Below are 115,343 nucleotides of genomic sequence, written 5' to 3'. Positions count from 1 at the left end.
ACCTGATTATTTTTCATACCTGTAAAATATACCATGTTATCCAATACGATTTCTGCCATGTTATAGGCAACACTGTTTTCTCTGAATACATAAATCTCTGAACCATTGATTGCAGGATTGGGATTGCTGTTCACATGAATACTGATAAAATAATCCGCTGGCCATCCATTTGCCATATCCACCCGCTGTTGTAAAGACGTTCTTTGATTTGTTCCCAAAACAGTATCCGGATATCTTCGCGATACCCTTACCTCAAAATTAGGATCCGCAAACAATAACCCCGCCAGCATGATCCCCACGTTATACGTAATTTCACTTTCAACCAAGCCATTGCCACTTGCTCCAGCATTGATATCGCCTGGATTGTGTCCCTGATCAATAAATATTTTAATTGCCAAAATCATTCATCCCTTTCTCTGTATCCTATCAAAATATGAAAAAAAGGTTTGTGTGTTTGTACCATTTTGATTGTTTCTTGTGGGCAGATAGCGTACAATAAAATCATAAGAAAAAAGGAGAAAAAAAATGAAGCAAATAATAATCAAAGAAAAAAAAGCCAGTGCACTTGTACAAGGCTGTATGCGCATCAGTGTGCTACATGATGATGAATTAGAACAGTTGATTAAAACCGATTTGGCTTGTGGCATCAACTTCTTCGACCACGCAGATATCTATGGCGGTGGAGAATGTGAAAAAGCTTTCGGACGTATATTAAAGAAGGAGCCACATCTACGTGATCAGATGATTCTTCAAAGCAAATGTGGTATTCATCGTGGTGAACAAATTACCTACTATGATTTCAGTAAGGATTATATCCTGTCTTGTGTAGATCAAAGTTTAGATAACCTGCATACAGATCACTTAGATTATCTGTTGTTACATCGCCCGGATGCCTTAATGGATCCAGATGAAGTGAATGATGCATTTGATATATTGTATCAATCAGGAAAGGTATTGCATTTTGGTGTGAGTAATCAATCCCCTGCCCAGATGGAATTAATGAAAAAAGGTGTACGTTATCCATTAGAAATCAATCAGATGCAGCTTAGTGTCATGCATACGCCAATGTTAGATGCAGGATTTAATGTAAATACCATGTTTGATGGTGCAATCGATCGTGATCAAAGTGTAATAGAGTATTGTCGTATACACGATGTTACCTTACAATGCTGGAGTCCCTTTCAATATGGCATGTTTGAAGGTGTATTCTTAAATAACGAAAAATTTCCTGAAGTAAACCGTGTGATTGATGAATTAGCTGCCCATTATGGTGTCAGCAACAGTTCTATTGCCGTTGCCTGGTTATTAAGGCATCCAGCCAATATGCAGGTAATATTAGGTTCTACTAATGTGCATCGTATGTCTGAATTAGTAAACAGCTGTGACATTGAGTTAACAAGAGAAGAATGGTATCGTATTTACACTGCAGCAGGAAATATGTTGCCATAAACCAAAACCTTACAAAAGATTATAAAAAGGGGCTGTAACGAGTAGTCATCAATGATAGACTATGAGAGTTACAGCTCTCTTTTTCTTTGAAATTCAAGAACAATGCGTGAAATATCATCATGTGCTATGTCATTTTAGAAAGAAAGATTAAAATTTAATGGCAAAATAGTTTGATATGTTGTATAATCTTTCTTAGGTAATATATTTAACATAAGCAATTAAATTTTACCAAAGAAAAAGCACTTTTTCCAGTTTTGGGATAAGTGCTTTTTTGATTTTCAAAGTGCTTATTCGTTACAGCCCCATTTTTTTAAGAATGATAAGTTTCCTCGTCTAATAATCCTTCTGATTTTGCGACAAAGACACTAGCAGAGCTGTCACCAATTACATTTAATGATGTTACCAGCATTTCAATTGGACGATTAATTGCTAGAATCAATGAGTACGCAAGCATTGCCGCATCATTGGTATATCCTAAACCAGTTAAGATTGTAAATAGGATTACTGCACCAGCACCAGGTGCTGCTGGTGTTCCAATAGAGGCAACCAACGCGAGGGTTGCGATAATCGCTATATTACCGATTGTAACATCATAACCTGCTGTTGCTGCAATAAAGATTGCCGCAATGACCTGCATAATCGCTGTGCCATCCATATTAATGGTCATACCTAAAGGTAATACAAAGGATGCAATCTCCTCACTGACACCCAATTCTTCTACGGTTGTTTTTTCATTTAAAGGAAGTGTTGCCGCAGATGATGATGTAGAAAATCCAAATAAAGAAACCTTAGCCATTTTACGAAGGAAAGGTAGTGGATTTAATTTGGTTGTCACAAATAAAATCAACGCATATCCAAAAATCAGGAACAATAATAATGTTAATATGGTTGTTATTACATATGCCGCAGCTGGTTTTAAATGATCAATTCCATAAATTGCGAAGGTTCTTGTTAACAAGAAGAAAATCGCCATTGGTCCAAATTTTGTAATGACAAAACTTAAGAATACCACAACAATATCATTTACTTCCTGTAACAGTTTCTTTAACACTTCAATTTTTTCACCTAATGTATTGATACAGATACCTACACAAACAGCTAAGAATACAATACCCAATACACCGCCATTATTGGTAAATGCACTGGCAATATTGTTTGGTACTGCCTGTAAGATTACCATTAAAGGATTGCTTGCAGTAGAACCTGTTCCACCAGCTAATGTAGAGTTAATTTCAACTTCAAATAAACCTGCGTGATAAACGCCAAAACCAACAATTCCTGCCACAATCAAAGCAATAAATGAAGTTAAGAAGAAATATCCAATCGTTTTATAAGAAATTCTTCCAAGCTTCTTTGTATCTGATATATGGCACATTGCAAGTGCTATACTTGTAAACACCATAGGAATGATGATCAGCTGCAACGCATTGATAAATAACTGTCCTAAAATATAGAAGATACCTACTGCATTTGCATTTTCTTCTTTTGAGATATCCGCAAACAACAGATTGTTGATCGTGTTCCATGTTTCGTTATATCCATTCCCCAACATGTATTCACGAAGGACGATACAGCCAAAACCAGCTGCCAAACCTAGAATCATAGCAATTGCCATACGTTTTGCGAGCTGCTTGCCATTTATTTTTTTCATATTCAAAACTTCCTTTCAAATAAAAAAACCTTATTCACCCGGTATGATGGAATAAGGTTATATAGACTTCATATAAAAACACGCTGCTGTGTTTGTTTCCTTTTCTACCTCTCGGGTAAAATTAAAGGTATTCTTTTTTCCATGTGCAAGTATAAAGGAAATCTTAGTGATTGTCAACAAGGTATTTTATCAAAGGATAGGATAAAAATACTATTTCATTAATCATTATCATATTTTTATCGATATTTTTATGCATATTTGCATATTTTTATTGATATTTTTATGTATCATTGCATATTTTTATCGATTGATGTATACTAAGCATAAGAAATGAGGTGTTGATTCATGAAAAGGCAAATAGAGAATGATTTAATCAAATGGAAAAAAAATCCACATAAAAAACCGCTCATTATTAAAGGAAGCCGTCAAGTAGGTAAGACATTTTGCATTCGTGAATTTGCAAAAGCACAATATCACGATTTTATTGAAATTAATTTTGAAAGAAATTTAAAAATGGTAGATTTATTTAATAAAACCCGAGAACCCAATGAATTATTAGAGTATTTGAAAATCACCTATATGGATAGCGTATTTGATGAAAACACGCTTTTATTTTTAGACGAAGTCCAGGCATGTCCAAGTGCTTTAACAACCTTAAAATTTATGAGTGAATCATTCCCTTGTGACATTATCTGTTCTGGAAGTCTTTTAGGAATAGCCATTGCTTCCACTTCATCTTTCCCAGTAGGGTATGTAGAAACATGGACACTTTATCCGATGAGTTTTCTTGAATTTTTAGATGCTTATGGATTACCTGATGATATAATGAAAAAGATCAATCAATCACTTGATAATTTAAAAAAAATACCAGAAATCATACATGAGAAAATGAATGAATTATTCACCACTTATATGATGACTGGTGGCATGCCCGAAGTTGTGTCCACTTATATTGAAACAAAATCTTATCGTGAATGTTTAACAATTCAAAGAAGAATTGTGAATGATTATATCAGTGATATGGCCAAATACGCTCATGCAAGTGATAAAATCAAAGCTAAAGAATGTTTTCTATCTATCCCTATACAATTGGCCAAAGAAAACAAAAAGTTCCAATATGGTGTAGTAAAAAAGGGTTATAATGCAAGATATTATGATTCCAGCCTGCAATGGCTTCAAGATAATGGCATGATCATCAAAGTTAATCGTTTATCCCATATATCAACGCCTTTAGCAAGTGCTGTAGAACTTCCTATCTTTAAAGTCTATATGGCAGATGTTGGGCTATTCATCTCTCAATTAGAAGATGGAGAAATACAAAAAATCATAAGTGGCGATTTAGGTATATTCAAAGGAGCTTTATATGAGAATATGGCTGCGCAGATATTTCAAAGAAAACATAAGAAATGCTATTACTTTGAACCAAGCCAGACAACAGAAATTGATTTCATTATAGAATATGAAGGTGAAATCACACCAATTGACATAAAAGCCGGTTTAAATACAGCTTCTAAATCCTTTAAGAATTTTGTAGAGAAATATAAACCAATCCATGCATTCCGTTTTTCACAAAAAAATATAGGGATAGCTAAGGAAGGTAATATTGTATATCTTCCATTATATTTACTGGAAATCTTGTTGGAACATGAGGTTCCTATTTCTTTTGATTTACCTATAAATAACGAGAAATCATAACATGGTAAAAAAAGATGATTGGAAAACATTAGAAATTCCTACACAATTTGAAACCTTCTTCTTAGAGAGAACATTAACAAAAAAAGATCTTGCATATATCAAAGAAGGACACCGCTCTGAAGAAATGGAAGATAAATGGTTCATGTATTGTGAGGATCATAAATTATTTATCCATCGAAGCTGGACAGGTTATTGTATTTATATTGTGGAATTATCTGACAATGGTAAACTGAAAACCATTGTCAATCGTGATCCACAACAATATAAGGAAACAGATATTGAACAAGACAAATTGCAATTAAATATCCTTATAAACCGTTTAGTAAAACAAAATGGGGAAAATGCACGTTTGATGAAGTTATTTTTTGAAAGAAGAAAATCATAATACAATCATAAAATAGTTGAATTATCTATCAGAAAAACGCTTAACTACATCCTTAAAAAACGTATATCCATCATTTTACGAAATCTTAACAAATCTTTTGTATTTTATTTTGGAGTTTCTAGCTTTTTCCTGTATAATTATACTTGCGCAAAGGAGGAAGTTTATGGTTTTGAATTTTATTAGAGGCTTTTGTATGGCCTTAGCGGATAGCGTACCTGGAGTGTCTGGGGGTACGATTGCTTTCCTGCTCGGCTTTTATGATAAATTTATCGGCTCTTTAGATGCTTTGATCGCTGGTAATAAACAGGAAAAAATTGACGCAATCATCTTTTTATTGAAATTAGGCGTTGGATGGGTTATTGGTTTTTTAAGTGCTGTCAGTGTACTTGCCAATATCTTCGATACTTATATTTATCAAATTAGTTCTTTATTTATCGGATTTATCTTGTTCGCAATTCCCATCGTTATAAAAGAAGAAAAAGAAAGCCTGATATTCAACTGGAAAACGATTCTGTCATTTATCGGTGGTGTAGCACTTGTTGCATTCATTACGTATTTCAATCCGGTAAGTGGAAGTGAATCTGGTGTAAATCTGGCACAGTTAGATATTAGTTTAATATTATATGTATTTGTCGCTGCCATGTGTGCCATTTCTGCTATGGTACTACCTGGAATCAGTGGTTCTACATTATTATTGATTTTTGGATTATATGTTCCTATCATTTCCGCAATCAAAGCGGTAATGGGATTTGATTTATCTTATATCCCGATCCTGTTTGTATTTGGATTAGGTATTATCACTGGTGTTGTTACTGTGGTTCGTTTAATCAAATGGGCACTTGATAAACATCGTCCTATTATGATTTTCTTAATCATTGGTATGATGATTGGTTCCTTCTATGCAATCGTTATGGGACCACAGACTTTAGCTACACCAAAGCCACCATTAAGTATTGATACATTCAGCATCATCTGGTTTGTTGTTGGTGGTGCTATCATCTTTGGTTTACAGAAGATGAAAACTATGACGACAAAAGAAGAAGCATAAACATCACTCTAAATATGGAGTGATTTTTTTATGCGTTATGGTAAAATAAACATAATGAAAATGGAGGATAAGAAAATGATGACAATTAAAGATTTTATAAAAGACACATCACATTTAAATGAAGCTGCTTTAGTAGATATTTCTGATCAATTATGGCAAATAGGCAGTCTTTCAGAAATCAAACAACAAGTAAGTCATGAACTTTTCATTTTACATATCAGTATGAATATGATTGGCAATTGGAAAGGTGAAGGATGGTGGGGTGTCATTAGTGAACAAGCTGAACTTGTACCTTATATTCCAGAAGCTTTACAGGCTTTACAACTAAATCATTTGAAAACAGCTTTTGAAGATGTCATTTCCATATTCCCTGCGTATACGATCTTTTCAAACGATAATGAATGTTATTATGATATGATCAATTTCTTACAAAACGTTCGTTTCAAAGTAACAGATGAACGATTATTAATGATTCCTTCTGAAAAGAGAAAAGAAATGGTCACATCTATCAAACAAAAGTTAGATATATTGGAAGATCTTACAGAGCCATTATGGGGATATGGCGCAGAATCGGATGGCTGGATACAAGTCATAGACTATATTAAAACACAATTATAAAACCAATATAAAAACAAGCAGGATCATATCAAAATTATAATTCCTGCTCATTTTTATATTATTTTTGATGAAATGCATCTAATTCTCCCTGCATTTGTTCTTGTAGCTGTTTGATCATACCATCCACTTTTAATGGCTTATATGCTTCAAATGGGATGGCTTTTCCTATATGCATGTGAAAGGTTCCATGTTGTTTTAAAAGTCGCTTATAATCAAAAGAATCGCATAATACCACGGGCACGATATAACATTTTGCCATGAATGCGGGTTGGATACTGCCTGCCTGCATCTGTTTCATCACTGTGCCTTTTGATCGAGTGCCTTCTGGAAAGATCAGAATATTTTGACCAGCTTTTAAGCGTCTGGTTGTTTCCCTTAGCATATGCACGGCACTGCCTTGATCTTCACGATCAAAATAGATCAATTCAAGATTCTTACTTAAACTAGATAAGTATGGAATCTTTTTATTTTCGGCTTTTGACACAAATGTAAATGGCACATGGATGCCGATTTCCAACATAAACAAATCAAAAAAGCTTTGATGATTGCTGACAAACAGAATACTGCCATCGCTTGGCAATGCATCTTCCATTTCCACATCTAATTTGATATGCAACAGATGAAAACATCGTTTACACCATTTCGCAATGTGTAAAAACCGTTCTTCAAATGATTTTTTACGTACCATGAAGCATCCAATCCATGATATCGGAATCAGCCACAGCAAGTGCAGACAATATACATAAAACATAATTTAAGACCCCTTTGTCAAAACCATTGCATAAGCAATGGCATATTCTTTTTCATGTGCAATGGATATCATAACATCATAATCAAAACATGTACACACAGGTGCTCCTGTATCATCCTGAAGTACTTCAATGTCTGATATCGTACAATCCACAACCTTGTGAATTGCTTTATAAATCGCTTCTTTTGCCGCAAAACGTCCGGCAATCCATTCGGCTTTGCGTTTATCCGGATATTGATTAGCGATTTCCTGTTCTTTTTCACTCAGAATTCTTTGTATCACCGGTTTATTTAATGCATTAGCAATTCTTGATATCTCTACGATATCGCATCCAATCCCTATGATCATAACTACTCCTTCTCATAAATCGCCTCTAATGTGATTTCTTCACTTTTCAAAAGGCGTATGGTATCTTGATGATGTACACGAAGATATCCATGCTCTTCAATGCCATCTACCTTCCATATTATACCATCCAGCAGGATGGATCTGCCAGATAAATAAGAGTATTGTGAAATGGAGGATAATAGAAAAGATGATTTTGCCATCATTAACTGATCATATTGTATTAATATCTTCTGTAAAAGTTCCTCTTTTGGCAAACTGACATAATCTGCTTTTGTAAGTAAATTATCTTTTTTACTTAAATTGATACCAATTCCAATCACTGTAGCGACCTTTTCATTTCCTTCATAAATACTTTCAATCAAAATGCCACATAGTTTTTTGCCATGAATCAAGATATCATTTGGCCACTTGACAGAAGTCTGTATACCATATTGTTTTAACGCAAATACAACAGATAATGGCGCAATCAGTTCATTTGGATAATTATTTTTTAGAAGAATGGAAAATGTCAGATCTTCTTGACTTTCCCATACACGGTCAAAGCGCCCTCTGCCCTTTGTTTGTTTGTGGGCCAGAATGACGCTGTGATCTTGATATATATGATATTGTTGTTTTAAGACATCATTGGTACTGGAAACTTCATCAAAAGCATAAATTGTAAACATATTATTTATCGCTTACGGCAAACATCATTTCAGCTGTAACAGCGACTTCTCCATCTACGCTAGCAACAGCCTTTACCCATGCGATTCCCATACGTTCACGAATGACTTCTGCTTCTAATCGAAGCACATCTCCAGGAATGACCTGACGTTTAAAGCGAGCTTTATCGATACCGGCAAATAAACCGATTTTTCCTTTGTTTTCTTCTTTACTCAACAGCATTACTGCCACTGTTTGTGCCAATGCTTCTAATTGAAGTACACCTGGCATGATGTGTTTTTCAGGGAAATGTCCTAGAAACTGCATTTCATTTGCGCTGATGCATTTTGTACCTACAACTTTATTTCCTTCAATGGATTCAATACGGTCCACCAATAGAAATGGGTAGCGATGAGGAATGATTTCCTGAATTTCATTACTGTTATATAACATGACTTATTCCTCCCATCTTTTGATAATGATACTTGCATTATGTCCACCAAAGCCTAAAGAGTTAGACATGGCAACACGAATATCTGCAGTTTTACCTTCGTTTACCACAAGATTTAAATCACATGCAGGATCACTTTTTTCATAATTGATCGTCGCTGGCACAAAGCCTTCTTTTACTGCAAGAGTAGAAATAATCGCTTCTAAAGCACCACTGGCACCTAACAGGTGTCCACTCATAGATTTTGTGGATGAGATATATGGTTTATAGGCATCATCTTGAAATGCTACTTTGACTGCTAAGGTTTCACTGGAATCATTTAATGGTGTAGATGTTCCATGGGCATTGATATAATCAATATCCTTTGTGGTTAAGCCTGCATCTTTAATTGCCATACCCATTGCACGAGCTGCGCTTGTTCCATCCGCAAGTGGTGCGGTAATATGATTGGCATCACATGTTGAACCATATCCTACGACTTCTCCATAGATTTTCGCATGACGTTTTAAGGCATGTTCCAATTCTTCAAGGATTAGCACACCGCCGCCTTCTCCCATGACAAAGCCTTTACGTTCTGCATCAAATGGAATACTTGCACGGTTTTTATCTTCCCCTTCATGTAAGGCACGCATGCTCGCAAATCCTGCGATTGCCACAGGTGTAATCGCTGCTTCACTGCCGCCGACTGCGACAATATCTTCATACCCGTCACGAATTCTGTGAAATCCTTCCCCAATTGCATTGGTACTTGCTGCACATGCTGTTACCACACTGGATACATTGCCATGAGCACCCATATCGATTGCTACACTGCCTGCCGCAAGATTGATTAATGACATGGGAATAAAATATGGGGATATTCTGCTTGGTCCACGATTTTCAATTGTTTGGGAAGCTCCTTCAATTGTGGAAATTCCACCAATGCCACTACCTAAAATCACCCCAAAACGATCGTGATCAAAATCAACATCCTGTAATCCACTATCTTCATATGCCTGTTTTGCGGCTATTCTGGCAAACTGGGTAAAACGATCATTAAATTTTAAATCACGTTTGGTAAAGTATTGCTCCATATCCAGATTTTTTACTTCACCTGCAAGCTTTGCACGATATTCACTTGGATCAAAGTGTGTAATGCGATCAATCCCACATACGTTTTGATTTACATTTGTCCATACTTCTTCTACATTATTTCCAATCGGTGATACAACACCCATTCCTGTAATTACGACTCTTTTCATTTACATCACCATCCCGCCATCTACATTAATTACCTGGCCTGTTATATATGCACTTTCTTCACTACACAAAAACTTCACTACATTAGCAACATCTTGTACATCGCCAAATCGTTTTAATGGAATACCGGATAACATTTGTTTCTTTACGGTATCATCTAATTTCTGTGTCATTGCGGTATCAATAAAACCAGGTGCAACAGCGTTCACACGGATACCACGGCCTGCAAGTTCTCTTGCGACACTTTTGGTAAGTGCAATCACACCGCCTTTACTTGCTGCATAATTTGCCTGACCTGCATTTCCCATGATACCTACCACACTGGCCATATTCACAATACAGCCACTTCTTTGTTTCATCATCTGACGTGTCGCATAACGAATGCAGTTGTAGCATCCTTTCAGATTGACATCAATGACAGAATCAAAATCTTCTTCACTCATGCGAAGCAACAAGTTATCTCTTGTAATACCGGCATTATTGACGATCACATCAATATGTCCATAAGTATCAATGATTTCTTTCATCATCGCTTCTACTTCTTCGCCTTTGGCAACATTACATTTGATTGCTTTATGATGACCGCTTGGATCAAGTTGTGCCAATACGTTATTTGCACTTTCTTCACTGTTGGAATAATTGATGATCACATCATATTCTTTTGACAGTGTTTTTGCGATACATTCTCCGATTCCTCTGGATGCACCGGATATAAAAGCTGTTTTTCTTTCCATACATTTATCCTTTCAATGCTTCTACACATTCTTTTAATGTGGTCATATCTTCTACATGTAAGATTTTTACATCATGTCCTTTACAGCACTTTTTCACAAAACCACTGATTGTTTTTCCAGGTCCTACTTCAATAAAAGTATCTACCCCATCACCCAGCATATTGGCAATCGTCTGTTCAAAATAGACAGAGTGTGCAATCTGTTTGCTTAAGATATCAATCAAAGGCTGATCCTCGATGTTTCCACTGATATTGTGATATACTGGAATACTTGGTTTCTTTAGATCATAGTTTGATAAAACATCATGTAGTTTAATGGCTGCATCATTTAATAAGGAGGAATGAAATGCTCCAGATACCGCAAGTGGGACTGCACGGCGTGCACCTTTTTCTATGCATAGATCTTTAGCTTTATCCACTGCTGCTTTTTCACCTGTGATTACAATTTGTCCCGGACAGTTGTAATTGGCAATCTCACAAACACCAATAGATTTCACTTCTTCACATGCTTCTAATATAGAAACTTCATCTAACATTAAAATCGCATACATAGAGCTGGTTCCTGCTGGTAAAGCATTGGCCATGATTTTTCCACGCTCTCTTACGATTTTTGCGCCATCAGAAATAGAAAATGCCTTAGCATAACATAATGCCGCATATTCTCCAAGACTTAATCCAGCCACAACATCTGCCTGTATGCCATATTCATGTAATACCTTGGCAAGTGCCATGCTTGTCACAAAAATAGCCGGCTGTGCATATTGGGTATCATCCAGTTTTTCTTTAGGACCCTGAAAGCATAGATCTTTGATATCCACATCTAATTCCACACTGTCAAATACTGCTTTCGCAAGTGGATCTGCTTCATATATATCTTTTCCCATTCCGGGTGTTTGTGCACCCTGTCCGGCAAATAAAAATGCTGTTTTCATACGTATAAATCCTTTCTATTCACCAAATAATTCGTGAATCAATTCATGTACCGTTACGATTTTATCAATACGATATGCATTTGCTCCTGCAAACACTAGACCTTCTTCCACTTCACCTTTTACAGCATGTATCAATGCTTCACTAATACAATATGGTGTGGAATCAATTTTACAAGGCAGCATACAGCCAATACAATGGGTTGGTATTGCACGCTTGTTTTCATGCTCCTTCATAAAAGGTGTCATAATGGCACGTCCAGGCAGTCCAGCAGGACTTTTCACAATGGCGATATCTTCTTTTTTCGCATTCACAAACATCTGTTTATAACGCTCATCTGCATCACATTCTGTCGTGGCGATAAAACGGGTTCCCATCTGTACCCCATAAGCGCCCATGCTTTGATAATGTTTGATATCTTCTTTTGTATAGATACCCCCAGCAACAAATACAGGAATCTTTCTTGCGGCCTCTTCTTCATATGGTGGAAGCAGTGCTAATACATCTTTTAAGATATCATCTAAAGAAGCATATGATTCATTCAATACTTCTTCTTTTTTAAAGCCTAAGTGCCCTCCCGCAAGTGCTCCTTCAATTACGATAAAATCAGGAATACGGTTACTGTGGCGTTTCCAGCTTCTTAAAATCAGGGAAGCTGCTTTTCCACTACTGACGATTGGGGCTAACAAAATATCTGCATCTTTAACGATTTCAGGCAGATGTAATGGTAATCCTGCTCCGGATATAATAGCATCCGCACCTGCCTCTACACATGCTTTGACATAAGTTTCATAATCACGAGATGCGACCATGACATTTACAGCGCAAAGGCCTTTTCCTTTTGACAATACTTTGGCTTTTTTTACTTCTTCTATGATGGCCTCCACATTGCATGCTTTACTGTTTTGCCAGAAATCCGGCTTGCGATATCCTGGATGAGCAGCTGAGATAACTCCCATGCCACCTTCTCTCATGACTGCGCCAGCAAGTTTGGATAAGGAAATTCCTACGCCCATGCCACCTTGTATGAGTGGTATTTCTAATGTATCTAAACTTTTATTTCTCATAGACAAGGCCTTTCACTTTTTCCTCTAGTGTTTTTATTTCTTCTTGACTTTCTTTAACAAGTTTTTCTAATATTTCCTGTATGCTTAAGATTTCATGTACCATACCAGCAACCTGTCCCATCATTACAGAACCATGCTTCATATCACCTTCAAATACAGCACGGCGAAGTCCGCCAAGGGTTAATTTTTCCATTTCTTCTTTTGGGGCATTTGCTGCTTCCAGCTTCAGATACTGTAATGCCATCTGATTCTTTAAGATACGAACAGGTGTTCCCGCACTTCTACCAGTTACCACACTATCCATATCTTTTGCCTTTAATACGGCTTTTTTATAATTTTCATGAATTGGACATTCATGAGATGCCAACAGGATCGTACCAATCTGTACCCCGACAGCACCTAAGGATAAAGCAGCATTCATCTGTTTTCCACTGGCAATTCCACCAGCTGCGATAACTGGGATATTAACTGCCTCTACAACTTGTGGTACCAAAGACATGGTTGTTGTTTCTCCAACATGCCCACCACTTTCGCCACCTTCAGCGATGATTCCATCGACGCCGGCTTTTTCCAAACGTCTTGCGAGTGCCACACTTGCCACTACAGGAAAGATTTTTGTACCACTGGCCTTTAATGCTTCAATATAAGGACCGGGATTTCCTGCTCCTGTCGTCACAACTGCCACTTTTTCTTCACAGATCACTTTCATAATATTTTCTGTATCCGGATTCATCAACATCACATTGACACCGAAAGGTTTATTAGTTAATGCTTTACAGGTACGAATGGCTTCTCTAGTTGTAGTGGCATCCATTGCACCGGTTGCGATAATACCAAGTCCACCACTATTGGATACACATGCCGCAAATTGTGGAGTTGCGATATTTGCCATCGCTCCCTGGAAGATTGGGTATTTGATATTTAAGAGTTCATTGATCATCATAATGCTTTTCTCCTTACAGTTCTATATAGGCTCCAGCCCAGCAAAATCCTGCGCCAAATCCTGTTAGAACGATTTTCATGCCTTCCTTTAACAGGCCTTTTTCCTGCATTTCGCCTAATGCCAAAGGAATACTTGCGGCACTGGTATTCCCAGTTTCCGCGATATTGATATATACTTTCTCCATATTGATATGCATACGTCTGCACACATTGTTGATTATTCTAAGATTTGCCTGATGTGGCACGATCCAATCGATTTCATCCAATGATACATTTGCTTGTGATAATACATCTTCGATTGCTTCTTTCATAGCGTTAACAGCAAAGCGGAAAGTTTCACTGCCATTCATACGTACCAGTGTCGGTGTATACACCTGTTTAGAAAATAATGCTCTTGGTAATGGGGCATCTGCATGAATAATGCCTTCATGATCCCCTTTGCTAGAAGCAAAATGAAGCATACGATTATCACATGGCTCTTGTTTTACAACAGCAGCTCCTGCCCCATCCGCGAAGATGATACAGGTTCCACGATCTTCCCAGTCTAATTGTTTTGATATGACTTCCGCACCAATCACAAGTGCAGAATGTGCCATATCACATGCTAACAGGCTGTGGGCAACTTCTAAGGCATAAAGAAAACCACTGCATGCCACATTGATATCAAATGCCATGACTTTTTGTTCATTCATGCCTAATTTTTGCTGAACCATACAAGCCGTGGAAGGTGTTGTATAATCGGGTGTAAACGTAGCAACAATAATCAAATCAATATCCTTATACGCTACAGCGCTATGATCTATTGCCATACGTGCTGCACGAACTGCTAAATCACTGGTATTTTCTTCTTCACTGATATATCGGCTTTTGATACCAGTACGGGAAGATATCCATTCATCATTGGTATCCACAACCTGTGCAATATCATCATTGGTAACTTTGCGTTTTGCCTTGGCATATCCAAAGCCTTTGATTCTACATGTTTTCATACGCAAGTCCCATCTTTCTGAATTTCGCATAGCGTTTTTCTACCAGGGTATCCCCACTTAACATGTTTAGCTGCAACAATTCCCGATATAATTCTTTATCTAAATGATCACATACCAGATCAAAGTTTTGATGTGCTCCACCAAGTGGTTCTTTGATGATGGTATCAATAATTCCTTTTCGTTTTAAATCAGCCGCAGTAAGCTCCATGACTTCCGCTGCTTCTTCTGCACGTTTTTCATCCTTCCATAAAATTGAGGCAAAGCCTTCTGGTGATAATACGGAATATATCGCATTTTCTAACATCAGGATTTTATCCGCAACGCTGAATGCCAGCGCACCACCACTGCCACCTTCACTTAATACAATGGCAATCACAGGTGTACGCAAGCCTGAAAAAACTTCCAAACACTGAGCAATGGCTTCTGCCTGTCCACGTTCTTCTGCACCTTTTCCAGGATATGCACCAGAAGTATCTACCATCGTAATGATGGGACGGTGAAATTTTTCAGCCTGTTTTACCAGGCGAAGTGCTTTACGATATCCTTCTGGATGAAGCATACCGAAGTTCTTTTTCATATTTTCTTCTAAGGTCTTACCTTTACTTTGTGTAATCAATGTCACAGGTATGCCATGAAAATTCGCAAGTCCTGCCACACAGGCACCATCATCTCCAAAAGCACGATCTCCATGTAGTTCAATAAAATCATCAAACAGTTTTTCTACATAATCACTTGCTTTCGGGCGTTTTGGATGACGTGCTAAATATACGATATCCCAGGCACTTAAGGATGCATATGCCTGTTCTCTGATTTGTGTGATTTCTTTTTGTATCGCTTCTTTTTCAAACAGATCCTGTTCACCCAAAGAAGCAAACCGCGCTTCTAATGCAGCGATTCTAGCTTCACTTTCTCTTACCTGCATAAGCACTCCTTTCATGCATCTTCAATATCTGATACAATACTTTTTTCGCATCTTTACGCTCTACGATTTTATCGATAAAACCTTTCTCCAATACAAACTCTGCCTTTTGAAAATCATCTGGCAATTCTTCTTTTACAGTGGATGCAATTACACGTTTACCCGCAAAACCAATTAGACATTTAGGTTCTGACAAAATGATATCTCCTAACATCGCAAAGGATGCGGATACACCACCGGTCGTTGGATGCGTTAAATAGGATATATATAATAAGCCAGCATCACTGTGTTTCTTTAAAGCGGCACTGGTTTTTGCCATTTGCACAAGGGATGATATTCCCTCTTGCATTCTAGCACCACCACTGGTGGTAAATAAGATCAAAGGTAAACGATTACTCGTCGCATATTCAATCGCACATGTTACCTTTTCTCCAACGATGCTTCCCATACTGCCCATAAAGAAATTAGAATCCATGATACCAAGAACACAACGCTGACCATAGATTTTTCCAACACCTGTGACTACCGCTTCTTTTAAACCGGTTGTTTTCTGCAGGCGTTCTAATTTATCTTCATATCCGGGAAAATCAGGTACCTGTTTTAAATGCATCCCTTTATTAAATTCCTCAAAGCTTCCATCATCTACAATCTGACGAATACGCTCATGTGCTGTAATCTTGATTGGAAAACCACAGTGAGGACATACATAGTCATTATGCATCAAATCCTCAAACAAAGAAGTTTCCTTACAGTTGGGACAGCTGTGGAACAGATTGTCTGGTATATCAATCGGATCTTTATGCAGGGATTGTTTTCTGCTTTTGAATAAATTCAACCGATCTTTTCTTGTTTTAAATAATTGTTCCATCCTCGCTCAACTCCTTAATAAAGGTTTCCATAAACCCGGTATCATATTTACCTGATACAAATGTTGGATGATGCAGCAGTAAGTATTGAAATTCAATGTTGGTTTCTACACCCTCAATGATCAGTTCTTCCAACGCTACACGCATTTTTTTGATACATTCCAAACGATTATCCCCAAAAGTAATCAGTTTTAAAATCATAGAATCATAATATGGTGAAATCTCATAGCCACAATATACAGCTGTGTCAATACGCACATTTCTTCCACCAGGGAAATTAATAAAACTGATTTTACCAGGACTTGGCGCAAAATTCATTTTGATATTTTCCGCATTGATACGACATTCCATCGCATGTCCCAAACATTTGATATCTTCCTGACGATATGATAATTTCATACCTTCTGCTATCTTGATCTGTTGTTTGATCAAGTCGATACCAGTAATCATTTCACTGATGGTATGTTCTACCTGAATACGCGTATTCATTTCCATAAAATAATAATTGTTTTGCGCATCCAATAAAAATTCTATCGTTCCAACACTGTCATATCCGACAACTTTACAAGCACGCACGGCATCTGCCAGCATTTTTTCTCTTGTTTCCTGTTTCAGTGTATGACATGGTGCTTCTTCTAACAATTTCTGATTGCGTCGCTGACAGGAGCAGTCACGTTCAAATAAGTGACACACATTGCCAAACTTATCTGCCATCAGCTGAACTTCCACATGTTTAGGTTCCAGAATGTATTTTTCCATATACACGCCATCATCACCAAAACAAACACGTGCTTCACTTCTTGCGGTTTCATAGGCATCCTTTACTTCTGATTCTTTATATGCTACTCGCATGCCTCGTCCACCACCGCCATTTGCGGCTTTGATCAATACTGGATAACCGATCTTATTCGCCGTTTCCAGTGCCTCCTGTGCTGTTTCAATTAAATCTTTACTTCCCATGATCACAGGAATACCTGCATCCATCATTTTTTGACGAGCATGATTTTTATCACCCATCGCTTCTATTACATCAGGATTAGGACCAATAAAAGTCATCCCACACTGCATAACCAGACGGGCAAACTTGGCATTTTCACTTAAAAACCCAAAACCTGGGTGAATGCCATCACATCCAGTCATACAGGCAGCACTTAAAATATTTTTCATATTCAGATAACTGTCTGTGCTTTTGGCACCACCAATACAGACTGCATAATCCGCAAGCTGAACATGTAATGCCTCTTTATCCGCAGAGGAATACACTGCGACCGTTTCAATACCCATTTCTTTACAGGTACGAATAATACGAACAGCGATTTCTCCACGATTGGCAATCAATATTCGCTTCATTTTACACCTTCCACAATGCGCATCAGCTCCTGATCAAATTCCACCATGGAATCATCTGTTACCAGAATCTCCGCAATCACACCATCCATTGGCGCATGGATTTCATTCATGACCTTCATCGCTTCAATAATGCAAAGTACATCACCTTTTTTCACCTGCTGGCCGATTTCCACAAACGGTGTACTGCCTTTGGCACGTGATTGATAAAAGGTTCCTACGATTGGTGCCTTTACCCAATATCCTTCTTTTTTGGTTTCTGTTTTTTCTTCATTAACTTCTATTGTTTTCGGCTGTGATACAGGTGTTGAAACAATCTGCACATCACCAACCGGTTTTTCCATTTTTAATTTAATATCACTTGCTTCTATTTCCATACGGGATAAATTTGAATTTTCAAATACCGCAATTAATTCCTGAATCTCTTTCGTATTCATATGTGTACCTCCACAATTTTAAAAAAGCCAAGATATCTTGGCTCTTATTGTTTGCTTTCTAATAATTTCACGATATCTGCGACTGTAACTAATTTAGCTAATTCATCATCTTCGATGCGTACATCAAATTCTGTTTCCAGTTCTAATGACAATTCAACAGCAGCCAAAGAATCGATACCTAAATCATCCTTTAAATTTGCTTCCATTGTAATTACATCTTCATCTACATTAATAGCTTCCACTAATACTTCTTTTACTTTTTCAAACATATTTGTTCCTCCTGTACTTTGCTAGTAACGAATACTAGATTAACACTTCTTGTTTCCAATGTCAATACTTTTAGTTTCAATTACTAGATTACTTTGTAAAAAAAACTTTATAGCTTTTTTATATGTTGTTTTTTAACTGTCGTTGTCCGAATTCCCAGTTTTTACTTTGAAATTCAAATCGATTATAATACTTTGATATTCAAAAGTAAATACTTTGATAAACAAAATTTATAAAAAACGTTCACTTTTTTCAAATTTATGAACTTGAGATGTAAATGAAATCGATTTCTATAACTATCTATGATATAATAATTGAAAAAATATGGAGGGAACATTTTATGCAATCACAAATCCAATATGTCAGAAATCATATTGAAATCGCAAAAAACGAAAAATTTATCGCTTTGATGTTTTTATTAAGCTTACTTTTCACAAGTGTATCACTTTTCTTTGTCGTTACCAGCTTTTCCTGGTTTATTGATACGATAAAATATAATATCATGTATCAGGAAACATTTTATATCACAACCTTATTCCTGTATATCTTATGCTTTATCTCAACGATTATTTCTATCATAATTATGCTTCGTCATTACCTGTCTTATTGGCATAAGCGTTTATATCTGATAGAACGTTGTCACCATGTCGGCTTACTTCTTCTTACCATGATTCCAGGATTTCTTGCTTTGACATATACAGCAGCAGCTTCTCGAAATTTTGACTTTGATATCATGGATATTGCATGTTTTTCGATTATGATATGTATTCCAAGCTTTCTACTTTATAGATTGCACATATCCCATCGCATTGAAAAAAGTATTTGGCAAATCAAAAGTTTCAACCTTAATGCCTTTAAATTATTATTTTGTTTCTTTTTTATGCTTTTGATTTGTACGGAAATGATGCTTTCAAGGGAATATATAATACTCACGTTTTCTATATCCTGCACTGTTCCCTGTATTTTTTTCACTTGCCTTGCTTGTCGCTTTTTGTTTGCGCATCATCTTTACCTTAACGCAAAAGATGACATGGTAGAATTTGAGTGTTATGAATATAATGCCGATGCATTTGAAGATCACAGTGCGATAAAAGAACGTTTGATTATTCTTAATTCTGGTAATCTATTGTTAGCAGAGGATGTAATGGAAGAATTTGATTTTGATAAAGCAAAAGTAAGAACAGCTATATTAAAAAACGAGTATATCCATGTCTTTTCAGATGAAATGTATTTCAATATCGATTACCTGCATTTATTACTTCAAAGACTGGCGTATGAAGATATCGCATTTCGTGTAGAACGCTTAAAAAATGGTACATGGCAGCCATATACACAAGCAGACTATGATGCAATTCAACCAGAAAATATCCAATGTAAGCCAAAATCTGAAGACATCCAAGCACCTGTAAAGAAAAAGCCACGTAATGTTGAAAAGCTGTCTTTATCACAGAAAATAATATATACACCATTTCTGATCATTTACTTTACCTTTATATTTTTATTTCCAGTTAATTATTATCGTCCCGTCAACTGGATGTCTAAAAAAGCTTTAAAAAAGACATATCATGTTTTTACATATCGTAATATCCGTACACTTGGACATATCTTTATCGTATTCATTATCATTATTTTGCTTTTGTGCAATCCATCTTTATTTGAAAGCCTGGCAAATAATATTGGCAGTGCAACTGCCCCCCTTTATGGTATGTGCATCTTGTTTTTTATTGGAGAGCTTATTCACTTTCCAATTTATATGACACAAATAGAAAAAGCACTAACAAAAACACAGCATCAAACACATAACTATTTTGTTTATGCATTCATTCTTTATTTAATTTCTATTACCTTTAAAATGTTCACACGTGGTATACAAAAAGGACTTTCTCAAATCTTTATTTTAATTTTATCTGTTGAAGCCGCAAGAAGTATCATCTTGATTTATCGATTCATTAAGTATAAACGTTGATTCCTGTTCTATCTTTTCAAGTAAATACAGCGTATAATGAATATAATGAAAGGAGTTCATATGAAAAAAGAAACATTAAAGCTTTGTAACGTATTTTTGCTGGGGATAATTACAGGATTTCTATTAACCCCCATTCGTCGTGGTATAAATGTGCATGTTGAAAATAATGGATTGCCTTATACAAAATGTAAAAAGAACCAACAACAAAATTCCCATCAATAAAAAAATGCCAATACTTCCAGTAAACACTAGATTTATTGACATTTTTCTTTTGCTTTATAATGCTTCACTTTGAAATTTCACTGTGATTGCATAAAGATTCAACATATCTTTTGTAATGTATTTTTCAGGTTCTTTATATGCATCTAAAGATAATCCCATCGTACTTGTTCCATCTGTAACCTTTTTGGTTTGTATAATCAATACGGGTATTTCTTCATCTATCTGAAAGCTTGTCTTTTCACTTAAACTAACCATTCCTCTGCTATAACTTTCTTGATCATCTTTAATTTTAACTGGTTCATCAGGATATGTGGATGATGTAGATGTTCCATATTCATCTTGTAAGACTGCTTTCATAGACACAGGATCAATCTTTAAGTCCACAAGGATATTTCCTTCACCTTTTTTCACCTGTCCATAGTGTGCATAAACTGATTCATATCGATGATCTTTCCATTCCCACAATTCAACCTTCGCACCTTTACAATCCTCTTTAAGGTCATAAGATAGAAAAATAGGATAGGAGTTATTATCATTAAGTAATTGAGAAATTAATTCTCCCTGTTCATTTAATTCTATGGGGCCTAGATTATTTTCTTGCGTTTTTTGACTGCAACCACTTATGATGAATAATACCACTGTCATGATGCCTATTGTTAGCTTTTTCATAACAATCCCTCCTTGTTATGTTTCTACCTCTATATTAACATAAATATTCTATTATTCGATAAGATCAGGAAAAATAAGTAAAATTATTGTTTGACATTCAAAGTAATAAGCGGTATACTGGAAACCGTTATTACGGAGGTAAAGAAAATGAAAACAAAAGAATTGACACTTTGTGCGTTTTTCACGATATTATTTGTGATTGGAAGTAAAATCGTTATTCCTGCTGGTATTATTCCACTTACATTACAAACGATGGTTGTGATTATCGCAGGTATGTTGTTAAAGCCAAAATATATATGGGTATCTTATGGATTATTCTTCTTAATGGGATTATTAGGATTTCCTGTGTTTGCAAATGGTGGAGGTATCGCTTATGTATTACAGCCATCTTTCGGATTCCTGTTAAGCTTTCCAATTGCCGCAAGTTTTATTTCCATTATGCGCAATAAACTTCATACAACATCATTCCTTGCGAATTTTATTATTTGTATGATTGGTTTATTCATCATATACACCATTGGATGTATCTACATGTACGGCATTTTAAATTTCTACATGGGAGCAGCAAAAAACATGTTCTCAGTTATTGCAATGGGAGCCATTCCATTTATGATATCTGATACATGCAGTATCGCGGTAGGATGTTTCTGTGCACTTCGTTTAGCACATATCCCTGCCATCAAACAAACATTGTGTCCAACAAAGTAAAAATATTATCGTAAAACGCAAAAGGTAGAAGTCTTTCATAATAGGACTTCTACCTTTTTTTTCATCAACTGATATTTGCGTCTAATGCATAATCACAAACAATTTCTGTATCAATTTTTTCTTCCTGACCTTCTAAATTTGTGGCGTTTCCCGTATACTTCAAAATTGCTTTATGATCTTTCAACTCTACATGTAATTTAATATCCCCAGCTTTATAATTATTCAAAAAATATTCATTCATATGATCATATTGTATCCAAAGCTTACGTTCATTTAATTCCACAAAAGATGGCATCATACGTGTTCTTGGAGCGACCACCACCGAAATCGTCTGGACTTTCAAATCTTTACCTCTTCCTCCATCCACAACCTGAATATCTACAATAGGATGATAGCTGCACCAAATATAATATCCACCGATTCCACAAAGCAACATAAGTAGAATGATACTGATACATAGATACTTTTTCTTGATTTTAAATTCAATATACTGATTTTTCATATCTCCCTCACCTCTTGTAACTTAATAATAACAAATCTGTCATATATATCAAGTGCTTCTTTATACAAAAAGAAAACAGTACATCTGTACTGTCATTTATTCTATCCCTCTTGAATATCGTCTTCTCTTTCATATGGAAGAAAATCCACAAGAAATCCATTATTTTTTAAAGATTCTTCGATTTCATCTAAAATCTCCACGGTATCAGCTGCCACATGATGAAAGTGATATCCGGATGTCAAATTTAATAAGGCAGTGGATTTCCCTGTTTTTAAATTATTTAAAAGGGTCTGGATATCCCTTCTGCTTTTGATTTGTAAAGGAGCGCTCATTTTCCCATAGGCACGATGATTTACCATGACATCCTGTACACTGCCGCCTAAATCAATGATGATATTCAATTCATCTTCAATCTGTTCATTGCTGTGGTGTACTTTGAATAAACGAATCGCTTTATAGCTTTCATTGATGATATACCCACGAGCAGTTGCGACAATTGGATAGCCCTGTGTACGAAGTAATGCGATATCCTGTACAACCACCTGACGACTGACACCGGTTTCTTTTCCCAGTGCACCACCAGATAATGGTTCTTTGGCATCACGCATCAGTTCTAGAATCTTTTTACGTCTTTGTGATCCTGTCATGACTGTTTTCATACCTGTGACTTACTCCTTTCCTGTTTGTGAAACAACACGATTAATCCATCACTTTCAGGTGTTTTAAACTGATATCCAAAATTGGCGCAGAGTGTGTTAAAGCACCACTGGATACATACGTCACACCCAGTTCTTTGATCAATGCGATATTTTCTTTCGTGATATTGCCAGAACATTCTGTTTCTGCACGACCATCAATATATGCAATCGCTTCACGCATCTGATCTGGTGTCATATTATCCAGCATGATAATATCAGCACCTGCTTCTACTGCCTCTTTTACCATATCCAGATTTTCTGTTTCTACTTCTATTTTACGTACAAAAGGTGCATAAGCTTTTGCGGCAAGTACTGCTTCTTTAACACCACCAGCAGCATCAATATGATTATCCTTCAACAATACACCATCAGATAAGTTATAACGGTGATTTCCACCTCCACCAACTTTTACGGCATATTTTTCAAAGATACGCATACAAGGTGTTGTTTTTCTGGTATCCACAAGACGTGTATGACTACCTTCTAATAAGGCTGCTACACTTCTTGTGTATGTTGCGATACCGCTCATTCTTTGAAGATAGTTTAATGCAGTACGCTCTCCACTTAACAATACGCGAATATCCCCTTTGACAACTGCCAATAAATCCTGATTTTTTACCTGATCTCCATCCTTTACAAAGAATGTAATTTCAGTGGCAGGATCCAATAATGTAAATACACGTGCAAAAATATCAAGACCGGCAATCACACCATCTTCTTTACAAATCAAATTAACTTCTCCAAGCTTATATTCTGGCATAACTGCATTCGTTGTGACATCTTCACTATGAATATCTTCTTGTAGAGCCATACGGATATATTGATCAGCAACAAGCTGCATTGTTATTGTATTCATTTTCTTATCTCTCTTTCTCGGCACGCATCATATTTTCAGCCGCTTCTTTCGCAAATACTAAGCTTTCCAGCAAACTGTTGCTGGCAAGCCGATTTTTCCCATGTACCCCATTACAGCTGGTTTCTCCAATTGCATATAAACAAGGCATGGTCGTTTCTGAATGATGATCCACATGTACGCCTCCCATGAAATAATGCTGGGCAGGAACAACCGGAATCGGTTGTTTTGTGATATCATAACCTTCTTCTAAACAGGTTTTATATATATTAGGAAAATGTGATAAAATAGTAGCTTTTGGTACCGCCGCAAAATCCAGCCATACATGTTCACTGCCTTCTTTTTCCATTTCTTTTAAAATCGCCTGTGTTACTTTATCTCTTGGTAATAATTCATCCACAAAGCGCTCATGTTTCCCATTTAATAATACTGCCCCATCACCTCTTGCGGATTCACTGATCAAAAAGCTTCTGCCTTTTTTTCGTGTAAATAAAGAGGTTGGATGAATTTGTACATAATCTAAATGATCCAGCTGAATCCCATGTTTTCTACAAATATCCAGCGCATCCCCAGTCAGGGAAGGATAATTGGTAGAATGTTCATACAAGCCACCAATACCACCGGTTGCCATTACGGTATATAATGCATGAATGTGTAAGGTTTCTCCATCTTTGTTCTTAGCAATCATCCCGACACATTTTCCATCTTCTTCTATAATATCGCACATACAGGTATGCTCCATGATGGTTACATTTGGCATTGCTTTTACCTTATGCTGTAACACTGTGGTAATTTCTTTTCCAGTGACATCTTCATGAAAACAGATTCTTGGTTTTCCATGTCCGCCTTCTCTAGTATAGCGAAGTTCCCCGTTTTCATCTTTTTCAAATTCTACACCCAAACGCATCAGATGATTGATGATATCTCGACTGTTTCGAATCATCAAATCAACGCTTTCCTTATTGTTTTCATAATGTCCAGCACGCATTGTATCTTCAAAATATTCATCATAATCATCTTCATCTCGTTGTACACAAATACCACCCTGTGCCAGCATGGAATCACAACTTTCTAAATCCTCTTTACATATCATTAAAATCTTTTTATCATGTCCTAAATTTAATGCCGTATACATACCGGCAACACCACAGCCTGCGATGACAACATCGTAGTATAAATCCCCTTGCATCATTGATTCTCCTTTCAGGCATATGTTTATTTTGCCAGTTCCAGCATTCTTGTTAGAGTTGCTTTCGCTGGTTCTACATGTGCTTTTACGACATCCGCCGCATTTTCTCCTGTTTTTAATACTTCTATAATTTTATCTAATGTAATCTTTTTCATATCTGTACATACAGGTAATGTTTCTGGAAAATAGAACTGTTTATCAGGGTTTTGTACCTGCAGTTCATAACGTACACCTACTTCTGTAGCAATGATAAACGCATTTGCGTCACTTTCTTTTGCTTTACTTAAAATACCAGAGGTAGATCCAATATAATCAGCCATCTCTAATACCTGTGCATTACATTCCGGATGTGCCAATACAAGTGCTTTTGGATATTTCTGTTTTAATGCTTTGATTTCTTCTGGTTTGATAAATTCATGAATTGGACAATATCCTTTAACAAGCATTACATTTTTTTCAGGCACCTGTTGTTTAACATAACGGCCTAAGTTTTTATCCGGTATGAATAAAATATTTTTATTTGGCAGATTTCTTACGATTTTCACTGCATTAGCCGATGTTACACATACATCTGCCCATGTTTTAACTTCTGCTGTTGAGTTGATATAACATACAACAGCTAAATCATCATATTTACTTCTTGCCTCATCTATTTCTGCTTTACTGACCATATGTGCCATAGGACAATCTGCACTGGCATCTGGCATCAATACCGTTTTTTCCGGACTCAGCAGTTTTCCGCTTTCTCCCATAAAGGATACACCGCAAAATACCAGTGTACGATTGTTTAAGCTTGAAGCAATCTTACTTAAATAGAAAGAATCTCCTACATAATCTGCGATTTTCTGTACTTCTTCATCCACATAATAATGTGCCAGAAGCACCGCGTCTTTTTCCTGTTTTAATTGTCTAATTTCTTCCTGTTTATTCATATACCTTTGATCTAAGTATCTTTTTACAGACACCTTTCTACTCCTTTTCCCATACTTTTTTGTAAAAGTATCTGCATCAGTATATCACATATCCTAACAGGTGACAAGACACATATCTATACAAACAGTATTTTCTTACAAAATTATTTTACAATCCTTTATTCATTGCTATTTCTTACATCTTCTTTTCTTTTTCCATATTAATAAAATACATTAGGGAACTTTATGGTCTTATTATGATTTCTTATATGGTTAGAAATCAGTTTATTTTCAATTTGTGAGGGTTTACAATAAGATTGGTTGTAAATAGCATAAATTGCACAATTGAACAATACACTTCATTGAGTAACGTTATGTTTTAGAAGGAGGACAAAGGAATGTCATATGAAGTATCTTACCAGGAACTGAATCAGATTTTTGATTCACTCCGACTGCACTACAAGATTTATGCGCCTAAGCGTCTACATAATGTAGGCAGATATTGCAATACGGATATGATTCGTTATGAAGAAATCCGCAGCGCAGAAGAAATTGAATTAAAAGAACGTAGTGTTTATTCCCCTAAGGAAGTATTTTATCCAGTCAACCAGACGCTGTTTCACTATACAGAGTATGGATATCTGGAAAGTCAGATTTTTGATAAAGATTTATTGATCTTCGCCAGAAGCTGCGATATTCACGGTATCAAACGTCTGGACAAAGTCTTTTTAGAAAATGGAACTACGCAGGATCCTTATTATAAGAGAATGCGTGATAAAGTTCATTTTGTATTATTAGAATGCGGTGAAGGATGGGAATCCTGTGCATGCTGCTCTATGCATACAAATAAAACAGATGACTATGATCTGGCTATGCGTTTTCTGCCAGAAGAAAATAAAGTATTGGTAGAATGTAAGACTGACTTATTCAAGGAAAGCTTCTTACAAAAACCAGCAGTTGATTTCAAACCAGAATTCGTAGAAAAGAATAAAAGTGAAATCCGTGTACCTGAGATCACAGAAGATATGCTGCCACAAATCTATCAGCTGGATATGTGGAAAGAATATAACAGCCGCTGTATCGGATGTGGTGCATGTAACTCCGTATGTATTACATGCTCATGCTTCAATACCGTTGATACACCATATACAGAAAATGGCAAGAGTGGAGAACGCAGACGTACTTGGACTGGCTGTATGAATGATGATTTCACAACCGTCAATGGTGGTCATGCTTTCCGTGATGCTTATGCAGATCGTATGCGTTTTAAAACCTTGCATAAAGTATATGATTTCAAAAAACGTTTCAACACAGAAGATCATATGTGTGTAGGTTGTGGTCGTTGTGATGATGTATGTCCAAACAATATTTCTTTCTCACATATCGTCAACCGCTTATATGATGAAGTTGAAAAGATCAAGGAGGAAAAGAAATGATGAACCCATGGCTGCCAGAGAAGCATAAAATTTTAGATATCATAAAAGAAACGGATATGGAATCCACATTCGTTGTAGAATATGATCATCCATCAATCCAGCATGGGCAGTTCTTCCAGCTGTCTTTGCCAAAAATCGGAGAAGCTCCAATTTCTGTATCAAGTTTTGATGATCACTGTGTCTGCTTTACCATCCGTCGTGTTGGAAAACTGACCAATGTGATTTTTGATTTACAGCCAGGTGATGATTTATTTATCCGTGGCCCATATGGAAAAGGTTTCCCATTAGATGAATTCAAAGGAAAACACATTATTGTCATCGCAGGTGGTACGGGTGTATCTCCTGTTAGAAGTACCCTGCACCATTACTTAAGCCATCCTGAAGAATGCAAAGATGTTTATGCGATTGCAGGATTTAGAGATGCTGAACATGTATTATTCACAAAAGATTTAGAAGCATTTGAAAGTGCTGATCATTTCCATACCACATGGACACTTGATCGTGGCGAAAAAGAAGGCTTCAAACAGGGCTTTGCGATGAATTTCGTAAAAGATATTCCAATCAAAGAATGGAATGATAATGACTATGCAGTGATTATCGTTGGACCTCCAATCATGATGAGTACAACTGCTAAAGAATGTATGAATCAGGGTGTGAAAGAAGAAAATATCTATGTATCATTTGAACGTAAAATGTCTTGCGCTTTAGGTAAATGTGGTCATTGTAAAATCAATGAAACCTATGTATGTCTGGAAGGTCCTGTCTTCCCTTACACCAAAGCAAAGACATTGATGGATTAGGAGGGTAACAATATGTCACAAGATATGAATGTTGGTAAATTACGTACCAACTGTTTCCGTCAATCTAAAGTAAAAGGCGAATTCATGCTGCAGATGCGTGTACCAGGTGGTCTGATTGAAGCAAAATATTTAAGCTTTGTGCAACATCTGGCACAGGACTATGGCGATGGCACATTCCATTTCGGTTCTCGTCAGTGCTTTGAAATTCCTGGTATCAAATATGAAAATATTGATAAAGTAAATGCTGAATTAAAAGATTATTTAGATGAAGTAGAAGTAGAAATGTGTAATGTTGATATGGATACATCTGCTGGATATCCTACCATTGGTGCTCGTAATATTATGGCATGTATTGGTGGTATTCACTGTATCAAAGCCAATATCAATACTCAGGAAATGGCAAAAAAGATTGAAAAAGAAGTATTCCCTAGCCACTACCACATTAAAGTAGCTGTTGCTGGATGCCCAAATGACTGTGCAAAAGGTCACTTTAATGACTTTGGTATCGTTGGTTTAACAAAACCAGTTTATCATCCTGATCTGTGTATCGGTTGTGGAAGCTGTGTCAAAGCATGTGAATCACACGCAACACGTGTATTAAGCCTTGTCAATGGTCGTATTGATAAAGATGCCTGCTGTTGTGTAGGCTGTGGTGAATGTACATTAGTATGTCCAACAGGTGCTATGCAGCGTAGTGCTAAACCTTTCTATCGTATCCTGATTGGTGGTAGAACTGGTAAACAATACCCTCGTATGGGTAAAACATTTGCGGACTTCCTAACAGAAGAAGTCGTAATCGCAATCATTCACAACTGGCAGGATTTCTCTAAAGAAGTCTTAAAAGGTGAACCACGTTATCTGCATGGTGGTCATTTAATTGATATGGCTGGTTATGAAAAATTTAAAGAATTAATGCTGAAGGATGTTAAATTAAATCCAGAAGCAAGAATTGCAGAGAACCTATACTTTGCAGAAACTGAATATCGTGGAAGAATCCATGTAAAACCAGTAGAATAAAAAAATCTCTTACTTAAACTTTCCTAAAATATAAATAAAAGTCGCAGCTAAGATACATTATGAAGCTGCGACTTTTATATTTCACAAAAAGCTAAATATCAAAAGGAAGTTTTTCCTTTTGGATTTTTTCAATAATACTAGCAATATTAGAAGGCATTAGCCTAATTCTCCTATGTTGAAATCTGTAAAAACCGGTATTGCACCATAACGACCTTCGAGATAAGCCTTGTTGATTTTCTTATCATAGCGTTCATTAAAACGATCTAAAGGATAAAGATTAGAATTATTATCCTTATCTCTTGCGACAAACCATATTTGATCCCTTCTAAACAACTCCTGTGACATAATAGTTGCTTCGTGTGTTGTAAAAATTAATTGGATATCATTCTTTTTATGAAACTCATTTAATAAAACGATAAATCTTTTTGTAAGTGCCGGATGAAGACTTCTTTCCATTTCATCAATAACATAAACACTATTCTTATTTTTTGTTAATAAAACATCCAGTAAATCAAATATTCTTCTCGTACCATCCGATTCTTCATCAAAATCAAAATTACATGTAGAACTTCCGTGTTTGAAAGATAAAGTCGTGATTTCTGGTTCTTCTTCATTATCGTGAATGAAAAAATTAAAAAACTCATCTTTTGAACGCATAGACAATTTAAAATCTTTATGATTTTCTTTAATCATTCGGTATTGAATTGTTTCCATAATATTTTCATAGACATTCTTATTCAATTTACTTTTTAATTCATCAAGTGTTATTTTTTTGATTATAATATCACTAATTCCTGTATCAAAGGTTCTAATAATTTTTTTAACAATGTCAAGTGATTCTACATCATAATAATATTCAAAATTAGTAACAGGCGTTTCTGGCAAAAATATATTCAAATCATTTAAAAACCACCCATAGATATCTTTGAAAAAAGATAACTTGGAATCAGATGTGATTCTTTTATTTCTATTCATTTCAGATAAAAATAATACAGATGTATTTTCCGCAAGATCATCAGCGTAAACATTGAATTTCGCCATATCCATATCATCAAGTTGTAATGATTTATCTAGTTCAAAATGCTTTTTTTCCCTTTTGAATAAAATTTTAGGTTCTATCGCATCAGTGAATTCCATAATCCACTCATTTTCTATCATCTGATCCTTCAGTAATACATCAAAGCCGTAAGCATAACATCTATCATTTACACTTAATCTTACTTCTACTGTAGTAATCTTGTTTTCATTATCTTTTCTATTTTTACAATATAAATATCTTGATTTCACAGGTATTCCATCAGTTGAAAGAACACATTCCCTGATAAAGCGAAATGCTTCAACAAGATTAGATTTTCCAGATGCATTTGCACCATAAATAACAGCTGATTTTAAAATGGAAATACCATTTTTGTATCCTATCCGTTCTTTATTATTCCTTAATTTATTGGATGCTATCATATTAAAAGTCGTGAGTTTATGAAAAGATTTAAAATTTTCTAAAGATATCGATATCAGCATGAAATTACCTCCTTGTTTCTTCGTTATAGCTTCATTATATGCTTTTTTTCTTAAAACATCCATAGAAATTTATAATAAATAGAGAATTTTTCTCTTTAATACCTAATTTTAAGTTTATATTTTTCAAAAGTTTGAGATAATTTGATAATGATAGAGATTATATCGTTTTAAATAGAAAATAATATTTATTTTATCATATCTGTGATATCATAAATGAGTATGCACATCCTAAGTAGTAAAGGAGAATTTTATGGAAAATGTTGTGATTGTATTTGCAGATAAAGAATTAATGGAAGAAGAACAGCAGGAGTTTGTAGAACTGATCAAAGCTTGTGATATGGATATCCAACAGGAGTTTATACAAACATTAAGAGAAATCAACTTTCGTACATATATTGGAAAAGGCAAATGTGAAGAAATACGTGATTATTTAATCGATAAAGAGATCGCACATGTTGTATTTGATCATGATTTAACACCTCTGCAGATAAGAAATTTAGAGGAATATTTTCAAGTACCTGTGATGGATCGTACAGAACTTATCTTAGCGATATTTGAAAAACGTGCAGAATCCAGAGTAGCCCGCTTACAGGTGGAACAAGCCAGTTTATCGAAGTTGTTACCTCGCTTGATTGGTGCCAATACACAGTTAGGCAGACAAAGCGGTAGTGGTAAAAATAAAGGTGCTGGTGAAAAGCAGCTGGAATTAGATCGAAGAAGAATCAAATCCAGAATATCAGAAGTCAATCGTGAATTAAAAAAAGTAGAATTAGAACGTATGACCCAGCGAAAAGCACGCCAAAAATCGGATTTACCACTTGTTTCTCTGGTAGGGTACACCAATGCCGGAAAGTCAACAATCCTCAATCGTATGCTTGATCAATGCGCTGGTAAAGAAGAAAAGAAAGTATTAGAAAAAGATATGTTGTTTGCGACATTGGATACATCTATTCGTCAGATAAAAACCAAAGATGGTGATGAATTCTTATTAAGCGATACCGTTGGATTTGTTAGTGAACTGCCACATAGTCTGATCAAAGCCTTTCACTCTACTCTTGAAGAAGTAAAATATGCTTCCCTGTTACTACAGATTGTGGATGCCAGTTCTTCTCAACACATGAAACAGATGGAAATCACGCAAGAAACACTGCAAGAAATCGGTGCATCCCATATACCTATGATTACTGTTTATAACAAATGTGATCAATGTGATTTTCGTTATCCCCAGGTTTCAGGCAATGATATCTATATGAGTGCTAAAGAAGGTATTGGCTTTGATGAATTATATCAAAAGATCCACCAAATGCTTTATCCTAATGAGATGAAGGTACATATGCTGTTGCCATATGATCAATCAAAATGTATGGCTGAATTAATACGCAAGGGACACATTTTATCGAGGGAAGATGACATGCATGGCATTTCCCTGGAAATTTTGTTAAATGAGGATTTATTAAAGAAATATGATATGTATATCAAAAAATAAGACGCACGGTTATATTCGTACGTCTTTTTCTATTCTATTTATCTTCAGCAAGTGTTTTTTCGATATCTTCCAGATCTGCTTCTAATTCTTTGATGAATTCTTCTTTTTCAGCGATTTCTTCTTCTGTTTCTTTGATTGCACGTTCTCCAATCAAACCAACGATATCATTCTGTAAACGTTTGATCTGACGTCTTTGATTCTGAATCATATCTTGTTTACGATTACGTGCATCAATCATCTTTTGTTTCCACTGCTGGTGTTTTTGTTCATTCCATTCTTTTAATCCTTCAAAGTATGCATCCATGATTGAACGGAATTCTTTCCAGATTTCATCTTCTTTGTCTTTTCCACAGTTTCCGATTGTTTTCCAGTCAGCACCCAGCTTTTTCATTGCGGCAGTGTTTTCTCTTGTATATTCTTTTTTGTCCGCAATCTCTTTTGCCTGATCACTCAATGTTTTTTTGGCATTGTAGTTTTCATCCTGTTTACCATGCAGTTCTTCATAGTAAGCATTTCTTCTATCATAGAATTTCTGTCTTACTTCGTTGAACTCATCCCATAGTTTGTTTTCATGCTGTTTACCAGCACTTCCAACTGCTTTCCACTTATCCATCAATTCTCTGAATTTAGCACTGGTTTTCGCAAAATCTTCAGAATCAACAAGCGTTTTCGCTTCTTCTATCAATTCTTTTTTCACCTGTTTTGCATTGTCAAACTTACTCTGTAAATTTTCCCAATAGTCATGTTTCTTATCGAAGAATTTCTGGCGTGCAGCATTGAATGCTTCCCACAATGCATCATCTGTTTCTTTACCAGCAGAACCACTGGCTTTCCATTGTGCCATTAACTCATTCATTTCTTCTGTAGCCTGATTTAAGTTATCAGATTTCAAAATTTCATTTGCTCTGTCAATCAATTCCTGTTTGATTGCCTTATTGCTTTCATAGCCTTCTCTACGTTTCTGATAGAACACATCAATATAGCTGTCAAATTCTTCTGCCAGCTGATCTTCATAATCAGATTCCCAATATTGAATCCGTTTCCATTTTTTCTTTAGGTCAGATATTTGACGAAACACATCATTCCATTTCGCATCAGTAGGAATACTTTTTGCTTCCTCAATCAGTTCCTGTCTGCGTTTGATATCTTCATCAAAATCTTCTACTTCATACATTTCATCATTTTCGTTATACATATTATTCCTCCAGTTATCGTGATATCCCTAAATATGATCACTGTTACCAATATAAATTTTATCTCATTATACGCAAAAAGTCATGCTTTTTCGCATAATTTAGTTAAAAGATTTTTGATTTTACATTTCAATTTCATTTCTATACGATTTCATCAAAATATTTTATATATTTTGCTTTATTTTTTCAATTTTTCTAATGTTGATTGATCTTCTTGACCATCATAAAATTTATCTAAAACTTTTTGAAACACAGGCTCCTTACTAACGATTGAAAACAAAGTCATGGAAGATTGCAATTTCAAGTTATCCGGATACCCCATTACACGCACAGGATCATTACAATCTAGTGATAATAATGCTTGTGAGATTTCTAAAAGGCGTTCACGCAATACTGGATGATTCATATAATCTATAGCTTCTTCTTCATCTTTGATTCCATAAAATTGTGACATTGAGCTGAATCCTAAACCTTGCAGTTGTGGAAAAATATACCAGATCCAATGACTTTGTTTATGACCATTTTCAATTTCGTTTAATGCCGTTTCGTAATCATTTTCCTGCGCCTTTATAAAACGATCCAAGTTGCTCATAATTTTTCTCCTCTTTGACATGATTTAGAAAAAACTGCTCAGGCAATCCTAAGCAGTTTCATTATTGATTTATTCTTGTTCAAGTGCAAGTGTTTTTGTAGTGATATCACAAACTTCAGCTGGTCCATAGTACTGGATAGCTCCTGGATATACATAACAAGTTTCAACAGCCCATTCTTCTCTGTTTGCTTCAAAGAATTTGAATGGTTTGCCATCAAGTTCAACAAGTGCTTTCTTGATAACTGGTTTGTCTTCTCCATGTCTTCTTTCGATGTTCATCATCTTTGTGATTGGCATACCACCTGCAACCCATTCGTTTGCTGGTTTAGAAAGGTTAGAAACTTTTGATAAGTAACCAGTATATCCGTATTGGATCAACATAAATGCGTTGTATCCTAAAGAATAGCAATAGTCTGAATCAAAGTTAGATGGGAATGCACATCTTCCTTCATAACCTAAGAAGTGGTGTAATGCATTGAATTTACCGTTATATGTACCAGCTTTTCTTCTTTCTTCTAATTTGTCTTTTACTAAAGCAGAGAATAATTTTTCTGATTCAATCAAAGATACCTGAACGTTACCGTGTGGATCTCTTTCTAAGAATAACTGCTGCTGGATTCCTTCTGGAAGAATAGCAAATACGCTCATAGATTCTTTTGATAATCCTTTTTCAATGAATTCATATTTTTCTTTCCAAGTTGGAAGAGCATTGAAGTCTGCTGCTTTGCTACCTGCTAACAATTCATTGATTTCAGAAATCAATGTAGAGAATTCAGGAACGAATTCAACAACACCTTCAGGAATAATTGCAACACCAAAGTTCATGCCTTTAGCAGCTCTTTTTTCTACTGAATCAGCGATGTAATCAGCAATCTGAGATAAAGACATCTTTTTCTCAGCAACTTCTTCAGATACCAAGCAAATGTTTGGCTGAGTTTCAAGAGCACATTCTAATGCAACGTGTGATGCAGAACGTCCCATAACTTTGATGAAGTGCCAGTATTTTTTAGCAGAGTTAGCATCTCTTTCAATGTTACCGATCATTTCACTATAAGTTTTTGTTGCAGTATCGAATCCAAATGAACATTCGATATCTTCGTTTTTCAAGTCACCATCGATTGTTTTTGGACATCCGATTACCTGAACACCAGTATTGTTAGCTGCAAAATATTCAGCTAATACAGCGGCATTTGTATTTGAATCATCTCCACCGATAATCACGATTGCAGTGATTCCGTGTTTTTTACAAACTTCTGCAGCAATTGCAAACTGTTCGTTAGTTTCTAATTTTGTTCTACCTGAACCAATGATGTCAAATCCACCAGTGTTTCTATATTGGTTAATATAGTCATCATCAAATGTCAAGAAATCATCTTCGATTAATCCGCTTGGACCATTTTTGAAACCTAAAAGTTCATTTTCTGCATTTGTTGCTTTCAAAGCATCATATAGACCACAAATAACATTGTGTCCACCAGGTGCCTGTCCACCAGAAAGGATTACGCCGACAACTTGTTTTTTAGCTTCTGAAGTGTTTTGTCCTTTTGCAAAAGTAATTTCCTTTTTACCATAAGTGTTAGGGAAAAGAGCTTTAATCTTTTCTTGATCAGCTACACTCTGAGTTTCTTCACCTTCATTTACACAAATTTCTGAAATACCGTTTCTCAGCATTCCTGGAAGTTTTGGTGTATACTCATATCTAGCTTTTTGTAATGATGAAATTGTCATAATTTTATCTCCTTTTCGTATATAAACATACCTTCTAAATTATAAGACATTCACTGATTTTTTTCAATATATCCTTTCCAATTCATGTAATAAAAAAGATGTAAGTTTAAAAAAATTCATAAAAATGCGTTTTTTCATTACCAGTGAACAAATTTATTTTTCTATATAAAATATTTACACTTTTGATATTTATAAAAAAAGACTAATTTCATAAGATATCGAAAATATGAAATTAGTCATCATTTAATCCATTTGTAAATTCATTTGTTTTAAATGCATTTGATTTTTCTTATAATATATTCCCATTAATATACTTGAGAAAAATGCAATAATAGCCAATAATATATATCCAGCAGCCATTCCATGTGATGAAACAACACTTCCCGTAAATATTGGAAAGGTTGTCATTCCAATTGCATAAACAGCTTGAAAAAATCCCATTGCAGTAGATTTCTTCTCTGGTGGTATATCTTTCATAGCTTCTGAAGTAGCATAAGTCAATAACAATCCGGTTGACATTCCAGGCAATATCTGCAGAAATAGTAAACATGGAATATAGTGCGTGAAAGCGACTGATACACAATATACAGCGATGATGGATAATACTAATGGTATCCAAACTTTTGGTCCTTTTTGTTCAATCCATTTTGTGGATGCTAATCCAGCAAAGCCTACTGCTGAAATCATGTAGATGATAGAGGATAAACCAACAATGGTGTTGCTTGCGCCACAATCTCTCATAATCTGATTGGTAAAAGACATCGTGGTAGTTAATTGAATCCCTTGTTGAATTAATGCAACAAAGGAAAATATAATTAATCGTTTATTCATACAAACACAGCATAGTGACTTTATAGATAAATGCTCTTTTGTCTTTTTTGGTTCTTTTAAAAACAAGGCTAATATACAAGCAAAAATACCTGCTAATACACTTGATAAACACAGATACTTCATCCCCATGATGGAATAACATAATGTACTAGTGATAAATCCTAATAACATTCCCAGATTATTAAACATAATCACTTTACTGGTTGCCATTTGTTGTTGGTTATTAGAATATTGTCCTGTATAATAAACCATAAAGGATATCCATGTTGCACTTGCTACTCCGGATAAAAGATTAGCGATCAGAAAACCTGTTCCATCACAACAATACACACGTACAATAGAAGCAAGTCCTGATAATAACGCTCCAACGATAATCAATACTTTATGTTTTCCAATGCAATCTGCATAAATTCCAACAGGTAGACGCAGTAACATCTGTGTTATCCCATATGCGCCAATAATAATGCCTACCATGCTGCTGATAGTACCGATAGATATCAAATAAGTCGACTGAAATGGAATATAAACATATTGTGCAAACCAGAATAAAGTAACAATGATATAAAAAAGTATATGCTGATTCATCCTTATGCGCATGCAACAGCTCCCATTTTACGATCAATATTATCAATCAGACGATGGATATGTAAAACCAGATACATTTCTTCCTGATTGGTGATATCTGTATGGAATTTTTTCTTAATATAAATGTTTATTTTTTTCACACATTCACTTTCTGCCTGACAAGTCATCATGATATGGCGATACAAAAACTCATTTTTCTCATCCGGCAGCATTTCTTTCTTTATCAAACGCTGCACAAATAGTTGCAGATGTGTGACTGCACGTATATAATCAATACTTTCCTTATCATAAATGATACTAAAATGATATTGTATAATATTTAGTATGTTATTAACTACTTTACTGATTAACTCCCGTTGCTCCTTATAAGGATCATTGGGCTGGGCGTTCACAAAATGCAATGCAATTGTTGCTGCTTCATCATCAGATAATTGTATATGAAATTTTTCATTCACTAGTTTTAATGCGAATTTTCCTATTTCAAATTCATTTGGATTAAATTTTTTGATTTCATTTGGGCAATAACTATCTAGCTGAATTCCCTCTTTTGCCCGTTGTACTGCATAAGAAATATGATCTGTTAAGGCAAGGTAGATATAATCGGAAAGCTGCATATGATACATTTCAATCGCATGGTCTATAATTTGTTTTGTGATATCAAAATAAACCTCATCTGTACTTGCCGCAAGCTGTATGATATTTTTTGCGATATTTTCTTCTTTCAATATAAATACTTTTTCTATATCTTGTTTTTCAATAACACTTCCAGTTGATAAATGATAACCAATCCCTTTTCCCATCAGAATTACTTCTTTACCCTGATCATCTAAAGCGAAAATCAGAGAGTTATTCAATACTTTTTTTACGATCATATCAACCTAATCCTTTCTTTATGTGTTTATTTTATCTGAATAAACACTTTGTTATGCTTTATAAATTATATATTTTCCCCATTTGTTTTTATTACATCTTGATACCAGTAATAACTGTCTTTTTTAATACGTTTTAAATCTTTCATGTCCATATCTTCACGATTGACATATACAAATCCATAACGTTTTCTAAATCCCTGATGAGAACTTAATAAATCCATAAATGACCATGGAGAATATCCCATCAACTCTACACCATCTTCCATTGCCAAATGGCATGCTTTTAAGTGCTGAGCAATGTAATCAATTCGATAATCATCATGCACTTTACCATCTTCGCTTACAACATCTGGTGTACCTAATCCGTTTTCCGTAATAATCAATGGTACATGATATCTTGCATAGTAATCATTTAATACAATACGTAATCCCATAGGATCTATATTGGCTCCATATTCACTAGCTGTCAGATGCTCATTTTTTTCATCTCTGCAATATCCATATTGATCAAAATCCACTTCATTTCCTCTGAACACACGACTTCCAATAGGGTGTGCTTCATCTGCTGGTAGATAACTTGCACACAAGGTACGGTAATAATTCAAAGCGATATAATCTGGCTTTCCATATTTTAATATTTCTTCATCACCATCTAACATTACTGGTACAATATCTCGTTCTTTTAGATAACGCATATAGTATCCTGGATATTTCCCATAGAAATGCATATCTAGACAATATACTGTTTTCATGGCATCATTCATTTTCGCTGCCCATACATCTTCAGGTTTATTTGTTAATGGATATGTACAAGTAGATGAAACAGCTGGCCCAATCTTTCCATCTTTAATTATTTCATGGCATGCCTTTGTTGCAAGGGCATGAGCCAAAAACATATGGTAATCCATTTGTGCACGTATTTTATCAGCTTTCCAAGGATCTGGTTCATTGATATTCATACGTTCATCTACACGAATCATTAGATTTTGTTCGTTAATAACCTGCCAGTATTTTACTTTATCCCCATATTCTTTAAAACATACTTTTGCATATCTTTCAAAAGCATTGACGCATTCTCTATTTTCCCATCCATTGTATTTTTCAACCAGCGCATAAGGCAAATCAAAGTGATATAATGTCACAAATGGCTGAATTCCATTTTCTAAAAGGCAATCAATGACATTGTGATAGAAATCTATTCCTGCTTGATTGACTTTTCCATCACCATCAGGGATGATTCTGGCCCATGATAAAGAGAAACGATAAATTTTCATACCAAGTTCCTTCATCAAGGCGATATCTTCTTTGTAGTGATGATAAAAATCACTTGCTACTTTGCTATCAGCCTGTTTATCAGAACGTTTGAATGAATTGTAATCAGCAACACTCATTCCTTTTCCATCTTCATCCCATCCTCCTTCAATCTGGAAAGCGGATGAAGATGCGCCCCATAAAAAATTTTCAGGAAATTTTGTTTTCATATATATCATCCTTTCTATATTAAATTGAAATACCGATAACTGATGTATCTGCATTTGCATTTGATATTTTCAAACCTTCTACAGACGCATATTCTGGTGTATTGCTTACAATAACCATGACGGTTGGATCATATCCTTCTGCTTTGATTTTATCAATATCAAAGGATACAATGCAAGTACCTTTTTCCACATGTGTTCCTGCTTCTACATTCTGTGTAAAATAGTTACCATTTAATTCTACTGTATTGATACCGATATGAATTAATAATTCTACACCATTATCAAATGTCAGCCCAATCGCATGTTTTGTTGGATAAACAAAAGTAACTGTACAATCTTCTGGTGCAATAACTTCACCCTTTTCAGGATAAATAGCGATTCCTTTTCCTAATGCTTCTGAAGCAAAAGCTTCATCATTTACTTCACTCATTTGAACAACCTCACCTAATACAGGTGCTTTTACTTCATAACTGTTTGTCACTGCTTTTACAGTTGATTTTTTTTCTTCTACATCTTCAAATCCCATCACATATGTTAAAGCAGCGGCTCCAAAGAAGGCAACCAGACATCCAATAATGTAGAATGCAAATTTTGTCATTCCACCTGCTGCATATGTGAAGATAGTTAACACACCATTATTAGCAAAGGCGTCACCATAAACACCGCCTAATCCCATAATGCCACCACCGATAGCACCACAGATGATTGCGGCAATCATAGGTTTTTTCAAACGAAGGTTACATCCATAAATCGCAGGTTCTGTAATACCTACAACTGCGGCAGATATTGTTGCAGCTGCTGCTACACCCTTCATATCCTGGCTCTTTGTCTTTAACATAACACCCAAAGCAGCACCACCTTGTGAGAAGTTAGCTGCTCCTGCAAACGCTAATAGATTTTGTTTTCCGCTCACTGCGATATCATTTAAACCAATTGGTAATAATGCTCGATGTGCCCCGAATATAACGAATACACCCCATAAGCCACCAATAACTGCTCCACCAAGAATTGCGTTAAAGTCCATCAATACTGTATACATTGTCTGAATCACATTACCAACCCATACACCTACAGGACCTAATAAGCTCAAAGTCAGAGGAACCATAACAATCAAAGAAACACCAGGTACCAAGATGATCTGAAGTATCTGAGGAACAAATTTCTTTAATACACGTTCTAAATAAACAAGAACAAATACTGCTAATAAAATAGGTATAACTGAACCTGTATAACTGAATGCTTTTGTAGCTTCTCCAATTGTCCATGCACCTTTAATTACAGGAAGTCCAAAGATACTAGTCGCTGTGGAAGCATCCTGAATGATGGCATCAATTTGTGGATAACATAAGAAACCACCAATTGTCATCGCAATAAACTCGTTGCATTTTAATGCTTTCGCTGCTGTATATCCTAAGAATATAGGCATAAAGTAGAAAATAATCTGACTTGCTGCATAAAGTAATATGTAGGTATCATTTGTAGAAATATCTGTACCATTTTGTGCTGCCAGTAATTTTACTGCCGTCAAAGCTCCAGAAATCAAACCAGAAGCCGCAATTGCAGGAATCAATGGTGTAAACATTTTTGAAACGACCTGTAATATACGATTAAACAGATTTCCTTTTTCTTCTGATTCACCTCTTGCATTTTCATCCAAATCAACCATTGGCAATAATGCATCATAAACTTTTGTTACTTTAGAGCCTAATACTACCTGAAATTGTCCTCCAGATACTACAACTTGAATAACGCCCTCTAAATGATTGATGATATCTTTTTCCGCTTTTGATTCATCTTTTAAAATAAAACGTAATCTTGTAAAACAATGTGTAACGTCTTTAATGTTATTTTTACCACCGACATTTTCTAAAATCTCTTTTGCTAATTTGTTCGTATCCATAAGTTTCTCCTTTTTTGTTATCATTTTTTACGCACATTTACCGGCCAGTAAATATTGTTGACATTAAAACACATCACATACCGACAGAACACAAAAAAAGACCAAAGTTCAACAGTATATAGAAATCCCATTTGCTTCTATTCTGTCAACCTTCGATCTTGCCTGCCTTACCAGTAACACGTCGAGTGTTTCCTTATCAACTTGACTATAGTTTAACATATATCATTTGATTGTCAACACGATTTTTTAATCGTTCATAAAATTTAAAAAATGAACAAATAATACGATTAAAATGATATGTAATCCCTTTCTCGATATATTTTTGTGATATTGTTCATTCTTTATGATTTCTTTTCCAACGCCCTTGTATAACCAAAACACTCCCGAAACAATTTTCTGCCTATATAATCATGAAACAGATAACAGGTAGAACGATAATATTCATTCCAATAACTTGTCATCCTTTGATAGCTATAAACAAAAGTTTTTTGATTCAACAAACAGAATGATTTCCATTTTGTACAATCTTTTGTGTGTAAATTTTGATAGACAAGCTCTAATATTTCCATTACATATTCATTACATACTTTTAAAATATACGGATAAACCCATTCTGGTGGTTCATTTTCAATTAATGCCTTTACATGTCTTTCTCTAATATATCCATTATCATTTCTTGTATAAATACAATGATATATTATAACTTGTATATCATTTAGTGATGCTGGGAAAAGGATATCTGTTTCATACAAGCGATAAGGTATTTTTATAACTTCTCCATTGCTTAATTTCCATTCACTGTATTCTTGAAAAACATCATGTTTTGTATGTGCATGCATTTGTATCCATTCACATACATATTCTACATCAGCCGCTAACTCCTTAGGAAAGCCATTTATAAAACAAGACAAACGATTCATTCTATCGTAAAATCCTCAGAATGAAAATTACTATAATATCTTCCCTTGATGGCAGTAAATTTTAAAACACAATAGTCTGGATCATCAACGCCTAATGGATAATACATAGTATCTCCTTCCAGCCAAATCTGTCTTTTTGATTCCTGATCTTCTAATACTTCTACTGTTCCAATTAGGCTGACACCACGAAAGAAACGTTTATCCACAAAATAGATACTTGCTTTAGGATTTTCACGGAAGAATTTCACTTTGTTTGAAGAGGTATTGGTGGTGAACCAAAATTCTTTGATATCTTTTCGATCTCTTGGCTTCAACATTGCTTTTGTGATTGGATAACCTTCTCCATCGATATATGCGATAAAAGCCTGGGTAGATTTTTCAATCAGATTTCCAATCGTCTGTTGTGGATTTCTCATCATATTTTTTTCTCCTTTTCCTATGTTAAGGACGCAAACCAAAGATTCGCAAAGGCCTGCTGTTTTTCTGTATCTGGAAAATCATGGATATCTGCTTCATCAAACAGATTGACAATATCTTTTTGTAAAGCCTGTTTACCAGGAGTCACAAGATATACTTTATCCATAAAAGACATCATCGCAGATTGTATGGCATTGATATAGGAACCATTGCATTTTAAGCCATAACCATCTTCTAATAGTTGATCACGAAGGTTTTGATAAGCGCTAAAATAACTGCTGCCTGTGGCTTTATATGTCTGATTAAGATAATGCAAATACATAATGATATCATCATTTTCATCATCCACATAAAGTGTTAGATATTCTACTGCTTGATGATCCAATTGCATGATTGGTACCTGATATTCTTCCATGATTGTTCTCCTTTTACATATATCTTTATTTTATCATAGAAGATGTTGATTTTATTGAAAAAAAAGCGACAACATTATGTCAACGCTGAATGTAAGATGTCATCTACTAAAATTTCTAAATTTGATAAAAACAAATCAGGTTGTAAAGATGAATATATATAATGATCTAATGGAATAATATATTCATTTTTTCTCACAAATTTTTCTAAATCTTTTTTTCTGTATGCAAGCATAGGAAGAAGTACAATAAGATCGCAGGGTATCACATCTTGTGGACTACACATTTTGATGATGCACCTTTCCTTATCCTTCATCAAAGATTGTAATTTTTCTTTAAATATTGTTGCGTGTACGCCTCCCATACAAACAAAACGAATCTCTATTGTTTTCACTGATATCTTGTATCTATATTGGCTCTATAGATTTCCTTTATTCTTTCATTTGTAATCTTCTTGTTTTTAAATCTTTCTGTATGGAAGGTAATTCTTTATCCAAGGTATAAAAATGCATCGTAATCATGGAACATATCAATAAGATAATTGGGATATATAAATACATTGCATTAATGGATATAATGGTTTGCGTACTTTGGATGGCTGCGCCATTGACATATCCACCAATTGCAAGTAATAGCCCTGATAACCCGCCCGCAATTGCCTGGGCAACTTTTCCTAAAAAACCATTGATAGATGATAATGTGCCTGATGCCTGAATACCGGTTTTCCATTCTCCATAATCAACAGGATCTGCCTGCATAGAGAAGTAAATACTTTCTTTTGCGCCATATCCGGCTGCCGAAATAATAGCCCCAAAAATAATCATAGCATCGTTTGTTCCTGATAACATGATGACAATCAGACCTGCCATCTGAATAAATGCCGTAACAGAGTATAGATTTCGTTTACCTAATTGTCTTGATAGAAAAGGCACGAATAGATTTGCAAACATTGGTACGATAGACATAATCGTTGCGACAACGGCTGCCATTTCATTTTTCTGTAAACTATAGCGATAGTAATAAATCAATGCACTGGATTGTAGAAAATATCCTGTCCACATGAATAATATATTTAGCGCAAATAATTTCCATGGCTTGTTTTGAAACAAAGATTTCACTGTTTCTTTTAAGGTAGCTGTTTTTTCAGATTGCACAAGATTATTTTCTTTTACCAGCAGAAATGTCAAGAAGAAACATATACAACCGATTACACCAAATAATCCCATCACAAAGCGAAAACCTAATGCCTCATTGCCTTGTCCTATCATGGAAACAAGCGTCAACGCTGTTGCGGAAACAAGCGTTGAACCAAAGAATGCGAAGAACTTACGATAGGTTGTTAAAACGGTTCTTTCATTCATATCTGAAGTTAATGCTGGTAAAATAGAAGCTAAAGGGATGTTTACCACAGTATACATAAAGGATAAAAAGATATATGTAATATAGGCGTATACCAATTTCCCTGTTGGCGCAATGTCTGGAACACTAAAAGCTAAAATAGCAGCTAATGCGAAGGGTATCGCACCAAACAAAAACCATGGTCTGCTTTTTCCCCAACGAGAATGGGTTTTATCAATAAGGAATCCAACCAGCAAGTCAGTTCCTCCATCAATAATTCTACATATAATGAACATGAAAGAAATGTTCATTGGATTTAATTCCATCACATCGGTATAAAAGTATAATAGATATAATGAGATCACCTGCCATATCAAATTGCAGGCAAAATCCCCTAAACCATATCCTATCCGTTGTTTGTAAAGCATCATTTTTGTAATCGTTGCTGTATTTTGTTTCATCATCTTCACCTGTTTTCTATATATTTTCTTATTAGATAAGCTGGCGTACAGCTCCATGCATGGCAGAAACTGCTCATGATTGGATTTCCATATGGAGAATAATCTGGTTCATCCGGATCAAATGCTTCCCAGAATGTATCCGCGCCTAATGAAATCATTTTCCCCCAATATGCTTTCATCAATTGAATTGCTTCCTCTTGCAATCCGGCAACAAATAATGCCTCGACTATGTGATGATACATATAAGGTGTCGCAATACCTTTCACAGGAAATAATTTTTGAATTGTTTTCTGCATTACCTTTTTGTTTTCTTCCTTTGTTAAAACATTGGCTAAAACCATCCATGCCTGTGAGGAAATGTTATATTCTTTGTTATCTCCTGATATGAATAAACATGCTTCTTTATCAAATAAGTTATCTCTGCTGTAGTTTATCATATTATCTAACAAAGTTTGATATATTGTAATATCTTCATCTTGATACATACTGGCAAGCTCGATCATCTGGCGTGTTACATAAATCATGATGGCCTGTGCACTGGTATCTTTATTAAATTCATTTGACCAATCCACAAAGACAGGATAGCTTTCTTCTAAGATGATTCTTCCTTCCTCATTCACTTTTTCTTGAGCAAGCATCATTTGTTTTTTCGCAATTGGATACAAATCCTGTAGTAATTCTGAATCATCGTGATGTTTTATATAATCATAGAGTGTTGAAATAAAGAATAAACTGTAATCAAACAAGAATGTATCATCCGGCATATATTCCGGCTGGATAAACAGATTCGCTGATATCTTTCCTTCTTGTGTTGTCATAGCCGCAAATAAATACAGACAGCGTTTCACAAGGGTATGCTGATCAAAGGTCATATAGTTGGCAAGAGCCTGTAAACGCAAATCCCCCAGCCATAAACGGCGATCACGTTTTGGTCCATCTTCGAAAACATCCTGCATACAATCCTGTAATGTTTTTACACTTACATCGTAAATTTTTTGTAACACTGGATCTTCGATATGAATTGGCTTTAATTGTTGGCATTGTGCACTACTTCGTGCGACAACTTTAAATTCAGAAAAAACAGCCTGCCATTTTGGCGATGTATCGATGACTTTGATTTCTACATATCGAAAACTATATCTGCGAGGCAGTGTTATTTCAGTTGGCAGTACATCAATATGGATGAATTCTTCCTGAATCCAAGATTTACTTAACCATCCATCATAGTCTTTTGAATCCTGTACCAGTTCTGATGGAACTTCCGCAAAACGAATACGAAAGTATAATGGCGCATCCATAGGGGAACCGGTTGCTTCAATTTTCATGGAGAAGTTACCGACATAATGATCATCGAAATCTAAAATGATGGTATCATCTCTTTTTAAACCTTTTTTGTTTAATTCTGCGATTGTTAAACTGCTTTCTTTACAACGATAACCGCCTAATTTTGTGTCATCTTCTACTAATTCTGCGACATGCCTTGGTAAAATTGTCTGATGATAAATTTCAGGGCGGTATTGGTCTGCTTGATCGATTAATTTTTTATCATGCTGGAATACAACATCCTGATTAATTTGAAATGTAAATGCCATATGAATCATCTCCTTTTCTTAGGCATTCTTGTTATGATATTTTTGCTGCAGTTTGATCATTGTAAAGCCTGCCAAAGCACTTATGATTACGATACCGGCAAAGCCAATCATCGTTGTTTTGATTGTTTCTGGCAATACAAGTGCTGGTGTAATGAATGCAAACAAACCACAGCATAATCTTGAAAAACCATTAATAAAGCCTTGTAAAGATGCTCTGGTTTCTGATGGGAAAGACTCTTGTGTCCATACTTTATAGATAGCTTCTCCCGCCATTGGGTTACCAAAATTATAACATCCAATGCAAATAACGATAGCCCATAAACTATTGCCTACTGCACTCATACCAACCATAGCTGCAAACTGAATCAAAATACCTATGACAAATGCCTTATTACGATGTTTACTTCCTGCAAGTGAAGCAAATAAAGTCGTTGTGAGCAATCCGATAATATTTAATACAATACCTGCACCGGTAGCAAAGCTTTGTGAAGCATTCGCTTTTACTAAAGTGAATGTCTGGAATTGTCCCCATGTATTTGCAAGTAAGTTCCAGCATATATAGAAAATTAGGATACATAAGAAGAAACCCATATATTTATGTTTATCTTTGCCAAATAACAAGTTTTTGATTGATACATTTTCTTGTTGTAAATCTTTTTCATTCTTACGATATTCATCGCCTAATGCGTGAAATTGCTTGAATTTTGGTGAAGTAGTTCTCCATACAAATGTGATTGCTGCTAGTATTGCCAATATTGCAAAAACAACTCTTGCGCCCATTGCCCCCTGCATATTAGATACTACGAATGAACAAATGTATGACATGAACACACCAATCTGCCAAAATATCTGTGTGGAAGAAACTAAACTTGCTGATGTTTTTTCATCAGGTGCATCATGTGAGATTACAGTCAAACTAATAGGTAAATCTGCACCAGAAGCAAAGCCTGTGATGATCAATCCAGCTAACAGCATTTCAAATCCATTTGCAAATACACAGATGACAGCTCCCATTGCATAAAATAGATTTAAAAGATTAAAGGAACGAATCAATCCCAGCAGCTTTGTGATTTTACCAGCAGCTAATGAACCGAATGCAATGGCAAATGTCAATGCTCCTGATAAGATACCAACCTGTGTATTTGTTAAGCCGATACCATTCTGCCATACGGTAATTGTGGCGGAAAGTCCTACGATGATACCAGAGCCAAGCATAGAGCCAATCCCTGCGCCCAATACCAGTGGTGTATAATTTTGTTTTGTTTTCTTGTTTTTCAAACGTGTTTCCATTGTGAATTCCTCCTCGTTTCTACATTAACATTGTAAACGTTTACAGATGTAGGGACAATATAGCCTTCACATACTGTTTATTGCAAAACTACAGGTCCTATTAATTTTTACAAATTCATCTGTATTTCCACTATAAAAACCTGTAAAATTGTTATATCATAGTATTGTAAGGAAAGATGGAGGGATGCATATGTCTACGAAAATGCTTGATTGTATATTGAAAGAATTAGATGATGTTGAAAAAATACAGGTCATTGACGGGGTAAATATCAATGATCAGCATTTAGATTATGACACAAAAGATATTCCTAAGATGCCAAAAGAATCCTTTTTCAAAGAAGGTGACATTTTCATCAATAAGCATCACAGATTTTCTTATATGCCATCACATACGCACAATTTCATTGAATTCAATTATATGTATTCTGGTTCATGTACCCAATATATCAATGATGAAAAAATAACCCTGCAGGAACATGATCTCATTTTGATGGATAAAGATATTATACAAAGAATTGATTATGTTGGAGAAAACGATATTATCGTGAATATCCTTGTGAAAGATGATTCTGTTATAGAGCTATTACGTCAAAGTATTTCACAATCCTCAAGTATCGTTACCAAGTTTATGTATAATGCATCAAAAATGGATGCTTTCCATAATAATTATATGCTGTTTAAACTTCAAAATAATGAAATTGCTCAAAATATGATAGAGTGTATGATTATGAAATACTTTGAAACATCTCATCAAAAGGATAAATCACTGAATGTCATGATGGCCTTATTATTATCAGAACTATCCAATTCGATCGACCAGCAAACAAGTCATTTCACAGAAGAAGAAAATTCTATTCTTCCCATCCTTAAATATATTGATACACATTATGATCAGGTTACCTTATCTTCTTTAAGTAAACAGTTTGGCTATAATGCAAATTATCTTGGTAATAAGATCAAAGATGAAACTGGTAGCACCTTTAAAGAACTGATAGAAAAAAAGCGATTAGATATCGCTCAAGAGCTATTGGTTGCGACTAATTATTCGACTACGGAAATAGCTGAAATCATAGGATTTCACAGTGCTCCATCACTCTTTCGTTTATTTCAAAAACACTTTCATCAAACACCAAATGAGTATAAAGCACAAAACAATCACAAATAAAACGCATATCCACTACGAATATGCGTTTTTATATTAATCTAATCCATTTTGTTTAATAACCTGTTGATACCAATAGAAACTATCTTTTTTCATCCTTTTCAACTCTTTCAGATCTTGTTCCTCACGATCCACATATACAAAGCCATAGCGTTTGCCATATCCTTGATGTGTACTAACTAAATCAATGAATGCCCAGGGACAATAGCCAATCAAATCCACTCCATCACTTATGGCAAGCTGTGCCTGATGAAAGTGTCTTATTAGATAATCGATACGATAGGCATCATGTATCTTCCCATCTTCACTCATTTCATCTTTAGCCCCTAACCCGTTTTCCGTAATCAATAAAGGCAAATGGTAACGATCATAAATACGTCGAAGTGTCACACGCATACCAATAGAATCTATCATCCATCCAAACTGTGTTTCTTCAAGATAATGATTGACAGCTGCACGATAAACACCTTCTTCTCCAATCATAACCTGCTGATCTCCATTTCTAGGCTGACAATCCGTTCCATCATTTTTCGCTTCACACACGGTAGCGGTGGCATAATAATTAACCCCAAGAAAATCTGGCTTGCCTTGCTGTATGATTTCCATATCCCCTTCTTCAATAATCGGTGTATATCCTTTTTCTTCAAGATAAGACCATACCAATGTGTTATATCTTCCATAAACTGCCATATCTAAATATAACCAACAGCGAATACTTTCCCAGTTATCTGCCGCTATAACATCAGCTGGATTACATTTTTCTGGATAGATGGCTGTGATATTAGGCGCAGGACCAATTTTTCCATTTGGACATAATTCATGGCACAATACCGTTGCCTTTGCTGCTGCCACAAACATATTGTGACATTGCTGGTAAAGCTCTTTTTTACTTGGGATACGCCCTGGATTCATCGCATTGGGATGATTGATCATCACATTTTGTTCATTGATCGTTAACCAGTATTTCACTTTGTCCCCATAGTTTTCAAATAAGATACGCGCATATTTTTCAAACGCATCAATCGTTTTACGATTGCACCAACCACCCTGTTTATGCAGTTCATAAGGTAAATCAAAGTGATACATGGTAACGATCGGTTCTATATGATTCGCAATCAGTGCATTAATCAAATCCTGATAGAAATCAATTCCTTTTTGATTGATTTCACCATCTCCATCAGGCAGAATACGACTCCATGCAATCGAAAAGCGATATGCTTTTAATCCCATTTCTGCCATCAGTTTTACATCTTCCAGCATATGATGATAATGATCACTGGCGACTTTAAAGTCCGTAATACCATGTGGTGGTTCATGCATATCCTGTACAGATAAACCTTTTCCATCTTCCTGATAAGCACCTTCCACCTGATATGCAGAGGTTGAGGCCCCCCACAAAAAGTTTTCAGGAAATGGTTTTAATTTATGATAGAACATATCTTTACTCCTTTTCCAGTATTAACAGTGGTTCATTGTATGTAATTGAACCAGAAGCTGTTTTTTCAATCTTTTGATAATTGTTTGTATTAGTGATCACAACCATGGTCTGAGTGGAAAAACCAGCTTTTTCTATCCCTTCCATATCAAATTCAACTAGCAGATCACCTGCTTTTACCTGATCTTGCTGTTTCACATGTGTTTTAAAACATTCTCCATTTAAATTGACTGTATCAATACCAATGTGAATCAAAACTTCTACGCCAGATTCAGATATAATACCAATGGCATGTTTCGATGGAAATAAGGTGGAAATTGTTCCTGACAACGGTGCAATCACTTTGCCTTCTTCCGGTTCTATCATCACACCTTTTCCCAACGCTTCACTTGCAAATACTTTATCTTTTGCTTCCTTTATATCATGTACCTTACCATTGCATGGAGATGTTACAACTTCTTTTTTGATATCTAAAACAGGTGCTGCAGGTGTTTCTTTTGTATCTACTTTTTCAAATTTTAAACTCAATGCATAGGTTACTACAGCTGTGACAACAAAGGTAATCACTAAAGCAATCAGGATATTATAGAAACATGTCATTGTGTTATCGCCAATGTAAAGCAATACAGCTGGCAGTCCTGATGAACCTGTCGCAAAACGATGTGTTTGTGTTAATCCTGCATATAAACCACCACATGCACCACCAATCATAGCAGCAATCAAAGGATATTTTTTAGGCAGATTGACACCATATAAGGTAGGTTCTGTAATACCCATATATGCAGTGATAGAACCTGACATTGCGACCTGTCTTAATTTTTTATCTTTTGTACGAATGGCTACAACTGCAGAAGCTGTCGCCTGCGCAATATTTGAACAAACACATCCTGGCCCAAAGATAGAATCAAATCCTAAATCGGCCATCTGCATAACACCTAACGGTGCTACCCCATTATGTAAGCCAAACATCACCATGATTGGCAAGAAACCTCCTATCAAAAGTGCTGGTGCCCAGCTTGCATTTGTCGCAAGATAATTAAAGAATGTCGCAAGGTATCCACCAACAATACTACCGATAGGACCTAATACAGAGAATGCCAGAGTACCCATGATCAAGAAGGTAAACATTGGCACAAATACCAGATTTACTGCTTTTGGGATATAGCGGTTTAAGAACTTTTCCACATAAGACTGTGCAAATACAACTAACAGAATAGGAATAACAGATGATGTATAGGTTGCTAATGTGAATGGTATCACTTCAAAGAAATAAACCGGATCTTTTGCCGCAACCAAAGCGCCCCAGTTTGGATGTAACATCATTGCTGCTACACCAGCTGCAAGTATGGGGTTACATTTTAGCTTCTGTGCTTCTGTGAAAGCTAGCAAAATTGGTAAGAAATAGAATACACCATCCGCAAACATATTTAATAAATAATACGTTTGTGAATCTGTAGATACCAGTTTGAATACCACCAATAATGCAAGTACTGCTTTTACCATACCAGCACCGGATAATGCAGGAATGATTGGTTGGAAAGTACCAGATACAAAATCAATCACCTTAGAGAATATACTCTTTTTCTCATCAGATACTACATCCTTGCCTTTGATATCCACAAGCTTTTCAATTTCTTCAAATACATCTTTTACATGTGTGCCAATGACTACCTGATAGACACCAGCATTCATAATCACTTTAGCGACGCCCTCCATCGCTTCCAGTTCTTTTGTTTTTGCGATACTTTCATCTACTAATTTAAATCTTAAACGTGTTTGACAATGATAGACATCATTGATGTTATGTTTTCCGCCAACTTTTTCGATGATATCCATCGCAAGTTGTTCATACTTTTTACTCATGTGAATTCCTCCATTTTATGTGAGATCTGGAAATCATTAGAATCACAAATTTGTATGACCGGTACAAATTCTAATCTTTCCAAAGAGGCTTACTCGCTCTCTACACGTCTAATCTAACACATGAAAAAACCGCTTTCAACACTTTTGGATATTACGAAACTTAGTTTTATTTTCATATGATATTGGTTTTCTTTTTATGAAACTTCGTGATACTTTTTATGTATATGTATAAAAAGCAGAATATATCATTCTGCCTTTTTTAATTGATTTTTTTGTAAATATGTTAATGAATGTTGCGATAGATACCATTATTCTTTCAAAGACTTTGGTATTTCTATCTATTATGTTCTCATACTTTATATCCTATCTATTTTGGTATGATTCTTTTACTCTAACTTATCGCCATCACATACACCTGGCAGGGATTGTGTTTATCCCAAAGGGTAGGAAATACTTCAAATTCTTTAAAGCCTAAACTTAGGTAAAACTTGTTTGTTTGATCATATTCTTCATAATGTCCCATTGCAACTGTCTTTACCTGTAAGAAAGATATACCTTGCTGTTTTGCATATTGTTTTGCAGCCACAAATAATTGTTTTCCTATGCCTACATGCTGATATTCTTTTTTTACTCCCATGACAGCTATTTCATATGTATCTTTGCCTGTCCCTTTTAGACAAAGAAATCCTATAGGAATATCATTTTCTACTGCCGCAATGAAATATTGATGACGACTTTCTTCGATATATTCTTCACGTGCCGCTTCTATACCAAACCATTCTGGTAATGCTTCTAATATATATCGTGCAATATTGCTTTTTTCTTCTTGATTTTCTATAATTTTAATCATTTTTTCTCCTTCAACTATTGTTCCATATGCGTGATTACTTAGCATACTCTAAATAATCACACGCTTCTCCATGTACATTTGCTTCCAAAGTTGCTTTCCTTGTGTACCATGTATCCTCATATTCTAAGATAATGATTGGAATCCTTCTTCCAGCCTTTTTCAAAAAGTAATCTTCCTTCTGGATTCTTTTTGCGACTTGTGTCACCTCTTGCAGTAATTCATAATAACCCACTGGCCCTTTGCCAATATAATTCATATGTTCATCATAACAATCATCATCTTCAAATCCTATATTTTCAATTCCCTCCTGTTTATACCATTTTATCAACATTTCATAATTTTCGTCATTTATAATTGGTGTTTCGTCTTGACTCATATATGCATAATTCCATCTAATTTCACTAAAACGCCCATTTTCACGTGTATCCATATTATCATTTTTGCCTCTATATTTTTCATATAATCTTCATATTCTCTTTTGAAATATTGCTCAGTATTGTTAGAAACAGAAAATTCAGATAGATTTTGATAATTTTCATATTCAAAACATTCATTAGAATAAACGAAAAAAATAATCGTGTAAATATCATCATAATCGTATGCATTTAAAACGTTTAATACTTTGTGGTATAAAAAATCTTTTAAGTTAATTTTTTCTTCAGCCATATTTTTGCTCCTTATTCTTGTTCTGCTTCATCCTGCATTTCATTTAAAACAGCATTTCTTCGTGATTCCAAAATCTTAGAACTCTGGATTTTAAATAAACAATTCTTTTGATATTCTTCACGATAGTAACAGGAATATAGTACATTAAGGATAAATTGTAATGATTCTTCTGTCGCAAAGTTTGCGATTTTTGTATATAGACGCTCTTTGGAAGACATGGTAAATACACATGGAAGAATTCTTCGCATATAATTATCCCCACCGCTTGTAATTCCTATGATTGAAACTTTTTGATCTAATAAATTTTGCAAATAAGACATGGGTTCCGCATGTTTGTTGTTTCCAGAATAAGATATTACGATAGCACAATCCTGCTCATCCATTGTTCTAGATATGATTCCCATTTCGCCTAAATTTGCGATATCTACTTTCTTTCCTATAGAAATCATCTTTCTTCTAAACAATTCACCTAGAAATATATTTGGACTTAGACCAAATATAACAATGTGTTTAGATTTCACAAGATATGTTGTCGCCATCTTTAACATATCCATATCCATTAAATCTGCACTGTCCTGTATACTTTCCATCTGTAAGGTTTTTAAACTTTCAATAATTTCCTGATGGGAGCTTTTTTCATGAAAGGGGTAATTTGCATCTACATCTGCATGATGTGTTTCCTGATATTTTACCTCCGCAATAAAAGCTTTCATAAAATCACGCCATCCTTCAAAGCCTAAGGTTTTCGCAAACCGCACAACCGTTGCTTTGGATGTATAGCTGTATTCTGCGACCTCATTGATGGTATATTTATATAGATTCTTCTGTTCATGTAGTACAAACTCTCCAACGGCATGTCTTGCATCATGATAGTTCATCATGACTTCTTCAATCTTTTGAAATAGATACATATATAATTCTCTCCTTTTCCTCTATATGATGGCACGAATGAACATTATGATGATCAATAACCAGATACAAAGGACTGGTATTGCATAATACCATTTCTTTGGCTTTCCATCCTTCCACATGTCATAAGCTGCTTTTCTACTTCTTTCCCATACATCTTTTGGAATGAAATGGATGGTCAGTGCAATCATTATTGGCAACAAAATCACATCATCCAGATATCCTAATACGGGCACAAAGTCTGGAATAAGATCAATGGGAGATAATGCATATCCAACCGTGATACCCGCCATAAGCTTTGCGAAACTAGGTGTTTCTTTATCTTTTAATACCAGATAGATTGCTGGAATATCCGTTTTCAGCTGCCTGGCTTTTTGTTTAAGATTCATATGGAGCTTCTACGACAAGTACTTTCGGTTAAAAACATTGGAAAATGGTTTATAACTTGTAAGCTCATATATACTTCATGTAAGCCTTGTTTTAAGGATACTACTTCCATAAACTTGTTTTCTAAGCAATCGTTTTCATATAAAGCATCTTCTATAATACAGGGTATCTTGTAGCGCTCTTTAATTTCAAAAATGATTGTTTTTATCATTACTTTACCTCTTTTCTTATGGTAAGCATTTGTTTTTGTTATCTTTACTATATCATAAGATTTCAAAATACAACAGGCTATCAAAGAAAAAGTCCATCAAATTATGATGGACAAATCAGACATCGGCTTTCATGCTTTTATGATATGCCAAGTAAAACCATATGATCAATAACAAAGCAGTAAAGACAAGAATCAGACTAGATAAAAGATTTATTTGATGAAGATCATTCATCATTATGCTGACTTGTTTAGAGTACAGGATATTTGAAATATTATCCAAATGTTCATTGAAATTCGCAAGCATAGGCACAAACGAAAATAACATGGCAAATGGCATAACGACAGCATTGGAGGAAGATAAGGAAGATGTTGACAAGGCAATACATCCACCTAGTAAAATACTTAGGATGACACCCGTGAATACCGCTGTCAAAAATGGTATTACATCTAGTGAAAAACCAGGAAACACAAGAAATAAACAAGCTGTGAAGCATGTTAGAAAACATACAAGTACACCATGTACCAACAAATATAAACTGGATGGTACACCTGCATATGCCAGATTACGGATAATTTTTTGTTCCTTTTGTTCCGCAAGTATGGTAGACATTGTCATCATAGGTGTAAAAACAACATGCATGGTCGCAAATACTGAAATAAAAAATGAGGATTGATCCTGCATACTACTGCTCATGACAAAGCCAATCACAGGAAAAACAAAGAATAATAAACATACTTGAAGATTTTTCAAGATGTCTTTCAACTGTATTTGAAACAACGCTAGGGCTTTCATTAGGACAACCCCCTTCCAGTTACTTCTCTGAATATTTGTTCAAGATTTGCTTCTGATGAATGGATGGTTTCAATATTGTTCCTACGTAGAACATCAGATAACTGTTGGGCTGAATTAGCTGTATTGGGTAGTTCTATTTTTTGATGATCTTTTGTTTGAATGGTAATGGTTTTTAAATGGTCATATTGGCAACATAGTGCTTTAGGATTTCCATATAAAACAATATGTCCTTCATTTAATAATGCCACATGATCACAAAGTTTTTCTGCTTCTTCCATGTTGTGAGTAGTCAAAAAAATCGTGGTTCCCTGTTCATTCAAATGTTTGATCATATCATGAAGTTCTTTCATGGTATTGGGATCAAGTCCATTTGTGGGCTCATCAAGAAATATCAAAGATGGCTCATGTAAGATTGCATTTGCGAAGGATAATCGCTGTTTCATACCTTTTGATAAATTACATATTGCGCTTTTTCGTTCATCATATAAAGATAATTGTCGCAAGACATCGATCACACGCTGCTTACTCACACCTCGAAGTTTCGCAAACATACACAGATTATCCCAAATGCTCAATCGACGATAAAAACCAAATTCATCCATAGACATCCCTATCGTTTTTAACCATGCATCTGTATGATTTTTACACTCCTGTTGATCGATCCATACACTTCCCTGATAAGACAATTGCCCACTTAATATTTTTACGATTGTTGTTTTCCCAGCACCACTTGGTCCAAGTAATCCAAAGATTTCTCCCTCTTGAATTTCAAGATTAATGGAAGAAAGAACACATGTTTGTCCAAAAGATTTAGATACATGCTTCATGATGATCTTATTCATATGGTTTCTCCTTCTGCATTTCTTTTAAGCATGCATTATATCGCTGTTCTTCTTTTTTATATTTGTAAAGCATTCCTGCTGTTGCGACAATAAAACAGATGAGAAAGGATAAAATAAAACCGATCCATCCTTTCATTGATGTGATGGGAAACCAGCCAAATACAGCAATAAAGACTGCGGTTGTCAAACCGGATATGAAAAACATCGCAATGACTTTGTGTAGAAAAAGCTGTTCATTTAAAAAATTTGATTCAAATAAGATATGGGTATAGATTGCGATCAAAAAACTCAATATCGCAATCTGCATGATCACCCTATAGGACAAACCTAATTTTCCCAAGGAAAACAACGTAGACATATCTTTTACCATATCGCCTAATAAATATCCCAGAGCTGAAATTACAAGTATACTGGACGCAAATGTGATTAGATAATTTATGATAAATCCTTGTCTTTTCATTTTAAGACCCCCAAACGTTTTTTTAGAATTGGCGCATATTGCCTGGATACAAATAATTTTTTATCGTTTTTCATTGTTACCTGAATTCTTCCATCCAGATCAGGGCGTAAAGATTGAATCTTTTGAAAATTGATGATGGTGGACTTACTTGCCCTGAGAAAATCATATTCTATGCATCGTTCTTCGATTTCATATAACCGTAAATCCGATGTATAAATCGTTGTCTGGGTATACAGATATACCTGTTTATCAATGGTTTCTATATAAAAAATATCATCAAGTGATACCATATAATCTTCCCCACGATATCTTCCTATGAGTTTATGGTCCTGCATTTGCAGGATGGATACCAGAGTTTTTATTTTTTCATCTTTTTTCCTGCAGCGTATCGTGATGATTGTTTCTTCGATTGTATCATCTTCCATAATTTTTACTTGCATGTCGTATCTCCCCTTGTTGGTTTTTAGTTTATCAGATATTTTTTCCTATGTCATGAAATATATACTAAGATGCTGATTTTACTTACTCACTTGTAGAAAAATATAAGAAAAGCCTGATAAAATCAGGCAAATATTTTCATTAAATTCTTTCTATCAACGTCACACATTCTACACCATTGGTTTGTGAGAACATATCTACCGGCTGAACCAGCTTGATTTCATAATTGCTTTCCTTGATAATGCCAAGATCACGTGCCATTGTGGCAGGATCACAGGATACATAAACAATACGTTCTGGCTGCATTTTTATAATACTGTTTAATGTTATCTGATCCAATCCTTTTCTTGGCGGATCCACGACAATGACATCAGGACGCATATTTTCTTCACTTAGTTTATTTGCATAGCTGGCAGCATCACTACAGATAAATTCAATATTATCAATGTTATTCATTTTCGCATTTTCTTTTGCGTCTTGAATGGCCTGTGGAACGATTTCAATTCCGATAACCTTTTTCGCTTTTTGCGCTAAGAACATAGAGATCGTACCGACACCACAATATAAATCAATAACTGTTTCTTTCCCGCTCAGCTGCGCTAATTCTAATGCTTTGCCATATAGCACATTGGTCTGCACAGGATTAACCTGATAAAATGATTTGCTGGAGATATGGAATTTTAGGTTATGAATGGCATCTGTGATATAAGAATCTCCATACAGGGTGTATTCTTTTTCTCCAAGAATCACATTATCCGTTCTGGTGTTTACATTGACGATTACACTTTTGATATAAGGAAGCCTTTGAACGATATCTTCTGCCATTTCTTTCATAGATGAGAAAGGATATTCTCGCACAATCCATACCAGCATGACCTCGCCTGTTGTGAATGCATGTTTGATCAAAAGATGGCGAAATACAGAAGCATTGCCATATGTTTGAAGTAATTCTTTCATATGGGATAATACTTCATTAATGGTTTCACTTTGAATCGCACAGGCGTTTGTATCAATGATGGTATTGGAATGGATACGATAAAAGCCTGTGACAACTTTATTTTGATCCACACCTACAGGTATTTGGCATTTATTACGATAGTACCATGGATTTTCCATCCCTAATACATCTTCAACTTTCATATCCAGTTTTGCGATACGATCAATGACATCCTGTACTTTTTGTTTCTTAAAGTGCAGCTGTTCTGTATAAGTCATATGCTGTAGCTGACATCCTCCACATTGTTTTGCGACAGGACATTTTAATTCACATCGCTGTTTTGATGGTTCTTTGATAGACAGGACTTTTGCATATCCATATGTTTTTTTCACTAATGTAACGACCATTTCTGCTGTTTCATTCTGTAAGATTCCCTTTACAAATAAAGGAAAACCATCAATTTTCACAACGCCCAGACCTTCTTTGGTATAGCCACTGCATGTTCCAACAATTTTATCATTCTTTTTCATTTTACACCTCAAAAAAGGGCAATCGCCCTTTTTATTTCTTATTCGCTTCTTCCTGTTGTTTCAATAATTCTTTTGCTTCTTTTTCGTTTTTTGGGGTTGTAATGTTATCTACAACCTTCTTTTTATTGGCAGCATTCTTGACCAGTTCTAAATAGATTTGATCATCTTCCTTATGTGAATCATCTGGAATAAAGTTATATGCATGAATATCTAAATCATACATTTTGGTTTTATCTTTATTCGTGAAATATGTTTTCACTGGAAGGATATCATTTACTTTGTCATATGCTGCATTCAACAGATTTTCTAATGTATCTTGATCGATGTCATCTGCTGCATCCATCGTAATACGAAGTGTTGCACTTGTCAAATTGACTTCGACCTTTTCTACTCCATCAAAATTTAAAGCTTTTTTCACCTTATCCATTTGTTCTTGTGTAATAGCAGGGTCAAGTGAATTTTCAAAGCGGGACCCTGTGACTGGTTTGCCACTGTTTTCTTTCGCTCCAAAATATATATAGCCTAACAGAAGCAATGGAATTAACAATACAATGATTGCGACAGTAATTAAAACCTTACTGGACTTTCTTGTATTTCTCTTCTGTTTTTGGTTTTTCATGTTTTTCTGTTTACTCATATTATTCACCTCAACACCTCTATTGTACTAGAAAATGTAACAGAATGCTATCTTTTTTTCAGTTCTTCCTGAATCATCTTATTTGTCATTGCAGGATTTGCCTGTCCTTTGCTGGCCTTCATAACCTGGCCAACCAAGAATCCTACAGCACGATCCTTACCATTTTTGAAGTCCTCAATAGATTGTGGATTGTTATCTAAGACCGTTGTGATCATCGCTAATAATTCAGATGTATCACTCATTTGTTTCATGCCTTTTTCTTCTACAACCTTTTTAGGATCTTTTCCTTTCATGATTTCTTCAAATACGACTTTTGCTTGTTTACCACTGATTTCTCCATCGTTTACCATATTGATCATGGTACCTAAATGAGCTGGATTACATGGGTTTTCTGATAGTTTTAACGTTGCTTTGTTTAAAGCCGCAACCATTTCCACAATGACCCAGTTGGCAGCCTTTTTGTAATCTTTGGTGTGTTCACATACCAGTTCAAAGAAATCCGCAAGATCACGATTGTTTACCAATACGCCTGCATCATATTCTTTAAGGCCTAATTCATCCATATAACGCTGTTTTCTTGCATCTGGAAGTTCTTCCATATGTTCTTGGATATCTTTGATCCATGCTTCATCTAAACGAATTGGGAAAATATTTGGTTCTGGGAAATATTTATAATCCACACTTCCCTCTTTCTTACGCATCATTACTGTTGTTTTCTGTGTTTCATCATAACGTCTAGTTGCCTGAACAACCTGACCGCCACTTTCGATGACTTCTTTTTGACGGGCAACTTCCGCATCTATGGCTTTTTGAACATTACTGATAGAGTTCAGGTTTTTGATTTCTGTTCTTGTGCCAAATGTATCACTGCCTTCTTCACGAATAGATACATTAACATCACAACGCATGCTTCCTTCTTCCATCTTTACATCAGATACACCAAGATAGAATAATAAAGTTCTTAGTTTTTCAACATAAGCAGCTGCTTCTTCTCCATTACGGATATCTGGTTCACTTACGATTTCCACAAGTGGTGTTCCTGCACGGTTAAAATCAATTAATGTACCAGCATCAGAGTGGAACTGTTTTGCGGTATCTTCCTCCATATGAATACGGTTGATTCTGATTTCTTTCTTGCCATTTTTGGTATCAATAGAAATGCTGCCATTACGTCCAATTGGATGGAACTGCTGTGTAATCTGGAATCCTTTAGGAAGATCAGAATAATAATAGTTTTTACGATCAAATTTTACTAATGGATCGATGGTACAGTTTAATGCAGTTGCAGCTTTGATTGCAAGACGTACTGCTTCTTTATTGACACATGGCAATGTACCAGGATGACCTAAATCTATTTCATTCACACAAGTGTTTGCTGTTTCTCCAAAGGAAACAGGTGCACTGGAGAACATTTTTGTCTTTGTTTTTAATTCGCAGTGGATTTCAATCCCGATTACTGTTTCATAATTCATTTTGACACCTCCACATCGTTTCCTTTTAATCCTGTGATTTCTTCGATTGCTTTTCCAATATTGAATAATGTTTGTTCATCAAATGCTTTCGCAGTCATATTGATTCCGATTGGAAGGCCTTTTACAAAACCTGTAGGCATTGTCATACTTGGATATCCTGAGAAGTTTCCAATCGCCATATAGTTTTCTGCGACAAGCGCATCATTATCTAAATGTTCTTCACGGCTTTCTTCAGATAATGGCGCAACATCACTACTTGCATTCGCAATGACAACATCATAATCTTTTAAACAATTTGCTAATTCTTCAACAATTAAGCGACGTACTTTCTGTGCTTTACGGAAAATCTTTTCCTGGTTTTCTTCAAACAAAGAGTAGCTTCCTACCACAAAACGTCTGCGCACATAGGAACAAAGGCCTTTTGTACGGGAATTGATCATTACTTCTTCTACACTTTCCCCATCTTCACGCATACCAAAACGGATACCATCTAAATTTGAGTGATTTGCGGTTGCTTCCGCATTTGCGATAATGTAATAAACAGGTAAAATAGCTTTCATCAGTTTATCATCAAAGTGTACACGTTCTACGATCGCACCTTTACTTTCTAAAGCTTTCATTAATGCATCAAAATTTTCTTTTACATCAATATTGCTTACGCCCTGTTGTACATTTTCTAGTACCGCAATACGTTTTCCTTTGATATCAGAATTGATATTAGAAGCATATGCTTCTACTTCTTTGTAAGAAGAAGTCATATCACGATCATCTCTTCCAGCTAAAACTTCCAATGCTTTTGCGGCATCTTCAATAGCTGTAGTAAAGTATCCTACATGATCCAAAGATGATGCATAAGGAATGATACCATAACGTGAAATTCTTCCATAAGTTGGTTTCATACCGATAATACCGTTATAAGCAGCTGGTTTTCTTACACTGTCACCAGTATCCGTACCAATCGCAAAAGGCACAACACCACTTGCGACAAGCACTGCACTACCCCCAGAGCTTCCTCCAGAAATTCGATTTGTATCCCATGGATTGTTTACTTTTCCGGTATAAGCATTTTTGTTAGTACCACCCATACCTAATTCATCCATGCTCGCTTTTGCGATTACAACCGCTCCGGCTGCTTTCAATTTATCAACAATTGCGGCATTATATACTGGAACATAGTTATCCAGAATACGAGAACTTGCGGTTGTACGAACACCCTTTGTATTAACGTTATCTTTTAATACAATTGGCAACCCATATAATGGCGCATGTTCATCTACACTTTTTAATTCATCCAGCTGTTCTTCCACATCGCAGAATGTCACAACTGCATTTAGTTTTTCCTGTAAATCTCTTGCTTTTTCAAGTGCTTCTACAACACGTGTTTCCACGTCTTTTTCTCTTGTCTTTTCAAAATCCATCTTACTTCACCACCTTTGGAACATGTACATGACCAGCACGTACGCTCGCTGCATTTGCTAATGCATCCTCCTGCGAAATTACATTTTCCACAACATCTTCTCTTAAGAATGTTGTGTCTGCTTCAAATGGGTAGATCATTTCTTCTACACCCTCCGTATTGATTTCATCCAATACTTCGATCTGTTCCAGTAATACTTTGAATTCTTCTTGAAGTTTCTTTACTTCTTCTTCGTTGACATCAAACATGATATCATGTGCAAGCTTTTTAAAATACGCTTCATCAAAAGTTTCCATGTTTTCCTCCTTCTATCTATCAGCTTCTTATTTAAAATAAGATCGTTGTTACTTTACTACTGTTCTTTTCACGTTCAATGGCAGCATAATGATTGTTATCACAACTGACATCTACAGTGATGCGATAGGATGTCGCAAACTCATCTAGATTTTCTACAAGCAGCTGGGCAATAGCATTCATTTCCATACCGGTTTTCGCATGTGCCACAACGGATATTTTCAATTCATTCAAACTATCATTTTCAAAATAGCCTTTTCCTATTATGGAAGTATCATCTCCCAAATCCAGTTCAGCTAATGCTTTTTTATAATTCACAAAAGCTGTATTTGTGGTCGCATCCTTTTTATCACTTTCATCCGTTGGAAATAATACCCAGTTGGCATTGATATCTGAAAAATCAATGGATGTAGCATCACCTTTTACATATCCTTCCCGTTTAAAGGTTCCAGGTATGCCCTCCTGATCTCCTGCGATATCATATACAGTAACATAAATCGGAAGTTTTTTCATCTGTGGATAGGTATCACGCATATATTGCAGCAAACGCTGGCCATATACACTTTCATATTTTTTCATATCACTTTCTTTAATCGTATATTTCTGATTTTTTTCATCAACATCCTGACTGTTGACTACCATGGCTAGTGATAAACCACTTAATTCTTCCCCTTTATACCAGTCAATCTCAAATATATCAACCAGAATCACAGGATCTTTTATGGTTCCTTTATCTGTCTGAAAGGCAGTGCCGTTTTCTGGATTTAAACCAATAGGATTTTCTTCGCTTTTCCTACCCAATAATCCATTTTTATCCGCAGATGCATCTAAGGTATTGTAATCTAAGAACTGGCTTTCCCGATACGTATATGTATCTGGTGAAAAGTGCTGTTTACTATATTTCATCAAACCATTGGCGATTTCCAATGTATCATTTAGATTGGTCACCATGGTCATGTGTTTTAAACGGGCATCACTGACATCAAAAGGTAATAATGCGGTATAATCTCCCTCACGTATCGCAACGGTTTCTTTTCCATCATTTTTATCCTTTTTCTTATCATCAGAATTGTTACAGCCGCTTAATAATAGTACGCCGGATAATGCAATTAACCCTAAATCTTTTAATTTCACATCAGCTCACCTCTTTCATAAAGGTTTCTTCATCCATGGTCGCAACACCTAAATCATTGGCCTTGGTTAGTTTACTGCCTGCTGCTTCTCCATAAATGACATAATCTGTTTTCTTTGATACAGAACCGCTGACATTTGCCCCCAGTCCTTCTAAGATTGCCTTTGCTTCATTTCTGGTTAGCTGTGTTAAAGTACCTGTTAAAACTACCGTTTTTCCTGTAAAGATACTTTCTTTGATTTCTTCTTTTTCTGTATCCATACGTAAGCCATATGCTTTTAAATGATTGATCAGTTCTATATTTTTGGGTTCATGGAAGAATGCCACAATACTTTGCGCTGTGATATCTCCAATATCTTTGATCATCGTTAATTCATCATGACTTGCCTGCATTAAGGCATCCATGGTAAGGAAACGTTTCGCAAGTATCTTTGCGGCCTTTTTTCCAACCTGACGAATACCAAGTCCAAAGATTAAATCTTCCAATGGATTTTGTTTACTCACTTCAATCGCATCAATCATATTCTGATAGCTTTTTTCTTTAAATCCTTCAAAAGCTAAGATTTCTTCTTTATGTTCTACCAGACGATAAATATCTTCTATGGTATTTAATAATCCTTTATCATGGAAGAATTCTACTTTCTTTTCTCCCAATGTATCAATATTCATGGCATCTCTGCTGGCGAAGTGAATCATACTTTCCACTACACGTGCAGGACAGTCCTGATTGATACAATAATGGGCAGCCTCATCAGGTAAACGAACAAGTTCACTACCACATACTGGACACACATTTGGGAACTGATAAACAGCCTGTGTACCATCTCTTCTTTCATTTATTGCTCTTACGACTTCTGGAATGATATCTCCAGCTTTTCGTATGACAACATCATCGTTGATACGTACATCTTTTTCTTTGATCATATCTTCATTATGAAGTGTAGCTGCACTTACAGTTGTTCCAGCGACTCTGACTGGTTCTAATACAGCATTTGGTGTAATTTTTCCTGTTCTTCCTACTGTCAATACGATATCTAAAAGCTTTGTGACAACTTCTTCAGCTGGGAATTTATAAGCAATTGCCCATTTTGGTGCCCTTATGGTATTTCCTAAATGCGCCTGTGCCGCAAAAGAATCTACCTTGATGACCATACCATCAATGGCATATGGCAAATGAGGTCGCTGTTCCCCAATTTCCTGAATAAATGCCCATACTTCATCCATATTCGCACAGATACGGCGAAGCGGATTGACACGCAAATGCATTTCTTCCATCTTTTCAAGTGCTTCTTCCTGACTTTGAATACCAAATTCTGAAGAATTTACGAAATAGTACCAGAAAGCATCCAATTTACGACTTGCGGCAATTTTTGAATCTAGCTGGCGGATAGAACCTGCGGCAGCATTTCTTGGATTCGCAAATAATTCTTCACCTTTTTCTTCTCGTTGTTTATTCAACATTTCAAAGGATGCATTTGGCATATATACTTCACCACGCACCTCCACTTCCTCTGTATATGGGATATGCATAGGAATACTTTGAATCGTACGAACATTATGAGTAACATCTTCTCCAACGATACCATTGCCTCGTGTAACCGCCTGAACAAATGTACCATTACGATAAATCAAAGACATTGCCAGACCATCGATTTTTAATTCTGCGACATAGCGGGCATTGGGCTCCACTTCACGCACCTTTCGATCAAAGTCCTGTAATTCTTCTAAATTGAACACATCATCCAAAGATAACATAGCACGACTGTGTTCTACTTTCGTGAATGCATCTAATACCACACCGCCAACTCTTTGTGTAATAGAGTTAGGATCAGCATATTCTGGAAACTGTTGTTCCAAAGATTCCAGCTCCTGATAATATCGATCATATTCCTGATCAGATACACTTGGCTTGTCCAATACATAATATTCATAAGAAAGCCGATCTAAGATACGGCGTAATTCCAATATTCGTTGTTGACTCATAGAAACCTCCTATTTTTTTGTAAGGGATGGGTGTGTTACCATGATTTTTCTGATACCGAATTTCTGGTCAAAAGCAATCACAGCTAATTCACCTTCCATTTTTATGACCACACCATCTCCAAATGAAGCATGGTTCACGAGATCACCTTTTCTTATCTTACCCTTTTTCTTCGGTTTTTCTACTGTTTTTGAAGAATTATCCACAAAATCCTGTGGAGCATGCTGAATCATATCATCCTGATGGCGTTCTCCTGTTGAAAAAGAACGTGATCTTTGATTCATGGATAAGAAATCAGCACCACTGAATGTATCCACATCACCAGCAAAACTGTTTCGTGGTTTTGCGCCAACATCCTCTAAATATTCTTCTGGTATCTCACTAATAAATCTTGAGGTTGTTTTAATTTTATCCAGTATGTAACTATACCCATAGGAATCACTTAAAAACAACTGCTTCTTTGCTCTGGTAAAGGCAACATAGGCAAGACGACGTTCTTCTTCCAATGCCTCCTGTCCACCTTCTCCAACACTTTTTTCATTTGGAAAAATACCTTCACAAAGACTGTATACAAACACATTATCAAACTCAAGGCCTTTAGCTGCATGAATCGTCATCAACTGCACAAAGTCACCCTGCTGTGTCTGTTCTTTATCTGTATATAAGGAAATCTCCTGTAAATAATCCTGTAGACTGCCATCTGGATTACTTTCCACATAATCTGCGATATCATTGATCAATTCCTTGATATTTTCTTTACGCTCTATTTCTTTTTCTTCATCCAGCATTGCCAGATAGCCACTTTCCTCCATAATACGTTCCATTAATTGATCGATACTGATGGTATCCACCAAAGCACGGCATTCTTCAATAACACGCACAAACTCCTGAATACTTGCTCTGGCTTTGCCTTTTCCAATTTCATAATGCTTTAATACATCATACATATTGGTTTGATCATGTCCAGCCTGCGTTTCAATCAGTTCTAATGTTTTTGCGCCTATTCCACGTTTTGGAGAATTAATGACACGTTTTACTGCTAGATTTTTAAATAATTCTTTTGGGTCATCTTCACTTTTTGGCGCTAATAGTCGTAAATAACTTAATGCATCTTTAATTTCTGCACGATCATAGAATCGTACGCCACCATAAATACGATAGGGAATATGTGCATCCAACAAGGCTTTTTCAAGTCCTCGTGATAAATAGTTACTACGATATAATATTGCGATATCTTTATAATTTATGCCCGCATGATGTAATGTCTTGATCTTACCTGCAACCCAGACAGGTTCATTATCCCCATCCATTGCAGTAAAGTGAACAATTTTACTGTCCCCTTCAATTTCTGTAAATAAATCTTTATCAATACGATTGCGGTTATTCTTGATAAGTGCATTCGCACCATTCAATATTTGCTGGGTACTACGATAATTCTGATTTAAAATAACGGTTTTCGCATTTGGAAAATCTTTATCAAAATTCATGATAATATCTACCTGTGCACCACGCCATGTATAAATTGTCTGATCTGGATCCCCTACTACACATAAATAAGAATCTTCTTTGACCAGCATTTTAATGATGGCATATTGTAGATTATCCACATCCTGAAACTCATCTACATGAATATATTTAAAACGTCGTTGCCATTTTCTTCTGACTTCTTCATAATCTCTCAATATATGATGCGCAAATATCAATAAATCATCAAAATCCAGCGCAAACATTTCCTGTAAACGTTTTTGATAGAATGCATAAACATCCGCTTTGATCTGTTCTCCTGCCCATGGTCCAGCATTCATCTTTGCCACATTGGGATCAATAAAATTGGTTTTATTGCCGCTGATATAGGACAGCATAGAACCATAGCTATAGGATTTCACATCAATTTTCATCTGTTTATAAGCATCTTTTAAGATACTTTTCTGATCATCACTATCTAATATTGTAAAGTTTCTAGGATATCCGATTTCTAAAATATCCTCTCTTAATAATCGCACACAAAAGGAGTGAATTGTAGAAATCTGTACAGCGGATGCTACATCCCCTAATATATTTTCCACTCGCTCCTTCATTTCTTTTGCGGCTTTATTCGTAAACGTAATCGCTAAGATTTTATTGGGATATACGTGTAATTCATCGATCAGATATGCGATTCTGGTCGTCACAACTCTTGTCTTGCCACTACCTGCACCTGCAATGATTCTCAAATGATGATCCACACAACTTGCGGCTTCTGCCTGTTTATCATTTAACTGTTCTAATAACGACACAAAATCACCTCCGTAATAGTATATCATAAACGTTTTAAAATCTCTATGCATATAGCGTATTGTAAGGTAATTTTAAGGTGATTTTTTTCGATTGAATTTTTTATCTAAAGCTTTGTATTCATTCTGCTTTTTTGATAGTATCTTATATCACATATTTCATATTTACGCATCTTTTCTGCAAATGCTGATATCAAATCTTCCTTATATATGACATATGATACATTTCTTACGAAATATTCACAAAATATCCATAGTAATTTTGCTTATTTTATACTATAATTTAAAAATGTTGAGGTGTATAAAATATGTCAAAGAAAGATAGTAATAAAAAGGGAAAACGCAACTACAGCAGGACAATTGACCTAGTATTTCTTCTGATTCTGATGATCATTATGGTCATGGCGTTTTACATAGCATTTACCTTTGGAATTCTACCACAAAAATGGATTATGATCGCTGCGGCTGTCTTTGCCGTGATATTTGCGATTTTGTTCATTCTATCCTTAAAGAAACTGCCAAAATGGGCGGTATACACAAAGCGTGTATTCATCCTATTGTTATGTGCATTGCTAGCAACTGGTGGCTATTTCTTAGATAAGACACGTTCTACATTGCGTAAGGTGTCATCCAGCTCTGTAAGCAGTGAATCCAATGTGGAAAAGCTGATGGTCATCGTACCAAAGGATTCCAACATTTCCAGCATTAAAGATTTAGAAAATGCGACAATTGGATTTCAAAACAGTACAGATAAAGATAATGCAGAATATGTAAAACAGCAATTATCTGGTAAAGTTACAAATTATACTGCAGTAGATGCTTTAGATTACACGCAGTTGATTACGGATTTATTGGATTTAAAGACATTACAGGCGCTTGCAATCTCTGAAACATACTACAATATGTCTGCGGCGAATATTGACGCTTTTAAAGATAATGTCAAAACAATTGAAACCTATGAAACTACAAAGAAAACAAAACCAACAACACGCAATATTGATATCACAAAAGATACCTTTACAGTCTATCTAAGTGGTATTGATAATATGGGTTCTCCTGATCAACAGACCAGAACGGATACCAACCTGATTTTGATTGTCAATCCAGTCGCAAAACATATTGATATGGTATCTTTGCCACGTGATGGATATATACCAAATCCAGCATTGAATAATATGAATGATAAATTAACACATACAGGAAATGATGGAATCGAAAACAGTGTGGCAGCGATTGAAAACTTCTTCCAGATTCCCATTGATTATTATGCACGTATTGGATTTAATTCTTTGATTCAGATTATAGATGCAATTGGTGGTATCGATGTAGATGTAGAAATTGATTTCTGTGAACAGGATGAAAATCGTAGTTTCAAAAAAGATGATTTAGTTTGTTTAAAAAAAGGAAAACAACATCTGAATGGTAAACAGGCACTGGCTTATGCAAGACACAGACATACAATTGGCTATGATAATGCAGGTCGTGAACGTGCACAACAAAGAATCATCAAGGCGATGATCAATAAAATGATTTCTCCTTCTGCGATCGGATATCTGAACAAATTATTAGATATTATACCAAGTTATGTGATTACCAATGTACCTAGTGATAAAATCACAGATTTCGTGTCAAATGAATTAAACGATTTATCTCCATGGACCATAAGTTCAATCAAAAGTGATACCGGCTGTTATGATGATCAAGTAGCCGCAAGTACTTCCACTTTAGGAATTAGTGATTGTTACTTATTCAGTCGTGATGAAGTACATGCCTTATTAAATGCTTTTGAAGGCGCAAGCAATCAATTAAAGATGAATGAATTCCATTTTGATTTACAGGATTTATATAAGGATACTCCACAGATCAATCAAGATCCAACACTGGTTTGGTCTGATATGGCAGTAAATCCACATTAAGAAAAGAGAAATCTCTTTTCTTTTTTTATAAGCATTGTCCGTACAAAAATGGGTAGAATATGTTATAATTAGCCGGTGCGAAAGGAAGGTAAAAGAAAATGGAAATTATGAAAAAGTTCATAAGTTATTATAAGCCGTATAAAAAAGTTTTTTTTCTGGATATGCTGTGTGCATTGATTATCAGTATCGTTGACCTGGCATTTCCACAGATTTTAAATTATTTAAACAATACGTTTTATGTTCAGCCAAAAGAAATGATCATGGACAGCCTGTTTATTTTGGCCATTGGCCTGTTGATCATGTATATTGTAAGAGCATTGTGTCGTTACTATGTCACTGCCCAGGGGCATATCATGGGCGCAAAGATGGAAAGTGATATGCGTCAGGATCTGTTTGATCAATTTGAACGTTTATCATTCTCTTATTATGATCAAAACAATACAGGAGAAATGATGAGTAAACTGGTATCTGATTTATTTGATATTTCTGAATTATCTCACCATGGACCTGAAAACGTGTTTATCTCATTATTAAAGATTTTTGGTTCTTTCATATTGTTGTTATATATCCATGTGCCATTAACATTAATTTTGATTGCGGTAACAGTTATTATGCTGGTGTTCTCTTTATTTCAAAACAAGAAAATGCAGGCTACCTTCATGGATAATCGACGTAAGATTGCAGGCGTCAATGCTAGTTTACAGGATTCCTTAGCTGGCATTCGTGTGGTGAAATCATTTGCGAATGAAGATATTGAACGTGATAAATTCGCCCACAGTAATCAGATGTTCTTACAATCTAAATCAAATAACTATTATCGTATGGGATTGTTTCATGCAGGAAATAATTTCTTTCAGGGTATGTTGTATCTGACAATTCTAGTAGCTGGAGGTTTCTTTATCGCTAAAGGTACCTTAGATCCAATTTCACTGGCTACCTATGCTTTATATATCAATATCTTTGTAGCACCAATTGAAGTCCTTGTGGAATTCACAGAAATGTTTCAAAAAGGGTTCTCTGGTTTTAAACGTTTCTTAGAAGTCATTGAAACAAAACCAGATATCGTAGATGCAGAAAACGCAAAAGATATTGAAGAAGTATCTGGTGTCATCGATTATGAAGATGTATGCTTCAGTTACAATGAAGAAGAAACTGTATTAGATCATATCAACTTCCATATTGACGCAGGAAAATCCATTGCCTTGGTTGGTCCAAGCGGCGGTGGAAAAACAACCATTTGTTCCTTGCTTCCAAGATTTTATGATGTAAACAGTGGAAGCATTAAAGTAGATGGTAAAGATGTACGTGAGTTGACACTGGAAAGTTTACGTAAAGCCATCGGCATTGTTCAACAAGATGTCTATTTATTTACTGGTAGTATTAAAGAAAATATTGCATATGGCCGCCCGGGTGCTAGTGATGATGAAATCATTGATGCAGCAAAGAAAGCCAACATCCATGAATTCATTATGAGCTTACCTGATGGATATGATACTTTTGTAGGAGAGCGTGGTACACGATTAAGTGGTGGACAGAAACAGCGTATCTCTATCGCCCGTGTATTTCTGAAAAATCCTAAAATTTTAATTCTGGATGAAGCAACCAGTGCTTTAGATAATGAAAGTGAACGTCACATTCAAAAAAGTCTGGAAGAATTATCAAAAAATCGAACATGTATCACCATTGCCCATCGTTTATCTACTATCCGTAATGCGGATGAAATTATCGTTATTAGTGAAAACGGTATGGAAGAACGTGGCAGTCATGAGGAATTAATGGAGAAAAATGGTGTTTATGCGAAATATTATAACCTTCAATTTGAAGGTTTGGATTACGATGAACAGACCAAAGAAGTGATACATACAAAATAACAAAAGAAAAACTAATGACGTGCATTAGTTTTTCTTTTTATCTTCTTCATTTACTTTTGTATGTTCTACCATTGTTAACCATTCACGCAAGGTTTCCACATCTTCCTGATCACGAATGATGCATTCCATTAACATAGTTTCCTGTCCCGAAATATATTGCGCAGAAATACGATAGTATTCCTCTGTTTCTTCAATAAAACCTTTTCCTTTGAAATTCTGATTATCAATATCAAAAGCTTCTTCACATAAAAATGCCTGCGCAAATTCTAAATTTTCTTCAAATATATAGGCATTTGCCTTGATGAGCCATTTCCATCCATCTTCACTTTGTTTGTAAGGTGCCATGAAATGCAAGGTCTGACTTTTTTCATCATAGCCATTTTCACTGCAGCCAGGCACAGGAATACGCCAGTTGCCAAAAGGATAAGACACCATATAGCGACGATATCCTACATCTTCAAGATGCATATCAATACCATGACGGATGATATCTTCTCTATGGATGGCTTCACATAATTCATGATATTCTTTCATAGGAAGTGGCAATGTATCATCTTTTTCATAAGCAGCTTCAATATAATCTATAATCATATTTGCCATCTTATCGCTGTATTCATTCATACTGCTGTATTCAAAGAAGCATTCTTTCCATAGCAAGGATAATGCACAATTACGATAATATCCTGCATGAAAATCCAAATCATTCCAAATAAAGAAACGCTGTGCTAACTCTTCGATATCCAAATTCGTGAAATCTTCTACAGAAATATATCCCATTGGTGTTACCACATAACCATCTTTTCCAATTGGCTGATAGTAATCCATTGGCCAGCTGATCATCAGATTATTTAATTCCTGATGATTATCCTTTACATATCCTGCGATATCCTTTAGCCACTGATAGAAGTATTTATATTTTAAATTTTCAAAGTTTCTTTCTTCATAATATTTTGTTGGATCACTTACTTCAAAAGCAATTGGACTATTCATGATGACTTCATCAAAGAATGAACATACAAATGCATGAAATCCAGGTCCCGCTACATTTGTCTGTGCTACAATACTAACAAAAGTTCCTTCATAGCTGCATTCAATATATCCTTCTGGACAAATATCCATCATCAAGGTTGCATCATAATCTTCGATATGTACTTTCTTTTTTACACATACATCTTTTAAATACTGAGAAAACTGTTCTCTGTCCTTTTCTTTTTCAAGCGCACCTTCTAATACTACTTCAATTGACATTCATCTTACCTCCTCTAAAAAGGGACTGTATGTTCAGTCCCTTTAATCTAGTGCTAATACACGATAACCTTGTTTTGGCTGCGCTGATTCTGCATAATTGCCACTATAATCTGTTTCTGGATTATAGTCATAATCATACATGCGAATCAGTGTTACCTTCATGCTGGTTTTAAGTTTATCTACTGGAATCTTTCCTTCCTTATAGGTTACTTTTAAATCAACATAATAACCTTCTACAGGCTGTGCATTATATTGTAAACCTTGTGCTTCTTCAAAACCACTGATCTGCACATCACTTACTTCAGGTAAACTGTCCTTGCCATATTCATTTACGATCGTAGGATAATTTCCATAATAATAAGCAGTCGCAAAATCTTTAAACTTATTGATATAGGCTGTAGGAATAAATTCTAAACCACCTAAATCACTTTGATCTTTTTTATTGGACAATGTAAAGAAATCAAAAGCAAAGCTGACAGCTACCTGTTTTGCTTCTTCTTGTGTATCCTGATTCTCCAGTGCTGCGCTCAGCTTGTTGTATGCCGTGATTTGTGCATTCGTAGGATTGACTGGTTCCACATAGACATCATTTGCGACCATGGAAACCACAGGCTCTTTTTTATCTTCTTCTTTTTTGCTTTCCTTGTCTGATCCCCCGCTACAGCCGCTGACTGTAAATACCATCGCAAGAAGCGTTAGTGCAATCAAGCTTTTTCTGATTTTCATAAATACCTCCAACTGCAATTAGAATTTCATTTGTTTGACATATTCTAAAACATTTTCTTTATACAGGCCGCCGCCTTGTTTCAGTTCTTTGTTGCCGCCACCTTTTAAGTGGTATTCATCCGCAATCTTTTCAAAGACCTTTTCCACATCAAAGTCAACCTCAGGATGACTTGCGACAACCACTTGCATATTATCGTATATTTTTGCGATAAATACAACTGCTTTTTTATCTTCTTTTGTTATATATTGAGCTAAATTCGCCAAAGACTTCTGATCAATATCATCGAAGAACTCCACAATCACATTTTCTTCTTTTGCGGCAAGTTCTTTCGCAAGCATTTTATAGTATTTATGTTTCCATACAACAACATCTCTGTTTAACTGCTTTACTTCATTAATTAAACGATTAACGCCAGTATTGACATAGATATGGGAAACTGCCAATGAGTTGCTGGCTTCATCCAAGACTTTATAACGTTTCTTAACACTGTCTAACATCTGATCTCCCACGGTATAGCGAATCTTATAGCCTTTACTTGTTTTTTCGTACCCAACAATAAACAGCATTTGCAGATAACGTAAGCTAGGCACATGCATACAACCACACAGGTTATAGTCTAACGCACCGATTTTCACAACACGGATATCATCATCCATATGTGGAATCAATGCTTCTTTAGCAACGAATTTTAATGCTTCGTTATAACTTGGATATGTAACTGTCACATCCAGATCATCACGAATCAATCCATTGCACAGCACCTCTAATTCAAATGCCATTTTATCATTGAAATCTTTTAAATCAAATTCAATATCATTTTCTTCATCACCAACATGGTGAGCAAGTGTTTTTACTTTATATACATTTCCTAAAACAGCACTAATCAAATGCTGGGCTGTATGAACCTGACATTTACGAAAACGTTCATGCAGATTCACGCTCATAAATACGTTTCCTTCCAATCTGGTATCCAATAAATGCCATAATTCTCCATCTTCATATTTTAATGCTTCTACATAGTGATTATCAATCATTCCGATATCACTTTGCATACCTCCACTTTCCTTAAAGAAAATGGTTTCTTTAAATGCATGCCAGAACATGCCGTTTTCTTCTTTTACTTTTGTTACGACAGTCCCTAGTTCTGTCTTAAAGCAATTATCATACAATTTATTGAACATACTCACGCTTCCTTTCCTCATAAAATTTTTATTTCTTCTATTTTACCACATTTTTAATTCCTTTTGAATAGTAATCCCTTTTAATTAATATGTGAAATCATGTTATTTCATGCCTTTTCATTGCGGTAAAAATCATGTATAATGATAAAGCAAGTTTATAGCAGGAGGACATATATGAATCAAGTAGCAGATCATTGGAAAGATTATGAATGTATAGATGCCGGAAACGGTGAAAAACTGGAAAGATGGAAAGATATTATTTTACGCCGTCCAGATCCTCAGGTTATCTGGCCTATTGACAAGGAAGATCAGTTATGGAAAAGTCCTCATGCCCATTATCATCGCAGTAAAAGTGGTGGCGGCAGTTGGGAATATAAAAAGAAATTTAAAGAAAGCTGGACCATCTCTTATAAAGAATTACGATTCAAAGTATCTCCTACCGGTTTTAAGCATACGGGACTGTTCCCTGAACAGGCAGCAAACTGGGACTTTATGATGGATAAAATCAGAAATGCAGATAAAGAAATCCGTGTTTTAAATTTATTTGCTTATACAGGTGGGGCAACAATGGCCTGTGCGAGTGCAGGTGCTGCAGAAGTCGTACATGTGGATGCGAGTAAAGGTATGGTCAACTGGGCAAAAGAAAATATGAGCTTATCACACCTAGAAGATCATAAAATCCGTTTTATCGTGGATGATGTTTTAAAATTTGTACAGCGTGAAAAACGTCGTGGAAGAACCTATCATGCGATCATTATGGATCCACCAAGTTATGGTCGAGGACCAAATGGCGAAGTTTGGAAGATTGAAGAACAATTATATCCACTGGTAAGTGCGTGTATGGAAATTCTGGATGATGATCCTTTATTCTTTTTGATCAATTCCTATACAACAGGTTTTCCAGCATCTGTTTTATACAACCTGATTCATGCGACAATTTTAAGAAAACATCCAAATGGCTATATAGAAGCCGGAGAAATTGGATTGCCAATCACAAGAAGCAATACCACCCTTCCTTGTGGCATCTATGGAAGATGGGTAAAAAAATAACAAAAGTCTACTATCCAATCATCATACGATAGTAGATTTTTTTCAAATTGAACTGACAGATGTAAAAAATAACGATATAATGAAAGCAGATATATTCCAAAAGAACGATAGGAAGAAGGCATAATCATGAATATCATACAAGCTTATATAGAAAAATTAATTACATTGTATGGTGATGAAATCGTATATGAAAATAGTCATTATGATGAAGAAACCTTACAACAGATTCCAGAAGTATTAAGACCCTTATATCGTGAAGTTTCAAAACTATCAATGCCTTTTGGTGAGATTGATTGCCTTGAAACAGCACTGAAAAATTCAAAAGCAGAACCATTTTTAAGTGAACAATGGTTTTGTTTTGGCAGTGATGATTATTTTTCATTTTGGCTGTGCCGATATACACCGGACGAAGATGGTTTTTCTATCACTTATTGGGATCATGATTCAGGAAGTGAAATTGATGATGCCATTTATATGAATATCATTGATTTTTTAGAAGATATGCGCAATGAATATGAGGAAGATAAGAATGAATAACAGCATAACCATAGATTCTAATACATAAAAACCTTATTATCTTTTCCCTGGTTTCTGAATTGTGGAAAGGAAACAGAAATTGATAATGTTATGTTAAGCAAAGATGTTAGAAAATCTATCCAATCATCAAAATGGGAAAACATCCTGTTGGAAAAACGTGGAGAGTATACCGCACAACTATCAAAAAATTTTAAAGACGAATATCGAAATTGGAATCAGATCATCAAAACTGTAAAAAACGATATCCTGCCACAACTTGAAATCATCTGGCAAAAGAATTTAAAAGCTGCCGGCATCTATGAGCCTTATATTTTGGATGATATAAAATTCAATATTTCAACAATCCTTATGCTTCACGCCTATAGTCGATATATTCCAATGCCTGATTTTTTTGAAAAGCTTCTATCCATATATGCAAGTGGTCATATCGCCTGTGGATGGAGAAAAGGAAAAGAAAGTGGATATATACAGGTTTTTTAAAGGAGTTTATGATGAAACAAAACATTGATTTTCATACAATTTCACTTACTGGAAGGCTTTGTTACTTATTCATGTGCTTTGAGCAATACGTAACAGCCTGTTACCCTGAAAAAGACTGGACACTTGTTGCACAAAAGTGCTGGCAATGGACTAACCATTATTGGAATGAAGGTTGTGATATCTACGCACAAATTATACCGGAATTCCTTTTTGAATTTGATGATTATGAACAGACAAATGAGCAATTTGATGGTAACTTATCAAAAAACGATTATGAACAATTCTCATTCTTATATAAGGATGTATGCATCGAGGAAATCAATCAGCTGTTCATGTTAGGCATAGACTTCGATAACGCTTGTGAAGGTAGTGACTTTTCAAATGCAGATGATATCACCATTGATATTTTAGAAAAAGCTCAAATGATATTATCAAAGCATCGTATTCCTTATCCAGATATTCATCTGTTATCTGGTTTTTCAGTGAATCAAAAGAATGGATGGGGCGATTTCTTAGACAGTTCATATTTATCTATAATTATTTAAAGCAAAAGTACAGCAAACTGCTGTACTTTTATAATATTAGTAATCAAGATTTTCACCATTTGAAGCAATCACTTGTTTGTAATAATCAAAACTGTCTTTCTTTATGCGTTTCATTGTTCCATTTCCATAATCATCCATATCCACATAAATAAACCCATAACGTTTTGACATCTGTCGTGTAGATTCACTAACTAAATCGATGCATCCCCACCATGTATATCCAATTAAATCTACACCATCTGCATTGATAGCATCACTCATAGCTTTTACATGATCCTTTAAATACTCCATACGGTATGCATCATGAATCTTTCCATCTTCTGAAACTTTATCTTTTGCGCCTAGTCCATTTTCAACAATGAACAATGGTTTTCTATAACGATCATATAATTCAACAAGTGAAATACGTAATCCTATAGGATCTGTCTGCCAACCCCATTCGCTACTTGGAAGATATGGATTTTTTACACCATTTACTGTATTGCCAGGTGCCATATCTAATCCACTTGTATCTGCGGCCATACAACTAGTCATATAATAGCTAAAAGAAACAAAATCTACAATACCATCCTTTAAAATCTGATCATCTCCTTCCTCTTTATTTATATGGTATCCTTTTCCTGAAATTTCATTTAACAGATATTTTGGATACTCCCCAAACACCTGTATATCTACATAACGATACACACTTCTCATTCTCTGTTGATTTGCAAGATTATCTTCTGGTTTACATGTAAATGGATAGAAGCATAATTTTGTCATCATACAGCCAACCTGTGCATTTGGATATAATTCGTGACAGATTTTTACTGCTTTTGCTGAAGCAATCATTTGATGATGCATCGCCTGATAAATTGCCTGTTCAAATGGAATATCATCAAACATATCTTCAATCAGTCCACCACTTGTGACAGGATGACGTAACATTGCATCTACTTCATTAAAAGTCAACCAATAATTTACATATTTGCCAAAGCGTTCAAAGCATACACGAGCATATTTTACAAAAAGATCAATCACTTCTCGTGAATACCATCCACGATAATCTTGTACTAAAGCTAATGGTGGGTCATAATGAGATAATGTAACAAGCGGTTCAATACCATATTTTTTACATTCTTTAAACATTTCTTCATAAAACGCTATTCCTTTTTCATTCGGCTTTTCATCACGAGGATCGCTAAATATTCTTGACCAGCATATGGACATGCGAAATACTTTAAAACCCATTTCTGCAAATAGTTTTATATCTTCTTTATAATGATGATAAAAATCAATTGCCCTTCGTTTTGGATAATTTGCCTCTTCACCAGCTTTTAATGCTTCTTGCAAATCTTTAGAATTATATGCAAATTGTTTTGTAAAATCTGAAAATCCAACTTCACGGTATGGTAGACAATCTTGAATTGTCCAGCCCTTTCCATCTTCTTTCCATGCGCCTTCTACTTGATTAGCAGCTGTTGCTCCTCCCCAAAGAAAATTCTTTGGGAATTTTAAAGATACTTGATTTTCATACATATACATTTCCTCCTACTTCAATACTGTTAATAATGGTTCTGATGATACAATAATACCTTGTGTTTCAAATGGTAAAACATCTAAGTATTGATCTGCATTGGTGACAATCACTGGGGTAATAAGTGAATAACCCTCTTTCAATATAGAAGCCAAATCAACTTCAGCAATTAATTCTCCCTGTTTTACCTGTTGTCCTTCTTTTACAATCACATTAAAATATTTTCCCTGTAAATTCACAGTGTCCATTCCAATATGAATTAAACATTCTATACCATCCTCTGATTCAATACCAATCGCATGCTTTGTAGGAAAAATTGTTTTAATTGTACCATCTACAGGTGCTACAACTTTTCCATTATTTGGATTAATTGCAATCCCTTTTCCTATACTGCCACTTGAAAAAGCAGGATCATCTATACTATCTAATTTTACTAAATCTCCACTCATTGGGCTAATAAATACCGTTTTCGCATGTTCTTCTTCAATTTTCGTTTCAACAGTTTTATCCTTTAAATTTTTTTCTTCAGATAATCCAAAGATTTGTACAAAGATAAAGCCTAGTACAGTTGATATTCCCATACCAGTGCAAACTGCCCAGAAACCATCTCCCATAAATACTGGCAATGATAAGATGCATGAATTTACATATGCAGTAGCATGTCCTCCAAAGAATGCTACAAATGCTCCTCCGACAGCTCCTGCAAGCATAACAGATAATAATGCATTTTTAAACTTCAATAAAACACCATAAATACCTGGTTCTGTAATACCAATAAAAGCAGAAATAAAGCTAGACATTGCTACAGATTTTGTATCATTACGTTTAGATTTAAACCAAACACCTAATGTCACACCAACAAGTGCCATTGTTCCCATAGTATTAATAGGCAATAAGACATCATAGCCAAATTGAGATAAGTTTTCCATACAGATGGCACCTAATGATAAATGCATACCAGTTAAGACAACTAATAATCTTGTGCCACCAACAACAGCCCCTGCAATAATTGGAGATAAATCGAATAAGAATTTCACAATTTGCGCAAGGCCTTTTGCTAGATAGCTGGCTAATGGTCCTGTGGCAATCAAAGTTATTGGTACCATTATCAATAATACGATCATTGGTGTAAATACCAATCTTAAAAATTTAGGTACAAATTTATCAACATATTTATAGACGTAACTCATTACCCAAACAGATAATATAATTGGAATAGAACTTGCTGCGTATTTTACAAAAGGTATTGGCATACCTAAAAAATGTAATGGATCTAATCCTTGTGCCAGTCCAGCTGTCATTGTTGGATACAGCAATGCTCCTGCAAGTGCCATTGCACAAGCTGTATCTGTTTTAAATCTTTTTGATGCTGACCATGCTACTAAGAATGGGAAGAAATAGAAAACACAATCTCCCACAATCGTTAATACAGTAATCATTTCAGAAGCTGGATCTACACCACAAAATGAAGTTAAAATTGTGATTAGACCTTTTACCATTCCAGTTCCTGCTAATACTGGAACAACTGGCAGGAAAATGGCTGCCATAGTTTCAAAAATACCTTTTAACTGAAATTTCTGTTTTGTCTGCAATGTTTCTTCATTATGAATAAAACCAATTTGTTTGATGATTTCATCATAAACGATTTCAACATCATTTCCAATAATGATTTGTAATTGCTCTGTCTGATATTGTGCGCCTAATACCCCATCAATTTTTTTAATTTCTTCAAGATTAACCACGCTTTCATCTTTTAAATAAAATCGAAGTCTTGTTACACAATGAAACATTTCTTTTATATTACTTTTTCCTCCAACTGCTTTTACAATCATTCCTGCTGTCTGCTTAATATTCATATTCATTCACCTTCCTGTTAATAAATAAAAACACCTGAAAAGACCTTTTCTTAAGGTTCAATTCAGGTGTTGCCTACTTAAAGTTACAATCCTAAACAAAATTTAATTGTTAGAAACTCTTTCAATATGTATTGTAAGATACAATTTATCATCATCTGATATAGGATATCCATATGTTATGTCAACATATTGTGCAATTCTTTCTACACATGTAAAGGACTCCTTATATTTTTCTTTTACAACTTGAAACAGCTGATTTTCACTATTTCCTGTATTTCGATCTCTTTGGAGAATACGTTGAGCAAAAAACTTCAAATGCGTCACCAATCGATAATATGTTAATGAATCTTCATCAAAATCAATATGCTTAAAGTTTTTGATAATTGTCAAAATATCTTGAACAACTTTTGTCATTTGCATGGTTCCCTGCATATCTCCATTTAATTCTGCATTCACAAAGTGTAATGCAATAAATGCTGCTTCGTCCTCTGGTAATTCCACCTCATATCGCTGATTAATCATTTGCAAGGATTGCATTGCAACCTTAAATTCTTCTTTATATAATCGTTTAGTTTCAATTAATAAGCGATTTTGTATTAACATACCCTCTCGATATCGTTGAATCGTGAAGTAGATATGGTCACTAAGAGAAAAATATAAATCATCATTAAACTCTTTACCAAGTTTTAGTTTGGCTTGCTTTATTATTTCCTCTGCCAGATTGATATAATCCTCTGGAATATCTTTCACAAGTTTCTTAAAATGATCTGTTAGTTTTGGTACATCCTGAGAAAAAATCTTATCAATTTTCGTATCATCTATCATTTCTCCTGCTTTTTTACCAAATGCGACACCACATCCCATAACGATTACCTGTTCTCCCTCATCGTTTTTTGCAAGCACTACATTGGTATTTAGCACTTTGTCAATGACCATTCATCCACCTCCCGACAAATAAAAAAAGGCAGCAACAGTAAAACCAAATATTTTACTCTTCACATGCCTTTATTGGTATTGCCTTATTAAAAGTCACAATCCGTTTGACTATTCTTTTTTCTTTGTAACCGGTTACTGCCTATATAATACTCAGCGTTTCTATATTTGTCAATCATTTTTTTAATATTTTTTCACTTTAATATGATTCGAATATGATAATGTCTTAATGAAACCAAATTGATTTTGTCTTTAAAATCATTTATGATATGACCTTACTATGAAAGTGAGGTCTTTATGAGAAAGGTAAATTTAAGAATGAATGAACAATACAAATATGAGGTTATTAAAAAATTAGTTGATACACATGGAAACAAAAAGAATGCTGCTATCAAATTAAACTGCTCTGTTCGCACTATTGACAGATTGATTGTCAGATATAAAGCTGAAGGTAAGACTGGTTTTATCCACAAGAACAGAAACAGACAGCCTATCTCCACTTTCCCTGTCGAGGTCAAAAATAAAGTCATTGACCTTTATCGCACGAAATATTCTGGTGCCAATCTTCTTCATTTCTCACAGCTGCTTGCGAAGAAAGAGGATATCCATGTCAGTGACACTACTATCAATTATTGGCTCCGCAGTTGCGACATCCTTTCTCCTAAGGCTAGACGCAAAACTGTCAATACTCTTAACGCTGAACTGAGAAAACGTAAGAAAGCTGCTAAGACAAAAAAAGAGGCTGTTTCTATAGATCTTCATTTCTCACAGCTGCTTGCGAAGAAAGAGGATATCCATGTCAGTGACACCACCATCAATTATTGGCTCCGCAGTTGTGACATACTTTCTCCTAAGGCTAGACGCAAAACTGTCAATACTCTTAACGCTGAGCTGAGAAAACGTAAGAAAGCTGCCAAGACAAAAAAAGAAGCTGCTTCTATAGAAAACAAACTTGATCTACTTGATCGCTTCGATGCACATCCCAGACGCCCTAGATGCGCTTATTTTGGCGAGTTAGTCCAAATGGATGCTTCTCCTCATCTTTGGTTCGGTACCTCCATCACTCATCTCCATCTGGCCATTGATGACGCCACTGGTAAGATACTTGGTGCTTATTTTGATACGCAGGAAACGCTTAATGCGTATTATCAAATCACTCATCAAATCCTGATAGATTATGGCATCCCTGCCAAGTTTCTTACGGACCGCCGCACTGTGTTTGAGTACAAAAGAAAAAACGCATCCTCTGATGAAGAAGATACGTTCACGCAATTCTCTTATGCCTGCCATCAGTTAGGCATTGAATTGGAATGTACGAGCGTCCCGCAGGCGAAAGGTCGCGTAGAGCGTCTTAATCAGACCCTACAATCAAGATTGGTCATTGAACTTAGGCTTGCGGGCATTACAACCATAGAGGAAGCCAATGAATTCTTAAAATCCTACCTAAAAGAATTCAACGCTATGTTCTCTCTACCAATCAATGATACTAAAACTGTGTTTGAAAAGCAACCGTCAAAGCAAAAAATCAATCAGACGCTTGCCATTTTAAGCAACCGAAAACTTGATTCAGGTCATTGTATCCGCTATAAGAACAAGTATTTTATTCCTATAACGAAATCTGGTAGTAAAGCATATCTGAAAAAAGGTATGAATGTGATGGTGATCGAAGCATTTGATGGAAAGCTATATGCCAACATCCTAGATCATCTATTCGCTTTAGAAGAAATCCTAGAACGTGAGGCTACATCAAAGAACTTCGACACGCTTCCTATTGAGGTGAAACAGAAAAAGCCTTATATTCCCCCTATGTCACATCCTTGGAAACAGGCTTCTTATCTTGCTTATGTGGCAAAGCAAAAGCACCGTCAATCCGGTGCTAATGTTTAATTATTTTTAAGACATTTTCATTTTTGCTTGACATAAACTATCAATATTTAATTAAAATATTTTCTTTAAGATATCGTAAAAATTTAAAAAAAGCGATATATTTCAATCGCTAATCTTTCGCTTTTTGTACCTTTAATTGTTTTCCTTTAATCGTTTTCTTTTGTAATGCTTTCAAAACGATTTTTCCTTTCCCATGTAGGATATCTACATATGATTGACGATCCTGTATCTGAATGACTCCAATATCATCACCTGTGACACCTTCAATTTCACAGATTGCACCAACGATATCGCCAGCACGAATTTTCTTACTTTTTCCACCATTTAAATAAATCTTCATTGTATCCTTACGAAGTTCTTTGCCTTTTTCTTCTTTAATTTCGATTGGATGACGCAAACCTTCTAATGCCTGTTCATCAACGATAACCTCTAAGATTTCTTTCGTATCCTTGATATCTAATGATTCATTTAAAAATTCTTCTAATGCCGCAACACGTGCACCATCATATTGTGCAATAAGTGAAATCGCAACACCACTTGCATTTACACGTCCACTTCTACCTAATCGATGTACATAGGTTTCCGCCTGATTTGGCATATCATAGTTTATAATATGAGAAACATCCTTGATATCAATTCCTCTTGCGGCAACATCTGTCGCTACAAGAATTCTCAATTTACCTTTCTTAAAATCATTCAAATTATCCATACGATCTTCTTGAAGCATGCCACCATGGATTTTATCAACACTTAAATCAAGTTTATATAATGCATCACACACTTCTTTTACATGCTCCTGCGTTTTCGCAAAAATAATACAACTTGCTGGCTGTAACTGGCAAAGCAGCTTGATTAAAAAATCAAGTTTTTCATGTTCTTTCATACGATATGCATAATGTGTCACAAGTTCTGTAACTGCATGAGTACTTGCGATTTCCACCATATTTGCATTTGGAATAAAGCTGGTTGCTAATTCCTGTATCGCTGGTGGATAAGTAGCACTAAATAAACAGGTAGTTAAATTTCCAGGGAAATAACCCATGATTTCTTTTACATTATCAATAAACCCCATATTCAGCATTTCATCAGCTTCATCAATAATACATGTTTTTATATTGTTTAATTTTAGCGTGCCTCTTTGCAAGTGATCTAAAATTCTACCTGGTGTTCCTACAACAACATGACAGCGCTGTTTTAAATCCTGTACCTGAAAACGATACGGCTGTTTCCCAAAGATTGCGGCACTTTTTAAACGTTTATATGCACCTATATTATCAAATTCCTCTTTGATCTGCAAGGCAAGTTCTCTTGTAGGTGTTAATACCAAGCATTGTGGATCACGTTCGTCCCATATAATATTCTCAATAATCGGAATCGCAAAAGATGCTGTTTTTCCACTTCCGGTTTTGGATTTGACGATGACGTTTTTCCCTTCTAAAATTAAAGGAATAACTTCTTCCTGTACTGGTAATGGTTCTTCGTATCCTAATTTGTCTAATGCTTCTAAAATTGTTGTATCTAATTGAAAATCTTCAAATTTCATTTTATTCACTCTCATTTCCATTCCCTATTATACAGGAAGTAGATAGAAATTGCACAGTTTAAAAAATTAATCAAACATCATTAAGCAATCAAACTAGAAATCATCTTCATAAACAATATAAAAAGCGTTATTTATCACTATGATTATTTAATATTTTATAATTTTTCCACAAAAAATAAAGTGTAAATAATATATGGACTGCACAATAACATAATCAATAACTGTAATTCTGTTTTAATAAAGATATTAGATGAAGAACCAATTTCCGTCAAATAAAATAAATAATGATAATTCATGAATTTTTGTGATAAATAAATTAAACCATAACTGAAGATAATTAGATACAGCCATAGAGAATAGGCTTTCCCTTTTATCAAAGCTTTGTGGGCAAATATCATTATAAAAAAGGGAAGGATATAAATGATATCATCTTGATATATGATTGGTTCGTGAAGCTGTTTTAAAACAAGTATATAAATAAAGTTAGATAATAATATAAAAAAGATAATTACGATGTCCAAAACTACTGCATTTTTATTGGTATTTTTCATAAGATTATTTCCTCCATTTTTATATTCATAGTTTACCATTACATGATTTCCAAATTATGAAGAAACACTTATGTTTTTCTTATTAAATTATCAACTGATAGCAACAGGCAGTTTTCAAAACTTACAAAACTGTAATCCTAATGTCACCAAAATGACAAGACAAATACAATATTACCCATTATAATAGGAGTGTAGAAACAAGGAGGGCACTGATTATGAAGAAAGTCTTACAAATCATTGGCGCAGCTTTATGTATAATGTTATTTGGCTGTGAAGAATCTACTTTCTCAAAATAAGGTCCTTTGTGTAAGGCATGGCGATGAAGCTATGCCTTTTTTAATTAATAATCAATTTTCTTAACCAATTCTATAACAAACGTTCAATTGTGTACTATTTTAATATCTGATAGAATGAAAGTAACTTAGGAGCGTGTCTTATGAAAATAAATGAAATTATAAAAACAAAACGTATTGAAAAAGGATTAACACAGGAACAGGTCGCCAACTCGCTTGGAGTTTCTACTCCTGCGGTAAATAAATGGGAAAAGGCAGTTTCTTATCCTGATATTACCTTACTTCCTGCTTTAGCCAGATTATTAGATACTGATTTAAATACCTTGTTATGTTTCAAAGAAGAATTGTGTGATCAGGAAATAGGTGAGTTTGTAAATGAATTAGCTAATTTTGCACGTAAGCATACTTTAGATGAATGCTTTACACTGGCACAAAAAAAGCTTCAGGAATATCCAAACAGTGATAAACTAAAGCTGAATATCACAATCACATTAGATGGCCTTGATATGTTTACCAATGAGAAAAAAACAGTTGCTCATATCAATCAGATACAAGCTTACTATCATGATTTAAAAAATAGTAAAGATACACAAATTACGCAGTATGCGACAACGAGAATTATCTATTATGAGATGGAACAAGCGCATTATGAGAAAGCTGAACAATTATTAAAGGAATTGCCTGATGAGTTACAATTTGATCGTCAACAGATTCATGCGACAATCGAAAAGCAGAAAGGTAATCTGGATGAAGCTTGTAAGTTGATGGAACAAAAATTGCTTCGTATAACTAATGATCTTCACGCTTGTTTTTCTTTTTTGATGAATATCGCATGGCAACAAGGTCGTATAAATGATTGTGATATGCTCGCAGATAAATTTCAAACTATCGCAAAAATTCTTGATTTATGGGAATATACCAGTCGTGTTTTACCATTTGAACTTGCGGTAAAAAAGAAAGATATAGATACATCCATTGATTATTTAAGAAATATTATGAAAGCAAGTATTACCCCTTGGCAAATACAATCCTCTGTTTTGTATCAACATATTCCAAATAAAACTGGTACAACACAAATGGGGCAGAAGACATCTAAACAAATTCTTGATGACTTGGCGAATCCTGAATATGAAGAATATGCTTTTATACAACAGGATGAACGTTTTCAGGATATCATAAAACAATACAAGGAAAAAGGAATCGATAGATTCTTAGAAGATTTATAATGGAAAACAGAACATATAAATGGAGAAGCTTGTTACACTTCTTCTAAAATTAAAAGAGTACCCTGGGCCACATTACTTGCGACAGTAAGAGGTGCGGGTACTACGGTCATTCATATTATATATCTTTTACCTAAAAATGCAATGCTAAAATTACATATATGATTTACTTTTTAAATCAATAATTTTCATGACATCTTATGAAAACGCGATATTATCATTGATATACCTTTTTGACTTTTTTCTTTGATTTCCTTATCAAAAAACTTTCTTATAAAAAACGTGAATTGCTCACGTTTTTTATATAATCTGAAAGATATAAAATTTTAAATAAGATGTTTCTTCCATCGTCCAAAGGATTGGATGGTCATGATTTTGTTGTGTCACAGATACCTGTTTCAAAGTAACACCTGTTTCTTTCGCAGACTCTCTTAACATTTTTTCAAAGTTTGCTGTTTCCATAAAGCGTGAACAACTGCAGGTAATCAGATAACCGCCTCTGCCTAATAGCTTCATTGCTTGTTTATTGATTTTTTTATAACCTTGATAAGCATGATCAATGGTTCTACGAGATTTTGTGAAAGCAGGTGGATCTAGAATGATAATATCATATTTCCCTGGTTCACATGTTTCCAAAAAATCAAATACATCTGCTTTGATAAAAGACATACGTTCTTCCAAATGATTCAGTTTGGCATTTTCATAAGCCTGATCAAGAGCTGTTTGCGATACATCAACGGCATCTACATGTAGTGCATTTCCATAGGCTGCATTTAACGCAAAGCCACCTGTATGTGTAAAACAATCTAAGACCTTTTTGCCTTCAGCCATATTTCTTAATAACACACGATTGCTTTTCTGATCTAAGAAATAGCCGGTTTTCTGTCCATTTTCAACGTCAACATGAATACGTAGACCATTTTCATTGATAATTGTCTGTGTTGGTAAATCAGCATTTCGCCAATACCCTTTTTCCAATGGCAAGCCTTCTTTTGTACGAATTTTTACATCATTTCGCTCATAAATGCCTTTGACATCCTGACCATCTTCGCTTAATACTTCTAGTAGGATTTCATATAACATATCTTTGATTTGTTCCATACCATAAGTACTGATTTGCGCGACCAGAATATCATTATAACGATCTACTGTTAATCCTGGAAGTTCATCAGCTTCTCCAAAGATCAAGCGACAGTTTGTAATGTTTTCTTTTTCTAATGTCTTACGGAAATCATAGGCGAATTTGATACGTTTTTTAAAGAAATCACGATCAAATACTTCATCAGGATTTTTTGATAAAATACGCACTGTGATATGACTGTTTCTGGATAGAAAACCAGTGCCTAAGTATTTTCCTTTTTCGCTGATGATATCCACAAGTGTTCCATTTTCTGCATCCTCATCAATGGATTCCAGATTATTTTTATACATCCACATCTGACCTTTTTCAAGCCATGATGCGCCTTCTTCTGATATGATGACCACAGGATATTTTCTTTTCATATACATACCTCTCATTCACAAATACACCTCATTTTACCACAATGTTTTCATAACATACAATGCTTATGATAAAGATTTGATAAAAATTGGTGTGATAATAATGGAAACACAAAAAAACACAGAAGAACCATTTGAACCCTGGCTATTCTGTGTTTTTTGTTACTTTAAAATACTTTGAATTTTTGCTTTCAGTTCTCTTGCGGCTGTTTCACAATCATCTTGTTTCATAATCGCTGATACAACACAGAGTCCATCAATATCTGTGCCTTTTAAAATATCGCAGTTATCTTTATTTAATCCTCCAATTGCGCCAACGGGAATGGATACATGTTCACAAATGTCTTGTAAAGTTTCTACCTTTGTAAGAACTGTTTTTACTTTTGTAGTTGTAGGATAAATTGCGCCAACACCCAGGTAGTCTGCGCCATCTGCTTGCGCTATCATGGCAGCTTCTACAGTTTTTGCGGTCGCACCAACGATCTTATCTGGTCCCAATAGTTTTCTTGCGAGTGCCACTGGCATATCATCTGCGCCTACATGAACTCCTGCGGCATCCACTGCCATCGCAACATCTAATCGATCATCAATCAGTAAAGGTAAATCATAACGATCACTAATCGCTTTTACTTTATTTGCTAAATCTATATATTCCTTCGTTGTCCGATTCTTTTCACGTAATTGGATAAGTGTGACACCACCTCTACATGCAGCTTCTACTTTTGATAAAAACTCATCTTCTGTCATATTTGTAGAATCTGTGACCAGATATAATGTTAAATCTAATTTGCTCATAGCACTACCTCACTTATTTTTGCATATTTTAAATACTCTTCTTTTTCTAATGCATACAGCCAATCAAATAATTTATAATGAAAACTTCCCGGCATCGTGGTTTCTTTCAGACACTTTTCTGCGACAACGCCAAAATAGCTACATGCCAGCATACAAGCTTTTATAGGCTCCATACAGGATAAAAAAGTCGCAGTGATTACATTTAACATACAGCCTGTGCCCGTACATAAAGTCAATAATTCACAGCCGTTTTCTACTTTATAGGTATGTATCCCATCACTGATGATATCTATAGCTCCACTGCATAAGATACAACAGCCTGTTTGTTTCGCAAAGTCCTGAATCCAGATGGCACTGTCTTCTACACGTTCGATATCAGAATCTCCAACATCAATGCCAAGTGCATGTGCAGGCTTTCCTGCAATTGCACGAATCTCTGAAAGATTTCCTTTGATTACATCGATATGGTAAGCATCCATCATTGATTTTGCATAATTATAACGCAAGTCGCTACAGCCAACACCTACCAAATCTAAAACAACTGGTATGTAGTTTTCGTTAGCAGTTTTTATGGATACTATCATTGCTTTACTTCGGATATCATCAAAGTTTCCCAGATTTAAGGCTAGTGCTTTCGCGGTTTTGGTGATTTGTGCTACTTCATCCGGGTGTTGTGCCATAATTGGTTTTCCACCTAACGCAAGAACTGCATTAGCACAATCATTCATAGATATGGGATTGGTGATACAATGAATCAGATTATGCGTCAAGTGCAGCTTCGCTTTGTCCTGCCACAACTCCTCTTGTATATTCATAAGTCTTACCTCCAAGCTTTCTCTGCATTTTCGCAAGCATGCCATTATGCTGCAGTTTCAACAGGAATGCGAAAGCAATACTTCCTCCAATGATGGTTCCCATCAGGAAACTTGGCACATAGAACATCCATGTTAATCCATTTTTACCCCATAGATATGCCATAACAGGATAGGATACGATAGCACCAATAATCCCTGTACCGATAATTTCTCCAAGCACAGCGGCCCAGATTTTTCCATTGCTTGCTCGATATAGTATGCCAGATAATGCTGCGCCAAAGACAGCTCCTGTTAATGCAAGTGGTGGAATTCCCATACATGCCATACGAATAATACCGATAGCTACAGCACACCCCAAAGAATACCATGGTCCCATCAATACTGCCATTGTGATATTGATCAAGTGAGCCATCGGACACATTCCTTCTACTCGAAGAATGGGTGATATTACCACACCTACCGCTACCATCATCGCAAAAAATACGCTACGAAAAATTTGATTTTGTTTGTTCATAAAAAACACCCTCCTATTTGTTCGCTGGAAATGCTGAACCAAATAAAAGGATACAAATAAAAATCAGCGCCGTTTATCGGGTTCAGTTTCCAGATATGGTACGGTCGAAACGCTTGCCAGTTTCCTCTCAGCCTGTCTGCAGGCTCCCTCGCTGATTATCTTTTAATGTAAGGCGCTCCCCTTCCATTAGCAGTAATAAAAAAGAGATATATCCACGTAAAGACATATCTCAGATTACCTCTGTTATACTCCCTACGCCGGCATTACCCGTATCAGGTTCACAGGGTCGAAACGTAATGTTTCCTCTCAGCACACATTGGCTCCCCTTTTTATTACATTAGTATGGTACCACTTTGAAATAAGGATTGCAAGAGCTTTTTTTCATAGTGATTTACATTAGAAATAAGATATATTCAGACTTTTTATGCAGTCACACTGCTTTCCTGCAGCTCCTTTTGTACAAGCGTTGTTTTAACCCATCGATTTTGTTGATAGATCCATTGCCCTACAATACATTCTAAAATATTACTTAACAACATCGCAAGCCATATACCGGTAATACCCAATTCCGTGAACTTATGAAACAGGATAATCATAGGAATGCGAAAGCCCCATAGCCGCAACATTGAAAGAATAAAGGTAGTATTGGTATGCCCGGATCCATTGAATACACTGTTTAAATTCATATACCAGCCCATAAAAACACCTGTCAATAATGCGAAAAAATTGTACTCAAATGCAATAGACAGTAACTCTTCACTGGCATCTGGAACAAATATACGGGTAAATGGATTGATCAACAGCATGCCGATAATCGTTAACGCAATGGCACTGATCACGGATATACGCATGGTTACCCAATAACATTTTCTTGCCCTTTCGATATTACCAGCACCTAAATTCTGACCGATAAATGTCGCAAGTATGGAACCGAAGGATACAATCGGTATATACATCAAATTCACAAGTTTACCACCAACACCATACGCAGATATCGCCACTGCTCCATAGAACACGATATATTTATTCATAATCACAAAGCCTAAACTTTCTAAGAATTGACCACTCGCTGCTGGTATACACAGACGTAGAATTGTTTTCCCATCAGATAACTGAAAAGGATATTTACGAAACGCCACATAAACTTCATTGTCTTTTGAGCGAATAGATCGATAAGCAAGTGGTAGTACAAGAATCTTTGATAATACTGTCGCTACTGCTGCCCCCATGATGCCCATATGGAACATAAAGATAAATAATGGATCTAAGAATACATTTAATATTGACGCAATCGCATTTAATTTTACACCGCTTTTACTATCCCCGGCACTTTGACGAATTGCCATATATAGATTTAATAAGATCAATCCCAGATAATCAAATGATATTCCAATCAGATAATCATGAGAATCCTGATATATTTCGGCTGGTGTATCCAGATATCCTAATATTGTATTTGAAAATAAGATTGTGCCAACGCTTAATATAATCGCAAATATAAACGCAAAGTATACCAGGGCTGTCGCAAAACGGTTAGCTTCATCTTTTTGTTTTGCGCCTAGTTTGGTAGATATGATTGCAATCGCTGCCGCACTTAATCCAGATGCCACACTTTGTGCACACCACATAATTGGTCCAACAAGTGATACAGCCCCGACCTGTAGTTCACCAATCTGACCTACCCAGAACGTATCAATTACGTTATATAATGAGTTTAAAAAATTAAGTAAAAATAAAGGAACCGCCATACGAAACAGTGCCTTTGTCAGATTTCCCTCTAAAATCCCTGTTTGATCCATAATCTCCCTCTTCTCTAAAATCTTGTTACCATTATACCACGTCATAAACGCCCTTGGAATGCGTAGTTTGGTTATCTTTTACGTGTTTTATATATTTCATTTCTTTTCTTAATCTTACACTGTTTTTTTCTCGTAAAAAGGATATAATAATCAATAGAGATACACTTTGAAAGGAGCTTATATGGACAAGAAAGTTGTTGTTTGTGATATTGATAATACCTTAATTGTAAAACATACGACCTTGACACCACGTGCAAAAGCAGTCATTCAAACGTTACAAAAGCATGGCATTTATTTTGGCATTGCTTCTGGGCGATCATTGATTGAAGTGAAGCGAATGATCCATGCATGGGGATTTGAGGATTTAGATTTATTGATTTCTTTAAATGGATCTATTTTATGGGATGGTATTGTAAAGAAAGAATATCAGTATTATCTAATGAAAAAGGAATGGATCAAAGAAGTCATTGCATTCATGAGCCAGTTTGATACCAATCCGATGATGTATAAAGGGAATCATTTGTTATGTGGAAAACTGGATGAAATGGTACGTTTGTCCACATCTTCTTCTAAAATGGAGCCTGTGGTTGTGGATTCTATGGCAGATTTTTATACTGAAGATAATGCGAAAATCATGTTTCGTACAAGTGAAGAGGATACCAAAAAGGTGGAAGCTTATTTTAAGGAACATCCAAATGGTAAATATCGTGCATTTAAGACACAGTCTACATTAATAGAATTTTCAGATGATCGTGTATCCAAGGCTTATACGTTACAGAAGTTTTGTGATCTGCATGATTTATCTTTAGATGATGTGATTGCTTTTGGAGATACTTCTAATGATAACGATATGTTAATGGCGAGTGGATGGGGCGTCTGTTTACGTAATGGCAGTGAGGATACTAAGGCAATTGCAGATGAGATCACAGAGAAAACCTGTGCAGAAGATGGATGGGCAGATTATATGGAAACGCATGTTATTCAGCCAAAAGGATGGTAAAAGAAAAGGTTTGATTTGAAATCAAGCCTTTTTATTAGTATGAAATTCATGAAAATCCTCTTTTATATTCACCATGTGTTAAAACTACAGCTTAGTACCAATTATTCCTCAAATAATTCCTTTACAATCAAGTCACGATTATGTAAAACGTGCTTTTTGTTCATTAAAAGATTCTCAAAGAAGCGAATTAAATATTCATTTGTCGCATAAACTTTTTTTGCATAATTTGAATAATTTGCTCTCACTAATGCATTTCTAAAATACAAAGAATGTTCTTTAAATATTTCATTTGTCACTAGATAACCCTTTGATCTAAGATATTTTTCTATAAATAATGCTGTTGTTCTTGTATTTCCTTTATCAAATGCATGTATTTGCCAAATAGATGAAGTAAATTCTGTAATTCTTTCTAATTGTTCTTTTAGTGTTTTATTCGCATAATCAAATTTCTTTTCTTCCTTAAAATCATAATCTAATGCATTTTCAATCATCATATGATTTGCATAATTTACAGTATCATTGTTTAAAATAACTTCTTCCTTTGTAATATTATATGTTCTAAATTTACCCGCAAAATCATATACATCTTGAAATAGATACTTATGTATCAATTTTAACGTGACTGGTAAAAATACAAAGCTTTCATCCTCTAATAACTCCTTAATTCTAAGTGAAACCATATCACATTCTAGTTCACTTTCTAAAACTTGTTTTTTAGCTTCCTTTTCCTTATAGTAGGCTTTAATTGCTAATTCAATTTCATAATTACTTTTATTTCCTTCTACATTTTCTTTAATTAGTTCTTTGAAATATTGTGACGGTTTTAAATTATCAACATCATTTAAACCAATAGCGATATCCCAATATAGCTGTCTGGTTTTTTTGTCATATTTTATCTTTTCTTCATCTATTTTATTATACTGTTTTTCTTCATCAAGATTAATATCATTTATATTCATTGTCATTCTCCTATCATTCTTTTATGGTACCATTCAACTCGTACTTTAACATACGCACTCATGAATTTCAATCGTTTTAATATAAACAATTGATAAAAAAGCATGTAAAAAAAGAGCGGCTTTCACACCACTCTTACACATTATAAACTAGCACTTACATAATAACCATCATGAGTAGCTTCTGCCACCGTAGCTGGTCGATTTGCATCTCCTATGATATTGGTATCTTGTACAATACCATAAAATTCATTAGCGATATCACGACGAGATTTCATGCCAACAGATATAATTACAGTATCTGCATAGATTGTTTTTATTCCATCTTTTGTTTCTACAATAATCGTATTTGAATGAATTTCTTTACATTCACTTTCTAATAAAATATCTATATCTCCACTCATGGATAGCTGCTGAAGCAACCCCATTCGCACATGTTCATTTAAGTTTGAACATAATTGCTTTTGATATTCCACAATGGTGACCTTCTTGTTTTGCTTTGCCAATAGTTTTGCAAGTTCAGTCCCTACAGAACCACCTCCTACAATCACAACCTGTTCTTTTATTTCAGCTTGATGTTCATAAGCATATAAAGCATTCATAACATGAGATTGATCAATCCCTTTGATATGTGGTACTACTGGTTGTGCCCCTACAGCCACGATTATAGAATCAGCATTTTTCAATTCTTCTTTACATTTTGTAGCGTCACAATGATAACGTACTTCAATATCTGATTTTTCAATCTGTCTAATCAGATAATCTTTATAACGTTTTAGATCCTGTTTCGATTCATCAAATTCACTACAGTATAATTGGCCCCCAAGATGATCTTCCTTTTCCATTATAATAACATCATGTCCACGCTCATAAGCTGTCAACGCTGCTTTACATCCTGCTGGCCCTCCACCGATTACATATACTTTTTTCTTATGCTCTGCCTTTGAAAGTTTCACAGGTACTCGATCCTCATGAAGATAACGTGGATTTACAGAACAACAAGTAATACTTTTCATACCATAATGTTTATCTTTTTCTCTTGCGTACATATTATAACAGTTTAAACATCGTAAACATGGCACGATATCTTCTGCTTTATCTTCCCATACTTTCTTTGTCCAGAAAGGATCCGCAATGATTTGTCTGCCAACAACTATTGCATCGGCTTCTTTATTTGCGATGATTCCTTCTGCTTCTTCTGGTGTCATGATAGCACCAACCACTGCGACAGGAATATGTACAGCTTCTTTCACAATCTTTGAATACTTTGTATTTACCATATGTGGAAAATAAGGAGATGTTGTCATCTTCGTCATTGCGGATAATTCTCTTTCCAATCCACATGATACATGTACCATGTCAATCTTATCTTCAATATGTTGAATAAATCTTATAATCTCTTGTGTATCAGTTCCATCTTCAATATATTCGTTTAAGCTGATACGCATATCTAAAGGATAATCTGGTCCTACCGCTTTTCTAACACGTTCCACAATCATTTTTGGAAATTTAATTCTGTTTTCAAAGCTTCCTCCATAGGCATCTGTTCGTTTATTAAAATGTGGAGATAAAAATTGTGTAGGCAACCATCCATGTCCAAAATGCAGCATTACCATATCAAAACCATATTCTTTCGCATCCATTGCGCCCTTCGCAAAAGCATCTGCGACCTCATTCATCATTGTTTCATCCATGGCTTTTACTTCTGTACCATCTTCTCTAATAAATCCTACAGGGCCAATTGCATAATCCCCAGGTGCTACTTTCGCATATTGACCAACATGGCATAATTCAAATTCTGCTTTGGCGCCACGTTGACGTATAATGGATACCTGTTCTCTAACTTTTGTGCTTTGTATCATATCTTCAAAACAATAAGGCCCTGGAGCCATACGTGATCTACCATCTGGTACACAACCACTTGTTCCTCTGATAATCATACCAATTCCACTGATAGATTTATCAGTAAGACTGCCAAGCGGTGCAGATATGATTCGGTTTTTTATGATCATTTGATTTACCTTTAACGGTTCAAATAAATGTGGATATTTCATAATTTATACCTCTATTCTTCAGGGATATCCTTAAATTCCAAGAAATAAGTAATAGCGGCAGAACCAAAATATGCGACTAACATTAAGACACACCACATAACAAATGTATCACCTAAGAATAAAGGTATACCACCTAATCCACATAGTCCCAAGCCATAGGCTTTTACCATGAATACAAGGGATAAAGCCCCACATATTCCTGACATAATACCAACAGCGATAAACGGTTTCTTTGTTGGTAATAAGACACCATATAATGCTGGTTCTGTAATACCAACAGCACCTATTACTGCAGAACTTAAACCTTCACCTCTTAAGTTTTTATTTTTAGTTTTTAAAGCAACACCTAGCGCTGCTCCGGCAACAGAAGCATTTCCAAATCCAAGAATCGGAAAGACAACAGAATATCCAACAGTTGCCAGCTCATTTAATACAATAGGGATTGCAGTCGCCTGGTGAATTCCTGTTAATACAAAGAATGGACAAGTTGCCCCAATAATGAGCCCACCGAAGATTGCAAAATTAGAATAGATATATGTAATACCTTTACCTAATAATTCTGAAATGATCTGTGCCAGTGGTCCTGTCACGGATAACATAATTGGCAATGCAACAAGGATTGTAATCGCAGGAACTAAAACGGATTTCAAAACCGTTGGTGATATTTTCTTTGCGATTTTTTCAATCCAATATACCACTGGCATAGTTAACATAATAGGTGTTAATGTTGATGAATAAGCAACAAGTTTCACTGGAATACCATAAAAAGATGCATAACTTTCACCAGAAGAAGCCAATGTTAATACAGAAGGATAAACCAATACACCGCCTAATACAGCCCCAATGTATGGATTCACACCTAATTTTTTCGCTGAGCTGAATCCTAATAAGATTGGCAAGAAATAGTAGCCCGCAGTTCCAGCAGCACTTACAATCTGATATCCATAGGTTGTCGCATCTACATTTAAATAAGATAACATCGCGATAATACCTTGAATTAATCCACAACCAATCAATACCGGGATAATTGGCTGAATGGTACCTGTGATATAATCAATAATCATTTGCCATGAAAACTTCTTATTTGTTTGATTCTCATAATTCTTTTCTTCTTTGATATCCGCAATCTTCATTAGTGCATCGTAGACATCATTACATTTTCCACCAAATACAATTTGATAGGTCATGTTGAAGAAAGAGGCACCTTTTACACCTTCTAAATGACTGATAGCATCCTCATTTACCAATTCTTTATTTCTGACTTCAATTCTAACTCGTGTAAAGCAACTGATGATGCTGACAATATTATGGTTACCGCCAACGTTGTCTAAAATCTGTTTTGCAATTTCTTCATAGTTCATTTTAATTTTCTCTCCTTTCATGGCTATTGGCAGATTTGAGTTTTATCTTTTTTCGCCTCTCTTTCTAAAAAAACTCAAGTCCACAGTCTTTTACCATGTCTTGAGTTTAGCCTAATTAAATAGTAACTATCTCAGTGTCTATTTCAAATCCTTACAATTACGTAAATGAAGGATTAAATAGTTTTTCTCAGGGTTTTTAATTTCCCTTCCAAACGTTTTTTTCAAATGCTCACTTAACCGCTCAACACATTCATATTCTTTGATGAATACTTCTGTAATCGTCTTAGATAGTAATTGGTCATCTACATCATTCTCACTATCTTCTATATAGCGTTTCGCGAAATGTTTTACATGGTTTACTAATCGTGTATATGCAAGACTGTTTTCATCAATTGAAGTTAGATAATCTTCTTTGATAAAAGTGATTGTAGCATCTACAACATCTAATGTTTTACTTACATACCGTTTGCCCTGATTATGTGTATTTTCTATCAGATGTAATGCGATATAACCAATTTCTTCATCGGGAATATCCACACTATACATCTCATGTATCAGCTTTTTCGCATAGCATCCTATCTTAAATTCATCTTTGTAAAACTCTTTTACTTCTATCAAAAATGGATTATCTATATCCGTTTCTTCCTTGATTCGTTTTAATGCGAAGTAGATATGATCCGTTAGAGATAAATAAATATTTTCACTTAATATCATTTCATAATTATTTTTTGAATAATCTACAATCTTTTCTGTTAGTTCTAAATATGAAGCAGGAATTTGTGAAATAAGTTCTCCAAGTTTTGTGTTTTCATTCAATACAAATACCTTCTGGATTTTATCATGACGTACATGATCACCAGCTTTTGCCTGAAAACCAATCCCTGTTCCCATCACGACAACTTCCCCTTTTCGACGATCCTTCGCAATCACAACATTGTTATTTAAGAGCTTTATAATTTTCATAATTACACCCTTTCTACTTCCAACACCTGCATACCAGGCTCCACTTCCCCCATTCTTTTATTTATGAAATGAAATTCCTCACTATTTTCAATTACCATCATCGTCGTTGCTTGATAATTTTTTGTAATTGTATGTAGATTAATTTTCATTATGAAACTTCCTGCATGTACTTTATCCCCAACATGTACATATGATTGGAATCCTTCACCATTTAATTCTACGGTGTCAATTCCTATGTGCAATATTACACGCATACCACTATCACTCTCTATACCAACTACATGCCCTGTAGGAAATACAACACTGATTTTACCATCAACAGGACTATATATTTTTCCATCTATTGGTTCAATTGCGATACCATCTCCCATCATCTTACTACTGAAAACCATATCATCTACTAATTCAATCGGCTTTAACACCCCTTTTACAGGTGCATATAACGTATACGGATTTACGTTTTTAATATCAATCTTCTTTTCTTTTCTAAACAATGCCATATTATTCCTCCAAATAAACAAAAAACCAAAACTCACCGCATATCTCGGTCAGCTTTGGTTTCGCCTGCATTACCAGTGACAATCCAAATCAATACATCACATTCATCTTTTACATTTTCAGTTTACCATTCTAAATTCTAAAAGTCAACACATAGAATAAAAAGTACACTTGAAAATAATTTTCATTTCATTCTTTATTTTCGTTTTAATATTAATAGATCTAAAATCTGAACAGTAATAATTCCGTCATCAAAATAAACTAAATGAAGTTTTATGCTTGCTGTTAAGGTATAGATTTGCTAAGAAATGAATACAATAAAAATGTCATATGGCATATATAGTTTGGCTTGTTCATAATGATCTGGGCCACCGTAGACAGGGACATCTCCTGTCATTTTTTATAAGGAGGGGTCATGAAAGAGTTAAGTATATTTATTGATGAATCAGGTGACTTTGGTGTAGAAGATAGTAAATCGCCTTATTATTAGATTAAGCTCTTGCTGATTGTTATCATAATAAATAATGATTTTATCAAAACTTTGAAAGTAAGAAAGATTTGATAAAATCTTATTACAATTAGCTGGTTTTGTATGCACATTAGAACTACTGAACATTAAATTCAAAGAAAAACAACTTAGTAAGAGTGAAAAATCTTTTTTCTATAAACCACAAGACCTTAAAAAATCTTTTTTAAAACTATTGGATAAGAAAAAGATTGGCTCACTTTGATTTTAAATGCGATTGAATAATATGATTAAATTCATAACTGTATTTTGATATTTGTCAAAAAGTTTATCATTTTTTATTAAACTTTCTGAATTTTTAGAAAAGTTTATCAATTTTTGATAAACTTCTAAAACATAAATTATGAAATATTCATAAATTTATACATAAATTTAAGTCCTTCGTAAGACTTGTCACACGCCATTTTTGTTACACTATATATGTATAAGGAATGAGGGATACTTTATGAAAAAACGTATTTTCTTTTTATTGTTATGTTTAGGATATATACTTACCACCATGGATATATTCAATAGACCTATAGCACCTAAATTAAGCGATGCGCAAGAAACCTTAATCCATGATACGTTGGTTGATTATATGAAACATGATGATGTGGAATTAGTAGTAGTGGAACGTCATAAAGTATTGCGCAAAGAAGAAACACTGAAACATTTAAAAATTTATTTGCGTGCTTATGCTAGTTCATATACCAAAGATTTAAATGCTTATGAAGGCTTCCAGTCACCTACTATTTTGACGTATACAAAAGAAAACAACAAATGGAAACTAAAAGACATCTGGTTTCCAAAAGATGGTAGCGAGTATGAAAGCAGTATAAGAAAAGCTTTTCCACCAAATTGCGTGAAAGAAGCAATGAATTTAGATGGTTATGATGAAGAAAAACATCAGGCTGAGCTTGAAGAAGTAAAAGCCTTATTTGATCAAGCATAAGAAAAGGATAGCAATCAATCACTTAGACTGACACTGCTATCCTTTTATAAAATCTATGCTGCTTTCAAAAGCGCTTTTCTTCTTACTACCAAGTAACATATCACATGCGCACTAAAAGTTAATATCCATGATATTGGATAAGATATATATAATGAGAATAATGTATGTTCCATCTGGAAAATCGTGAATATCCAAATCACACGGAATAAACATGCACCTGTTAAAGATACCAACATTGGCATGATGGAATACCCCATCCCCCTTAAACTGCCTACCATGACATCCATAATACCGCATAAGAAATATGAGGCACTCACGACACTTAAACGCGATATCCCATGCGTAATAACATCCTCACTGGAGGAATAAATACCTAATAATGTATGTCCACAAAGGAATGCACCTACGCCTAAGACAAGTCCAACGGCTGTCACAACACCCAGACATTGTAGTAAGATCTTATCAATGCGATGATATTGTTTTGCGCCCATATTCTGTGATGTAAAGCTTAATGAAGTCTGATAAATTGCATTCATGGATGTATAAACAAATCCCTCTATATTACTGGCAGCTGTATTTCCAGCCATCACGACAGAACCAAAGGAATTAACAGATGATTGTATCAATACATTTGAAATATTGAAAATCATACCTTGTAGACCTGCAGGCAAACCAATTTTTAGCATACCGGCTACCTTATCTTTATGAAACTTCATTTCCTTTAAATGAAGCCGCAAGATACCATCTGACTGCATCAGACTTAATATAATTAATCCAGCACTAATGGTTTCTGATATAATCGTTGCCAAAGCAACACCAGCAACTCCCATTTTGAATACAATAACAAATAACAGGTTAAACAATACATTGACGACACCGGCAACTGTTAAGAAATATAATGGTCGTTTTGTATCCCCAACAGCACGAAGTATGGCAGCACCAAAGTTATATATCATAAAAGCAGGCATTCCAATAAAGTATATGCGCATATATAATACAGATAAATCAATAACATCCATTGGTGTTCCCATGAGTTCTAATAGTGGTCTTGCCAGTATTAATCCAGCAAAAATCATGATGACACCACCCCAAATAGCGATATAGATAGCTGTATGAACAGTTTCTGATGCGTTTTTATAATCCTGAGCACCGCAGAATTTTCCCAATAAAACATTGGCTCCTACGGAAACTCCAATGAATAAATTCACCAGCAGGTTAATCAAAGAGCTGGTAGAACCAACCGCAGCCAATGCATGACTCCCAGTAAAACGCCCAACCACAACAATATCTGCTGCATTAAACAGCAGCTGCAATACACCTGATAGTATCAAAGGTATCGCAAACATAATAATCTTGGAAAACAATGGACCATGACACATGTCCATCTCATAACTTCTTTTCAATCTTTTCATCCCTTTTCTTTTTTTGCTTTCCTATTATAGCAAGTTCTTATAAAGATGTTAATTTAATTTTTACATTTTTTTGCAAAAGAAAAGGATAAAGCGTTATATTCGCCTTATCCGAACCATTTATTTATCATTTGGTAGTGGAAACTGTTCCGTTAATGCACAAACTTCTTTACGTACCTTCTGAATTACAGCCTCATCATCAGCGTGTTTTAATACTTCAGAAATCCATAAACCAACCTGTTTAAATTCTTCTTCTTTAAAACCTCTTGTTGTCATTGCAGCTGTTCCTAAACGAATACCGCTTGTCACAAATGGTTTTTCTGTTTCAAATGGGATGGTGTTTTTATTACATGTGATACAAGCTTCATCTAATAATTTTTCTGCCTGTTTTCCACTCATACCAATAGATTTTTTCACATCAACTAAAATCAAATGATTATTTGTACCGCCACTTACAATTCTAAAACCTTCTGCCTTTAATGTATCGCTTAATACTTTACAGTTTTTAATGATTTGTGCAGCATAGTCTTTAAATTCTGGCTGTAATGCTTCATAGAAACAAACTGCTTTTGCGGCAATAATATGCATCAAAGGACCCCCTTGCATACCTGGGAATACTTTTTTATCTAGCAATGCTGCGTATTTTTCTTTACATAATATCATACCGCCTCGTGGGCCTCTTAATGTTTTATGCGTTGTTGTTGTCACAAAATCTGCATAAGGTACAGGACTTGGATGTAAACCAGCTGCAACCAAACCAGCAATATGTGCCATATCTACCATAAAATATGCGCCTACTTCATCTGCGATTTCTCTGAATTTCGCAAAATCAATAATTCTTGGATAGGCACTGGCACCAGCAACAATCAGCTTTGGCTTGTTTTCTAAAGCAACGCGTCGCACATCTTCATAATCAATTGTTTCATCATCTTCACGAACGCCATAATCCACAAAATTATATAATGTACCTGAGAAGTTTAATGGATGCCCATGTGTTAAATGTCCACCTGCTGTCAGGTTCATACCTAAAACCGTATCCCCTGGTTCAAGGATTGCCATATACACTCCCATGTTTGCCTGAGAACCAGAGTGTGGCTGTACATTGACATGCTCCGCATGGAACAATTCCTTCGCACGTGCTCTTGCGATATCTTCTACTTCATCGACATTGACGCATCCACCGTAATAGCGTTTTCCAGGATAACCTTCTGCATATTTATTCGTCAGGATACTTCCAGCTGCCTGTAATACATCTTTTGATACATAGTTTTCTGATGCAATCAATTCAATATTATACAACTGCCTTTTTGCTTCTTTTTCTATTGCTGCTTCAATCATTTGATCTTTCATACTGCACCTCCATCGTTATTTTGTTTTTTATCATTTAATAAATATTTTTGAATCATAAAGATTACGGCAATTGCCGTTACACCAATCAAGTTATCTAAAGAACTGTCATGCGTGATGACAATCTGTCTTGCGACTGCATATAACAGCACTTCAATCACACTTTGTGGTGTATGTAAAATCAACATTCGCACAAATTCAATACCAACAACCAGTGTCAGAATATTTTCCATAAATTCATTTAGCTGGAAAGAACCCTCCACAAATGCGCCTAACGCATGACATACGCATATCACGGTAGATACGCCAATGGCAATCATGGATATTACCGCAATTGCGATTTCCATATATTTTACGACTTTTACCATCCATTCATTACTCATACTTGTTCTCCTTTATAAAATCACGGGGAATCTGTGCATCTACATTAATACATGCTTTTCTCGCCTGTTGATGCTGATATTTTCGTTGTATGCGATACAATCTGCCATTTTTGATAAATCTGGCTCCTGTCTGTTTAAAGTAAAATGATATTCCTTTTTCTATACATTGTTCACGGATATGTAAAATCCATGCATAATCACATGCACGTGCTTCATTACCGCTTTCTCCACCTGCTGTAATCTGTTCTATACTTTCATCTAGCATGCCATGAAAATCAATATCACTTAACAACGGTTCACAAATCAATTGTTTATGTCTGATTGGCATCTTGAGATAGATTGGCAAGCGGATATCTGCCTGTTTCTGATTTTCCATGGTACAACAAATCGTGACATTCTCATAACCATCGCCCCAATCTTCAGGTATACATTCCATAAAGCGGTGAATTCGTTTGGTTATCATAAAGAAATGTAAATCACTTCTTTCTTTTATGATCGCCCAGGCTTCTTTTCGCCATTCATCTGCTTCTTCGACAAAGAAGTCACTGGTAAAGCACGTATACAGCACTTCACCTGAAGGTATTTTATAGCTTCCATCCCGTTTTTTTGCGATTGGCAGATACATCGTTTTCAGTTTTGTCACAACACTGGCATCTTTACCATGTCGCTCATCCATACGATAGACATAACAATGCTCACAGCCTTCAGAGAACTTATGGCAGCCGTGCCATGGATTCCATTGTGGCATTATTTTTCTAAAGCCATTACTTTATCGATACGTCTTTGGTGGCGAGCATCATGACTGAATTCGGTACCCATCCATACACGTACGATTTCTTTCATTAATTCTACACCGATGATTCTTTGACCCATTGCTAAAACGTTTGAATCATTGTGTTCTCTTGTAAGTTTTGCACTTACTGGGTCGCTGCATAACGCACAACGAATTCCTTTGATTTTATTGGCAGTGATACTTACACCAATACCAGTACCACAAATAACGATACCACGATCGTTCTTGCCATCCGCAACACTTTGTGCAGCAGGTCCTGCATAATCAGGATAATCTACACTTTCTGTGCTATAACAGCCGAAATCTTCAACGATATGTCCTTCTTTAGTCAACATTTCCTTTACTATTTCCTTGTATTCAAATGCTCCATGATCACAAGCTAATGCTATTTTCATATGTATTTTTCCTCCTATTGTTTATATGGAACCATTATACCATAGGATAAGAAAAAACGAACAGAGAACTGCTCGTTTTATATTAAAGTATTGGTTTCATCTGATAGCTGACACTGACACAATCCTCTGTCTTGATTTGTTCATATTTTTCAAGAATACGGTTGATTGCTTTCTGGCAGCCTTCTTTTCTAGGTGTTGCGATAATCACAGAGTACTGTGTTAGATTACATTTAGAGAATACATCGTTTTTACGCAACATAGAATAGATAATATCTTTTAGTAAATCGCTTTCCTTCAATAAACGTTTTTCACTTAACTTGCCACTATCATCTTTTACAGTGATCAGTACTAAGAATCTTGCACGTGTAGAACGTTGTGCAGCACGTACATTGATACGATATATGTTTTTAAATACGTCAAAGTCACAATAGAATGTTCCCTGATCTTTTGTGGATTCATTCATTTCTCTTTCCAGTTCTTCTACACTGACTGGTGTTTTTGCGCTGGTTTCTTGAATCATTGCGTAGATTTCTTTCATACGTTCGCTGACTTCAATCCCCAGACGGCTGTAATATAAATCAATGACTTTGTGATAGTATGACATTGCCATCGCAATCATGTCTAGTTTATAATAAGCAAACAGCTTTAATTCATGTACTTTGGTATTAGTAAATTCCTGATAATCTAATAAATCACATAAATTAATGATATCCTCATAACGTCCTAAATCACCTAAACATTCTGCGACTTTACTGATGCATTCCAGTTTTAGATTGTTATAGTAGGTTCTCTGTAATACAATCCAGTTTTCATTTGGGAACTCAAACATGAATTCTTCCTTATATTCAGTAAGCATTTGACGGCATAATTCTAATGCCTTATCAATGTCTTCTTCCTCTTTGATTTTTTCTGCCAGATTTTCAAATTTCACAATGTCAAGATCACATTCTAATTCACTGTTCCAAATATAAGAATTACTCTTTGAAAGGATACATTCTACATTTTCTCCAGGAAAGAATTTCTTTAGTTCTAAACGGGCACGATAAACCAGATTACGCAATGCTCCTTCTGGATTATCTGCGCTATTGTTTGGCCAAAGGATTTCCATTAATCTGGCCTTGTTTGTAAGTGTAGTACGATTAACGATTAAATAGGCAATCAGCATGATGACCTGCATGCTTTTTTTAGTTTCCTGTGGAAATTTATTGAATTCGTTACGGATAGAAAATTCACCTAACATCTCGATTTGTAAAGTATCTTCATATTTCATAATGTAACCTCTTTCTCTGCGTGAACATCACTGTCACAAATTTGCAGACTTTTTCCTACTTTAAATTTTAATGGGATGTTGGTGTGATGTCAACGAATCTTAAAAAATTAGAAATTTGTCTTAAATATATCGCAAAAAAGCAAAATTCATGGTCCTTTTTCCAAATTTCCATGAATTTTTTTCGCTATTTTAATGTATTCAAAATGGTTTCTTCATCAATTGGTCCACTTCTGATGATATTGATTTCCTCTTTGCTCATATCCACAATCGTACTTGCGACTTTTCCACCAGCTTCACCCAGCACAATTGCATCAATTCTGCCATCCAGTTGTGACAATACCTGTTCATCATTTACACCAGTTTCTTCACCGGATAAATTGGCACTTGTTACTAACAATGGCTTCTCACATTTTTCAATCATTTCCAGTACAAATGGATCATCTGGCATACGAATACCTACTGTATCAAATCCGTTTGTAATGTAATCTGGTAATGTATCTTTCTTTTTTAAAATGATAGTAAATGCCCCTGGCATAAATGCATTCACAAGCTTTCTTGCACGATCATCTACTTCTGCAATAGTTTCTATTTGTTCAAGACTTGCCACCATCGTTGGAATTGGCTTATTTTCTGGTCTGCCTTTGGCTTCTTTTAGAGCTTCTAATGCTTCTTCATTTTCATAAATGACGCCTAATCCATAAACTGTATCTGTAGGGAATGCGACAACGTTTCCTTCTTTCAACAGTTCTACAACTGCTTCTAAATCTTCTTTTTCAAAACGGATGGTATTCATCAAGCGTTCCTCCTTGCGTTTTTTTAACGTCATCATTCTACCACATTCTGTTTTTGATAGGAAGAAAAATCCCATTGCAATATAAAAATTATGTTTTCGCAATGGAAGGAATTATTGCTTATAAGCTAATTTTATCTATACATTCTTTTGCTTCTTCAGTTAAATATTCAAAATTGTGAAAAAAGAAAAGACAAAAATTAGAGTACTTTAGTAGAGAATTTAAATCCTGTTTTATATGGCTCCATGATTGATCATATTTGCATTTTGGAAACAAATTATCATCACTAATGTAATTTATAAATTTACTCTCACACCCCTCATATTGATCAGCAAATGCTTCCGCATATACTACTTTATTTTCCTGTTTCATATTTCGCTCATCATGTAAAACATGATCTAAGTTACAAGAAAAATAATATACTTCAATTGGAAAATGATAAACCTCCTGTGTAGAGTTTATGATATTTAAATTTCTTGATTTTAATCTATTTCTCTCTATTGCAGTTTCTGGTCTATTCGTATAAATCCCATCATCTTCATATCGAAAACAATTATCACATTCTGAATAAAAAACATAATCAGAAGCGATATAACAACCATCAATATCTGTTAAATATATTAATTTTTCGATATCTGCTTTTCTAATTCCGCGATTCATCTCAAGAAACTCATCTATAACAATTTTAATACGTTCTTTCATATTATGATGATAAAAACGTCTATCTAAGGCTGCAGTTAAATCGCATCGCAATATTTTAAAATATATTTTTTTATCATTCAATAATTCTGATACAATTGGTTCTAATGCTTCTTTATCACTTAACCCCTCTACGATGAACAAAAAAACTTTTTTCTTATTCATATAATTTTCCTGCTTTTCTAAATGCCCTCTTTATTTCATAGTTTTTTGTTTCCTCATACAATTGCTCACTTTGTCCACCTAACATAATATTTGTATAATAATAATCACGAATATTATTGTTTGGTTTTACTCCTGTTAAACGTATAAATCTGTTAGTTGGATTTACTGTTGTAAATATAATTGATTTATATGATAATTTTTCTAATGGTCTTAAATTATGTGAAGTAAATACAAATTGACCTTTGGCAGATTCATTCATGATTTCCAACAATTCTCCTAACAAGTATTCATAAATGCCCGAATCAAATTCATCGATCATTAAACATAGTGAATTGTTATTATAGGCAGCAATTAAGGAGCTTGTTACTGAAATTATTCTCTTTATCCCCTCTGATTCATATTTTAGTGGTATAAATTTTGCATTTCTAACACTAACAACTTCAAAATTCATGCCCATAGAACCATCTTTTAAAAGCTGCTCTTTCTTGTGTATGATTTGTATATTCAAGGAAGGAATAATAGCTGATATTACTAGATCTATTTGCTGAATAATTTTTTCCATATCATGAAATAGTGCTAATGGCATCTCGTTAGGTTCTAAGATATTTACTGGAATTTCTCCAAGCTTTAATGAATCTTTTACAGGCAAGTAAACACTGATTGGCATAAATGTATTCATATTGATACTGCCCATCACATCATTCTCAATAATGATTAAACCAGTTTGCGCAAAGATATTTAATACTTCAATTGTTTTGATTAGATAATCTTCATTTTTATCTTTCAATTCAGAAATTAATGAATTCCTATTTCTTTCATAAAAAATAAAAGAAGCATCCTTTTGCATATCTTTCACAACCCTTAGTTCTATTAATAGATCCTTGGATATTTTATTTTTTAATTTTTTTAAAGTAATATCTCCAAAATCTGTTTGAATTAAAATAACTTGTGGTTTCCATTTCTTCTTATCTTTATCGTATGATTTAGATAGTAGCTTTTCTGATGTTATATTAAAGTTACCATCTTCTAATTCTATTTTCACATGATATTCCACCAGCTGCATATTTGTTTCATGAATAAACAAAAATGTATATATAAGATTGGCTTCATGCTTTTCATTATTGATATACTGATCAATATTCTTTGGCAGGCACTCCCCTGACATGATTGTTTTAAGAATTTTAGTGGTCTCTAAAACGGCACTTTTTCCAGAACCATTTTGTCCATATATGCCAAGTACAGGGTGAAATGTGGATCTAATATCATCAAAGTCTCCTTTTAATATTTCACTATACTCCTGAAAAGCCACTTCACCATGAAGAATATTTTTAATGCCATTTATTTCAATTTGTTCAATTCTTACAAGATTATTCATATATGACACCTCCATGTTCATTGTAACACATGAGTATAATTTGTCAATTAAATTACGATTTCGTAACATTTTGTATCAAAATATATTTTTATAATGAATTTATTGGTAAAAAATATAATATAAAAAAGATACAAAAATGTTTTCATTCCTGTATCTCTACAAACTTTATAATTATCGTCTGTATCATTCTGCAAAAAATCAGATCATTAACAGCTTCTATTTTTAATTCAACAATCCCAAACGTTGAAATTCTTCTTCAGGCGCCTGATACTGTTTCAGTAATTCTTTTAATTTATTATCATATATTTGTGTATCTACTTTTCCCACAAGATTATATTTTTGATATTCATCTTCTTTGATATTAAACAATTGATCTCCAAAGATAGAAGCATCATAAAATGTTTTTATTGGAATTTTCAAATAAGATACCCCATTAGAATAAGCATCTCCTTTTACTAATTCTGCCTTATTGATTGCTTCACAAGGAATAAATCCTCTCATTTGGGTTGGCATTAATGTACACTCAACCAATGGATTTTCTGAATCAATATTGGCTTTCATATAAACATAAGATCCATCACTCATGCATGTAAAGCTTCCATGAACGCCATATAATATAACATCTCTAGTATTTTGGTTATTCCTCATACATGTGATTAATGAAGAACCATCACATACACTATAATCAATATTAAAAAAGTCCAATAAAGTAGGAGCCACATCAATGGTCTGTGCTATAGCTTCACAGCTTTTATGCCCTTGATGATTTGGATCATATAGAAAAAAAGGTATATGTATAACTTCATCATACATTGGTCCAAAATTTTTGCCCATCATGCCATGTTCCCCCAGCAAAAATCCATGATCTGTATTCACAATAAACATTGTATCTTTCCATAAATCGTATTGATCCATTAAATCCAGCACTTTTCCTAGATAATGATCACACATTGTGATTAAAGAGGCATATTCTTTTCTAACTTCTTTTAAATTTTCCCCATGCAACTGTTCATCAATAGGACCATAAGCTGGCCAGTTGAATTCTGGTGCATTTTCAAGCTCATATAAATCACGATATCTTTGTGGAACATAAAATGGTTCATGTGGATCAAAACTTTCTATTTGAAGAAACCAGTTATCTTTATCAGCATGTTTTTTAATGAAATCTAGACCAGCATGAAATGTTTTTACACTGGACATATCTTCTTCTTTTTGTTGTCTTGTAATATTTGCATAATGTTGCTGAACTGAAATACCCTTTTTTGACAAAGCATTCCGTTGAGAAGGAAGCATTCCTTCATCTTGTGGTATCCAGCGATCACCTTCCTGTCCACGAAATCCTTCCCAAGTATTGTATCGATTATGATAGGTTGCACCTCCATCTTCGAAATAATGAGAATGATCTGTACATAAATGTGTATAAATTCCAGCTTTTTTTAACTCTTCAATCACAGAAAAATCAAATGGCTCTAATGGCCCCCAGCTTCTGTGAAGAAAATTATATTTTCCTGTATGCAATTCTCTTCTGGCAGGCATACATGGCATACTGCCTCCATAAAAATTATCAAAACGACAGCAATGTTCCTCTAGCCGTTTGAAATTTGGCGTTTTCACCCAGTCATTTCCATAGTTTTCTAAAAATCTTCTGCTCAGGGTATCAAACATGACCATGATCGCCTTCATAGTTTATTCTCCTTCTTATTTTTCCTTTACAGTTTCCCTTTCTACAACGTGTTCAATATCATTTTTACGATGATCTTTTGCTTTTTGAATTTCATCATATTCTTTATTTAATGCATGCATTAAGCAGTCAACTGCAAAATATGCACCCTTTTCCACCTGTAGATCAACTGTAGTTAATGCAGGACTTACAAGAGAAGATTCAGGAAGATTATTGCTTCCTATAATCGATATATCATCGGGAACTTGAATATTTCTATGTTGTAACGCACGCATGCCTCCCAAAGCAATATCGTCATTAGAATAATAGATAGCATCAATATTTTCTATTTGATCTATGATATTCATTGTTGCATCATATCCCCCAGCAAAGGTATTGCTACCAGCATCAAATACAAGTTCTTCACGATATGGAATACCAAATTTCAATAATGTGTTTTTGTATCCAGATAATCTTCTTGGTGTTCCCAAAGTTTTCATAGAGCCTTTGACAAAGGCGATACGTTTATGCCCTTTTGCGATTAAATATTCTACTGCTGCACTATAATCTGAAGCATATCTTTGAATATCATCGCTAAAGATATAATCCCCTTCTACATGATGTCCCATAATATACATAGGAAAATCTTCTCTTGCATAAGCCTGAATAAATTCATCTTCAATCTGATTGGTATAAATGATAACGCCATCTGCACGATGCTCTGATATAAACCTTTTCGCTGTACGTGAAGAGCTTTGTGTTGTCGCTATCAATAGATCATAACCATAAGATGCTACTCGTTCTTGGATTGCATGTAATGTTTTTGAGAAAAAAGAACGTGAAGCATCTGTTACTACAAACAATATAATATTGGTACATTTCTTTTGTAAATCTACCGCAATCCCATTTTTTACATATCCTAATTCTCTCGCTTTGTCCAAAACCATTTGTTTTGTTTGCTGCGAAATTCTTGAATTATCATTTAAAGCCATGGATACAGTCGAAACTCCCAGATTTAATTCTCTTGCTATATCCTTGATTGTTGCCATATCATCACCTTCTACCACATATTACTATTTTACTATAATAGGATGATGATAAGCAAATAGATAATCTTTAACTATTCATTTTCTTTCTTATTTTCATCAGCTAAAAGCTGTTTATCATATATTTTAATAAATGGCATTAAAATAATGATATCTAAAGCAAACAGTACTGCCCATAAGATGATAGTACGTATATCTCCACCTGTAGATAAGAATAAATTAAATACTCCAGGTATTGTAAATGGAAGCACAATATGAATACTGTTTACCAGCTCAGCACTCATTGCGATATATCCAATCGTACATGTGATTACGTTTGCTATCATAATTGGTAAAGCTACTGTTACATTCATTACAATTGGTACACCAAAGGTTAGTGGTTCATTGATATTAAAAATATCTGGAACCAAGGCTACTTTGCGAATAGATTTCAAAGTTGCACTTTTTGCAACTAGGAAGAAGCATACCATCATAGCAGGATAAGACATCCAATTACCGAAAATTGTAAGGAATGCACCTGATAATGGTGTTGGTGTTCCCTGTCCTGTAATATAATACTGTGCATTTAATGCGATATTTGCAGTTGTGATTGGTGTTAATACTCCACCAATCATGTTGTTTCCGTGGATACCAAAGAACCAGAATAAGCTTAATAAAATACTTAACAAAATTACTGCAGGCAGTGAAGATGACGCAAACATCAATGGTTTGATAACTGTGAAAATTAATGCACAAAGATTATTACCACTTAAAGATGTACAAATTGCATTTAGTATAATCATTCCAATTGTTAATACTGCAGCAGGAATCAATGCTTCGAATGGAGCTGTTACATTAGGTGGAACAGAATCTGGCATTTTGATTTTAATGTTTTTCTTCATAAAGAAACGCATAACTTCTACAGTTACAAAGGCAACAATGATTGCGTAAAACATACCAACAGCTCCCAGGTTGTTCATCTGTGATACTAATCCAAGTTTTTCATCTGTAATTGGTGCAGCACTTGTTAACCAGAATACAAATAGTGCAATCAATGCGCTGGACATTCCATTCATTTTGTATTCTTTTGCTAATGCATAGGCTACAGCAAATACAACATAAACAGATATAGCTCCAATAGTTAAGTTATAAGGCGCCATTAGAATTGCATTATTTGAAACTGCCCATGACTGCCATGCAAGTAAGAATTGGTTAAAGATATTAGTTGGTTGTAAGCCAGCTGATACAGGTGGTACAGCCAATAACATTGCAAATCCTCCGATAATCGTCAAAGGAATCGTAATTGTCATACCATCTTTTAAAGCAGATAAGTGTGGTTCAGCGTTTAGTTTTGTAGCAATTGGAAACAAAATTTCTTGAAGCCTATCTTGAAATTTTTCTACAAAGTGGTTCATAATTTTCTCCTTTTTCTTTTTCTTCATTTACTCTTAAATCTTTTGTTGAAACGTTTCACATCATCATTATAACATCGTTGTAAGCGTTGTCAATATTTGTTTACAATTTTTTTATTTTTTTTAACGATTGCTTTTCTTTAAAATTCAGCAAAAAAAAAGACTGCATATATAGAAAATAAAGTTCTAAAATACAATCTTTTTCACCCATATTTTTTACTTCAAAATTATTTCCTCCAACGTTTTTCTAGGACGTGGTGATGGTTGTTCATCCGCATATCCAACAGCAATACCAGACACCAGTAAATCATCAGTTCTCCCTAATTCTTCGCATATTCCTTCTCTTGTATAAACCGTATCCGCAATCCATACAGAACCTAAACCTTCATTCACTGCCTTTAAACAAATATGTTCTATGGCTGCACCTACAGATAACAAGTCACTTTGTATCCATTCTTCATCTTTTGGGATAAATACCAATATCAATACTGGCGCA

General features: G+C 35.0%; 112 protein-coding genes and 1 riboswitch (2 of these 113 running past the window's edge). Of the genes, 23 read left to right on the top strand and 89 right to left on the bottom strand.

Translation table 11 applies throughout. The features are described 5' to 3' along the window. Positions 1-404, bottom strand: the 5' portion of a protein-coding gene (locus DW114_RS01405; RefSeq protein WP_233511352.1) for an N-acetylmuramoyl-L-alanine amidase family protein. Its footprint begins 178 nt before the window's first position; the window shows 404 of its 582 coding nt (coding positions 1-404); its start codon is at positions 402-404; its stop codon lies beyond the left edge, outside the window. 121 nt (positions 405-525) lie between these two features. Here DW114_RS01405 and DW114_RS01400 point away from each other — a divergent pair, with 121 nt between their 5' ends. Beyond that, positions 526-1,449, top strand: coding sequence for an aldo/keto reductase (locus DW114_RS01400; RefSeq protein WP_117451667.1), 924 nt, complete (start codon positions 526-528; stop codon positions 1,447-1,449). Between the two features lie 310 nt (positions 1,450-1,759). Here DW114_RS01400 and DW114_RS01395 read toward each other — a convergent pair whose 3' ends face one another. Continuing rightward, a complete protein-coding gene (locus tag DW114_RS01395) occupies positions 1,760-3,100 on the bottom strand; it encodes a dicarboxylate/amino acid:cation symporter (RefSeq protein WP_117451665.1) in 1,341 nt (446 codons plus the stop codon). Between the two features lie 345 nt (positions 3,101-3,445). On the opposite strand from DW114_RS01395, the gene DW114_RS01390 reads away from it, so the two are divergent. From DW114_RS01390 to DW114_RS01375, 4 genes are all read left to right on the top strand, one after another. Beyond that, entirely contained in the window at positions 3,446-4,795 is a 1,350-nt protein-coding gene (locus DW114_RS01390) for an ATP-binding protein (protein WP_117451663.1), read from the top strand. A 1-nt stretch (position 4,796) separates the two neighbouring features. Continuing rightward, entirely contained in the window at positions 4,797-5,180 is a 384-nt protein-coding gene (locus tag DW114_RS01385) for a hypothetical protein (RefSeq protein WP_117451661.1), read from the top strand. A gap of 163 nt (positions 5,181-5,343) precedes the next feature. Continuing rightward, the gene (locus tag DW114_RS01380) at positions 5,344-6,228 is read left to right on the top strand and encodes a DUF368 domain-containing protein (RefSeq protein WP_117451659.1); all 885 of its coding nucleotides are present in this window, start codon (positions 5,344-5,346) and stop codon (positions 6,226-6,228) included. 75 nt (positions 6,229-6,303) lie between these two features. Next, on the top strand, positions 6,304-6,846 hold the full coding sequence (locus tag DW114_RS01375) for a hypothetical protein (RefSeq protein ID WP_147322618.1): 543 nt from the start codon (positions 6,304-6,306) through the stop codon (positions 6,844-6,846). A gap of 58 nt (positions 6,847-6,904) precedes the next feature. Here the strand turns inward: DW114_RS01375 and DW114_RS01370 are convergent, their stop codons facing one another. From DW114_RS01370 to DW114_RS01300, 15 genes are read right to left on the bottom strand one after another with little or no spacing between them, the layout of a single operon-like run. Beyond that, positions 6,905-7,597: a lysophospholipid acyltransferase family protein gene (locus tag DW114_RS01370; protein ID WP_117451655.1), complete on the bottom strand. Its 693-nt coding sequence runs from the start codon at positions 7,595-7,597 to the stop codon at positions 6,905-6,907. Positions 7,598-7,600: 3 nt separating this feature from the next. Next, positions 7,601-7,945: a holo-ACP synthase gene (gene acpS / locus DW114_RS01365; RefSeq protein WP_117451653.1), complete on the bottom strand. Its 345-nt coding sequence runs from the start codon at positions 7,943-7,945 to the stop codon at positions 7,601-7,603. Between the two features lie 2 nt (positions 7,946-7,947). Next, positions 7,948-8,610, bottom strand: coding sequence for a biotin--[acetyl-CoA-carboxylase] ligase (locus DW114_RS01360; RefSeq protein ID WP_117451651.1), 663 nt, complete (start codon positions 8,608-8,610; stop codon positions 7,948-7,950). Between the two features lies 1 nt (position 8,611). Then, positions 8,612-9,040: a 3-hydroxyacyl-ACP dehydratase FabZ gene (gene fabZ, locus DW114_RS01355; protein WP_117451649.1), complete on the bottom strand. Its 429-nt coding sequence runs from the start codon at positions 9,038-9,040 to the stop codon at positions 8,612-8,614. A gap of 3 nt (positions 9,041-9,043) precedes the next feature. Beyond that, on the bottom strand, positions 9,044-10,279 hold the full coding sequence (fabF, locus tag DW114_RS01350) for a beta-ketoacyl-ACP synthase II (protein WP_117451647.1): 1,236 nt from the start codon (positions 10,277-10,279) through the stop codon (positions 9,044-9,046). Continuing rightward, a complete protein-coding gene (gene fabG, locus DW114_RS01345) occupies positions 10,280-11,011 on the bottom strand; it encodes a 3-oxoacyl-[acyl-carrier-protein] reductase (protein WP_117451645.1) in 732 nt (243 codons plus the stop codon). 4 nt (positions 11,012-11,015) lie between these two features. Continuing rightward, positions 11,016-11,942: an ACP S-malonyltransferase gene (gene fabD / locus DW114_RS01340; RefSeq protein WP_117451643.1), complete on the bottom strand. Its 927-nt coding sequence runs from the start codon at positions 11,940-11,942 to the stop codon at positions 11,016-11,018. Between the two features lie 15 nt (positions 11,943-11,957). Next, positions 11,958-13,007 (bottom strand): NAD(P)H-dependent flavin oxidoreductase, encoded by a 1,050-nt coding sequence (locus tag DW114_RS01335; protein ID WP_117451641.1) that lies wholly within the window; start codon positions 13,005-13,007, stop codon positions 11,958-11,960. Beyond that, complete coding sequence (locus DW114_RS01330) at positions 12,997-13,950, bottom strand: DUF561 domain-containing protein (protein ID WP_117451639.1); 954 nt, start codon at positions 13,948-13,950, stop codon at positions 12,997-12,999. The genes DW114_RS01335 and DW114_RS01330 overlap by 11 nt, the downstream gene beginning before the upstream one ends. Before the next feature lie 13 nt (positions 13,951-13,963). Next, positions 13,964-14,938, bottom strand: coding sequence for a beta-ketoacyl-ACP synthase III (locus DW114_RS01325; protein ID WP_117451637.1), 975 nt, complete (start codon positions 14,936-14,938; stop codon positions 13,964-13,966). Beyond that, a complete protein-coding gene (locus DW114_RS01320; RefSeq protein ID WP_117451635.1) occupies positions 14,925-15,860 on the bottom strand; it encodes an acetyl-CoA carboxylase carboxyltransferase subunit alpha in 936 nt (311 codons plus the stop codon). Before DW114_RS01320 ends, DW114_RS01325 begins: the two co-directional genes overlap by 14 nt. Continuing rightward, positions 15,841-16,725 (bottom strand): acetyl-CoA carboxylase, carboxyltransferase subunit beta, encoded by an 885-nt coding sequence (gene accD, locus DW114_RS01315; protein WP_117451633.1) that lies wholly within the window; start codon positions 16,723-16,725, stop codon positions 15,841-15,843. The genes DW114_RS01320 and accD overlap by 20 nt, the downstream gene beginning before the upstream one ends. Then, positions 16,709-18,073: an acetyl-CoA carboxylase biotin carboxylase subunit gene (gene accC, locus DW114_RS01310; protein WP_117451631.1), complete on the bottom strand. Its 1,365-nt coding sequence runs from the start codon at positions 18,071-18,073 to the stop codon at positions 16,709-16,711. Before accC ends, accD begins: the two co-directional genes overlap by 17 nt. Beyond that, positions 18,070-18,507 (bottom strand): acetyl-CoA carboxylase biotin carboxyl carrier protein, encoded by a 438-nt coding sequence (locus tag DW114_RS01305; protein ID WP_117451629.1) that lies wholly within the window; start codon positions 18,505-18,507, stop codon positions 18,070-18,072. Before DW114_RS01305 ends, accC begins: the two co-directional genes overlap by 4 nt. Positions 18,508-18,551: 44 nt before the next feature. Further along, a complete protein-coding gene (locus tag DW114_RS01300) occupies positions 18,552-18,776 on the bottom strand; it encodes an acyl carrier protein (protein WP_117451627.1) in 225 nt (74 codons plus the stop codon). Positions 18,777-19,114: 338 nt separating this feature from the next. Between DW114_RS01300 and DW114_RS01295 the strand changes: the two genes are divergently transcribed. Continuing rightward, positions 19,115-20,740 carry a hypothetical protein gene (locus DW114_RS01295; protein WP_117451626.1) on the top strand — a complete coding sequence of 542 codons (1,626 nt, stop codon included), beginning with the start codon at positions 19,115-19,117 and terminating at the stop codon, positions 20,738-20,740. 60 nt (positions 20,741-20,800) lie between these two features. Continuing rightward, positions 20,801-20,962: a hypothetical protein gene (locus DW114_RS21430; protein WP_178695130.1), complete on the top strand. Its 162-nt coding sequence runs from the start codon at positions 20,801-20,803 to the stop codon at positions 20,960-20,962. Positions 20,963-21,016: 54 nt separating this feature from the next. On the opposite strand, the gene DW114_RS01290 is transcribed toward DW114_RS21430, so the two are convergent. Continuing rightward, the gene (locus tag DW114_RS01290) at positions 21,017-21,631 is read right to left on the bottom strand and encodes a hypothetical protein (protein ID WP_117451624.1); all 615 of its coding nucleotides are present in this window, start codon (positions 21,629-21,631) and stop codon (positions 21,017-21,019) included. A 147-nt stretch (positions 21,632-21,778) separates the two neighbouring features. Here DW114_RS01290 and DW114_RS01285 point away from each other — a divergent pair, with 147 nt between their 5' ends. Further along, positions 21,779-22,339: a biotin transporter BioY gene (locus DW114_RS01285; RefSeq protein ID WP_117451622.1), complete on the top strand. Its 561-nt coding sequence runs from the start codon at positions 21,779-21,781 to the stop codon at positions 22,337-22,339. Positions 22,340-22,403: 64 nt separating this feature from the next. Here DW114_RS01285 and DW114_RS01280 read toward each other — a convergent pair whose 3' ends face one another. The 5 genes from DW114_RS01280 to nadA all read right to left on the bottom strand — a co-directional run bounded on the left by DW114_RS01280 (position 22,404) and on the right by nadA (position 26,513). After that, complete coding sequence (locus tag DW114_RS01280) at positions 22,404-22,841, bottom strand: hypothetical protein (RefSeq protein WP_117451620.1); 438 nt, start codon at positions 22,839-22,841, stop codon at positions 22,404-22,406. Positions 22,842-22,942: 101 nt separating this feature from the next. Beyond that, positions 22,943-23,500, bottom strand: coding sequence for a transcription repressor NadR (locus DW114_RS01275; protein WP_117451618.1), 558 nt, complete (start codon positions 23,498-23,500; stop codon positions 22,943-22,945). A 40-nt stretch (positions 23,501-23,540) separates the two neighbouring features. Continuing rightward, entirely contained in the window at positions 23,541-24,395 is an 855-nt protein-coding gene (gene nadC / locus DW114_RS01270) for a carboxylating nicotinate-nucleotide diphosphorylase (protein ID WP_117451616.1), read from the bottom strand. 4 nt (positions 24,396-24,399) lie between these two features. Next, a complete protein-coding gene (locus tag DW114_RS01265; protein WP_117451614.1) occupies positions 24,400-25,581 on the bottom strand; it encodes an L-aspartate oxidase in 1,182 nt (393 codons plus the stop codon). A 26-nt stretch (positions 25,582-25,607) separates the two neighbouring features. Further along, entirely contained in the window at positions 25,608-26,513 is a 906-nt protein-coding gene (nadA, locus tag DW114_RS01260; RefSeq protein WP_117452008.1) for a quinolinate synthase NadA, read from the bottom strand. Positions 26,514-26,890: 377 nt separating this feature from the next. Here nadA and asrA point away from each other — a divergent pair, with 377 nt between their 5' ends. Genes asrA through asrC form a run of 3 tightly spaced genes read left to right on the top strand, consistent with a single transcriptional unit; the run spans position 26,891 to position 29,745 of the window. Continuing rightward, on the top strand, positions 26,891-27,928 hold the full coding sequence (asrA, locus tag DW114_RS01255; protein WP_117451612.1) for an anaerobic sulfite reductase subunit AsrA: 1,038 nt from the start codon (positions 26,891-26,893) through the stop codon (positions 27,926-27,928). Further along, positions 27,925-28,728 (top strand): anaerobic sulfite reductase subunit AsrB, encoded by an 804-nt coding sequence (gene asrB / locus DW114_RS01250; RefSeq protein ID WP_117451610.1) that lies wholly within the window; start codon positions 27,925-27,927, stop codon positions 28,726-28,728. Before asrA ends, asrB begins: the two co-directional genes overlap by 4 nt. A 12-nt stretch (positions 28,729-28,740) precedes the next feature. Then, positions 28,741-29,745, top strand: a complete 1,005-nt coding sequence (gene asrC, locus DW114_RS01245; RefSeq protein ID WP_117451608.1) for a sulfite reductase subunit C — start codon at positions 28,741-28,743, stop codon at positions 29,743-29,745. Between the two features lie 156 nt (positions 29,746-29,901). Here asrC and DW114_RS01240 read toward each other — a convergent pair whose 3' ends face one another. Continuing rightward, entirely contained in the window at positions 29,902-31,263 is a 1,362-nt protein-coding gene (locus DW114_RS01240) for an AAA family ATPase (protein WP_158552190.1), read from the bottom strand. Between the two features lie 250 nt (positions 31,264-31,513). Between DW114_RS01240 and hflX the strand changes: the two genes are divergently transcribed. After that, positions 31,514-32,749 (top strand): GTPase HflX, encoded by a 1,236-nt coding sequence (gene hflX / locus DW114_RS01235; protein WP_117451604.1) that lies wholly within the window; start codon positions 31,514-31,516, stop codon positions 32,747-32,749. A gap of 34 nt (positions 32,750-32,783) precedes the next feature. Here the strand turns inward: hflX and DW114_RS01230 are convergent, their stop codons facing one another. The 14 genes from DW114_RS01230 to DW114_RS01165 all read right to left on the bottom strand — a co-directional run bounded on the left by DW114_RS01230 (position 32,784) and on the right by DW114_RS01165 (position 48,362). Then, entirely contained in the window at positions 32,784-33,944 is a 1,161-nt protein-coding gene (locus tag DW114_RS01230; protein ID WP_117451602.1) for a DUF349 domain-containing protein, read from the bottom strand. 176 nt (positions 33,945-34,120) lie between these two features. Continuing rightward, positions 34,121-34,534, bottom strand: a complete 414-nt coding sequence (locus tag DW114_RS01225) for a DUF1810 domain-containing protein (protein WP_117451600.1) — start codon at positions 34,532-34,534, stop codon at positions 34,121-34,123. A 69-nt stretch (positions 34,535-34,603) separates the two neighbouring features. Then, positions 34,604-36,262 (bottom strand): diphosphate--fructose-6-phosphate 1-phosphotransferase, encoded by a 1,659-nt coding sequence (locus DW114_RS01220; RefSeq protein WP_117451598.1) that lies wholly within the window; start codon positions 36,260-36,262, stop codon positions 34,604-34,606. Between the two features lie 243 nt (positions 36,263-36,505). After that, positions 36,506-37,690, bottom strand: coding sequence for an MFS transporter (locus tag DW114_RS01215; RefSeq protein WP_117451596.1), 1,185 nt, complete (start codon positions 37,688-37,690; stop codon positions 36,506-36,508). Continuing rightward, on the bottom strand, positions 37,681-38,550 hold the full coding sequence (locus tag DW114_RS01210) for a PRD domain-containing protein (RefSeq protein ID WP_117451594.1): 870 nt from the start codon (positions 38,548-38,550) through the stop codon (positions 37,681-37,683). The genes DW114_RS01215 and DW114_RS01210 overlap by 10 nt, the downstream gene beginning before the upstream one ends. A 65-nt stretch (positions 38,551-38,615) precedes the next feature. Continuing rightward, positions 38,616-40,031 (bottom strand): glycoside hydrolase family 1 protein, encoded by a 1,416-nt coding sequence (locus tag DW114_RS01205; RefSeq protein WP_117451592.1) that lies wholly within the window; start codon positions 40,029-40,031, stop codon positions 38,616-38,618. Positions 40,032-40,050: 19 nt separating this feature from the next. Then, entirely contained in the window at positions 40,051-41,931 is a 1,881-nt protein-coding gene (locus DW114_RS01200) for a beta-glucoside-specific PTS transporter subunit IIABC (RefSeq protein WP_117451590.1), read from the bottom strand. A 341-nt stretch (positions 41,932-42,272) separates the two neighbouring features. After that, a complete protein-coding gene (locus tag DW114_RS01195; RefSeq protein ID WP_117451589.1) occupies positions 42,273-42,851 on the bottom strand; it encodes a hypothetical protein in 579 nt (192 codons plus the stop codon). Further along, positions 42,848-43,267 (bottom strand): pyridoxamine 5'-phosphate oxidase family protein, encoded by a 420-nt coding sequence (locus DW114_RS01190; protein WP_117452006.1) that lies wholly within the window; start codon positions 43,265-43,267, stop codon positions 42,848-42,850. The genes DW114_RS01195 and DW114_RS01190 overlap by 4 nt, the downstream gene beginning before the upstream one ends. A 20-nt stretch (positions 43,268-43,287) precedes the next feature. Continuing rightward, on the bottom strand, positions 43,288-43,683 hold the full coding sequence (locus DW114_RS01185) for a hypothetical protein (RefSeq protein WP_117451587.1): 396 nt from the start codon (positions 43,681-43,683) through the stop codon (positions 43,288-43,290). Between the two features lie 74 nt (positions 43,684-43,757). Then, positions 43,758-44,075 carry a hypothetical protein gene (locus DW114_RS01180; protein WP_147322617.1) on the bottom strand — a complete coding sequence of 106 codons (318 nt, stop codon included), beginning with the start codon at positions 44,073-44,075 and terminating at the stop codon, positions 43,758-43,760. 37 nt (positions 44,076-44,112) lie between these two features. Beyond that, complete coding sequence (locus DW114_RS01175; RefSeq protein WP_199483533.1) at positions 44,113-45,480, bottom strand: MFS transporter; 1,368 nt, start codon at positions 45,478-45,480, stop codon at positions 44,113-44,115. A 5-nt stretch (positions 45,481-45,485) separates the two neighbouring features. Continuing rightward, on the bottom strand, positions 45,486-47,072 hold the full coding sequence (locus DW114_RS01170; protein ID WP_117451581.1) for a family 78 glycoside hydrolase catalytic domain: 1,587 nt from the start codon (positions 47,070-47,072) through the stop codon (positions 45,486-45,488). Positions 47,073-47,090: 18 nt separating this feature from the next. Further along, positions 47,091-48,362 (bottom strand): MFS transporter, encoded by a 1,272-nt coding sequence (locus tag DW114_RS01165; RefSeq protein ID WP_117451579.1) that lies wholly within the window; start codon positions 48,360-48,362, stop codon positions 47,091-47,093. A gap of 190 nt (positions 48,363-48,552) precedes the next feature. Between DW114_RS01165 and DW114_RS01160 the strand changes: the two genes are divergently transcribed. Further along, entirely contained in the window at positions 48,553-49,527 is a 975-nt protein-coding gene (locus DW114_RS01160) for an AraC family transcriptional regulator (protein WP_158552189.1), read from the top strand. A gap of 33 nt (positions 49,528-49,560) precedes the next feature. On the opposite strand, the gene DW114_RS01155 is transcribed toward DW114_RS01160, so the two are convergent. The 20 genes from DW114_RS01155 to DW114_RS01060 all read right to left on the bottom strand — a co-directional run bounded on the left by DW114_RS01155 (position 49,561) and on the right by DW114_RS01060 (position 69,054). Further along, positions 49,561-50,961 carry a glycoside hydrolase family 1 protein gene (locus DW114_RS01155; RefSeq protein WP_117451575.1) on the bottom strand — a complete coding sequence of 467 codons (1,401 nt, stop codon included), beginning with the start codon at positions 50,959-50,961 and terminating at the stop codon, positions 49,561-49,563. 4 nt (positions 50,962-50,965) lie between these two features. Beyond that, positions 50,966-52,822, bottom strand: coding sequence for a beta-glucoside-specific PTS transporter subunit IIABC (locus tag DW114_RS01150; RefSeq protein WP_117451573.1), 1,857 nt, complete (start codon positions 52,820-52,822; stop codon positions 50,966-50,968). Positions 52,823-53,213: 391 nt separating this feature from the next. Further along, positions 53,214-53,672 carry a GNAT family N-acetyltransferase gene (locus DW114_RS01145; protein WP_117452004.1) on the bottom strand — a complete coding sequence of 153 codons (459 nt, stop codon included), beginning with the start codon at positions 53,670-53,672 and terminating at the stop codon, positions 53,214-53,216. Positions 53,673-53,706: 34 nt separating this feature from the next. After that, entirely contained in the window at positions 53,707-54,102 is a 396-nt protein-coding gene (locus tag DW114_RS01140) for a hypothetical protein (protein WP_147323131.1), read from the bottom strand. Then, the gene (locus DW114_RS01135; RefSeq protein ID WP_117451569.1) at positions 54,045-54,338 is read right to left on the bottom strand and encodes a hypothetical protein; all 294 of its coding nucleotides are present in this window, start codon (positions 54,336-54,338) and stop codon (positions 54,045-54,047) included. The genes DW114_RS01140 and DW114_RS01135 overlap by 58 nt, the downstream gene beginning before the upstream one ends. 11 nt (positions 54,339-54,349) lie before the next feature. Next, positions 54,350-55,249: a MurR/RpiR family transcriptional regulator gene (locus DW114_RS01130; protein ID WP_117451567.1), complete on the bottom strand. Its 900-nt coding sequence runs from the start codon at positions 55,247-55,249 to the stop codon at positions 54,350-54,352. Between the two features lie 21 nt (positions 55,250-55,270). Beyond that, positions 55,271-55,636, bottom strand: a complete 366-nt coding sequence (locus tag DW114_RS01125) for a YkvA family protein (RefSeq protein ID WP_117451565.1) — start codon at positions 55,634-55,636, stop codon at positions 55,271-55,273. Continuing rightward, entirely contained in the window at positions 55,633-55,845 is a 213-nt protein-coding gene (locus DW114_RS01120; protein ID WP_117451563.1) for a hypothetical protein, read from the bottom strand. The genes DW114_RS01125 and DW114_RS01120 overlap by 4 nt, the downstream gene beginning before the upstream one ends. Positions 55,846-55,960: 115 nt before the next feature. After that, positions 55,961-56,638 carry a hypothetical protein gene (locus DW114_RS01115; protein WP_117451561.1) on the bottom strand — a complete coding sequence of 226 codons (678 nt, stop codon included), beginning with the start codon at positions 56,636-56,638 and terminating at the stop codon, positions 55,961-55,963. Beyond that, complete coding sequence (locus DW114_RS01110) at positions 56,638-57,480, bottom strand: ABC transporter ATP-binding protein (protein ID WP_117451559.1); 843 nt, start codon at positions 57,478-57,480, stop codon at positions 56,638-56,640. The genes DW114_RS01115 and DW114_RS01110 overlap by 1 nt, the downstream gene beginning before the upstream one ends. Then, positions 57,473-57,940, bottom strand: a complete 468-nt coding sequence (locus tag DW114_RS01105; RefSeq protein WP_117451557.1) for a hypothetical protein — start codon at positions 57,938-57,940, stop codon at positions 57,473-57,475. Before DW114_RS01105 ends, DW114_RS01110 begins: the two co-directional genes overlap by 8 nt. Then, positions 57,937-58,380, bottom strand: coding sequence for a LytTR family DNA-binding domain-containing protein (locus DW114_RS01100; protein ID WP_117451555.1), 444 nt, complete (start codon positions 58,378-58,380; stop codon positions 57,937-57,939). Before DW114_RS01100 ends, DW114_RS01105 begins: the two co-directional genes overlap by 4 nt. 139 nt (positions 58,381-58,519) lie before the next feature. Beyond that, positions 58,520-59,845, bottom strand: a complete 1,326-nt coding sequence (gene rlmD, locus DW114_RS01095; protein ID WP_117451553.1) for a 23S rRNA (uracil(1939)-C(5))-methyltransferase RlmD — start codon at positions 59,843-59,845, stop codon at positions 58,520-58,522. 31 nt (positions 59,846-59,876) lie between these two features. After that, positions 59,877-60,482: a hypothetical protein gene (locus DW114_RS01090; protein WP_117451551.1), complete on the bottom strand. Its 606-nt coding sequence runs from the start codon at positions 60,480-60,482 to the stop codon at positions 59,877-59,879. Between the two features lie 47 nt (positions 60,483-60,529). After that, positions 60,530-61,954: an Asp-tRNA(Asn)/Glu-tRNA(Gln) amidotransferase subunit GatB gene (gene gatB, locus DW114_RS01085; RefSeq protein WP_117451549.1), complete on the bottom strand. Its 1,425-nt coding sequence runs from the start codon at positions 61,952-61,954 to the stop codon at positions 60,530-60,532. Next, positions 61,951-63,372 carry an amidase family protein gene (locus DW114_RS01080; protein WP_117451547.1) on the bottom strand — a complete coding sequence of 474 codons (1,422 nt, stop codon included), beginning with the start codon at positions 63,370-63,372 and terminating at the stop codon, positions 61,951-61,953. The genes gatB and DW114_RS01080 overlap by 4 nt, the downstream gene beginning before the upstream one ends. Before the next feature lies 1 nt (position 63,373). Beyond that, a complete protein-coding gene (gene gatC, locus DW114_RS01075) occupies positions 63,374-63,667 on the bottom strand; it encodes an Asp-tRNA(Asn)/Glu-tRNA(Gln) amidotransferase subunit GatC (protein ID WP_117451545.1) in 294 nt (97 codons plus the stop codon). A 31-nt stretch (positions 63,668-63,698) separates the two neighbouring features. Beyond that, the gene (locus tag DW114_RS01070) at positions 63,699-64,799 is read right to left on the bottom strand and encodes a CamS family sex pheromone protein (RefSeq protein ID WP_117451543.1); all 1,101 of its coding nucleotides are present in this window, start codon (positions 64,797-64,799) and stop codon (positions 63,699-63,701) included. A 1-nt stretch (position 64,800) separates the two neighbouring features. Next, positions 64,801-66,780 carry an NAD-dependent DNA ligase LigA gene (gene ligA / locus DW114_RS01065; protein WP_117451541.1) on the bottom strand — a complete coding sequence of 660 codons (1,980 nt, stop codon included), beginning with the start codon at positions 66,778-66,780 and terminating at the stop codon, positions 64,801-64,803. A gap of 9 nt (positions 66,781-66,789) precedes the next feature. Beyond that, positions 66,790-69,054, bottom strand: coding sequence for an ATP-dependent helicase (locus DW114_RS01060; protein WP_117451539.1), 2,265 nt, complete (start codon positions 69,052-69,054; stop codon positions 66,790-66,792). Positions 69,055-69,359: 305 nt separating this feature from the next. Between DW114_RS01060 and DW114_RS01055 the strand changes: the two genes are divergently transcribed. Beyond that, complete coding sequence (locus DW114_RS01055; protein ID WP_117451537.1) at positions 69,360-70,967, top strand: LCP family protein; 1,608 nt, start codon at positions 69,360-69,362, stop codon at positions 70,965-70,967. Positions 70,968-71,065: 98 nt separating this feature from the next. Continuing rightward, positions 71,066-72,838 carry an ABC transporter ATP-binding protein gene (locus DW114_RS01050; RefSeq protein ID WP_117451535.1) on the top strand — a complete coding sequence of 591 codons (1,773 nt, stop codon included), beginning with the start codon at positions 71,066-71,068 and terminating at the stop codon, positions 72,836-72,838. Positions 72,839-72,862: 24 nt separating this feature from the next. Here the strand turns inward: DW114_RS01050 and DW114_RS01045 are convergent, their stop codons facing one another. The 3 genes from DW114_RS01045 to DW114_RS01035 are packed head-to-tail and all read right to left on the bottom strand — an operon-like array spanning position 72,863 to position 75,994. Continuing rightward, positions 72,863-74,086, bottom strand: coding sequence for a hypothetical protein (locus DW114_RS01045; protein WP_117451533.1), 1,224 nt, complete (start codon positions 74,084-74,086; stop codon positions 72,863-72,865). Between the two features lie 42 nt (positions 74,087-74,128). Further along, positions 74,129-74,812: a ferrichrome ABC transporter substrate-binding protein gene (locus DW114_RS01040; protein WP_117451531.1), complete on the bottom strand. Its 684-nt coding sequence runs from the start codon at positions 74,810-74,812 to the stop codon at positions 74,129-74,131. 18 nt (positions 74,813-74,830) lie between these two features. Then, positions 74,831-75,994 carry an alanyl-tRNA editing protein gene (locus tag DW114_RS01035; protein ID WP_117451529.1) on the bottom strand — a complete coding sequence of 388 codons (1,164 nt, stop codon included), beginning with the start codon at positions 75,992-75,994 and terminating at the stop codon, positions 74,831-74,833. Positions 75,995-76,168: 174 nt separating this feature from the next. Between DW114_RS01035 and DW114_RS01030 the strand changes: the two genes are divergently transcribed. The 4 genes from DW114_RS01030 (at position 76,169) to DW114_RS01015 (ending at position 78,606) form a co-directional block, all read left to right on the top strand. After that, a complete protein-coding gene (locus tag DW114_RS01030; protein WP_117451527.1) occupies positions 76,169-77,044 on the top strand; it encodes a class I SAM-dependent methyltransferase in 876 nt (291 codons plus the stop codon). A gap of 126 nt (positions 77,045-77,170) precedes the next feature. Continuing rightward, a complete protein-coding gene (locus tag DW114_RS01025; protein ID WP_117451525.1) occupies positions 77,171-77,581 on the top strand; it encodes a hypothetical protein in 411 nt (136 codons plus the stop codon). A 90-nt stretch (positions 77,582-77,671) separates the two neighbouring features. Continuing rightward, positions 77,672-78,061 (top strand): hypothetical protein, encoded by a 390-nt coding sequence (locus DW114_RS01020; protein WP_117451523.1) that lies wholly within the window; start codon positions 77,672-77,674, stop codon positions 78,059-78,061. Between the two features lie 11 nt (positions 78,062-78,072). Then, complete coding sequence (locus tag DW114_RS01015) at positions 78,073-78,606, top strand: hypothetical protein (protein WP_117451522.1); 534 nt, start codon at positions 78,073-78,075, stop codon at positions 78,604-78,606. A gap of 36 nt (positions 78,607-78,642) precedes the next feature. Here DW114_RS01015 and DW114_RS01010 read toward each other — a convergent pair whose 3' ends face one another. From DW114_RS01010 to licT, 3 genes are all read right to left on the bottom strand, one after another. Then, positions 78,643-80,124, bottom strand: a complete 1,482-nt coding sequence (locus DW114_RS01010) for a glycoside hydrolase family 1 protein (protein ID WP_117451520.1) — start codon at positions 80,122-80,124, stop codon at positions 78,643-78,645. Between the two features lie 12 nt (positions 80,125-80,136). Next, positions 80,137-81,978, bottom strand: a complete 1,842-nt coding sequence (locus DW114_RS01005) for a beta-glucoside-specific PTS transporter subunit IIABC (protein WP_117452001.1) — start codon at positions 81,976-81,978, stop codon at positions 80,137-80,139. 102 nt (positions 81,979-82,080) lie between these two features. Further along, positions 82,081-82,914, bottom strand: a complete 834-nt coding sequence (gene licT / locus DW114_RS01000) for a BglG family transcription antiterminator LicT (protein WP_117451519.1) — start codon at positions 82,912-82,914, stop codon at positions 82,081-82,083. 294 nt (positions 82,915-83,208) lie between these two features. Here licT and DW114_RS00995 point away from each other — a divergent pair, with 294 nt between their 5' ends. Next, a complete protein-coding gene (locus DW114_RS00995; protein ID WP_117451515.1) occupies positions 83,209-84,798 on the top strand; it encodes an ISNCY family transposase in 1,590 nt (529 codons plus the stop codon). A gap of 109 nt (positions 84,799-84,907) precedes the next feature. Here the strand turns inward: DW114_RS00995 and DW114_RS00990 are convergent, their stop codons facing one another. After that, complete coding sequence (locus DW114_RS00990) at positions 84,908-86,341, bottom strand: DEAD/DEAH box helicase (RefSeq protein ID WP_117451513.1); 1,434 nt, start codon at positions 86,339-86,341, stop codon at positions 84,908-84,910. Positions 86,342-86,496: 155 nt separating this feature from the next. Further along, complete coding sequence (locus DW114_RS00985) at positions 86,497-86,892, bottom strand: hypothetical protein (RefSeq protein ID WP_147322613.1); 396 nt, start codon at positions 86,890-86,892, stop codon at positions 86,497-86,499. 436 nt (positions 86,893-87,328) lie between these two features. On the opposite strand from DW114_RS00985, the gene DW114_RS00980 reads away from it, so the two are divergent. Then, positions 87,329-88,411 carry a helix-turn-helix domain-containing protein gene (locus DW114_RS00980; protein WP_117451509.1) on the top strand — a complete coding sequence of 361 codons (1,083 nt, stop codon included), beginning with the start codon at positions 87,329-87,331 and terminating at the stop codon, positions 88,409-88,411. A gap of 297 nt (positions 88,412-88,708) precedes the next feature. Here DW114_RS00980 and DW114_RS00975 read toward each other — a convergent pair whose 3' ends face one another. The 5 genes from DW114_RS00975 to DW114_RS00955 form a co-directional block, all read right to left on the bottom strand. Continuing rightward, positions 88,709-89,911 carry a class I SAM-dependent rRNA methyltransferase gene (locus DW114_RS00975; protein ID WP_117451999.1) on the bottom strand — a complete coding sequence of 401 codons (1,203 nt, stop codon included), beginning with the start codon at positions 89,909-89,911 and terminating at the stop codon, positions 88,709-88,711. Positions 89,912-90,070: 159 nt separating this feature from the next. Then, complete coding sequence (gene thiE / locus DW114_RS00970; protein ID WP_117451507.1) at positions 90,071-90,703, bottom strand: thiamine phosphate synthase; 633 nt, start codon at positions 90,701-90,703, stop codon at positions 90,071-90,073. Continuing rightward, entirely contained in the window at positions 90,700-91,518 is an 819-nt protein-coding gene (gene thiM, locus DW114_RS00965) for a hydroxyethylthiazole kinase (RefSeq protein WP_233511342.1), read from the bottom strand. The genes thiE and thiM overlap by 4 nt, the downstream gene beginning before the upstream one ends. After that, entirely contained in the window at positions 91,463-92,032 is a 570-nt protein-coding gene (thiW, locus tag DW114_RS00960) for an energy coupling factor transporter S component ThiW (RefSeq protein ID WP_117451505.1), read from the bottom strand. The genes thiM and thiW overlap by 56 nt, the downstream gene beginning before the upstream one ends. 232 nt (positions 92,033-92,264) lie before the next feature. Next, positions 92,265-92,369, bottom strand: a riboswitch (TPP riboswitch). Between the two features lie 85 nt (positions 92,370-92,454). Beyond that, the gene (locus DW114_RS00955) at positions 92,455-93,831 is read right to left on the bottom strand and encodes an MATE family efflux transporter (RefSeq protein ID WP_117451503.1); all 1,377 of its coding nucleotides are present in this window, start codon (positions 93,829-93,831) and stop codon (positions 92,455-92,457) included. Positions 93,832-94,012: 181 nt separating this feature from the next. Here DW114_RS00955 and DW114_RS00950 point away from each other — a divergent pair, with 181 nt between their 5' ends. Next, a complete protein-coding gene (locus tag DW114_RS00950; protein ID WP_117451501.1) occupies positions 94,013-94,831 on the top strand; it encodes an HAD family hydrolase in 819 nt (272 codons plus the stop codon). Positions 94,832-94,932: 101 nt separating this feature from the next. Here DW114_RS00950 and DW114_RS00945 read toward each other — a convergent pair whose 3' ends face one another. The 5 genes from DW114_RS00945 to DW114_RS00925 form a co-directional block, all read right to left on the bottom strand. Then, a complete protein-coding gene (locus DW114_RS00945; protein WP_117451499.1) occupies positions 94,933-95,790 on the bottom strand; it encodes a Fic/DOC family protein in 858 nt (285 codons plus the stop codon). Positions 95,791-95,930: 140 nt separating this feature from the next. Continuing rightward, entirely contained in the window at positions 95,931-97,841 is a 1,911-nt protein-coding gene (locus DW114_RS00940) for an FAD-dependent oxidoreductase (protein WP_117451497.1), read from the bottom strand. Between the two features lie 11 nt (positions 97,842-97,852). After that, on the bottom strand, positions 97,853-99,202 hold the full coding sequence (locus DW114_RS00935) for a PTS transporter subunit EIIC (protein ID WP_117451495.1): 1,350 nt from the start codon (positions 99,200-99,202) through the stop codon (positions 97,853-97,855). 138 nt (positions 99,203-99,340) lie between these two features. Further along, complete coding sequence (locus DW114_RS00930) at positions 99,341-100,165, bottom strand: PRD domain-containing protein (RefSeq protein WP_117451493.1); 825 nt, start codon at positions 100,163-100,165, stop codon at positions 99,341-99,343. Positions 100,166-100,167: 2 nt separating this feature from the next. Continuing rightward, on the bottom strand, positions 100,168-100,665 hold the full coding sequence (locus tag DW114_RS00925) for a PTS sugar transporter subunit IIA (protein ID WP_117451492.1): 498 nt from the start codon (positions 100,663-100,665) through the stop codon (positions 100,168-100,170). 969 nt (positions 100,666-101,634) lie between these two features. Here DW114_RS00925 and DW114_RS00920 point away from each other — a divergent pair. Next, the gene (locus DW114_RS00920; protein WP_117451491.1) at positions 101,635-102,123 is read left to right on the top strand and encodes a hypothetical protein; all 489 of its coding nucleotides are present in this window, start codon (positions 101,635-101,637) and stop codon (positions 102,121-102,123) included. A gap of 53 nt (positions 102,124-102,176) precedes the next feature. Here DW114_RS00920 and DW114_RS00915 read toward each other — a convergent pair whose 3' ends face one another. The 13 genes from DW114_RS00915 to DW114_RS00855 form a co-directional block, all read right to left on the bottom strand. Then, complete coding sequence (locus tag DW114_RS00915; RefSeq protein WP_117451490.1) at positions 102,177-103,535, bottom strand: MATE family efflux transporter; 1,359 nt, start codon at positions 103,533-103,535, stop codon at positions 102,177-102,179. A gap of 117 nt (positions 103,536-103,652) precedes the next feature. Continuing rightward, positions 103,653-104,882 carry a serine hydroxymethyltransferase gene (gene glyA, locus DW114_RS00910; RefSeq protein ID WP_117451489.1) on the bottom strand — a complete coding sequence of 410 codons (1,230 nt, stop codon included), beginning with the start codon at positions 104,880-104,882 and terminating at the stop codon, positions 103,653-103,655. Then, on the bottom strand, positions 104,879-105,262 hold the full coding sequence (locus DW114_RS00905; RefSeq protein ID WP_117451488.1) for a transporter: 384 nt from the start codon (positions 105,260-105,262) through the stop codon (positions 104,879-104,881). The genes glyA and DW114_RS00905 overlap by 4 nt, the downstream gene beginning before the upstream one ends. Next, positions 105,255-106,010 (bottom strand): DUF5131 family protein, encoded by a 756-nt coding sequence (locus tag DW114_RS00900; protein WP_117451487.1) that lies wholly within the window; start codon positions 106,008-106,010, stop codon positions 105,255-105,257. Before DW114_RS00900 ends, DW114_RS00905 begins: the two co-directional genes overlap by 8 nt. Beyond that, positions 106,010-106,450: a ribose 5-phosphate isomerase B gene (rpiB, locus tag DW114_RS00895; RefSeq protein ID WP_117451486.1), complete on the bottom strand. Its 441-nt coding sequence runs from the start codon at positions 106,448-106,450 to the stop codon at positions 106,010-106,012. Before rpiB ends, DW114_RS00900 begins: the two co-directional genes overlap by 1 nt. A gap of 82 nt (positions 106,451-106,532) precedes the next feature. Then, positions 106,533-107,720, bottom strand: coding sequence for an AfsR/SARP family transcriptional regulator (locus DW114_RS00890; RefSeq protein ID WP_117451485.1), 1,188 nt, complete (start codon positions 107,718-107,720; stop codon positions 106,533-106,535). Between the two features lie 184 nt (positions 107,721-107,904). After that, a complete protein-coding gene (locus tag DW114_RS00885; protein WP_243205918.1) occupies positions 107,905-108,549 on the bottom strand; it encodes an L-threonylcarbamoyladenylate synthase in 645 nt (214 codons plus the stop codon). Positions 108,550-108,631: 82 nt separating this feature from the next. Beyond that, positions 108,632-109,375 carry a hypothetical protein gene (locus DW114_RS00880; protein WP_117451483.1) on the bottom strand — a complete coding sequence of 248 codons (744 nt, stop codon included), beginning with the start codon at positions 109,373-109,375 and terminating at the stop codon, positions 108,632-108,634. Next, entirely contained in the window at positions 109,368-110,750 is a 1,383-nt protein-coding gene (locus tag DW114_RS00875) for an AAA family ATPase (protein WP_158552180.1), read from the bottom strand. Before DW114_RS00875 ends, DW114_RS00880 begins: the two co-directional genes overlap by 8 nt. 222 nt (positions 110,751-110,972) lie before the next feature. Then, on the bottom strand, positions 110,973-112,433 hold the full coding sequence (locus tag DW114_RS00870; RefSeq protein ID WP_117451480.1) for a sulfatase: 1,461 nt from the start codon (positions 112,431-112,433) through the stop codon (positions 110,973-110,975). A gap of 15 nt (positions 112,434-112,448) precedes the next feature. After that, positions 112,449-113,459 (bottom strand): LacI family DNA-binding transcriptional regulator, encoded by a 1,011-nt coding sequence (locus DW114_RS00865; protein WP_117451478.1) that lies wholly within the window; start codon positions 113,457-113,459, stop codon positions 112,449-112,451. Positions 113,460-113,530: 71 nt separating this feature from the next. Continuing rightward, positions 113,531-114,850, bottom strand: a complete 1,320-nt coding sequence (locus DW114_RS00860; RefSeq protein ID WP_117451476.1) for a PTS sugar transporter subunit IIC — start codon at positions 114,848-114,850, stop codon at positions 113,531-113,533. A gap of 213 nt (positions 114,851-115,063) precedes the next feature. Then, positions 115,064-115,343 carry the 3' portion of a nitroreductase family protein gene (locus DW114_RS00855; RefSeq protein WP_117451474.1) on the bottom strand. It continues 266 nt past the right edge of the window, so only the last 280 of its 546 coding nucleotides appear in the window; its start codon lies off the right edge, out of view; it ends in the stop codon at positions 115,064-115,066.

This window comes from Absiella sp. AM09-50, from assembly GCF_003433845.1.
Taxonomy (GTDB): Bacteria; Bacillota_I; Bacilli_A; order Erysipelotrichales; family Erysipelotrichaceae; genus Hoskinsella; species Hoskinsella hominis.
The sequence above is the reverse complement of the archived record's forward strand: the minus strand, read 5'-3'. Positions and strand labels throughout refer to the sequence as shown.

What these genes read in the sequence shown, in the direction of transcription:
- accD (WP_117451633.1), bottom strand. Translation starts at nt 16,725, where the DNA reads ATGGAACAATTATTTAAAACAAGAAAAGATCGGTTGAATTTATTCAAA.
- DW114_RS01005 (WP_117452001.1), bottom strand. Translation starts at nt 81,978, where the DNA reads ATGAATATTAAGCAGACAGCAGGAATGATTGTAAAAGCAGTTGGAGGA.
- DW114_RS01025 (WP_117451525.1), top strand. Translation starts at nt 77,171, where the DNA reads ATGAATATCATACAAGCTTATATAGAAAAATTAATTACATTGTATGGT.
- DW114_RS01010 (WP_117451520.1), bottom strand. Translation starts at nt 80,124, where the DNA reads ATGTATGAAAATCAAGTATCTTTAAAATTCCCAAAGAATTTTCTTTGG.
- DW114_RS01090 (WP_117451551.1), bottom strand. Translation starts at nt 60,482, where the DNA reads ATGAGTAAACAGAAAAACATGAAAAACCAAAAACAGAAGAGAAATACA.
- DW114_RS01130 (WP_117451567.1), bottom strand. Translation starts at nt 55,249, where the DNA reads ATGTATCTATTTCAAAAGATTGAAGAAGTCATGATGAACTATCATGAT.
- DW114_RS01220 (WP_117451598.1), bottom strand. Translation starts at nt 36,262, where the DNA reads ATGACAATTTCATCATTACAAAAAGCTAGATATGAGTATACACCAAAA.
- DW114_RS01240 (WP_158552190.1), bottom strand. Translation starts at nt 31,263, where the DNA reads ATGCTGATATCGATATCTTTAGAAAATTTTAAATCTTTTCATAAACTC.
- DW114_RS01170 (WP_117451581.1), bottom strand. Translation starts at nt 47,072, where the DNA reads ATGGCATTTACATTTCAAATTAATCAGGATGTTGTATTCCAGCATGAT.
- DW114_RS01015 (WP_117451522.1), top strand. Translation starts at nt 78,073, where the DNA reads ATGAAACAAAACATTGATTTTCATACAATTTCACTTACTGGAAGGCTT.
- DW114_RS00905 (WP_117451488.1), bottom strand. Translation starts at nt 105,262, where the DNA reads ATGAGTAATGAATGGATGGTAAAAGTCGTAAAATATATGGAAATCGCA.
- DW114_RS01165 (WP_117451579.1), bottom strand. Translation starts at nt 48,362, where the DNA reads ATGGAAACACGTTTGAAAAACAAGAAAACAAAACAAAATTATACACCA.
- DW114_RS00940 (WP_117451497.1), bottom strand. Translation starts at nt 97,841, where the DNA reads ATGAAATATCCACATTTATTTGAACCGTTAAAGGTAAATCAAATGATC.
- DW114_RS01140 (WP_147323131.1), bottom strand. Translation starts at nt 54,102, where the DNA reads ATGGATACACGTGAAAATGGGCGTTTTAGTGAAATTAGATGGAATTAT.
- gatB (WP_117451549.1), bottom strand. Translation starts at nt 61,954, where the DNA reads ATGAATTATGAAACAGTAATCGGGATTGAAATCCACTGCGAATTAAAA.
- DW114_RS00880 (WP_117451483.1), bottom strand. Translation starts at nt 109,375, where the DNA reads ATGAATAAGAAAAAAGTTTTTTTGTTCATCGTAGAGGGGTTAAGTGAT.
- licT (WP_117451519.1), bottom strand. Translation starts at nt 82,914, where the DNA reads ATGGTCATTGACAAAGTGCTAAATACCAATGTAGTGCTTGCAAAAAAC.
- DW114_RS00875 (WP_158552180.1), bottom strand. Translation starts at nt 110,750, where the DNA reads ATGAATAATCTTGTAAGAATTGAACAAATTGAAATAAATGGCATTAAA.
- DW114_RS00930 (WP_117451493.1), bottom strand. Translation starts at nt 100,165, where the DNA reads ATGAAAATTATAAAGCTCTTAAATAACAATGTTGTGATTGCGAAGGAT.
- DW114_RS01225 (WP_117451600.1), bottom strand. Translation starts at nt 34,534, where the DNA reads ATGAGCAACTTGGATCGTTTTATAAAGGCGCAGGAAAATGATTACGAA.
- DW114_RS00975 (WP_117451999.1), bottom strand. Translation starts at nt 89,911, where the DNA reads ATGAAAAGAAAATATCCTGTGGTCATCATATCAGAAGAAGGCGCATCA.
- DW114_RS01290 (WP_117451624.1), bottom strand. Translation starts at nt 21,631, where the DNA reads ATGAAAAAGCTAACAATAGGCATCATGACAGTGGTATTATTCATCATA.
- DW114_RS01230 (WP_117451602.1), bottom strand. Translation starts at nt 33,944, where the DNA reads ATGTATAACGAAAATGATGAAATGTATGAAGTAGAAGATTTTGATGAA.
- DW114_RS00950 (WP_117451501.1), top strand. Translation starts at nt 94,013, where the DNA reads ATGGACAAGAAAGTTGTTGTTTGTGATATTGATAATACCTTAATTGTA.
- DW114_RS01185 (WP_117451587.1), bottom strand. Translation starts at nt 43,683, where the DNA reads ATGGAAGAATATCAGGTACCAATCATGCAATTGGATCATCAAGCAGTA.
- DW114_RS00865 (WP_117451478.1), bottom strand. Translation starts at nt 113,459, where the DNA reads ATGGCAACAATCAAGGATATAGCAAGAGAATTAAATCTGGGAGTTTCG.
- DW114_RS01045 (WP_117451533.1), bottom strand. Translation starts at nt 74,086, where the DNA reads ATGTCAATTGAAGTAGTATTAGAAGGTGCGCTTGAAAAAGAAAAGGAC.
- rlmD (WP_117451553.1), bottom strand. Translation starts at nt 59,845, where the DNA reads ATGAAAAAGAATGATAAAATTGTTGGAACATGCAGTGGCTATACCAAA.
- DW114_RS00980 (WP_117451509.1), top strand. Translation starts at nt 87,329, where the DNA reads ATGAAAATAAATGAAATTATAAAAACAAAACGTATTGAAAAAGGATTA.
- DW114_RS00885 (WP_243205918.1), bottom strand. Translation starts at nt 108,549, where the DNA reads ATGATGACGTTAAAAAAACGCAAGGAGGAACGCTTGATGAATACCATC.
- DW114_RS01155 (WP_117451575.1), bottom strand. Translation starts at nt 50,961, where the DNA reads ATGTTCTATCATAAATTAAAACCATTTCCTGAAAACTTTTTGTGGGGG.
- DW114_RS01110 (WP_117451559.1), bottom strand. Translation starts at nt 57,480, where the DNA reads ATGAATAAGATCATCATGAAGCATGTATCTAAATCTTTTGGACAAACA.
- DW114_RS00990 (WP_117451513.1), bottom strand. Translation starts at nt 86,341, where the DNA reads ATGAAATTTGAAGATTTTCAATTAGATACAACAATTTTAGAAGCATTA.
- DW114_RS01390 (WP_117451663.1), top strand. Translation starts at nt 3,446, where the DNA reads ATGAAAAGGCAAATAGAGAATGATTTAATCAAATGGAAAAAAAATCCA.
- DW114_RS00890 (WP_117451485.1), bottom strand. Translation starts at nt 107,720, where the DNA reads ATGAAATATGAAGATACTTTACAAATCGAGATGTTAGGTGAATTTTCT.
- DW114_RS01080 (WP_117451547.1), bottom strand. Translation starts at nt 63,372, where the DNA reads ATGGATTTTGAAAAGACAAGAGAAAAAGACGTGGAAACACGTGTTGTA.
- DW114_RS00900 (WP_117451487.1), bottom strand. Translation starts at nt 106,010, where the DNA reads ATGCCACAATGGAATCCATGGCACGGCTGCCATAAGTTCTCTGAAGGC.
- DW114_RS01145 (WP_117452004.1), bottom strand. Translation starts at nt 53,672, where the DNA reads ATGATTAAAATTATAGAAAATCAAGAAGAAAAAAGCAATATTGCACGA.
- fabG (WP_117451645.1), bottom strand. Translation starts at nt 11,011, where the DNA reads ATGGAAAGAAAAACAGCTTTTATATCCGGTGCATCCAGAGGAATCGGA.
- DW114_RS00985 (WP_147322613.1), bottom strand. Translation starts at nt 86,892, where the DNA reads ATGAAAAATACCAATAAAAATGCAGTAGTTTTGGACATCGTAATTATC.
- DW114_RS01215 (WP_117451596.1), bottom strand. Translation starts at nt 37,690, where the DNA reads ATGCGCATAAGGATGAATCAGCATATACTTTTTTATATCATTGTTACT.
- hflX (WP_117451604.1), top strand. Translation starts at nt 31,514, where the DNA reads ATGGAAAATGTTGTGATTGTATTTGCAGATAAAGAATTAATGGAAGAA.
- fabZ (WP_117451649.1), bottom strand. Translation starts at nt 9,040, where the DNA reads ATGTTATATAACAGTAATGAAATTCAGGAAATCATTCCTCATCGCTAC.
- DW114_RS01175 (WP_199483533.1), bottom strand. Translation starts at nt 45,480, where the DNA reads ATGAAACAAAATACAGCAACGATTACAAAAATGATGCTTTACAAACAA.
- DW114_RS01370 (WP_117451655.1), bottom strand. Translation starts at nt 7,597, where the DNA reads ATGTTTTATGTATATTGTCTGCACTTGCTGTGGCTGATTCCGATATCA.
- thiW (WP_117451505.1), bottom strand. Translation starts at nt 92,032, where the DNA reads ATGAACAAACAAAATCAAATTTTTCGTAGCGTATTTTTTGCGATGATG.
- DW114_RS01200 (WP_117451590.1), bottom strand. Translation starts at nt 41,931, where the DNA reads ATGGATACGAACAAATTAGCAAAAGAGATTTTAGAAAATGTCGGTGGT.
- DW114_RS01055 (WP_117451537.1), top strand. Translation starts at nt 69,360, where the DNA reads ATGTCAAAGAAAGATAGTAATAAAAAGGGAAAACGCAACTACAGCAGG.
- DW114_RS01380 (WP_117451659.1), top strand. Translation starts at nt 5,344, where the DNA reads ATGGTTTTGAATTTTATTAGAGGCTTTTGTATGGCCTTAGCGGATAGC.
- DW114_RS01285 (WP_117451622.1), top strand. Translation starts at nt 21,779, where the DNA reads ATGAAAACAAAAGAATTGACACTTTGTGCGTTTTTCACGATATTATTT.
- fabD (WP_117451643.1), bottom strand. Translation starts at nt 11,942, where the DNA reads ATGAAAACAGCATTTTTATTTGCCGGACAGGGTGCACAAACACCCGGA.
- DW114_RS01265 (WP_117451614.1), bottom strand. Translation starts at nt 25,581, where the DNA reads ATGCAAGGGGATTTATACTACGATGTTGTCATCGCAGGCTGTGGTGTT.
- DW114_RS01280 (WP_117451620.1), bottom strand. Translation starts at nt 22,841, where the DNA reads ATGAAAAATCAGTATATTGAATTTAAAATCAAGAAAAAGTATCTATGT.
- fabF (WP_117451647.1), bottom strand. Translation starts at nt 10,279, where the DNA reads ATGAAAAGAGTCGTAATTACAGGAATGGGTGTTGTATCACCGATTGGA.
- thiM (WP_233511342.1), bottom strand. Translation starts at nt 91,518, where the DNA reads ATGAATATACAAGAGGAGTTGTGGCAGGACAAAGCGAAGCTGCACTTG.
- DW114_RS01300 (WP_117451627.1), bottom strand. Translation starts at nt 18,776, where the DNA reads ATGTTTGAAAAAGTAAAAGAAGTATTAGTGGAAGCTATTAATGTAGAT.
- DW114_RS00920 (WP_117451491.1), top strand. Translation starts at nt 101,635, where the DNA reads ATGAAAAAACGTATTTTCTTTTTATTGTTATGTTTAGGATATATACTT.
- DW114_RS00995 (WP_117451515.1), top strand. Translation starts at nt 83,209, where the DNA reads ATGAGAAAGGTAAATTTAAGAATGAATGAACAATACAAATATGAGGTT.
- DW114_RS01210 (WP_117451594.1), bottom strand. Translation starts at nt 38,550, where the DNA reads ATGATCGTAAAAAAAGTATTGAATAACTCTCTGATTTTCGCTTTAGAT.
- DW114_RS00925 (WP_117451492.1), bottom strand. Translation starts at nt 100,665, where the DNA reads ATGGCATTGTTTAGAAAAGAAAAGAAGATTGATATTAAAAACGTAAAT.
- DW114_RS01275 (WP_117451618.1), bottom strand. Translation starts at nt 23,500, where the DNA reads ATGAAAACAGTCATGACAGGATCACAAAGACGTAAAAAGATTCTAGAA.
- DW114_RS01115 (WP_117451561.1), bottom strand. Translation starts at nt 56,638, where the DNA reads ATGAAAGCCCTAGCGTTGTTTCAAATACAGTTGAAAGACATCTTGAAA.
- DW114_RS01295 (WP_117451626.1), top strand. Translation starts at nt 19,115, where the DNA reads ATGCAATCACAAATCCAATATGTCAGAAATCATATTGAAATCGCAAAA.
- DW114_RS00860 (WP_117451476.1), bottom strand. Translation starts at nt 114,850, where the DNA reads ATGAACCACTTTGTAGAAAAATTTCAAGATAGGCTTCAAGAAATTTTG.
- ligA (WP_117451541.1), bottom strand. Translation starts at nt 66,780, where the DNA reads ATGAGTCAACAACGAATATTGGAATTACGCCGTATCTTAGATCGGCTT.
- DW114_RS01325 (WP_117451637.1), bottom strand. Translation starts at nt 14,938, where the DNA reads ATGAAAACATGTAGAATCAAAGGCTTTGGATATGCCAAGGCAAAACGC.
- DW114_RS00945 (WP_117451499.1), bottom strand. Translation starts at nt 95,790, where the DNA reads ATGAATATAAATGATATTAATCTTGATGAAGAAAAACAGTATAATAAA.
- nadA (WP_117452008.1), bottom strand. Translation starts at nt 26,513, where the DNA reads ATGAATAAACAGGAAGAAATTAGACAATTAAAACAGGAAAAAGACGCG.
- thiE (WP_117451507.1), bottom strand. Translation starts at nt 90,703, where the DNA reads ATGAGCAAATTAGATTTAACATTATATCTGGTCACAGATTCTACAAAT.
- DW114_RS01385 (WP_117451661.1), top strand. Translation starts at nt 4,797, where the DNA reads ATGGTAAAAAAAGATGATTGGAAAACATTAGAAATTCCTACACAATTT.
- DW114_RS01030 (WP_117451527.1), top strand. Translation starts at nt 76,169, where the DNA reads ATGAATCAAGTAGCAGATCATTGGAAAGATTATGAATGTATAGATGCC.
- DW114_RS01320 (WP_117451635.1), bottom strand. Translation starts at nt 15,860, where the DNA reads ATGCAGGTAAGAGAAAGTGAAGCTAGAATCGCTGCATTAGAAGCGCGG.
- DW114_RS01035 (WP_117451529.1), bottom strand. Translation starts at nt 75,994, where the DNA reads ATGTTCAATAAATTGTATGATAATTGCTTTAAGACAGAACTAGGGACT.
- DW114_RS01120 (WP_117451563.1), bottom strand. Translation starts at nt 55,845, where the DNA reads ATGATAAAAACAATCATTTTTGAAATTAAAGAGCGCTACAAGATACCC.
- DW114_RS01160 (WP_158552189.1), top strand. Translation starts at nt 48,553, where the DNA reads ATGTCTACGAAAATGCTTGATTGTATATTGAAAGAATTAGATGATGTT.
- DW114_RS01360 (WP_117451651.1), bottom strand. Translation starts at nt 8,610, where the DNA reads ATGTTTACAATTTATGCTTTTGATGAAGTTTCCAGTACCAATGATGTC.
- acpS (WP_117451653.1), bottom strand. Translation starts at nt 7,945, where the DNA reads ATGATCATAGGGATTGGATGCGATATCGTAGAGATATCAAGAATTGCT.
- DW114_RS01020 (WP_117451523.1), top strand. Translation starts at nt 77,672, where the DNA reads ATGTTAAGCAAAGATGTTAGAAAATCTATCCAATCATCAAAATGGGAA.
- asrB (WP_117451610.1), top strand. Translation starts at nt 27,925, where the DNA reads ATGATGAACCCATGGCTGCCAGAGAAGCATAAAATTTTAGATATCATA.
- DW114_RS00935 (WP_117451495.1), bottom strand. Translation starts at nt 99,202, where the DNA reads ATGAACTATGAAGAAATTGCAAAACAGATTTTAGACAACGTTGGCGGT.
- DW114_RS01205 (WP_117451592.1), bottom strand. Translation starts at nt 40,031, where the DNA reads ATGAAAACAAAATTTCCTGAAAATTTTTTATGGGGCGCATCTTCATCC.
- DW114_RS01190 (WP_117452006.1), bottom strand. Translation starts at nt 43,267, where the DNA reads ATGAGAAATCCACAACAGACGATTGGAAATCTGATTGAAAAATCTACC.
- DW114_RS01395 (WP_117451665.1), bottom strand. Translation starts at nt 3,100, where the DNA reads ATGAAAAAAATAAATGGCAAGCAGCTCGCAAAACGTATGGCAATTGCT.
- asrA (WP_117451612.1), top strand. Translation starts at nt 26,891, where the DNA reads ATGTCATATGAAGTATCTTACCAGGAACTGAATCAGATTTTTGATTCA.
- DW114_RS00955 (WP_117451503.1), bottom strand. Translation starts at nt 93,831, where the DNA reads ATGGATCAAACAGGGATTTTAGAGGGAAATCTGACAAAGGCACTGTTT.
- DW114_RS01105 (WP_117451557.1), bottom strand. Translation starts at nt 57,940, where the DNA reads ATGAAAAGACAAGGATTTATCATAAATTATCTAATCACATTTGCGTCC.
- DW114_RS01330 (WP_117451639.1), bottom strand. Translation starts at nt 13,950, where the DNA reads ATGATGATCAATGAACTCTTAAATATCAAATACCCAATCTTCCAGGGA.
- DW114_RS00870 (WP_117451480.1), bottom strand. Translation starts at nt 112,433, where the DNA reads ATGAAGGCGATCATGGTCATGTTTGATACCCTGAGCAGAAGATTTTTA.
- DW114_RS01150 (WP_117451573.1), bottom strand. Translation starts at nt 52,822, where the DNA reads ATGAGTAAAAAGTATGAACAACTTGCGATGGATATCATCGAAAAAGTT.
- DW114_RS01040 (WP_117451531.1), bottom strand. Translation starts at nt 74,812, where the DNA reads ATGAAAATCAGAAAAAGCTTGATTGCACTAACGCTTCTTGCGATGGTA.
- DW114_RS01135 (WP_117451569.1), bottom strand. Translation starts at nt 54,338, where the DNA reads ATGGCTGAAGAAAAAATTAACTTAAAAGATTTTTTATACCACAAAGTA.
- DW114_RS01125 (WP_117451565.1), bottom strand. Translation starts at nt 55,636, where the DNA reads ATGAATCTTAAACAAAAAGCCAGGCAGCTGAAAACGGATATTCCAGCA.
- DW114_RS01375 (WP_147322618.1), top strand. Translation starts at nt 6,304, where the DNA reads ATGATGACAATTAAAGATTTTATAAAAGACACATCACATTTAAATGAA.
- DW114_RS01335 (WP_117451641.1), bottom strand. Translation starts at nt 13,007, where the DNA reads ATGAGAAATAAAAGTTTAGATACATTAGAAATACCACTCATACAAGGT.
- asrC (WP_117451608.1), top strand. Translation starts at nt 28,741, where the DNA reads ATGTCACAAGATATGAATGTTGGTAAATTACGTACCAACTGTTTCCGT.
- DW114_RS01305 (WP_117451629.1), bottom strand. Translation starts at nt 18,507, where the DNA reads ATGAATACGAAAGAGATTCAGGAATTAATTGCGGTATTTGAAAATTCA.
- rpiB (WP_117451486.1), bottom strand. Translation starts at nt 106,450, where the DNA reads ATGAAAATAGCATTAGCTTGTGATCATGGAGCATTTGAATACAAGGAA.
- gatC (WP_117451545.1), bottom strand. Translation starts at nt 63,667, where the DNA reads ATGGAAACTTTTGATGAAGCGTATTTTAAAAAGCTTGCACATGATATC.
- nadC (WP_117451616.1), bottom strand. Translation starts at nt 24,395, where the DNA reads ATGAATACAATAACAATGCAGCTTGTTGCTGATCAATATATCCGTATG.
- accC (WP_117451631.1), bottom strand. Translation starts at nt 18,073, where the DNA reads ATGAAGCGAATATTGATTGCCAATCGTGGAGAAATCGCTGTTCGTATT.
- DW114_RS21430 (WP_178695130.1), top strand. Translation starts at nt 20,801, where the DNA reads ATGAAAAAAGAAACATTAAAGCTTTGTAACGTATTTTTGCTGGGGATA.
- glyA (WP_117451489.1), bottom strand. Translation starts at nt 104,882, where the DNA reads ATGAAAGATCAAATGATTGAAGCAGCAATAGAAAAAGAAGCAAAAAGG.
- DW114_RS01195 (WP_117451589.1), bottom strand. Translation starts at nt 42,851, where the DNA reads ATGAATCGTTTGTCTTGTTTTATAAATGGCTTTCCTAAGGAGTTAGCG.
- DW114_RS01100 (WP_117451555.1), bottom strand. Translation starts at nt 58,380, where the DNA reads ATGCAAGTAAAAATTATGGAAGATGATACAATCGAAGAAACAATCATC.
- DW114_RS01400 (WP_117451667.1), top strand. Translation starts at nt 526, where the DNA reads ATGAAGCAAATAATAATCAAAGAAAAAAAAGCCAGTGCACTTGTACAA.
- DW114_RS00915 (WP_117451490.1), bottom strand. Translation starts at nt 103,535, where the DNA reads ATGAAAAGATTGAAAAGAAGTTATGAGATGGACATGTGTCATGGTCCA.
- DW114_RS01050 (WP_117451535.1), top strand. Translation starts at nt 71,066, where the DNA reads ATGGAAATTATGAAAAAGTTCATAAGTTATTATAAGCCGTATAAAAAA.